Origin of the sequence: Candidatus Roseilinea sp. NK_OTU-006 (genome assembly GCF_012931985.1) — a bacterium.
GTDB lineage: Bacteria > Chloroflexota > Anaerolineae > J036 > Brachytrichaceae > JAAFGM01.
The window spans coordinates 57672-147057 of record NZ_JAAFGM010000006.1 but is presented as its reverse complement, the minus strand read 5'-3'; the positions used below and the strand labels follow the sequence as shown (position 1 = coordinate 147057).

The 89386-nt window shown below is 63.5% G+C and carries 85 protein-coding genes, 1 tRNA gene, 1 other RNA gene and 1 pseudogene (1 of these 88 running past the window's edge); 33 read left to right on the top strand and 55 right to left on the bottom strand.

Annotated features, from left to right (window positions below; translation table 11 throughout):
* Positions 1 to 566: 566 nt before the first annotated feature.
* On the bottom strand, positions 567 to 1820 hold the full coding sequence (locus tag GXH28_RS05745) for an MBOAT family O-acyltransferase (RefSeq protein ID WP_169238061.1): 1254 nt from the start codon (positions 1818 to 1820) through the stop codon (positions 567 to 569).
* A 22-nt stretch (positions 1821 to 1842) separates the two neighbouring features.
* Here GXH28_RS05745 and GXH28_RS05740 point away from each other — a divergent pair, with 22 nt between their 5' ends.
* From GXH28_RS05740 to proS, 3 genes are read left to right on the top strand one after another with little or no spacing between them, the layout of a single operon-like run.
* Positions 1843 to 2667: a hypothetical protein gene (locus GXH28_RS05740; RefSeq protein WP_169238060.1), complete on the top strand. Its 825-nt coding sequence runs from the start codon at positions 1843 to 1845 to the stop codon at positions 2665 to 2667.
* 53 nt (positions 2668 to 2720) lie between these two features.
* Entirely contained in the window at positions 2721 to 4133 is a 1413-nt protein-coding gene (locus GXH28_RS05735; RefSeq protein WP_169238059.1) for a peptidoglycan DD-metalloendopeptidase family protein, read from the top strand.
* A gap of 1 nt (position 4134) precedes the next feature.
* Entirely contained in the window at positions 4135 to 5901 is a 1767-nt protein-coding gene (gene proS, locus GXH28_RS05730; protein WP_169238058.1) for a proline--tRNA ligase, read from the top strand.
* Here proS and GXH28_RS05725 read toward each other — a convergent pair.
* Both GXH28_RS05725 and GXH28_RS05720 read right to left on the bottom strand, forming a co-directional pair.
* Entirely contained in the window at positions 5883 to 7082 is a 1200-nt protein-coding gene (locus GXH28_RS05725; protein WP_169238057.1) for an acyl-CoA dehydrogenase family protein, read from the bottom strand. The genes proS and GXH28_RS05725 overlap by 19 nt on opposite strands.
* Positions 7083 to 7109: 27 nt before the next feature.
* The gene (locus GXH28_RS05720; protein WP_169238056.1) at positions 7110 to 8345 is read right to left on the bottom strand and encodes an MFS transporter; all 1236 of its coding nucleotides are present in this window, start codon (positions 8343 to 8345) and stop codon (positions 7110 to 7112) included.
* A gap of 74 nt (positions 8346 to 8419) precedes the next feature.
* Between GXH28_RS05720 and GXH28_RS05715 the strand changes: the two genes are divergently transcribed.
* Positions 8420 to 9211 (top strand): ThuA domain-containing protein, encoded by a 792-nt coding sequence (locus GXH28_RS05715; protein WP_169238055.1) that lies wholly within the window; start codon positions 8420 to 8422, stop codon positions 9209 to 9211.
* Positions 9212 to 9280: 69 nt separating this feature from the next.
* On the opposite strand, the gene GXH28_RS05710 is transcribed toward GXH28_RS05715, so the two are convergent.
* The 17 genes and pseudogenes from GXH28_RS05710 to ssrA all read right to left on the bottom strand — a co-directional run bounded on the left by GXH28_RS05710 (position 9281) and on the right by ssrA (position 26880).
* On the bottom strand, positions 9281 to 10792 hold the full coding sequence (locus GXH28_RS05710) for a hypothetical protein (protein WP_169238054.1): 1512 nt from the start codon (positions 10790 to 10792) through the stop codon (positions 9281 to 9283).
* A gap of 63 nt (positions 10793 to 10855) precedes the next feature.
* The gene (locus GXH28_RS05705) at positions 10856 to 12307 is read right to left on the bottom strand and encodes an aspartate ammonia-lyase (RefSeq protein WP_169238053.1); all 1452 of its coding nucleotides are present in this window, start codon (positions 12305 to 12307) and stop codon (positions 10856 to 10858) included.
* A gap of 45 nt (positions 12308 to 12352) precedes the next feature.
* Positions 12353 to 12982 (bottom strand): uracil phosphoribosyltransferase, encoded by a 630-nt coding sequence (upp, locus tag GXH28_RS05700; RefSeq protein ID WP_169238052.1) that lies wholly within the window; start codon positions 12980 to 12982, stop codon positions 12353 to 12355.
* A 191-nt stretch (positions 12983 to 13173) separates the two neighbouring features.
* Positions 13174 to 13335, bottom strand: coding sequence for a hypothetical protein (locus GXH28_RS05695; protein ID WP_169238051.1), 162 nt, complete (start codon positions 13333 to 13335; stop codon positions 13174 to 13176).
* A gap of 79 nt (positions 13336 to 13414) precedes the next feature.
* Positions 13415 to 14740, bottom strand: a complete 1326-nt coding sequence (locus GXH28_RS05690) for an MFS transporter (RefSeq protein ID WP_169238050.1) — start codon at positions 14738 to 14740, stop codon at positions 13415 to 13417.
* A gap of 89 nt (positions 14741 to 14829) precedes the next feature.
* Positions 14830 to 16053 (bottom strand): photosynthetic reaction center cytochrome c subunit family protein, encoded by a 1224-nt coding sequence (locus GXH28_RS05685; RefSeq protein ID WP_169238049.1) that lies wholly within the window; start codon positions 16051 to 16053, stop codon positions 14830 to 14832.
* A 9-nt stretch (positions 16054 to 16062) separates the two neighbouring features.
* A complete protein-coding gene (locus GXH28_RS05680) occupies positions 16063 to 16953 on the bottom strand; it encodes a photosynthetic reaction center subunit M (RefSeq protein ID WP_169238048.1) in 891 nt (296 codons plus the stop codon).
* 95 nt (positions 16954 to 17048) lie between these two features.
* Positions 17049 to 17906, bottom strand: a complete 858-nt coding sequence (locus tag GXH28_RS05675; RefSeq protein WP_240550208.1) for a photosynthetic reaction center subunit L — start codon at positions 17904 to 17906, stop codon at positions 17049 to 17051.
* 299 nt (positions 17907 to 18205) lie between these two features.
* Positions 18206 to 18334, bottom strand: coding sequence for a hypothetical protein (locus tag GXH28_RS16650; protein WP_255464528.1), 129 nt, complete (start codon positions 18332 to 18334; stop codon positions 18206 to 18208).
* 38 nt (positions 18335 to 18372) lie between these two features.
* Positions 18373 to 18534 (bottom strand): light-harvesting protein, encoded by a 162-nt coding sequence (locus GXH28_RS05670; RefSeq protein WP_169238047.1) that lies wholly within the window; start codon positions 18532 to 18534, stop codon positions 18373 to 18375.
* 278 nt (positions 18535 to 18812) lie between these two features.
* Positions 18813 to 22376: an alpha-amylase family glycosyl hydrolase gene (locus GXH28_RS05665; protein ID WP_169238046.1), complete on the bottom strand. Its 3564-nt coding sequence runs from the start codon at positions 22374 to 22376 to the stop codon at positions 18813 to 18815.
* Positions 22377 to 22387: 11 nt separating this feature from the next.
* Complete coding sequence (locus tag GXH28_RS05660) at positions 22388 to 22873, bottom strand: ester cyclase (protein ID WP_169238045.1); 486 nt, start codon at positions 22871 to 22873, stop codon at positions 22388 to 22390.
* Positions 22874 to 22929: 56 nt separating this feature from the next.
* Positions 22930 to 23703, bottom strand: coding sequence for a DUF4230 domain-containing protein (locus GXH28_RS05655; RefSeq protein ID WP_169238044.1), 774 nt, complete (start codon positions 23701 to 23703; stop codon positions 22930 to 22932).
* A 208-nt stretch (positions 23704 to 23911) separates the two neighbouring features.
* The gene (locus GXH28_RS05650; RefSeq protein ID WP_169238043.1) at positions 23912 to 24598 is read right to left on the bottom strand and encodes a cupin domain-containing protein; all 687 of its coding nucleotides are present in this window, start codon (positions 24596 to 24598) and stop codon (positions 23912 to 23914) included.
* 172 nt (positions 24599 to 24770) lie between these two features.
* Positions 24771 to 25487: a VOC family protein gene (locus tag GXH28_RS05645; protein ID WP_169238042.1), complete on the bottom strand. Its 717-nt coding sequence runs from the start codon at positions 25485 to 25487 to the stop codon at positions 24771 to 24773.
* Between the two features lie 20 nt (positions 25488 to 25507).
* Positions 25508 to 26191 (bottom strand): annotated as a pseudogene (locus tag GXH28_RS05640) (alpha/beta fold hydrolase); the annotation flags it as partial.
* Positions 26192 to 26483: 292 nt separating this feature from the next.
* Positions 26484 to 26880, bottom strand: a transfer-messenger RNA (tmRNA) gene (ssrA, locus tag GXH28_RS05635).
* 60 nt (positions 26881 to 26940) lie between these two features.
* Between ssrA and GXH28_RS05630 the strand changes: the two genes are divergently transcribed.
* From GXH28_RS05630 to GXH28_RS05595, 8 genes are all read left to right on the top strand, one after another.
* Positions 26941 to 27759 (top strand): hypothetical protein, encoded by an 819-nt coding sequence (locus GXH28_RS05630; protein WP_169238040.1) that lies wholly within the window; start codon positions 26941 to 26943, stop codon positions 27757 to 27759.
* A gap of 2 nt (positions 27760 to 27761) precedes the next feature.
* Complete coding sequence (locus tag GXH28_RS05625) at positions 27762 to 28415, top strand: hypothetical protein (RefSeq protein WP_169238039.1); 654 nt, start codon at positions 27762 to 27764, stop codon at positions 28413 to 28415.
* A gap of 18 nt (positions 28416 to 28433) precedes the next feature.
* Positions 28434 to 29021: an aminoacyl-tRNA hydrolase gene (gene pth / locus GXH28_RS05620; RefSeq protein WP_169238038.1), complete on the top strand. Its 588-nt coding sequence runs from the start codon at positions 28434 to 28436 to the stop codon at positions 29019 to 29021.
* Positions 29022 to 29121: 100 nt separating this feature from the next.
* On the top strand, positions 29122 to 30027 hold the full coding sequence (locus GXH28_RS05615; RefSeq protein WP_169238037.1) for a hypothetical protein: 906 nt from the start codon (positions 29122 to 29124) through the stop codon (positions 30025 to 30027).
* 421 nt (positions 30028 to 30448) lie between these two features.
* Entirely contained in the window at positions 30449 to 31678 is a 1230-nt protein-coding gene (locus GXH28_RS05610) for a BMP family lipoprotein (protein WP_169238036.1), read from the top strand.
* Between the two features lie 78 nt (positions 31679 to 31756).
* The gene (locus GXH28_RS05605) at positions 31757 to 33271 is read left to right on the top strand and encodes an ABC transporter ATP-binding protein (RefSeq protein ID WP_169238035.1); all 1515 of its coding nucleotides are present in this window, start codon (positions 31757 to 31759) and stop codon (positions 33269 to 33271) included.
* A gap of 7 nt (positions 33272 to 33278) precedes the next feature.
* A complete protein-coding gene (locus GXH28_RS05600) occupies positions 33279 to 34388 on the top strand; it encodes an ABC transporter permease (protein WP_320447922.1) in 1110 nt (369 codons plus the stop codon).
* Between the two features lie 5 nt (positions 34389 to 34393).
* Positions 34394 to 35374 carry an ABC transporter permease gene (locus tag GXH28_RS05595; protein ID WP_169238034.1) on the top strand — a complete coding sequence of 327 codons (981 nt, stop codon included), beginning with the start codon at positions 34394 to 34396 and terminating at the stop codon, positions 35372 to 35374.
* Between the two features lie 25 nt (positions 35375 to 35399).
* On the opposite strand, the gene GXH28_RS05590 is transcribed toward GXH28_RS05595, so the two are convergent.
* Positions 35400 to 36098 (bottom strand): ABC transporter ATP-binding protein, encoded by a 699-nt coding sequence (locus GXH28_RS05590; protein WP_445082643.1) that lies wholly within the window; start codon positions 36096 to 36098, stop codon positions 35400 to 35402.
* A gap of 44 nt (positions 36099 to 36142) precedes the next feature.
* A complete protein-coding gene (locus GXH28_RS05585; protein ID WP_169238033.1) occupies positions 36143 to 37180 on the bottom strand; it encodes an ABC transporter substrate-binding protein in 1038 nt (345 codons plus the stop codon).
* Positions 37181 to 37261: 81 nt separating this feature from the next.
* Between GXH28_RS05585 and GXH28_RS05580 the strand changes: the two genes are divergently transcribed.
* Positions 37262 to 37780 carry a MogA/MoaB family molybdenum cofactor biosynthesis protein gene (locus GXH28_RS05580; protein WP_169238032.1) on the top strand — a complete coding sequence of 173 codons (519 nt, stop codon included), beginning with the start codon at positions 37262 to 37264 and terminating at the stop codon, positions 37778 to 37780.
* A 44-nt stretch (positions 37781 to 37824) separates the two neighbouring features.
* On the opposite strand, the gene GXH28_RS05575 is transcribed toward GXH28_RS05580, so the two are convergent.
* Positions 37825 to 37897: transfer RNA gene (locus tag GXH28_RS05575), tRNA-Thr, on the bottom strand.
* A gap of 546 nt (positions 37898 to 38443) precedes the next feature.
* On the opposite strand from GXH28_RS05575, the gene GXH28_RS05570 reads away from it, so the two are divergent.
* Genes GXH28_RS05570 through GXH28_RS05545 form a run of 6 tightly spaced genes read left to right on the top strand, consistent with a single transcriptional unit; the run spans position 38444 to position 44666 of the window.
* Positions 38444 to 39598 (top strand): chlorophyllide a reductase iron protein subunit X, encoded by a 1155-nt coding sequence (locus GXH28_RS05570; RefSeq protein ID WP_240550207.1) that lies wholly within the window; start codon positions 38444 to 38446, stop codon positions 39596 to 39598.
* 45 nt (positions 39599 to 39643) lie between these two features.
* The gene (locus GXH28_RS05565) at positions 39644 to 40207 is read left to right on the top strand and encodes a hypothetical protein (protein ID WP_169238030.1); all 564 of its coding nucleotides are present in this window, start codon (positions 39644 to 39646) and stop codon (positions 40205 to 40207) included.
* Positions 40195 to 41640 carry a chlorophyllide a reductase subunit Y gene (gene bchY, locus GXH28_RS05560; protein WP_169238029.1) on the top strand — a complete coding sequence of 482 codons (1446 nt, stop codon included), beginning with the start codon at positions 40195 to 40197 and terminating at the stop codon, positions 41638 to 41640. The genes GXH28_RS05565 and bchY overlap by 13 nt, the downstream gene beginning before the upstream one ends.
* 33 nt (positions 41641 to 41673) lie before the next feature.
* Positions 41674 to 43215 carry a chlorophyllide a reductase subunit Z gene (gene bchZ, locus GXH28_RS05555; protein WP_169238028.1) on the top strand — a complete coding sequence of 514 codons (1542 nt, stop codon included), beginning with the start codon at positions 41674 to 41676 and terminating at the stop codon, positions 43213 to 43215.
* A gap of 8 nt (positions 43216 to 43223) precedes the next feature.
* Positions 43224 to 43841, top strand: coding sequence for a methyltransferase family protein (locus tag GXH28_RS05550; RefSeq protein ID WP_169238027.1), 618 nt, complete (start codon positions 43224 to 43226; stop codon positions 43839 to 43841).
* 54 nt (positions 43842 to 43895) lie between these two features.
* Positions 43896 to 44666 (top strand): DUF169 domain-containing protein, encoded by a 771-nt coding sequence (locus GXH28_RS05545; protein ID WP_169238026.1) that lies wholly within the window; start codon positions 43896 to 43898, stop codon positions 44664 to 44666.
* A gap of 62 nt (positions 44667 to 44728) precedes the next feature.
* Here GXH28_RS05545 and GXH28_RS05540 read toward each other — a convergent pair whose 3' ends face one another.
* The 11 genes from GXH28_RS05540 to iolB form a co-directional block, all read right to left on the bottom strand.
* A complete protein-coding gene (locus GXH28_RS05540) occupies positions 44729 to 45409 on the bottom strand; it encodes a zinc metallopeptidase (protein WP_169238025.1) in 681 nt (226 codons plus the stop codon).
* Between the two features lie 109 nt (positions 45410 to 45518).
* The gene (locus GXH28_RS05535) at positions 45519 to 46328 is read right to left on the bottom strand and encodes a DeoR/GlpR family DNA-binding transcription regulator (protein ID WP_169238024.1); all 810 of its coding nucleotides are present in this window, start codon (positions 46326 to 46328) and stop codon (positions 45519 to 45521) included.
* Positions 46329 to 46344: 16 nt separating this feature from the next.
* Positions 46345 to 47352 (bottom strand): inositol 2-dehydrogenase, encoded by a 1008-nt coding sequence (iolG, locus tag GXH28_RS05530; RefSeq protein WP_169238023.1) that lies wholly within the window; start codon positions 47350 to 47352, stop codon positions 46345 to 46347.
* On the bottom strand, positions 47349 to 48365 hold the full coding sequence (iolG, locus tag GXH28_RS05525; protein WP_169238022.1) for an inositol 2-dehydrogenase: 1017 nt from the start codon (positions 48363 to 48365) through the stop codon (positions 47349 to 47351). Before iolG (GXH28_RS05525) ends, iolG (GXH28_RS05530) begins: the two co-directional genes overlap by 4 nt.
* A gap of 90 nt (positions 48366 to 48455) precedes the next feature.
* Positions 48456 to 49442, bottom strand: coding sequence for a sugar ABC transporter substrate-binding protein (locus GXH28_RS05520; protein ID WP_240550206.1), 987 nt, complete (start codon positions 49440 to 49442; stop codon positions 48456 to 48458).
* A gap of 102 nt (positions 49443 to 49544) precedes the next feature.
* On the bottom strand, positions 49545 to 50561 hold the full coding sequence (locus GXH28_RS05515; RefSeq protein ID WP_169238021.1) for an ABC transporter permease: 1017 nt from the start codon (positions 50559 to 50561) through the stop codon (positions 49545 to 49547).
* A gap of 1 nt (position 50562) precedes the next feature.
* Positions 50563 to 51372 carry an ATP-binding cassette domain-containing protein gene (locus tag GXH28_RS05510; RefSeq protein ID WP_169238020.1) on the bottom strand — a complete coding sequence of 270 codons (810 nt, stop codon included), beginning with the start codon at positions 51370 to 51372 and terminating at the stop codon, positions 50563 to 50565.
* Between the two features lie 52 nt (positions 51373 to 51424).
* On the bottom strand, positions 51425 to 52348 hold the full coding sequence (locus GXH28_RS05505; protein ID WP_169238019.1) for a TIM barrel protein: 924 nt from the start codon (positions 52346 to 52348) through the stop codon (positions 51425 to 51427).
* Between the two features lie 49 nt (positions 52349 to 52397).
* The gene (iolD, locus tag GXH28_RS05500) at positions 52398 to 54272 is read right to left on the bottom strand and encodes a 3D-(3,5/4)-trihydroxycyclohexane-1,2-dione acylhydrolase (decyclizing) (RefSeq protein ID WP_169238018.1); all 1875 of its coding nucleotides are present in this window, start codon (positions 54270 to 54272) and stop codon (positions 52398 to 52400) included.
* A 136-nt stretch (positions 54273 to 54408) separates the two neighbouring features.
* Positions 54409 to 55425, bottom strand: a complete 1017-nt coding sequence (gene iolC, locus GXH28_RS05495; protein WP_240550205.1) for a 5-dehydro-2-deoxygluconokinase — start codon at positions 55423 to 55425, stop codon at positions 54409 to 54411.
* 2 nt (positions 55426 to 55427) lie between these two features.
* A complete protein-coding gene (iolB, locus tag GXH28_RS05490; RefSeq protein ID WP_169238017.1) occupies positions 55428 to 56351 on the bottom strand; it encodes a 5-deoxy-glucuronate isomerase in 924 nt (307 codons plus the stop codon).
* A 271-nt stretch (positions 56352 to 56622) separates the two neighbouring features.
* On the opposite strand from iolB, the gene GXH28_RS05485 reads away from it, so the two are divergent.
* From GXH28_RS05485 to GXH28_RS05460, 6 genes are all read left to right on the top strand, one after another.
* Positions 56623 to 57786, top strand: a complete 1164-nt coding sequence (locus GXH28_RS05485) for an aspartate aminotransferase family protein (RefSeq protein ID WP_169238016.1) — start codon at positions 56623 to 56625, stop codon at positions 57784 to 57786.
* A 1-nt stretch (position 57787) separates the two neighbouring features.
* Positions 57788 to 58657 (top strand): alpha/beta hydrolase, encoded by an 870-nt coding sequence (locus GXH28_RS05480; RefSeq protein ID WP_169238015.1) that lies wholly within the window; start codon positions 57788 to 57790, stop codon positions 58655 to 58657.
* 16 nt (positions 58658 to 58673) lie between these two features.
* A complete protein-coding gene (locus GXH28_RS05475) occupies positions 58674 to 59744 on the top strand; it encodes a [LysW]-lysine hydrolase (protein ID WP_169238014.1) in 1071 nt (356 codons plus the stop codon).
* A 24-nt stretch (positions 59745 to 59768) separates the two neighbouring features.
* A complete protein-coding gene (locus GXH28_RS05470) occupies positions 59769 to 61100 on the top strand; it encodes a homocitrate synthase/isopropylmalate synthase family protein (RefSeq protein ID WP_169238013.1) in 1332 nt (443 codons plus the stop codon).
* Positions 61101 to 61163: 63 nt separating this feature from the next.
* Positions 61164 to 63032 (top strand): tetratricopeptide repeat protein, encoded by a 1869-nt coding sequence (locus tag GXH28_RS05465; protein WP_169238012.1) that lies wholly within the window; start codon positions 61164 to 61166, stop codon positions 63030 to 63032.
* A gap of 9 nt (positions 63033 to 63041) precedes the next feature.
* On the top strand, positions 63042 to 63752 hold the full coding sequence (locus GXH28_RS05460) for a hypothetical protein (protein ID WP_169238011.1): 711 nt from the start codon (positions 63042 to 63044) through the stop codon (positions 63750 to 63752).
* A gap of 19 nt (positions 63753 to 63771) precedes the next feature.
* Here GXH28_RS05460 and GXH28_RS05455 read toward each other — a convergent pair whose 3' ends face one another.
* Genes GXH28_RS05455 through lepA form a run of 3 tightly spaced genes read right to left on the bottom strand, consistent with a single transcriptional unit; the run spans position 63772 to position 67016 of the window.
* Positions 63772 to 64467: an MBL fold metallo-hydrolase gene (locus GXH28_RS05455; RefSeq protein ID WP_169238010.1), complete on the bottom strand. Its 696-nt coding sequence runs from the start codon at positions 64465 to 64467 to the stop codon at positions 63772 to 63774.
* A complete protein-coding gene (locus tag GXH28_RS05450) occupies positions 64464 to 65168 on the bottom strand; it encodes a chorismate mutase (RefSeq protein ID WP_169238009.1) in 705 nt (234 codons plus the stop codon). Before GXH28_RS05450 ends, GXH28_RS05455 begins: the two co-directional genes overlap by 4 nt.
* Positions 65169 to 65177: 9 nt before the next feature.
* Positions 65178 to 67016 (bottom strand): translation elongation factor 4, encoded by a 1839-nt coding sequence (gene lepA, locus GXH28_RS05445; RefSeq protein WP_169238008.1) that lies wholly within the window; start codon positions 67014 to 67016, stop codon positions 65178 to 65180.
* Positions 67017 to 67113: 97 nt separating this feature from the next.
* Between lepA and GXH28_RS05440 the strand changes: the two genes are divergently transcribed.
* Positions 67114 to 68028 (top strand): alpha/beta fold hydrolase, encoded by a 915-nt coding sequence (locus tag GXH28_RS05440; RefSeq protein WP_169238007.1) that lies wholly within the window; start codon positions 67114 to 67116, stop codon positions 68026 to 68028.
* Between the two features lie 26 nt (positions 68029 to 68054).
* On the opposite strand, the gene GXH28_RS05435 is transcribed toward GXH28_RS05440, so the two are convergent.
* The 6 genes from GXH28_RS05435 to GXH28_RS05410 all read right to left on the bottom strand — a co-directional run bounded on the left by GXH28_RS05435 (position 68055) and on the right by GXH28_RS05410 (position 74804).
* Positions 68055 to 68384, bottom strand: coding sequence for a hypothetical protein (locus GXH28_RS05435; protein ID WP_169238006.1), 330 nt, complete (start codon positions 68382 to 68384; stop codon positions 68055 to 68057).
* 29 nt (positions 68385 to 68413) lie between these two features.
* Complete coding sequence (gene menA, locus GXH28_RS05430; protein ID WP_169238005.1) at positions 68414 to 70117, bottom strand: 1,4-dihydroxy-2-naphthoate octaprenyltransferase; 1704 nt, start codon at positions 70115 to 70117, stop codon at positions 68414 to 68416.
* A 70-nt stretch (positions 70118 to 70187) separates the two neighbouring features.
* A complete protein-coding gene (locus GXH28_RS05425) occupies positions 70188 to 71630 on the bottom strand; it encodes an aldehyde dehydrogenase family protein (RefSeq protein ID WP_169238004.1) in 1443 nt (480 codons plus the stop codon).
* Between the two features lie 253 nt (positions 71631 to 71883).
* Positions 71884 to 72237 carry a hypothetical protein gene (locus tag GXH28_RS05420; RefSeq protein ID WP_169238003.1) on the bottom strand — a complete coding sequence of 118 codons (354 nt, stop codon included), beginning with the start codon at positions 72235 to 72237 and terminating at the stop codon, positions 71884 to 71886.
* 46 nt (positions 72238 to 72283) lie between these two features.
* Positions 72284 to 73951 carry a UxaA family hydrolase gene (locus GXH28_RS05415; protein WP_169238002.1) on the bottom strand — a complete coding sequence of 556 codons (1668 nt, stop codon included), beginning with the start codon at positions 73949 to 73951 and terminating at the stop codon, positions 72284 to 72286.
* A complete protein-coding gene (locus tag GXH28_RS05410; RefSeq protein WP_169238001.1) occupies positions 73938 to 74804 on the bottom strand; it encodes an alpha/beta fold hydrolase in 867 nt (288 codons plus the stop codon). The genes GXH28_RS05415 and GXH28_RS05410 overlap by 14 nt, the downstream gene beginning before the upstream one ends.
* A gap of 72 nt (positions 74805 to 74876) precedes the next feature.
* Between GXH28_RS05410 and GXH28_RS05405 the strand changes: the two genes are divergently transcribed.
* From GXH28_RS05405 to GXH28_RS05385, 5 genes are all read left to right on the top strand, one after another.
* Positions 74877 to 75188: a stage V sporulation protein S gene (locus GXH28_RS05405; RefSeq protein ID WP_169238000.1), complete on the top strand. Its 312-nt coding sequence runs from the start codon at positions 74877 to 74879 to the stop codon at positions 75186 to 75188.
* A 69-nt stretch (positions 75189 to 75257) separates the two neighbouring features.
* Positions 75258 to 76082: a PHP domain-containing protein gene (locus GXH28_RS05400; RefSeq protein WP_169237999.1), complete on the top strand. Its 825-nt coding sequence runs from the start codon at positions 75258 to 75260 to the stop codon at positions 76080 to 76082.
* Between the two features lie 84 nt (positions 76083 to 76166).
* Positions 76167 to 77135, top strand: a complete 969-nt coding sequence (locus GXH28_RS05395; RefSeq protein ID WP_169237998.1) for a lysylphosphatidylglycerol synthase transmembrane domain-containing protein — start codon at positions 76167 to 76169, stop codon at positions 77133 to 77135.
* 91 nt (positions 77136 to 77226) lie between these two features.
* Entirely contained in the window at positions 77227 to 78405 is a 1179-nt protein-coding gene (locus GXH28_RS16805; protein WP_169237997.1) for a glycosyltransferase family 4 protein, read from the top strand.
* 37 nt (positions 78406 to 78442) lie between these two features.
* The gene (locus GXH28_RS05385) at positions 78443 to 79192 is read left to right on the top strand and encodes a DsbA family protein (protein ID WP_169237996.1); all 750 of its coding nucleotides are present in this window, start codon (positions 78443 to 78445) and stop codon (positions 79190 to 79192) included.
* Positions 79193 to 79237: 45 nt separating this feature from the next.
* Here GXH28_RS05385 and amrB read toward each other — a convergent pair whose 3' ends face one another.
* Genes amrB through GXH28_RS05370 form a run of 3 tightly spaced genes read right to left on the bottom strand, consistent with a single transcriptional unit; the run spans position 79238 to position 81520 of the window.
* Positions 79238 to 80029 carry an AmmeMemoRadiSam system protein B gene (gene amrB, locus GXH28_RS05380; RefSeq protein WP_169237995.1) on the bottom strand — a complete coding sequence of 264 codons (792 nt, stop codon included), beginning with the start codon at positions 80027 to 80029 and terminating at the stop codon, positions 79238 to 79240.
* Between the two features lie 12 nt (positions 80030 to 80041).
* Positions 80042 to 80824 (bottom strand): rhomboid family intramembrane serine protease, encoded by a 783-nt coding sequence (locus GXH28_RS05375; protein WP_169237994.1) that lies wholly within the window; start codon positions 80822 to 80824, stop codon positions 80042 to 80044.
* A 39-nt stretch (positions 80825 to 80863) separates the two neighbouring features.
* Positions 80864 to 81520, bottom strand: coding sequence for a guanylate kinase (locus GXH28_RS05370; RefSeq protein WP_169237993.1), 657 nt, complete (start codon positions 81518 to 81520; stop codon positions 80864 to 80866).
* Between the two features lie 138 nt (positions 81521 to 81658).
* On the opposite strand from GXH28_RS05370, the gene GXH28_RS05365 reads away from it, so the two are divergent.
* Complete coding sequence (locus GXH28_RS05365; RefSeq protein ID WP_169237992.1) at positions 81659 to 82216, top strand: FmdB family zinc ribbon protein; 558 nt, start codon at positions 81659 to 81661, stop codon at positions 82214 to 82216.
* A gap of 136 nt (positions 82217 to 82352) precedes the next feature.
* Here GXH28_RS05365 and GXH28_RS05360 read toward each other — a convergent pair whose 3' ends face one another.
* The 8 genes from GXH28_RS05360 to GXH28_RS05325 form a co-directional block, all read right to left on the bottom strand.
* Positions 82353 to 82787 (bottom strand): universal stress protein, encoded by a 435-nt coding sequence (locus GXH28_RS05360; RefSeq protein WP_169237991.1) that lies wholly within the window; start codon positions 82785 to 82787, stop codon positions 82353 to 82355.
* A gap of 16 nt (positions 82788 to 82803) precedes the next feature.
* Positions 82804 to 83250, bottom strand: a complete 447-nt coding sequence (locus GXH28_RS05355; protein ID WP_169237990.1) for a CBS domain-containing protein — start codon at positions 83248 to 83250, stop codon at positions 82804 to 82806.
* Between the two features lie 147 nt (positions 83251 to 83397).
* A complete protein-coding gene (locus tag GXH28_RS05350; protein WP_169237989.1) occupies positions 83398 to 84366 on the bottom strand; it encodes a nucleoside hydrolase in 969 nt (322 codons plus the stop codon).
* A gap of 6 nt (positions 84367 to 84372) precedes the next feature.
* Positions 84373 to 85242 carry a pseudouridine-5'-phosphate glycosidase gene (locus GXH28_RS05345; RefSeq protein WP_169237988.1) on the bottom strand — a complete coding sequence of 290 codons (870 nt, stop codon included), beginning with the start codon at positions 85240 to 85242 and terminating at the stop codon, positions 84373 to 84375.
* A gap of 34 nt (positions 85243 to 85276) precedes the next feature.
* Positions 85277 to 85906, bottom strand: coding sequence for an N-carbamoylsarcosine amidohydrolase (locus GXH28_RS05340; RefSeq protein ID WP_169237987.1), 630 nt, complete (start codon positions 85904 to 85906; stop codon positions 85277 to 85279).
* A 98-nt stretch (positions 85907 to 86004) separates the two neighbouring features.
* Positions 86005 to 86799 carry a hypothetical protein gene (locus GXH28_RS05335; protein WP_169237986.1) on the bottom strand — a complete coding sequence of 265 codons (795 nt, stop codon included), beginning with the start codon at positions 86797 to 86799 and terminating at the stop codon, positions 86005 to 86007.
* Between the two features lie 33 nt (positions 86800 to 86832).
* Complete coding sequence (locus GXH28_RS05330) at positions 86833 to 87528, bottom strand: hypothetical protein (protein ID WP_169237985.1); 696 nt, start codon at positions 87526 to 87528, stop codon at positions 86833 to 86835.
* On the bottom strand, positions 87525 to 88328 hold the full coding sequence (locus GXH28_RS05325; protein ID WP_169237984.1) for an alpha/beta fold hydrolase: 804 nt from the start codon (positions 88326 to 88328) through the stop codon (positions 87525 to 87527). The genes GXH28_RS05330 and GXH28_RS05325 overlap by 4 nt, the downstream gene beginning before the upstream one ends.
* A gap of 110 nt (positions 88329 to 88438) precedes the next feature.
* Here GXH28_RS05325 and GXH28_RS05320 point away from each other — a divergent pair, with 110 nt between their 5' ends.
* Positions 88439 to 89185, top strand: coding sequence for a maleate cis-trans isomerase family protein (locus GXH28_RS05320; RefSeq protein WP_169237983.1), 747 nt, complete (start codon positions 88439 to 88441; stop codon positions 89183 to 89185).
* Positions 89186 to 89222: 37 nt separating this feature from the next.
* On the opposite strand, the gene prpB is transcribed toward GXH28_RS05320, so the two are convergent.
* A protein-coding gene (prpB, locus tag GXH28_RS05315; RefSeq protein ID WP_169237982.1) for a methylisocitrate lyase crosses the window boundary here: on the bottom strand, positions 89223 to 89386 show its 3' portion. It continues 727 nt past the right edge of the window; only the last 164 of its 891 coding nucleotides appear in the window; the start codon falls outside the window, past its right edge; the stop codon is at positions 89223 to 89225.

The window sequence follows — 89386 nt, the reverse complement described above, 5'->3', positions numbered from 1 at the left end:
CGAGCAGATATTGCATGCGTTAGCTGACGACGCCGACGCACTTCGCAGGCTGGTTGATTGGCGTTGGATCAAAGACAACGTCCAGGCCCTGTCCTTATTTAGCACGCCTTGATGTGGCAGTTGGTATTAGCCCAGGACTTTTCACAAAATACGTGTTAAGTAGGTCAAGCGTAGGGCAATCATCAGAATGGGCTAAGTAATTTCTAAGCAACCTTGGGAACACGCCGCTACGGGTTCATCGCGACGATCGGCGCATATGCCCGATGCGTCGCAATGTCCACAGGCCCGACACCGTGCGCACGCGCGCGGTATTCGCCGGCATCGGTATCGTTCCACTGCAACACCCGCCGGCAGGCGCGGCCTGCCTTCCAACCGCATGAATTAGGACAAGCTCCTGCACCCACCTGTGGCAGGGCGTCCTAGACAGCCTGGAAGGCTGTCCTACAACAGGCAAGCCCGCAGCCCGGAACGCCGCTCAGGCCGGCCGATGTGGATGTCCCGTTCGTCGCCGGCGGCACAGCTTCCCGCGCCGCGCGCGCCGGCGTTGGACCGAGTCTACATCCCCTCTAAACCAGCCCTAACCAGTACAGCGGGTAGAGATATTTGGCGGACTGCGCAGCGTAGCCATAAGGCGTGAGCGCGAGGTTGACGAACGCGACGGCGCACAGCAACAGCACGCTGCGCAGCAACGGCGGCGCATCCGGCCAGCCGCGCCGGATGCGCAGACGATTCCATCCGTGCTCGGCCAGCAAGATCGCCCCAAATCCAAAGCCCCACGCGGCGCCGAATACACTCACCGAGTGCCACAGCCCACACGCCGTCATGGTCAGCAGCACGTTGCGCAGCGGATGGCGCCGGTGGCCGCCGAGCGGTTGATACACGTAATCGTGCAACCAGCGCGTCGTGGTGATGTTCCAATTGCGCCAGAAGTCGCGCATGCGGCTGATGCGCACCATTTTGAGCACGGGCGAAAAGTTCTCCGGCAGCGTGATGCCATACAGGCTCGCTGCGCCGATGCCCAGGTCCATGAACGCCGAAAAACCGAGGTAGTAGGCGATGGCCGAAACGATCGCTGCAACGAAGAGTTCGAGGAACGGCCGTCCGACGGGGCGGAGCAAGATCGCGTTCGGATTGAACGCCGTGAAGACAAGCGCTAGGCAGGCGCCCTTGAACAGCGCCTGGCCGATGCGCCAGATGCCCTTGCGCAAGTGGGCGACCGCCAATCGCCCCGGCAGCTTCGTGAACTGCGCCGACCAGTCCTGGTAGCGGATGAGCGGCAGATGCACGAAGGTCGGGAAGAACAGACACCACGCGGCATAGGCGAGCGGAGGTGGCGGAATCGGCGCGCGCGGCGTTGCTTCATAAGGCCATGGGCCGGCGCCGTAGTCCACGCTGAAGTGCACCAACCGCAGGAAGGTGAACGCCGTCGTGAGGCCGATTGTGGGCAGCACAGATTCCGGCGTCAGACCCGACCAGGCCAGCCAGGGCGTGAACGTGAGCAAACCGAACAAACCGTGCAGCGCGACATAGAGCGCGACGAGGCCGGCGACGATCCACGCCCGAGGCGCGCCCCGGCGAACGGCGAGATAGATCAGCGCGCAGATCGCCGCAGCGGCCACAACCAGCATCATCGGCCGTTGGTAGCCCAACAGCACGATCGCGATGCTGATGGGGATGAGCGCTCCGGGCCGGTAGGCATGCGGGATGAGCCAGTAAACAATCGCGCCGAGGCCGATGGCCGCCAGCGCGCGAAACGACACCAGCACCTGCAGCGCGCCGGCGACATAGGGCCAAAGCTGCTCGAATGACGCGATGTTCATGGCTGCTTACAATCGGCAGTCTATGCAACTTCCCGACCTGCGCATTTTGCCGCTCGATTTGCTCATCCCGCACGAGCGCACCGACCCGCGCCGCGTCAACCCGCTGCTCGCGCGCATCCGCGACGAAGCCGTCCTGCGCAACCCACCCATCGTCGCGCCGTTCGGCAACGGCGACAAGCAATTCGTCGTGCTCGACGGCGCCAATCGCATCACCGCCATGCGCACACTCGGGGTGCCGCATGCGCTCGTCCAGGTCGTGGACTATAGCCAGGTGCAGTTGTTCGTGTGGCATCATGCCATCACTCAGTGCAGCGTGGAGGCACTGCTGGCCCAAATCCGGGGCATCCCGGGGCTGCGTATCTACGAAGGCGATCTTACCCACGCGCGCGCGATGCTGGCGCGGCGCGAAGCGCTGGCCTTCATCTCATGCGATCACACGCACAAGACCGATATCTTGTGCGGCGGCGGCGATGTGCGCGAACGCACCGCGCTGCTCAACCAGTTGGTGGACATGTATGAGGGCTGCGCCAAAGTGCAGCGCACCATCAGCGACAACCTGCGCGAGGTGCGGCAGTCGTTCTCCGACGCCAGCGCAGTGGTGGTCTTCCCGCGTTACGAGCCGGCAGAGATCATCGAGCTGGCGCGCATCGGCGTGATGCTGCCCGCCGGCATCACGCGCCACGTGTTGCCGCTGCGCGCCCTGCGCGTGAACTACCCCATGGCCATCCTGCGCAGCGACATGTCGTTGGCGCAGAAGCAAGGCCACCTGAGCGAGTGGCTTCACGAATGCCTGATGAATCGCCGTGTGCGAACTTACACCGAGCCGACGGTGCTGTTCGACGAGTGAGGGCGATGCGCATCGGCCCGTGCGCTCATCGTGGGTACAATCCGCGCGTCATCGTGTCCAACGTCCAATCTTCGTTGAACGACCTCGTCCACTGCGCCATGGCGGCGCTCCTGTCCGCAGCGCTCACGCTGCCGTCGCTGCCTTTGTCGGCCTCCTACGCGCAAGATCAGCCGCCGCCTGCGCCGGCCGAGGACCCGTCTGCGTCGCCCACCGCCGATCCCAAGGCGCCATCTCAGCCGCCGGCCGAAGCTCAACCCGTCGAGCTGCCCACGGCGGTGATCGAGGTGATAGCGACGCCGGAGCCTACGGAGCCCCCCATCACGCTGCCACGCAGCAACGACCCACGGGTGCACTTCGTCCAAGTGGGAGAGACGCTGCACAGCCTGGCGGCGCAGTCCGGCTTCTCGGTCGGCGACCTCGCTCAGCGCAACCGGCTCACCAGCCCCTATCTTTTGCTGGCCGGGCAGCAGATCCGCCTGCCGGCGCCGCCATCGAACAACATCCGGTTGTACCGCGCGTCGGCCGGCGACACCTTGACGAGCATCGCAGCGCAGTATGGCGTCTCGCCCTATGCACTGCGCCGCGTCAACGATCTGCCGTGCAGCGTGTGCCTGGTGTTCGGCCAAACGCTTCGCGTGCCGCAGGCCGGCGCGGCAAGCAACCTGCCGGAGCCGTTCGAGCGGATCGAGGTCGCGCCGATTGTGCCGCGCCAAGGCGAAGTCGTCGCCGTGCGCGTCGCCGCGCGCGCGCCGCTGCAACAGATCACCGGCATGTTGGCCGACCAACCCATACGCTTCGCCCAGAAGGACGGCGAATACATCGCGCTGAGCGGCGTGGCGGCGTTGCAAGAACCGGGGATCTACCCGATCGTCATTCGCGCCATCACACAAGACGGCTTGGCCAGCGTCGCGCAGGGAAGACTGCAAGTGGGGGCCGGCCGATTCGGCTACGAGACCCTCAACCTCAGCGCCAAGTTGACGCCGCTGCTCGAACCCCAAGTCAACCAGGAAGAGCGCGCCGAACTCGACGCGATCCTCAGCAACTTCTCGGGCACGCAATGGTGGCAAGGACCGCTCCAGTGGCCGATCCAAAGCAAAATTGTGTCGTACTACGGCACGCGGCGCAATTTCAATCGCGGCATGCTGAACACCTTCCACAGCGGCATAGACCTTTCGGCGCGCATCGGCACTCCGGTCAAAGCTGCTGCGCCTGGGCGGGTCGCCGCCGCGCAGACTTTCCCGATTCGCGGCAACGTCATCATCCTGGATCACGGGCGCGGCGTGTTCACCGTGTATTGTCACCTGTCGAAGTTCGAGGTCGAAGTCAACCAGATCGTCAACGCCGGCGATGTGATCGGCTATACCGGCAACACCGGCCGCAGCCTGGGCCCACATCTGCACTTCGAGCTGGCCGTCGGCGGCGTGACCGTCAATCCCCTCGCGTGGCTGGAGCGCGAGTTGCCCTGAGATGCGTCTATCCTCACTGCTCGGCGCCACGTTGCGCGAAGCGCCCGCGGGCGCAGAACCGGCCGGCCAACGGTTGCTGTTGCGCGCCGGCTTCATCCGTCCGCTCGGCGCAGGCTTGTTCGCCTACCTGCCGCTCGCCCACCGCACGCTGACCCGGATCGAAGGCGTGCTGCGGGAAGAGTTGGCCGCCATCGGCGGACAAGAGATGCGCCTGTCGGCGGTGCTGCCGGCCGAGATGATCAACACCACGGACGGCGAGGCGGCGCGCTTCTCAGACCGCAAGGCGCGCGACCTCGCGCTGGGGACATCCTGGGAAGCCGCCATCGCCGAGATAGTCAGGAAGGAGATTCGCGCGCACCGCCAACTGCCGCAATTGCTATTCCACATCCAGCCGCAATTTCGCGATGCGCCGCGCCCGCGCGCCGGCCTGCTCGACGCGCGCGAGTTCACCGCGCTGGAGGCGTTGGGAGTTTGCGCAGACGCAGCCAGCGCGCAAGCGCAAGCAGAGGCGCTACGCGAGGCGTGGCAGCGCGCCTTCCGACGTTGCGCGCTGCCGGTACGCCTCGTCGAGGCGGGCGCGGACGGCGCAATCGCGCATCGGTTCGTCTATCTCACGCCGGAGGGCGAAGACGAGATCGTCGTGTGCGACGGATGCGGTTACGCCGCCGACCGCCGCACGGCGACCTTTCGCAAACCGCCGGCGGAGGCCGAGCCGCTCCGACCGATGGAGAAAGTCGCCACGCCCGACGCCAAGACGATCGAGGCGCTGGCGCGCTGCCTCAACATCCCCAAGCGCAGGACGGCCAAGGCGGTCTTCCTCGTGGCGGCACACCGGGCAGCCGAGGGCCGACAAGCCCGATTCGTCTTCGTCGTCATTCGCGGCGACTTAGAAGTGAGCGCGGCCAAGCTGGCCGCTGCGCTGGGCGCGTCCGAGCTGCGACCGGCGACCGAGGACGAGATCCGCGCCATCGGCGCAGCGCCGGGATACGCTTCGCCGATCGGCCTGGCGGAGCGCATCAGACGCGCGCCGTGGCCGGCAGTCGTCGTCGTGGACGATAGCGTGCCGGCTTCGCCGAACCTGGTCGCCGGCGCGAACGAAGTCGGCTATCACCTGCTCAATACCAACTACGGCCGAGACTATGTTGCGGACATCGTGGCCGACATCGCCGCCCCCGGCGCGGGCGACGCCTGCCCGCGTTGCAGCGCGCCGCTGCATCTCACCCACGGCGTCGCGGTTGGCCATATGCGCCGGCTCGGCGCGCAGCGCGCAGAAACGCACCCGACCTACCTGGCGGGCGACGGCAGATCGCGGCCAATCCTGATGCTGAGCGCCGGCGTCAACATCAGCCGATGGATGGCGTGTATCGCCGAGCAGCATCACGACGACCGCGGGCTGATCTGGCCGCCGAGCGTCGCGCCGTATTCGGTGCATCTCGTCGCGTTGGCCGGCCGCGATGGCGACGCCCTGGCCCAAGCGGAGGCGCTCTATCAGGCGCTGCAGCGCGCCGGGGTCGAGACGCTCTTCGACGACCGCGCCGAATCGCCCGGCGTGAAGTTCGCCGATGCCGACCTGATCGGCCTGCCGCTGCGCGTCACCGTCGCGCCGAAGTCGTTGGCCGCCGGCGGCGCCGAGCTCAAGCGCCGCGATGCCGACGTGCGCGAGATCGCGCCGCTCGGCGAGGTGGTCCAACGCGCGCAGGCCATGCTCAACCGCATGGCCGCCGAAGTCCAGGCCGGCGCATGGCGCGCTCAGACAAATGCCGAATAGCCGGTGATGGCCTTGCCCACGATCAGGCTGTTGATCTCGTACGAACCTTCGTAGGAATACACCGCCTCGGCGTCGGCGAACAGGCGCGCAACGTCATGCTCCAGCAAGATGCCGTTGCCGCCCAGCATGGCGCGGGCGATGGCGACCGTCTCCCGCATCTTCTCGGTGCACCAGGCCTTGGCCAGCGAGGATCGCTCCGGCGAGATGCTCCCTTCGCGCTGCATCAACTTGGCCAACTGCGCCATCATGCTTTGCATGGCCGTGACGTTGCCGAGCATCTTGGCCAGGTTAAGCTGCTGAATTTGGAAGGCGGCGATCGCGCGCCCGAATTGCTCCCGCTGCAGCGCGTAGGCCAGCGCGCGCTCATACGCCCCGCGGGCGATGCCGACGGCTTCCCAGGCCACATCGGCGCGCGCGTTCGTCAACTGGCGCGCCACATCGTCGAAGGCGCGCGCGCCGGGCAGGCGGTTGGCCTCTGGCACGCGGCAGCCCTCCAGCCGGATCATCGCGTTCTGCACCACGCGCTTGCTGATCTTGTCGTGGATTTTCTCGACGTGATACCCCGGCGCGCCGCGCTCCACCAAAAAGCCGTTGACGGCGCCGGTCTCGGCGTGCTTGGCCCAAATGCAGTTGACATCGGCAAATGTGGCGTTGCCGCTCCATTTCTTTGCGCCGTCGAGCACCCAGAAGTCGCCCTCGCGGCGCGCGGTGGTGAGCAGGCCGCGCGCCGCCCCGCTGCCGACCAACGGCTCGGTCAACACCCACGAGCCGATGATCTCGAAGCGCAGCATCGGGGGCAGCCAGCGATCTTTCTGTTCCTGCGAGCCAAACAGCCAGATCGAAGTCATACACAGCCGGCGGTGCACGCCGATAAACGAGCACAGCGACGGGTCCACCCGCGCGATCTCCGCAGTGAGCATGCCGGACAGCAACGGCGACATGCGCGGATAGTGCGTCTGGCCTTTGCCGATGGTCTCCATCGTTAGCGCGCCGATCTTCGGGATGAGTTGCAGAGGGAATTCGCCGCGTTCCCAGTAATCGTTGATGATCGGCGCCACCTCGTCGTGCATGAATGCGCGCCAGCGCAGCAGGATGGCGCGTTCGTCGTCGCTCAGCTCCGATTCAATGTCGTACAAGTCGCCGTTGATCGGCGGCGGTTGTTTCAGGGATGACTGAGACATGGATGGCTGCTTCCTCGCCGGCGGCGATCAGCTCATGTGGCGCTGCGCCCCCGGCCGTTCCGGCACGAACAAGCTCATGAAGAAAACCAGGATGGGTAGCAAGGTGATCAGCGTCATCACCGCCGGCAAGCCGACCACGTCGGCTAGTCCACCGAGCAAGCTGACGCCCAACCCACTGGCGCCGTAGGCCAGGCCGAGCGTGAGACCGCCGGCCAAGCCGACATTGTTGGGCATGGCCTCCTGCACCATCACCACGCTGATCGGCCACGGCATCGTGATGAACGCGCCGGCGAGGCTGATGGCAATCAGTTGAGCCAGGCCCTCGCTGCGCAGGAAGATGAACAGCGCGGCCAGCACGACCAACATCGCCAGGCACAGGGTGTTGCGCCGGCCGATGCGTTCGCTGAGCGGGCCGCCGAGGAGCGTGCCGAACGCGCCGCTGAAGATCAGCGCCGATACCATCGCACCGATGCGTTCCTTCGACAGATCGCTGTAGCCGGTGAAGTAGAGCGGGATGAACGTCTGCAGGCCGCTCAGGATCAACGAGCGGACGGCGATCAGCGCGAGCAGGAAGACGACCAGCCAAAACGCGCGCCGGCTAGCCGGCGTCGCTGCGCCGGGCAGCCGGCTGCCGGCCACGCCGGCGTGCGCGCCGAACGCCCGCCGCTGCAAGAACAGCGCGCCCGTCGCCAGCAAGGTCGGCACGATCATGCCCAGCGCGCCAGGCGTACCGTAGGCTGCGATCAGCAGCGTGGCCAGAAACGGGCCGAGCGCGAAACCCAGGTTGCCGCCGAAGAAGAAGAACGACGTGCCGCTGGCCGACTTATCCCCGCTCACCGCGCGGACGGCGGATAGCCCTTCGGGGTGGAAGGCCGCCGAGCCCAGCCCACTCAGCACCACCGCGACGAGCACCAGCCAGTAACTGGGCAGCAGCGTCACACTCACCATCGCCGCGCCGCACAGCATCGCGCCGGCGAACATCAACCAGCGCATCGGCTTCCGATCGCCGACGATGCCGAACAGCGGTTGTGCTACGGCGATCACCAGGTTGTTCACGCTGACGATCAGCGCGGCCAGGCTGTAGTTGAGGCCGAACGAGGCGAGCAACAGCGGCAACAGCACGGTCAACGAGCTGGTCTGCATGTCCACGCTGATGTGGGCCAGAAAGACGGAGAACAGCGGGAGCTTTCTGGCGCCGGCCGCCGGCGACGCGGCTGAATCGGACAGATAAGGTTGGGTTTGGGCGGGGACTTGAGTTGCCATCGGATGAAGAAATGAAAGGGATAGCTGCGCCTCTCACTTTACCGCAAGTTGGGAATCTGCTCTAGAATCCTTGCATGTCTACCTCAAACGCGATCAACGTTACGATTTGGCACGAGTACCGCCACGAAAGGACGCACAAGGTCGTCGCCGATCTATATCCCCAAGGGATGCACCAGGCGATCGCCGAAGGGCTGCGTCAGCATGATCGCGGCGGCGAATTCATCATCCGCATCGCCACGCTGGACGAGCCGGAGCACGGCCTGCCGCCGGCTGTGCTGGACGCCACCGATGTGTTGATCTGGTGGGGCCACGCAGCGCACGGCGAAGTGCGTGACGAAGTGGTCGAGCGGGTCGTCCGGCGCGTGTGGGACGGCATGGGGTTGATCGTGCTGCACAGTGGCCACTTCTCCAAGCCGTTCAAGCGACTGATGGGCACCGATTGCGCGCTGCGCTGGCGCGAGGCGAACGACAAGGAGCGCCTCTGGGTTGTGAACCCCGCGCATCCCATCGCCCAAGGCTTGCCGGATTACTTCGAGTTGGATGCCGAGGAGATGTACGGCGAGTTCTTCGGCGTCCCGCAGCCGGACGAGCTGGTGCTCATCAGTTGGTTCACCGGCGGCGAGGTGTTCCGCAGCGGCTGCTGTTGGCATCGGGGCATGGGCAAGGTGTTTTACTTCCGCCCCGGTCATGAAACCTATCCCACTTACTTCAACCCGCTGGTCCGACAGGTCATCGCCAACGGCGTGCGCTGGGCTGCGCCGACGCGCGTTGCCTCGTTCACGCGCGATGTGTCACGGCCATCGAAGCCACTCGAAGACTTGGGCATCAGCGAGCTGACCAAGGACCCATCGCTGCACGGCCGTTGAGGCCAAACGCATGCCGACGGCCTGTGAGCCGATCGGCGGGAGGCGGATGCATCGCCGCGTGATGCGCGGCTAATCGCAGGGCTGCGCCGGCTCGCAAATGCGATAGCTCTGCCCGAACAACGTAAAAACGACCGGTTGTGAGGTCTGCGGCCTGGCAAAGGAAAGCTGGAACACCAGCGTCTCACCCGGCGTGATATTCCAGGGGAAGGCCGGCAGGCTGGAGTTGAGCGGGTAGAGCTGGCCATCCGGCCCGCTCAACGATACATCGCGCAACGAGCCGGAAAGGAACTGACCGGTCAGATTGCGCACGTTGCCGACGATGCGCAGCTCATTGCCCTCGGGCGAGATTTGCGCGTTGAGAATCGTGACTTCGGCCACGGGGGCGCGGGTGGGCGCCGGCGTCGGCGGGAGGGCGATCGGGCGATACGGGATGGCAACCTTGGCGATGTAGGGGCTTGTCTTATCCAACGAGAAGCGCCACTCCAAGTTGGGGCCGGACAGTGCGTCCGGCACTTCAAATCCGGCAGTCGCCGTGATCGTCTGGCCGGGCTGCAACGCCCCCTGAGGAAAGCCCCGACCGCCGGCGGCGGCAGAGGCCTGGCGCGAGAACGGGATGACGACGCCGGCGACGTCGGCAATCTCGCTGAAGAACTGACTGGCGTCCAGGATTCGCGTGACCACGTTCGTCACCTCGAAGTCCACCTGCACATAGCTCTTGCCCGCCGGCAACCCGACCGCCGAACCCGGCAATAGCCGTTGGTTGATCACGCGGACGCGCACATCCCCCAGGTTGATCGGCGTGCCGATCGCGGTGAGCTGATTGGGGGTGCTTTCGTCGGTGAACGTTGCAATCACGATCCGGCGTTGGTCGCCGCCCTCGCCCAACAGCACTAGCGTGAGCCGCGGGCTGTTCTGCGCGAGCAGCGTCTCAACATCGTCACTGCGGATGGTTTCCTTCTGCGCGACGCGGTAGCGCTGCGTGCCCAGGTTGGTGTCCAGCAGGATCAAATCGCCGACGCTGAGCGATTCGACGACTTCACGATTCTCCGGCGAGGCGTGCAGGCCGACCACGTAGTTCACAAGCGTGCCGGGGACCCAGAATGCAGTCTTCTGCGCGCCTGGGTCATACTGCCATCGCGCGCCCTGTACGTTCATCGGCACAAGGCGATACGTGCTGACGCCAATGGTAAGGCGACTCGGGGCGGGAGCCGGCTGGATCACGTCGTTGACGCGGATCACGAGCGCGTCGGAGGCGCGAGCGGTAGGCTCATCTGTCACTGATGGCCGCGTCGCTTCGGCAATTTCCGGGCCGGGGGGGAAGGGGCCTGGGCGCTCGGAGAGCAACACCAGGCTCAGGATGAAGCACGACAGCGCACAGATGCCCAGCAACGCTAGGCCGCTGACCAACAGCAGAGGACGCCCGCGCGGGTCATTCCACAGCGGGCCGAAAACCGCATTGAGCGCGCCGGACCATCGCTTGCGCGCGCTGCTTGCGTCCTCGTCGTCTTCCCACCGCCCGGGGGCACGCTCGGGCGTACCCCAATCATCGGGGTCTTCCGGCGGCGTCGTAGGGGATGCCATGCCGAAGATTTTATCCGGCGCGGGCATCGCAAACGCTGAGCATGGCGCTTGCGCCCGCGCTGTTTACCCGCCGCCGGCAGGCCCGCCTAACCCGCCTTCCGTCAAGCGGCGCAGGTCGGATAGCACCGCGTCCACTTCCTCAAGCGTGAGCGGCGAGCCGTCCTTCTTGGTCAACGCGCCGCTGGCGATGCGCTCCGCGGCCACCTCGCGAATGGTGACGTTGCGCTTCATGGCGTCTTTCACCAGCTCAGCGCCGGCCAGATAGCCGATGATGGGGTTGAGCGCGGTGACCACGATGGCGTTCTTCGCCAACCAGCCGGTCGCCTTCTCCGGCTGCGCCACAATGCCCACAACGCAGAACTTGACGAAGGCGTTGATCGAGCCAATCGCCACTTGCATCATCTCGTTCAAGTTGTGGGCGATGATGGGCATCATGACGTTCAGCTCAAGCTGGCCAGCCTGCGCCGCTAACGCCACGGTGTGATCGCAGCCCTGGATGTGGAACATGGCCATGTTCAACATCTCGGCCAGCACCGGGTTGACCTTGCCCGGCATGATGGACGAGCCGGGTTGCACGGCAGGCAGCCGAATTTCATCCAGGCCGGTGGTGGGACCGGAGCTGAGCAGGCGTAGATCGTTGGCGATCCGAGTGAGCGTGATCGCCAGCGTGCGCATACTGGCGCTGAAGTCTGCCGGATCGGCCATGCTTTGCATGCCCTCGAACAGATTGTCGCTTTCGTAAAGCGGCTGGCCGAGCAGGCGCGAGAGCGTCTGGACCATGCGCCGATGGTATTCGGGATGCGCATTGAGGCCGGTGCCGACGGCCGTGCCGCCGATCGGCATGCGCCGCAGCGCATTGGCGGCGCGATGGATGCGCTCCAGATCGCGTTCCACCGCGCGCGCATAGCCGCTGAATTCCTGGCCCAGCCGGATGGGCACGGCGTCTTGCAGGTGGGTGCGGCCGGACTTCACGATGGGATCGAACTCCTTCGCCTTGGCCCACAGCGCGTCAATCAGCCCTTGCACCGCAGCTTGCAACTCCGGCAAACGCCACAACACGCCCAGGCGGATCGCCGTGGGGGTGGTGTCGTTGGTGGATTGCGCCATGTTCACGTGGTCGTTGGGGCTGACCGGCTTTTTTTCGCTGCTGTTCAGCGGCACGCCGAGGATCTCGCTGGCGCGGTTGGCGATGACCTCGTTGGTGTTCATGTTGTGGCTGGTGCCCGCGCCAGCTTGAAATGGATCGACGACAAAATGTTCGTTGAACTTACCGGCCATCACTTCCTCGGCGGCCTGAATGATGGCGTCGGCGATGCGCGGCTCCAGTAAGCCCAGGTCGCGATTTACCTCGGCCGCGGCGCGCTTGATGGCCGCCATGCTCCACACGAACGCGAAGTAGGGTTGACGCCCTGTGACGGGGAAGTTGTTCACCGCGCGTTGTGTCTGGGCGCCGTAATAGGCGTGAGCGGGCACGCGGACTTCACCCAGGGAATCTTTCTCGATGCGATACTCCATACGATGTCGGCCTTGTGGGATTGTGTGAACGCGGAGGATTATTGCTCAAGCCGTGCCGAACTGCCGGTCGCCGGCATCGCCTAGGCCGGGCACGATGTAGCCGATGTCGTTCAGGTGATCATCCAGCGCCGCTAGGTAAATCTGAACGTCTGGGTGCGCTTCACTGAGCTTCTTCACCCCTTCCGGCGCGCCGATCAGGCCGACGAACTTGATGCGCTGCGCCCCCCAACGTTTCAGGATGTCCACGGTCGCCACAGCGCTGCCGCCGGTCGCCAGCATCGGATCCAGCACCAGACACACTTGAACCGTCGGGCTGACCGGCAGCTTGTTGTAATACTCCACCGGCCGCAAGGTGCGCTCGTCGCGATAGAGGCCGATATGCCACACCTCGGCGAACGGCAGCATCGTCAGCGCGCCCTCGACCATGCCCAGGCCGGCGCGCAAGATCGGAATCAGGCCCACGTTCTCAGCCAGCTTGTGGCCGGTCGTTGCGCCCATGGGCGTCGTGATCGGCAGCGGTGTCAACGGCAAGTCGGACGTCGCTTCGATGACGAGCATCATCGCCAGTTCGCGCACGACTTCGCGGAATTTCTTCGGTTCAGTCTTCTGGTCTCGAAGGATGGCGAGCTTATGCTGTGCGAGGGGATGGTGGCAAATGTGCAGTTGTGTCGTCACAATTGTCGCCTCAAATTTTTGATTGGCTCAATTCTACCGGAGGCGACCGGCGCAGCACGAGACGATTCGAATGGAGGCATCCGCCTCCAGCAGGCCTCGGGCGCAGCCAAACGCGATGGAGGACGTGGCGTGGAGACGCGCTGTGGGGCGATCCCGTCACGCAACACAGCGCGTCTCCGCGGTCCGGCGCGCTAACGACCGGCTTGCTCGTCGCGCTTCTCGGTGGCATGCTGTGGCAACTTGCTCTCCTCGACGGCGTTTCGATCGGTTGCCAGGAAGAGCGCAAACAGCCCGACTGAGCCGAGCAGCAGCAGCACCACACACAACAGCGCTTCGGTACTTGGGATGAGCATGTTCAACCTCCCGCTTCGGCGATTAGTTGCGGGTCGTCAGGCGTCAACCGCCGCTAATCGCCGTTCATGGGTCATACACCTATGCGCCAGGTACGTCCGTCAACCCAGCGAACGCCGATCGGCCTTTCTCACGGGTGACGAACGCCTCGCGCGGCATCGCGATCAACAGCGCCAGCGTCACGGCGATCAACACCATCTCGACCGCGTATACGGTCGTATAGCCTCGCGCCAGATCGCCGGTGATGCGCGAGACGACATCGCGCAGGTTGCTGCCGGCCAGCGCAGCCAGCCCTGCCGCCGATGTCTGCGCCAATCCCCACATGCCGACATACATGCCGGCCGTCTTGATGTCTGCCAGAGAAACGACCAGCGAGAGCGTGGAGATCAGGAATAAGCCGCCGGCGAGGCCGATCACGCCGGTCCCGCCGATGAACATCGCCACCGAGTGGTTCGCGCTGGCCATGGTGATCAGGCCAAAGCCAGTCAAGCCCACCAGGCAGGCAGCAAACGTGACCGGGATCGGCGAATCCAAACGCGGAATGACCTGCCAGGCGATCAGCATGGCGATCAGCATACCGATGCCCCACATGGCCGTGAGCCGCGTGGTCTCTGCGACGCTCATGCCGAGCACCTGTCCGCCGTACGGTTCGAGCAACACGTCCTGCGCCGCCAGCCCCAGCGTGCCGAAGAACAGGATGGCGAAGAACAAACGCATCTTGTGCGTCCCCAGCACTGTCCAGATTCGGCTGGAGAAGTCCTCCGCATCATCCTCTAGCTCCACAGGCCGATCCTGCTTCCAGATGGCCGCGACAGCCAGCACCAGGAAGATCACCGAGGCCGACTGCATCACCTGGATCAGCTTCATCGGGTGGAAGTCCTGCAAGAAGAAGCCGATCACAAACGAGCTGATGATCTGGCCGGTGATCAACGCGATCCACAGCAGCGCCATGGCGCGGCTGCGCTCGTGCTTGGGAGTGAGGTCGGTCACCAGCGCCAGGTAGCCGGTTTGCCCGACGTGCGTCCCGACGGCGTACAGCAGGAAGATCAGCGTGCAGAAGAAGACGGCCACGGGGAAGGGCACGTCGCTGTTCAACTGGGACGCTTTGCTCAGCAGCAACAACGAGAACGGGGCGGCAGACAGGCCGCAGAACACGAGCATCGTGCCGTACCAGGCGTAAGGCAGGCGTCGGTAGCCGAAGGTCTTCTTCTCCTTGTCGGATCGGAAGCCCATCAGCGCGCGGACAGGCGCCACGAACAGCCCGAGGCTGAGCAGCCAGCCGACGATGCCGGCTGGAATGCCCTCTTCTGCAATCAGCACGCGGTTCAGCGCGCCGTTGAACACGACCACGCTGAACCCCAAACCGAGCTGAAAGAGGCTGAGGCGCAGCAGGCGTTTGTTGACCACGATGCTTTTGAATGAGAGATGAGAGATTGGTGAATGGGAAGGTCGGTGGCCATCGCCGATCGCCAATCGCCAATCTCCAATCTCTCGAACTACTGCGACGGCAGCTTGGGCGCAGGCACCGGCAGATCCACCAACGGCTTGATCTCCGGATCGCTCACCTTCTGTGGCACTTCGCCCTCGCCAGGGAGGTAGGCGCCGGGCGGCACAACGTTGCCGCGGTGGCACATCCAGCAGTTCGGCTGGGCCAGGTTGCCGCGCGTCGGGTCAGCCTTCGGCATCTGCGGGAACCAGTTGATGGCGATGTCCTGCATCATACCGATCATGTGGCGCGCCTGCGACTTGGGCCACTTGAACGTGCCGTCTTCAAGCACATACGACTTGAAGTAGCCGCCGTAGTGGCAGAAGTCGCAGCCGACGGCCAACGCCGTGTTCATGTGGTACATCGCCGCCTGGTTGCGGTAGGTGTCGTTCAGGCCGGCCGGCGTATCCTTGTTCGCGGTCACCTGGAAGTAGTTGACGTTGCCCTCCGCGTCGGGCCGCGCAGCCAGCAGCTTATCGTCCACGATCTCGTAGCTAGCGGGCGGCTTGCCGTTCAGCGTGATGCCGTAGTGCTTCATGTCGTACTGCGTCGGGTTGCCGCCGCCGGCGATGCCGAACATCGCCAGGTTCTCGATTGTGGGCACGTTCTTCTGGTCGGTGTTCCAGAACTGCGCCTTGCCATAGTGACAGGTCGCGCACTGCAGTTGATACAGCGGCTGACCTGCCGGCCGCGGAATGCTGCTGATCCATTTGTTCTGCAGCTCGAACTGCATGATCAGCATCGCCTTGGCCACGGTCTTCTGCGGCTTGTCGTAGGCAGCGAAGTTCTGCAAGTTGTGGCAGTACTCGCAGCTCTGGCCAACGCCGGGCGTGAAGTACTTGCTCATGTACTCGAACACCTTGGCAGTGGTGTTGTATTGCGGCCCGAGGTACTTGGTCAGCACCTGAACGTTGACCGTTTGCGGGTTCTGCTGCTGCCAGGCGTTATAAGCCTGGAGCGCTTCGGCGCTTGGCTGCGCAATGGTCTGCTTTTGACGACTCAGATACTCGACGAAGTCAATCTGTTGCACACCGGCGTAGTTGTAGGTGCTCTCGGCGCGCCAACCCTGGAACGCGCGCCAGTCCACCAGCGCCATAGACAGGGCGATCACGCCGCCGAGGGCAAGCACGGTCATGGCAACCAGGCCAACCAGCTCGCCGCGCAAGATCTGGCGCTGTCGTTCATCGTAAACGGCAACTGCACCGGGAGGAGCAGGGTCATTCTCGAAAGACATGGCAGCCTCCTATGGCACACAGGCTTTCTGCAAGCCCGGTACGATGTCTGCGCGGCAGCCCCACTGGAACCAGTCGGGCACGACCGGCCCGCTGAGCAGCACGCCGATAGCGCCGGCGACTGCGACGAGCGTGGCGAAACCCAGCGCCCACTGGTGGATGGTGTAGGCCGTCGCGTTGAACCCCATCACCCAGCGCCACAACAACTGCGCGCGGTGCGTCCCTTCGTCGCTCTTTTCGATCTCATCAATCTCGCGATGTGCGCCGTAGGACAACGTGGCCAAGATGGTGGCGCCGTGCATGGCCAAGATCAGCGTGCTGCCCAGCAACGCGAAGATCGAGACCATGTGGAACGGGTTGTAGTAGAAGTTGCCGTACTTGACGCTGAAGTGGTTCGTCCACAGCAGGATGCCGCGCAGGCCGTGCGGCGGCGCCTCGTTCCAAGAGTTCACCCAGATCGGATGGATGATGTAGATGGATGCGTAAAGGAACAGCGCCGCGCTGAAGGCGATCGGCACCATCGGGCGCAGGCCGTTGGCCACGGCGCGCGTCCAGATGCGGATCGTCCAGAACACCAGCGTCAGCGATAGGAACAGCGTGGCGAGTTGCCAGTAGCCGCCCTCCTGCAGCGGCGCCATCTGCAAGCCGGCCGATGGCGGCGGCGGATAGAGCGTGAGCACCGGCAGCTCGCGCAAGAAGCGGATCGGGTTGTAGCCCACCTGCTCACCGAAACCGATGGCGGTGATGAACACGCACAGCAGGTAGGAGAAGAAAGCCAGCGCACCCCACATCCCGAGGTAGATCGGCCCGACTTGCGTATCGGCCAATCCCTCCAAGAAGCGGAGATACCTCACGGTTTTGGTGCGCCGCTCAAAACTCTCGCGATACACTTCCGTAGCCATAGTTTCTCCAGAAGGTCAGATGGCAGAGTCCAGAAGCCAGAAGCCAGAGGCCAGAAACCAGCGCTGGAATCCGGATCGGAATTCCGCCATCTGAGCTAGTTGAAGGGGAAGTTCTTCCAAAACGGCGCGTAGTTCCAGAAATCCCAGAAAGCGCTCCAGTCCTGGACGACCGTGCCGGACAGCACGAAGCACAGGTTGCTCATCAGCACGCACATCACCGCAGCCCAGAAGGCCAGGCGATGGATACCGATTTCGCCGATGCTGTAGCCGAAGAAGTCCCAGTAGAAGCGGTTGACGTTCTCTTCGGTGACGCCCTCGCTCTTCTTGCGCGCGGCGCTCAAGATCGTTGCGCCGTGCAACGAGAGCACAAACGCGCTGCCGAACAGCAGCGTGATGCCGATGGCGTGGAATGGGTTGTAGAAGAAGTTGTAGTAGCGATAGCCGAAGGCCGAGAGCCAGTCCAGGTGAGCAATCACACCCAGCGGGAAGCCCTCGGACCAACTGCCGAGCAGGATGGGGCGCACGATCTGAATCGTCACCCAAGAGGACAACACCGCTCCAAAGGCGATCGGCACCTGATACCCGATCTTGAGCAGGCGCGAGATGTCTATCTGCCGCATCATCCATGCGAAGAACGTCACCGTCGCACAGAAGACTACGAAGAGCCACCAGAATCCCTTGTTCGGGTCAAAGGTGATGGCCAGGCCGACGCTTGGTGGCGGCGGCGCAATTTGCCCGCGGATGAAGTTCAGCAGCGGGTTGTTCGTGCGGTTGGGATCAACGAACAACACCTGCCAGAACCACACGCCCGATCCAAGGATGCCGAAGACCAGCGCCACCACGCCCCAGAAACCGAGGTAGAAGCGGCCGATCCAGATCTTCAGCAGGCCGAATGAGGCGCGCGGGGGAACAGCCATCGCCTCTTGGCGATATTTCGCCTCGAACGACAACATAAGCCTGTCTCCTTTTAGAGTCAGGGCTTGAGGTGTGCGTAGGCTTGTCGTCGCTTATGCGGTCGTCCATGCAGAGGCGGGGCGAATGATGAAATAAAAAGATGATAAAAACACTCGCAACGTCGCTGACTCGAACACGGCTCACCGCACTTTACACTCGCCTCGACGCCCCGACAGCCCAGACTCGATTATTCGATTAAGAAACCGGCGGAGGGTGCATCGCCGCGCTATCCAACTGATCTCGCTCGTTCAGCCTCTTCAGCGCTGCAGCCCTCCACCGGAGAATGATGACTAACGCTTCACTTCAGCCAGAACGTGTTCCAGCTTGAGCTCAGTAGCACAAAGTGGATCAACAGCGTCGTCAGCACTGCCGTTACGACGTAGATCCCCAATGCAGTCTTGAAGTCTATGAACTTCGGATCTCTCATGTCGGCTCACCTCCTGTTATTGAGAGCATAGGGTGCAATTACGGATTCGGCGAGATCCAGGGCTTGTACATCGCGATGATGATGTGAATCAGCCCGGCCAGGAAGAAGAAGATCCACGAACCCAACACGACGAGTTGGTGCTGCAACCACTCCTCGTTGGTGAACAGTGGCCTCCATCGCTCTGGAACCTTGTCGTTCATCTGTTCTGTCACCTCCTTTTGTTTCAGAGATGGCGCCTGGCTGCAGCCACGCGCCTCGAGCGAGCAGATGGATATTGCATTTACATTGTATGACAGGTCGCCTCTATGTCAACTAGTCAGTTGGGCAGAGCCAACGCATCACCCAACCACGGGGACGCAGTGCGGTCGTTCGCCTGCGTAACAGTCACCCCAACGAGGCGTTATACCCAGTAGGCACATCGGATGATTGCACGGCTTCGGCAGTTGAATGGCCGGAATCCGGTTCATGCTCGAGACGTTCAGCTTGCCATCGGGCTTGCAGTGCCTCGTCGAGACGCCGGTTGAGCATCGGGCGCTGCCGACTCGGACAGCAGTTGCGCCACGCGGTATCCGGCGGCTGTTGCCGCTTCGATCAGCGCCTGCGCCCGGGCGCGCGCGTCGTCGGCGCCGTTGAGCGTCGCCGCCGCCTCCAGCACCGCGACAAGCGACTCGAACGCTTCCTTGCTGAAGTAGGTGATGCCGTCGTACACATTCACCTGAAGCAACGCCTGAGCTTCGGGATCGGCAAACAGCGCGCGAAGCGCAGCGATGCGTGGGCTGGAGTTGGGCGCGAGGGCCGCAGCACTCGATTCAGGGGGGCGAACCTGCGCAGGCAGCATGAGCAGATCGCTGTGCGTCAGGACCAGCTTGACCTGCGCCACGGCGACGTAGGCTTGCGGGTCGTCCATGCCGAGTTCGCGCAGGGCGTCGTGCAGTGCCTCGCCCAAGCGCCAGCGGGTGAGCCAGATCCGGCTGGCCTGCGCGGGATCAGCCGTAGATCGCGGCGTTCCATCCTGGACTGGGCGCGTTGCTTCCAACAGCGTTTGCGCCGCTTCGCCCATTCGACGCGAGAGCAGCCAGCCGAGCGTCGTCGCCAGCGTGGCCTCATCATCCGGCAAACGGCCCAGTGTGCGCAATGCCATGAAGCGGCGCGCATCCTTACGGGCGGCGCGGGCGACCGCGCGGCCGGCTTCGGCGTCCACGGCATCCTCGCCGCGCGTGTGACGCTGAATCGCTTCGAGCACGGCCTGCATGCGCGCTTCGAGGTCGTCGAGCGCCTGCTCACGTTCGGCCTCGGCTAGCGTCGCCGCGCCCATCAAACGCTTCATCAGATCGGCATCTACCAGCCGCCGGTATGCGCGCGCGACCGGCGTCAACCGCACAATCTCCAACTCTTCCGAGATGCTCGCGACCCAGCGCCCTTGCAGCCGGGCGTCCAGCTCGGCGTAAGGATGCGCGGCGTCCTCCCGAACTTCATTGATGCGGTCGAAGACGTGATACTCATAGGCGCGCAACGCCATGTGTAGGCCGCGCGCGCATAGTTCGCGACTGCTGCGAATAAACTCTAGCCCGCTGATGGCGTCGTGGAACACGACGAAGTGCTCCGCATCGTCGTGCAAACCCAGCGCCTCACCCAACGTGGACCGGACAAGCACCTTCTTGTCGGCCGGTTTGACGGCGTAGGCGGCCGACGTATGGATCCACCCGCGCGTTTCGGCGAACTTGTTGTGGTATATCACCAACGTCTTCTCATCGCCGTAGGCGTTTGAGTAGGCAAACACGTCCTCGTTCACGCTGCCGTCCGCTGTGTAGAAGTCGAACAGCCGAAACCGATCTACGCCGGCGAACAAGTAGCGTTTCTTCAACAGCGGGAAGATCTCGCGCTCATGCCGGGCGACCAGCGCCTGATCGGGCCATTCCCACAGCTTGGGATAGCGAAACTCCATGCCATACTTTTCGGTGTAGCCCTCGATCTGGCCGTGCCCAAACATCGGCAAACCGGGCATGGTGCACATCAACACGCATACGCCGAAGTATTTGTCGCCTTTGCCGAATTGTTCGACCGCCGTCTTCTCGTCCGGGTTATTCTGGAAGTTGACGTAGCGGCGCAGGATTTCGGGGTCGAACTCGAGGGTGTTCTTGATGAGCTGGCGATACTCGCCGTTCTTTTCGTCGCGCAGCATATTCATGAACGCGCTGTTGTAGACGCGGTGCATGCCCAGCGTGCGGACGAAGTAGCCTTCCAGCATCCAAAACGCCTCGGCCAACAGAAGCGTGTCGGGCGCTTCGACGGCCGCGCGATCCACGACCTCGCGCCAGAATTCGTTCGGCATCAGCGCGTCGAACTCCGCGGCCGTCAAACCGTGGCCGGCGCGCGACGGGATCGCCCCACCCGCCCCCGGCTCGGGAAACCATAGCCGGCGGATGTGCCGCTTGGCCAGCGTCATAGCCGCGTCGAAGCGGATGATGGGGAACTGTCGCGCTACGTGCAGAATGGTCTGGATCACGGCTTCCCGCGCTTCCGGGTTGAGATAGTTGATCTGTGCCGTGTCGTTCCACGGGAAGGAGGTGCCATCATTGCCGTGATAGATATAGCGCACGTCACCCGTCTGGCGGTCGAGGCGCTTGAAGACTACCGCGGCGTCGGTGCGCGTGTAGTAATGATCTTCGAGGAAGATGCCGACGCGCGGGTCGCTGGAGAGGTCGGGACCATCGAACGTGTAGGACGGGAAAGGCGGGTGAGCGAGCGAGAGGAAGTAGTCCGGTCGCTCGATCACCCACTTCGAGTCAATACCCATGTGGTTGGGCACCATGTCGCTGGCGAGGCGGATGCCGTAGCGCCAGGCCTGCGCCTTGAGGTGGTTCAGCGCAGCTTCGCCGCCCAGGTCCTCGGCGATGGTGTAGTCGTAGAGTGAATAGGCCGAGGCCACGGCATCGTGCGCGCCCATGAGTTGCTTGATGCGCTGCGACGCCTTGCTGCGCTCCCACAGGCCGATCAACCACAGGCCGGTGATGCCCCATTCCGCCATCTGCGCCAACTCCTCGTCCGGCACCTGGTCGAGCCGGGTGATGGCGCGTTGATATTTGCGCGAGAGTTGATCGAGCCACACGTAGGTATTCTTGGCCAACAACACCAACCGCGGCATCCAGTCCGTATCGGGCGTAAACGCCTCGCGCTCGATCACAGTGATGTCACCCGACGGCGCAGCGTTGATGCCGCGCAAGTCTTCGATGGTCGGCGCCCGCGAAGGCCCTGGCCCGCCGAACCCGAACGCCGCCTTCTCATCTTCGCGGATCAAGTCGAAGCTGGTCAGCAAGCGGGTGAGGAAGCGGCTGAACGCCTCCCCGAAGTACGGCGCCCAGCGCTGCCGGATGAACTCCAACTGTCCTTGCAACGAATCCGGCGCAGCGCGCGCCGGCGCCTGGAGCATTTCGATCAACGTTTGATCGTCTGGGCCGAAGCGCGGCTGCTGATCGAAGAATTCTCGAATCGCGGCGATCAACTGGTGGTAAGCCGTGCCGTCGGCGACCGGGGCGTCGTCGAACAATTCGGCAAATGGCCGGAAGGCCGGATTCTCGTTCTCCAGCCACAGCATCATCAGCTCCTCAAGCGCGTCCGTGCTATATGCGACCAGATAGGTCGCCGGATTCATCTCGCGGCGATACACGGGGAGCGGAGGGAAGTGCTCGGTGAAGCGCGCTAACGTTGCATACACAGCCTCGGGACCGAGCTTTTGGCTGGCATAGTCCAGCGCATCGCTAAAGCTGCGCCGATGGGATGGCATTTGCCCGCGTTGGCGCAAAGCTTCATCATAGAGGCGCACGACCAGGTGCAATAGCTCGTCAATCAGCCCCATCGCGTTCAGCTCGCCGGCGCGGACGGCGCGGTCCGGATTGTGCGCGGCGTCACGCCGGTCGTTCATGCGTTGGGCGAACTCGCGCACGGCGCGCAGATCGGCGAAGACGGCGTTGCCGGTGAACTGATAGAGGGACTGATCGAAGTCGTAGCGGTCGCGGGCGGCGCGGGAGATATGGAATTCCATGCTCGATGAAGTCACTGCAATTGCCGCATCATCTCGGCCATGTCGAAATACACCCTTTCGCCGTCGAACTTTTGGGCGGCGCGGTTCCACGGGAAGTAGATGATGATCTTGACGTTGACCGGCCGGCCGGTGGCTTCCAGGCCGGCCCACGGGCCAAGGTGCGTGCCGGTCATATTGGCGAACTCGGCGACGCCCTGTGGGCCGATGACCACGTCGTAGACCTCGAAGTGCACGTCGGGAAACGCACCGAGGAAGGTGAGGTAGAAATCGCGTGCGCCGTCATGCCCCTCCCAGCGCTGGCCGGTAGGGATCAGCTCGTACACGCACGACTCCGACAACGTGGCGATTAGGCCGGGGATATCGCGCGCATCTTCGGCGCGCGAATGATCAATCCATAGCTTGCGGATGCGCTTGTATTCCTGCGGATCCACTTCTTGGATGATGCGCCGGCGGATGCTGGGTTGGCCGGACTGAACCCGCGAGGGTTGCTGATGCATGGCTGCATTTTAGGCTCTTTCCGAAGTTGCGCTCAGCTTGCGAAGGGCGTTACGGCTTAGCGCTCAAACTCGATCTCGACCTGCTCGAACCCAGCTTGGCGTAGGAACTCGGCCAGTTGCAGTCGGGTCAACGTCTCGGTGATCTCCAGCATTGCCGCGTTGCGCTCGGCCTCCGCGCGCAGTTTGCGCCGCGCTTCGTCCATGGCCGCCAATTCCAGGCCCTCGTATTCCGAGAACAGCCAACTCCGTTGGCTGTCGAACACACGGGATGCCTCGGGCAACAGCTCGACGGTGAGCACCTGGGCCCGCGGCACCTTGATCTTGATGCTCCGGCCGTTGATCTGCACGTCGGACGACTTGATCCGGCTCAAATCCACGCCGGCACGGATCCGACCCACAGCCATGAGTACGACGCGATCGGCGCCGAGCAGCACGCCGCCAATCCCCTGACGTGTCCGCGACAGTTCGACCACGGTGGAGGCGGTGTATTCTAAGGTGCTCAGGTCGCTGAGCGCGTTCCACTTCGGCGGCGGCAGCGGAGTCGGCGTAGGGGTTGGTGTCGGCGTGGGCTCCGGCGTCGGCGTGGCAGTGGGTGGAGCTGTCGGCGTCGGTGGTTCGGTCGGCGTCGGCGTAGCCGTGATGATGATGAGCTTTTCGACCGTCTGCACGACAATGGGCCGCTCAGCCATGGGCGTAGGCGGCGATGCCGGCCGTGATGCGATGGCCAGTGCAGCGATGACGCCGATCGCCACGATAGCGAAGGCAGCCGCTGCCGCAACCACCACCCAAGCATATGGACGCAACCGGAACGGGCTCTTGTTCGATAGCATGGCTTCCCTCGCATGCGCGCGCATCCCGCCTGCGCCTTGATGGGCGAGGAGCGATGCCGGACTGCCTGAAGCGCGCGACGACCCGATGCGCCGAAGCCGGTTAGACCCAGACGCTCACCACCGCGCAGAGCAGATCGGCGCGCATCAACGGCGCTTCGTTCCCCTTCAGTCGCGCCAGCCCTTCCAAGCACATCGCTTTCATGGCGCGTCACGCTTTCACGAGATGGGCGTCCTCTGGACGGACGATGGCCGGTGCAGTCGGGTCGAAGCACACGAACTCGAAGTAACGCAGTGGCGTTGCGCCGGTGTTGATGATGCGGTGACGGTGCGTGGCCGGCACATGTTGGTAATCGTTCGGTCGCATTGCGCCGCTCAGCCGTTCGATCTCGATGCCCGCCTCGCCGTCGAGGATGTAGATCATCTTTTCTTTGACGCTCTCCACCATCACGCCCGTTGCTTCACCGGCCGGCAGCACGCGGACATGCGTCGCGATCCGCTCGTCGGATGGCATGGACTCGGTCGCGTCGGGCGCGAAGGCGCTCTTCAGCGACGCATGACCCTCAAACGCGCCTGGCTTGAAGTCCTTGTAGCGCCAGCGCGCATGTTTGTGGTTTGGCACCACCAGGACGTAGAGGCACACCGTCTCATCGCCCACCAGCCAGTAATTGTGATAGCGATCCGGCGGCATGAACAGCAATTCGCCTGGGCCGACGCGCTGCTTGCTTGCGCCAACCTGAATGTCCATCTGGCCGGCAGCGATGTAGATGATCTCAGACGCATCATCGTGAGCATGCGGCAGCGGGCCGAGCGGGTCGTTGATAAACCAATGCGCATCTGGTGTCCACACTAGCGCGCGCGAGCGGATCCGCTCCGTCCAGATGAGCGGTTGCTTCATCCATTCTTTCCAGTCCGGCTTATGCATGACGAAGGTGAATATACATGCAACCCCATCGCTTGTCACTCAGGGGGGCATTGCCGGCAAGGGATGGGCGCAACGTGCGGGGTAGGCGCAGGTATTGCCTGCGCCCACCCGATGTCCTGCCCTTGCAGAAAGGTGCGCCCGCCGCTCACGCTAACCGGATGCCATAGTCGCGCGAGGCGTAGTCATAGAACTCGCGCAGGGGCGCGGCGCTTTCGCCTTTGAGGCCCTTGTATTCCGGCTTGATCTGGCTGAGCTGAATCATGAAGCGGATGCCACCCAGCTCGATCGTGCCGTAGAGCGACAGCCGTTCGGCGCGCTCCAGCAGTGTGAAGTCGCTAACGTATTCCGGGCAAGTCGCCTTTAAGTGCGTATACGCTGCTTCTAGATCGTCCACCACAAAGCCGATGTGGTGAATGCGCGACGGCAACCCATCGCTCAAAGGCTGACCCGGCTCGGCCTTGAAGAAGAACAACGCGTTCACACCGGTGGTGAGCACCAACAAGTGCTCGTCGTCGCGCACGTTCTTCATCTTCAGGCCATCCTGAAAGAAATGTCGGCACGCTTCGCGATCGGTGGTGGCCAGCGCGAGATGGTCGAAGCCGAAGTTGACGAACTCGGCCTTATGCTCCTTCAGCGGCGTCGCCTCCAGCAAGAAGCGACAATGGCCGTAGTAGTCGTGGATTTCGTACAGCCACATGTCCGGGAAGATCAACTCGCCGGTCGGCAGCGTGATGCGCAAGCGATGCCGATGCATCACGTCCTCAGGGAGAAAGGCATGCAGCGCCTGATGAACCACCCTCTCGCGCGGCATCGAGCCACCGAACGAACGGCCGTCGGGCAGTGTAAATGAGACTTCGATCATGGGCGCAATGGACATTTGCATCACGCGCACGCCGCCTGCGCTGCCACGAACCCACGCGCGATTCCCGCAGTTACGGCCGCTTGCTGAATGTGGATGAAGTGGGCGCAATCCGACACGGTGACGTAGCGCGCGTTCGGAATGCGATTGACGACGGCGGCCATCATGAAGTCCTTGACGAGAAACGGCTCGTGCTGACCGCCGATCACGATGGTGGGCGCTGTAATGCGCGCGAGGCGCTCTGGGAAGTTGACGCCGGTCGTCCACGTGTTGAAAACGCCGACGAACGCTTCCCTGCTCCACGTCAGCGCGCCGGGCAAAAGCTCATCGAGCACTTCCTGGGGCATATCCCCATACCAGCCCAACTGCAGGATGCGCGCGCGCCCTTGTGCCTTACCCTCTCCGTCTGCGCCTTGCAAGAATAGATTGCGCGCTGCCTCGTTCACCGGCACGCCGGTCGCCGGCACCGGGCCGATCAGCACCAGCGCTTTGACCGCCTCCCCTAGCTCAGAGGCGAGCCATTGGGCAATGGCGCCGCCAGTTGAGTGGCCGAGCACGGTGAAATCGCGGAGTGCTTCGGCGCGGATGACGGCCAACGCATCCTCAGTCAGATGATCGAAGGTGTATGCGCCCTCATCGGCTGGCTTATCGGAGTTCCCACAGCCGCGCAAATCGGGCGCGACGATGCGATACTCATCTACAGGAAAGAACGACAACATGCGTTCCCAGTGCGCTGCATCAGAGTTAAAACCATGCTGCCAAAACATCACCTCGGGGCCATTGCCGTATACGTAGTATGCGATTCGCACCCCATCGGCGCCAATGGCATAGTAGGGCTCACGGAACATCGCCTCAATCCCTTCACTGCGTTTGACTTTCATATTTCACATCTCTCCTTTCACATCTCCAATCTCAAACAACTCAAGCTAGGCGAGAATAATTCTGAGAAGTGAGAGAAGACTGAGATGCATGTGGAGGGAGGGGTGCGCCGCTGTGGAGTAGTGGAGATGCCGGGAATCGAACCCGGGTCCGAAATGCGCCTGCCGCGAGTGACTACGAGCGTAGTTGCCGTTTGAATCTCGCGCCTGGCATCCCCGGCAACGGGTTTATCCAGACGCCAGTTCGTTGATTCGGCGATCAGCCCGCGTTAGCTCACCTACGAACCTCGGTGAAACGCGCGCCGGCTTTATCACACCGTTACGCCCCCCACCGGCGCGAGGAGACGAACGATGCCGCAGACGCTATGCTGCGGATGCAGCCCTTTGGCTTACGCAGCCATCGGGACGGCATTCCAGTTGATCTTCTTCGCACTTACTGTGCTGCGCGCTGTTTAACGAGAGTCGCTTCTCGGCTCGCCACTCGGACACGACACAATCCGTCGAAACCTGTCATCCCCGTGTGCGCCCAGGATTATACCGTAGGGTTGCTTTACAATATACCCAGTGAATAAGCCGACATGAACAAGGCCGAGATGACCCAACGCCTGGAGCGCGCCTTCCCAACAGAGCAGGCCGGCGTGCTGGCCGAGGTGATTTATGACGCCTATGACGCGCTGGTCAAGGCTAGCGACTTCAGCGAGTTGAAAGCGACGGTCACCGAGCTGGTCGAGGCGCAGAAGCGCACCGAGCAGCGCGTCGCCGAGTTGGCCGAGGCGCAGAAGCACACCGACCAGCGCGTCGCCGAGCTGGCCGAGGCGCAGAAGCACACCGACCAGCGCGTCGCCGAGCTGGCCGAGGCGCAGAAGCGCACCGAGCAGCGCGTCGCCGAGTTGGCCGAGGCGCAGAAGCACACCGACCAGCGCGTCGCCGAGTTGGCCGAGGCGCAGCGACAAACTTCGGATCAGCTCCGCGACTTGATCGGGGTTGTGCGAGGGCTGGCTACTGAAGTCGGTAGCCTTTCGCGCACCATGAGTTATTCCCTCGAAAACGAGGCCTATCGCCTGTTGCCCGATTTGCTCAGGCGAAATTTCGGCCTTGAGATCGAGCAGAAGCTCGTGCGCACCGAGATCAACGGCGAAGAGATCAATCTGTTCGGCCGGGCGCGCCGGAACGGCCAGACCGTGCTGATCGTCGGCGAGTCGAAGCTCCGGCTGGATATGCGTTCTGCCGAGCGGCAGGAAGTGTTTGAACAGCTCGAACGCAAAGTGGCAGCCGTGCGCGAGGCTTACCCGGGCCAGGAAATCATGCCGGTGCTGATCACGCACTATGCGCGGCCGGCCTTCCTGCAAGAGGCGCAAGCGCGCGGCGTGCAAGTGTTTCAGAGCTTCGAGTGGTAAGGATGAGCGTTCTTCGCAAACAACTGCCGCGCGTCACAGCGCTGGCTGCACTCGCGCTAACGCTTGCGGTGGGATCGCTCGCTGTCGCGCAGTCTGGCGAGTCGCTTGCCCGCATCATCACACCGGTGCGCGACCAGACGTTGCGCGGCAGCGTGACCATCCAGGGCAGCGCCACTTCGCCGGTCTTCTTGCGCTACGAGCTGGCTTACGCTCAGGAGCCAGACCTAGCCAACTGGATCGTGATCGGCGGCGGGGTGCAGCCGGTGCCATCGGGCATGCTGGGCGCATGGAACACCCGTCCACTGCCCGACGGCAAATACGCGCTGCGCCTGCAGGTCTTCGGCGCAGATGGCAGCCTGAACGAGGCGATCGTGCGCAACCTTACCCTGGCGAATGCGACTGCCGAACCTACGCCGGCGGCCTCGGCCGTGATCACCGACGCGGCTGGGCCAGGCGTCATTGCTGAAGTGCAAACTGCGCGCGACCTGTTGCAAGTGGCTATCGCCACCGCCGCACAATTGCCGGATGCCTTCGCGCGCGGCGCGCGCCTGGCCATCCTCGGCTTCCTCGCCTTCGGCGCCTATTTGGCGCTGAAGAAAGTCGTGCTGTTCGCCCTCCAACGCCTGACGCACCAACCGGTGGACTACGGCAAATAGCTCCGGCCGAAGCCAATCATGGACGAACGTCGTCGCATCATCGTCGGCCTGGGCAACCCCGGCAAGCAGTATGCCAACAACCGCCACAATGCCGGCTTCATGGTCGTAGACCGGCTGGCCGACAAACACGGCTTGAAATTCACGCGAATGATGCACAAGGGCATTGTCGCGCTGGGTGAGATCGAAGGGCACAAAGTCGCGCTGGTCAAGCCGCAGACGTTCATGAACTTGAGCGGCGAGTCGGTCGTGCCGATCGTCAAGTTCTACAAGTCCGAGCCGGGCGAGTTGCTCGTGGTATACGACGAACTCGACCTGCCGGCAGGCCAACTGCGCATGCGGCCCAAGGGCGGCGCGGGGGGCCACAACGGTATGAAGTCCATCATCGCCCGTCTCGGCAGTGAAGACTTTCCCCGCCTGCGCATCGGCGTAGGCCGGCCCCCCGGCCGCCGCGACCCGAAAGACTTTTTGCTAGACGACTTCACGCGCGACGAATTGGCCGCGCTCGAACCCGCCTTCGACCGCGCTGTCGAAGGCATCCGGCGCTGGCTCCGCGATGGGATTGACAACGCCATGAACTTCGTGAACAAGCCATCTGACGATGGTTAAGAGATGCGCCAGGGTTTACGCATCAGAAATTGCTCAGTTGAAAACCTGCCGATGCGAGGATGCACACAGCGGTGTGCGTCGTAATGGCAAAAGGAGCAAGATGAGCAGAAGCATCCTGATTGTTCTGCCGGGAATTCTCTTGTCGGCCTGCAGCTTTACCATCAACCCTCCTCCCCCTGCTGAGCCAGCGCTTCCCCCTGGGACGCCTGTGCCGGCCCAATCAACGCCGCTGTCTTCTGGCGCAGCGGCCTTGCCAACTACAACGATTGCGCTTGAACCGACGGCGGCACCTTCTTCGGCGGCATTGCCTACACCAAATGTGACCTGCAACGAGATCGCCCTGTACCTGGAGTCCTCGCTGGGCAGCGCCTTCTCGTGCGATACGGAAGCGGCATCCGAAGGGCCTGATGTCCACCCCGAACACACCCTGCTAACCTTGGAGGGATACCCGCTGAGCAGCGATGCTCTCGACCAGCCAGTAGTGCACGTTTTCCCGCTCGCCGCATATCAATCTCTCTCCGAAGCAGCGACAGAGCGCTTGAACACGTTGCAAAACCTGTTGGCAAGCGAAAGCGTTCCCGTGTATGCGTTTGGGGCTTCACTGGAAAGCTTACCTTTCCTGCCCCTTTACAACGCCGGCCAGGTCTTTTACGCCCAATATCAGAAATTGCCCTTTCAGAATGGGAAGGGCATTCGCTATCTGACCGCTTTTGCTCAGGATGTGTTCCCTGTAAGCAATAGTCAGTTGCTGTATACCTACCAGGGGATCACGCAAGATGGGAAGTACTGGGTTGCAGTGATTTTGCCCGTCAAGCATCCACTTTTGCCGGACGATGTCGCTGCCGAGAATCTTCCCGGTGGTCTCTCCTGGGAGCAGTTCGAAGCCAACTATCCCGCTTACATCAATCAAATCGCTGCGATGTTGAATGCCCAGCCCGCGAATTCGTTTGTCCCATCGCTGGAGGCGCTAGATTCACTGGTGACGCGCATGCAGATTGCGCCGTGAGCGGGCCAGGCTCGCCTGGCAATAGGCGTTGTAGCGGACTGGCGGCCCCAGCGCGGCCGATCAGGCAGCCGTGACGGCATGGCACCGTCAGGCGCTGCGCGCAGTTTGCGATGATGGCCTTGCGAGTGGCAACAGCGGACAACTGTTGCCATGTAAACACGCGGGGCGGGACTGCGGCGGGCGCCAACAAGCCCGGCATCGTTGCTCTGGCACTTCGATCAAAGCACCATCTGCGGCTGCCAGAGAAGCACGGCGCGTAGAAGAATGGCCATCTGCGTTTGAGCGCTCCCGTTACGGCGCACCGTCCGATGGCGCCGTTGAGGGTTGCGCAGATGCGACAGGTACGGGACAATTCGCGCTATCCGCGCCGATACACTTTCTACTATCCACTATCTACTTCAAGGGAGGAGGAAGATCGAGTATGAAGACCAACCACTATAAACGCCTGGCGGCATTGCTGCTGATTGGCGCTTTGGCAAGCGCATGCGCTACGCCGCCCCCGTCCGCTGCGCCAGCGCAACCCGCCGCGCCGGCCGCCGACCAAACCTTCACCGTCGGCATGGTCATCGTCGGACCGATGAACGACAAGGGCTGGAACGAAGCGCACGTCGAGGGCACCAAATACGTGATGGAGAAGATGCCCAACGTCAAGTTCGAATATGTGGACAAGGTCAACCCTGCTGACCGGCCCAACGTTAAGGGCTCGCAGGTAGCCGATGATCTGATCGCCAAAGGCGCCAAGGTCGTCATCTTCAACTCGGACGACTTCAAGGACGACGCCCTGGAGACGGCCAAAAAGCATCCGAATATCGTAGTGATCCACGCTTCCGGCGACTATGCGTGGAAGGAGGGCAAGAACTACAAGGATCAGCCCAACCTCGGTAACCTCATGTCGAAGATGGAGCCCGGCTGGATGATCGCCGGCTGCGCCTCGGCGCTGGGCAGCGAGAACGGCAAGATCGGCACGGTCGGTCCGCTGATTAACGAGGAGACGCGCCGCTACGCCAGCGCCGCCTACTTGGGCGCGAAGTATTGCTGGGAGAATTACAAGAAGCGCGATCCAAAGGAGCTTCAGTTCAAGATTACGTGGATCGGCTTCTGGTTCAACATCCCCGGCGTCACGCTCGACCCGACGAAAGTCGCCGACGACTTTTACAACGGCGGCTTCGACGTGGTCATGAGCGCAATTGACACGCCGGAAGTCGCCGTGCAAGGTAAAAAGGCTGCTGAAGCCGGCAAGAAGGTGAAGTATCACCACTACGACTACAAGGGCGGCTGCGATCTTGCGCCGGACATCTGCCTGGGCGTGCACTATTACAACTGGGGGCCGGGCTACCTGAAGATCATCCAAGAGGCCATGGCCGGCACCTACAAGGGCACGTGGACTTGGGCCGAAGCCGATTGGAAGGACCTGAACAACCCCGACACTTCGGCGTTCGGCTACATCAAGGGCAAGGCGCTGGGCGCGGAGAACGAAAAGCTCCTCGATGAGTTCATCAAGGGCTTGGGCGACGGCAGCATTGACCTATGGAAAGGCCCGCTGAACTTCCAGGATGGCACCGTCTTCCTGAAAGACGGCGAGCGCGCCACCGACCAGCAGATCTGGTATCTGCCACAACTGTTGGAGGGCATGGAAGGGCCAAGCCGATAGGGCTATCACTTTGCTGGCCGGTGCGTCCGCCATGAGGCGCGCATCGGCCAGCATGCACGCGCGATCAACCGCTCAGCAGTGAACGTCGAACTGCGCCACATCCACAAGCACTTCGGCAGCGTCCACGCCAATGACGATGTCTCGCTCACGGTCGCGGCCGGGACGATCCACGGGCTGCTGGGCGAGAACGGCGCCGGCAAGAGCACGCTGGTCAAAATCCTCAGCGGCTTCATCACCCGCGACAGCGGTGAGATCGTGCTCGGCGGGCAACCGGCGCACATTCAGTCGCCGGCCGATGCGCTGCGCTATGGCATCGGCATGTTGCACCAGGACCCCCTGGACTTTCCGCCGCTCACTGTGATCGAGAATTTCATGGCCGGCTCGCCGGCGACCCCGGCGCTGCTGAACGCGCGCGCCGCCGAGCGAAACTTCCGCGCCTTGTGTCGTCAGTTCCATTTCGACCTCGACCCACACGCGCGCGTGAGCGACCTGACCGTGGGCGAGCGCCAGCAACTGGAAATCGTGCGCCTATTGGCCAACGGCGCCGGCACCCTCATCCTCGACGAGCCGACCACCGGCATCTCAGCAACACAAAAAACGCTGCTCTTCAATGCGCTGCGCCAACTGGCGCAGGAGGGCAAATCCATCATCTTCGTCTCGCACAAGCTCGAAGACGTGGAAGCGCTGTGCGATTGCGTCACCGTGATGCGCCGGGGGCGGGTGGTGGGCGAGCTGAACCTGCGCCCTTACCGCGCGAACGGTCAAGACGCGCACGGGCCAACCGATCAGCATTTTGAAGTCACGGCGCGCATCGTCGAGATGATGTTCGGCAAAGAGTTGGCCTTGCCCGTCAAGCCGACGACGCACCAGGACGACGTCATCCTCCGGTTGGATGGCCTCCTCTTGCGCAGCGACCGGTTGGAGATGCGCATCGAACATTTGGCCGTGCGACGCGGCGAGGTCATCGGCATCGCCGGCCTGGAGGGCAGCGGACAGCAACTTTTCTTGCTGACCTGCGCCGGCCTGGAACATCCGGCCGCCGGTTCAATCCACGTTGACGGACGCGATTTGACGCGCAAGCCCTACAGCGCATTTTTGAAGGCCGGCGTGTGTTATCTGCCCGCCGACCGGCTGCGCGACGGGTTGATCAGCGGCCTGAGCATCCAAGAGCACGTCGCGCTGCGCATGTCGAACAAGGGCCTTTTCATTGATCGCGCAGCAGCGGCACAGGAAGCCGAGCGCGCCATCGCCACGTTCAACATCCGCGGCCGGCCGGATACGGCCGTCGAGCAGCTCTCCGGCGGCAACCAGCAGCGCACCCAACTGGCGCTGATGCCCTCTCCGCTCAACGTGCTGCTCATGGAGCATCCCACGCGCGGCCTGGACATCGAATCCACGCTGTGGGTGTGGCAGCAGCTCATTGCACGCTGCAACCAAGGCACGGCGATCTTGTTCGCATCGTCCGACCTGGACGAGATCGTGCAATACAGCGACCGCGTTATCGTGTTCAGCGGCGGACGCATCTCGCCGCCGATCGCCGCCGCAGAGCTGACCGCCGACTCGCTGGGCCAGATGATCGGCGGCCGATTCTGATTCGTCCGTGAAAACTCTGATGGAAGGCACCGCAGCGCCCCAGACGATGAACCCGCCGGCGCCTATTGCCGGCCTACCGCCGACCGTCTACCGCATCGGCGCATTCGTCATATCGCTTATCCTCGTTGCGCTGGTCATCTTCATCTCCGGCGCATCGCCCGCGACGGTAATCGGCCGCATGGTCGGCGGCGCATTTGGCACCGCCGACCAGATCGGGCGCGTCATCGCCACGCTATCGCCTTTGCTGCTCTGCGCCGCCGGCCTGGTCTACACGTTCAACGCCGGCTTGTACAACCTGGGCGTTGAGGGACAGATCACCTTCGGCGCCATTGCGGCGACTTGGACGCTCCGCCTGCTGTATCCCGAAGGCGCGACGGCCAGCCTGCTGCCGCCACCGGCAGCGATTGCGCTCGCCATCCTCGTCGGCGGCGTCGGCGGCATTGCTTGGGGACTGCTAGCCGGCGCGCTGCACGTGTACGGCCGCATCAGCGAAATCTTCGCCGGACTCGGCCTGAACTTCGCCGCCACCGGCATCGCCATCTACCTGATCTTCGGCCCGTGGAAGCGGCCGGGCGTCGCCTCGCTCAGCGGCACCCAGCCGTTTGATGAGTCGCTGTGGCTGGGCACCTTCGGCAGAACCGAGGCCACGCCCGTGGCGCTGGCACTGGGCTTGATGGCGCTCATCATCACCATCGGCGTCATGCGCAACACCTACTTCGGGCTGCGCCTGCGCGCAGTGGGTCGCAACCTGCGCGCAGCGTACGTGTTGGGCGTGCCGGCGCGCCGCCAGTTGCTCAGCGCGTTCCTCATCTGCGGGCTGTTCGCCGGCGTCGCCGGCGCGCTGCAGGTGGTGGGGGTGTTCCACCGACTCATCCCCAACATCTCCAGCAATCTGGGCTTCTTGGGATTGCTGGTGGTGATGCTGGTGAACTTTGACCCGTTGTGGATCCTGCCGGTGGCGTTCTTCTTCAGCGCGCTGAACATCGGCAGCTTGCAGCTTCCGCTCTCGCTGGGTCTGGAGTCGTCACTCTCCGGCGTGATTCAGGGATTGCTGGTGCTCTTCGCGCTGCTCGGCCGAGGCCTGGCGCAGAAATACGGCCGCAAGCCCGAAGGATAAACGCCATGGAGTCCGGCCAACTGCTCATCATCCTCGCCACGGCAATCGCTTCGGCGACGCCGCTGGTGTTCGCGTGCATCGGCGAGACGATCACCGAACGCGCCGGGGTGATCAACCTCTCCGCCGAGGGCACGATCATGCTGTGCGCCATGGTCGGGTTTGTGGCTGCCAAGACCGCCGATAACGTATGGCTCGGCTTCCTGGCCGCGGCCATCGTCGGCGCGCTCATCGCCCTGGTGGTGGCCTACGGCGCGATCACGCTCAAGCAGTCGCAAATCGCCATCGGCTTCGTTCTGGCGCTGTTGTGCAGCGACCTCTCCGCCTATCTGGGCAATCCCTACGTGCGCATCCCCGGCCCGACCGTGCCACCGCGTTTTGCCATCCCGCTTTTACAGGACATCCCCTTCATCGGCCCGCTGTTCTTCCACGAAGGCGACGTGCTGGTATACGCCGGCTATGCCCTGGTCGGCGTGACATGGCTCTACTTCTACCGAACGCGCGGTGGGCTGACGTTGAGGGCGATCGGCGAACAGCCGGCGGCCGCATTTGCACGCGGGCACAACGTGATTGCCCTGCGCTACGCCTACACGGTGATCGGCGGCGTCTTGATGGGCATCGCCGGCGCGGCATTCTCGCTGGACTTCAAGGCCGGCTGGAGCTATCGCCACACCGCCGGCTATGGATGGATCGCGCTGGCCATCGTCATCTTCGGTGGATGGAATCCGCTGCGCGCCGCGCTGGGCGCGTATCTGTTCGGCGTGCTGCAATCGCTGGCCGGCGTCGCACAGAGCGCTATCCCGGATGTGCCGACGCAAGCGTTCACCGTTGCGCCGTTCGTGCTGATGATCCTGGCGCTGGTGCTCACCTCGAGCGACTGGCTGGACCGCCTGCTGAGCTACTTGCCGGTGAATGTGCGGCGCTCGCTCGCGCGCGCTATTCACACGGCACCGCCGGCGGCGCTGGGCCGGCCGTTCGAGCAAGATTGAGGGCAACCCCGCAGCGCGCCCCACTCTACTTCAGGGACTGCCAGAGTTCATAGGCCAGCTCGCCGAATTGCGGGTCGCGCTTGAGCTGGATCGCATCGCGCGGGCGTGCGAAGGGCACGCGCACTTCCTTGATGATGCGGCCGGGCGGCGCCGACATCACCAACACGCGGTCGCCCAATGTCAACGCCTCGTCAATGGCGTGGGTGACGAACAGCACCGTTCTGCGCGTGCGAGGCGCTCCCGGCGGGCCTTCCCACAGCCGCAGCAGCTCCTGTTGCAGCGCCATGCGCGTCTGCTCGTCGAGCGCGCCGAACGGCTCATCCATCAACAGGATCTCCGGATCGGTAGCCCACGCCCGCGCCAGCGCGACGCGCTGCTTCATGCCGCCGGAGAGTTGATAGGGATACGCCTCGGCGAACCCGGAAAGGCCCACCAGGCCGAGCTGGTGCATCACCGCAACCTCGCGTTCCCTTTCGGGCACGCCGCGCAGCCGCAGCGGATACTCAACGTTGCCGTAAACGGTAAGCCAGGGGAAGGTGGAGTCGCCCTGAAAAACGAGCGTGGGCGTCTGGCTGCCGACGCGCAACGCACCCCCGGTCGGCTGATCCAGTCCGGCGATCAAGCGCAGCAGCGTGCTCTTACCGCAGCCGCTTGGCCCAACGATGCACACGAATTCGCCGGACTCAATGCGCAGGTCAAGCGGGCCGAGGGCGCGGATGGTCACACCCTCGGGTCCGGGAAAGTCTTTCGTAAGCTGCTGTGCAACAATCACTTGAATTCCACCGAGCCGCCTAGTGCCCTCAGCGCGTCGTCCAAATACTTCGTGTTCACGAATTTGGACATGTCCAGGTCTTGCGCGTAGTTGAGCAGGCCCTGCTTGCGATAGAACTGCTGTAGCGTCTGGATGTCTTCAAGCGATACTGTCCCGTTCGGGTCAAAATGCGGCCGCCGGGCGCGCCGAATCACATCCGGCTCGACTTTGGTGTATTTGGAGATGGCAGCGACGTTGGCGTCGTCGAAGTAGGCGTCGCCCTGCAAGTCGCGCGCGCCGCGCAGATACGCCTTGATGAATCGCGTCGCCAGGTCGGGGTTGGCCGTCACCCAGCCCTTATTGAAGTAGATATAGGTCGGCTTGAAGCCATCCACGAAATCCTCTGTCAAGCGCACGATCAGCCCTTTGTCCTCGGCGGCCGTGGCGAACGGCTCGGTGAGGATCGCGCCGTCCAACGTGCCGCTCTCCAGCGCCGGCGCGACCTGCGGAAAGGGCAAACCGAGCACCTCTACTTCGGTGATGTCCACCCCACCCTGTCGCAGCGCCTCCGCGAGCCACCATTCGGTCGCAGTGCCGCGGTTGTTCGTGGCGACCTTCTTGCCCTTCAAGTCGCTCATTTTAGTCAGCTCGCCGCTTTCGTAGCGTTTCTTGCTGACTACGAACGGGCTAGCCAGAGGCGGTCGCTCGGTGTGCAGCGATGCAGCAATCTCAAATTCGATGCCGCGCGCTACCGCGTTGAGCATGCTGGCCGAGATGCCGCCGCCGGCCACATCGAAATTGCCGGAAGCGACCTGTACCACGGCATCGGAACCACCCTCGATCGGCAAGAACTCCACCTTCAACCCTTCCTCAGCGAAGTAGCCCTTCTCGGCGGCGACATAGACCGGCCCGTTGATGGCCACCGGCACGAAGCCGAACCTCACCGTCCGCAGCTCGGCGGCGGGTTGAGCTGGCGCAACCGGACGCGCCGCCGGTGGCGCAGCGCACGCCGCCAACAGTGCAGCCGTCACTAGTGTGAAAACGCGTTGATTCATGATGAACTCCCTCGATAGCGCGACCCGCGCCAGGACAATCGGGTGCGGTGATGCAGGCTACAATGTGAGGCTGAGGAAACGATGAGCAGCGCATCCACCCAACAACACCGCGACATCGCCGCCCGGCAAGGCGCCATCTCCGTCGCAATCGTCACCGTGAGCGACACGCGCACGCGCGAAAACGACACCGGCGGTGACTTCATCGAGGCGCGCGTGACATCCGCCGGGCACCGCGTGGTCTTTCGCGCGATCGTCAAGGATGAGCCGGAGCAAATCGGCGCGTTGCTGGAGCGCATCGTCGCCGAGACCGATGCGCGCGTGATCCTGTTCACCGGCGGCACCGGCATCGCCCCGCGCGACACGACCTACGACGTGATCTCGCGCAAGCTGGAGAAAGTGATGCCGGGCTTCGGCGAGCTGTTCCGCATGCTCAGCTACCAAGAGGTGGGCGCAGCCGCCATGCTCTCGCGCGCGACAGCCGGCGTATATCGCGGGCGTGTGGTGATCTCTATGCCCGGCTCGCCCAACGCCGTGCAGGTCGCCATGGACAAGTTAATCATGCCGGAGATCCAGCACTTGGCCTGGGAAGTGGCGCGATAAAAAACGGAACTCGGCTTCGCTCAGCAGCCGAGTTCTCACTCAGAAGCTACCTTCGGGAGTCGAACCCGAAACCTATCGCTTACGAAGCGATTGCTCTGCCGATTGAGCTAAGGTAGCGCATCCGCTGTAGCCCGAATCATACCCCATGCACCGCCGATGCGTCAATTGAGGATAGCGGGCGAGCGCACGGACGAGATCCGGCGAGATCGCGGCCAAGGCCCGCACAGCGGGCGCGGATGGGACGAGGATGCGGAGGCGCTCCTCGCGCTGCCTGTTCTGGAAACAACCGCCAACAGGCTTGCCGAGGAGCGGCTGGCCGGATAAACTGTTGGACATGTCTGTAAGCGGTATCGCTGCCGCCGGGCTGGTGTGTCGCGATGTCGGCCCCCCTGGTTGACCTAACCGGCGGGCCGCAAGGTCCATCCAGCGCCGGGGAAGCGCAGCAGCGCCGCCCCGATTCCGACGGCCTGCCTAGCAGTTGCGCCATCGTCGAGGCGCGTCTGCAAAAACGGGGCATTCTGATAGACTTGCTCATGCGAATCTCCCGACGGTGTTGTTTTGAGCTTTGCCTGATTTCGGGAGTTCCCTTTGGCGCGTGTCCAAACTCATGTCCAAACCTCAGATAAACGTGTCAACGTGTAACGGAGAACTATGACCCCACGGATGCTCGCAATCTACGGCAAAGGCGGCATTGGCAAGAGCTTCTTCACCGCCAATCTCAGCGCCAAGATGGCGCTCAAAGGTCTGCGCGTGTTGCAGCTTGGTTGTGACCCAAAGCATGACAGTTGCAACGCGCTATTCGAGGGGCGTAGCTTGCCGACCATCGGCGATCAGTGGCGGCTTTTCAAAGACGCCGGCCGCGAGAAAGAGCTGGACGTGCGTCACTTGATCTTCAAAGCCGACCTGGGGCGCGGCGCGCAGCTCTTCGGCGCGGAGTTAGGCGGGCCGGAGGTTGGCCGTGGCTGCGGCGGGCGCGGCATCTCCTTCGGCTTCGGCCTGCTCGAAGAACGCGGCATGGCCAACTGGGCATTGGATTACATCATCATGGACTTCCTCGGCGATGTGGTGTGCGGCGGCTTTGCGACGCCCATCGCTAAGAGCCTGGCCGAGGAGATCATCATCGTCGCCAGCCATGACCGCATGAGCTTGTATGCGGCGAACAACATCGCCCGCGCCGTCAACTACTTCCAGGCCATGGGCGGCAGCACGCGCCTGATCGGCATGGTGCTCAACCGCGACGACGGCAGCGGCGTGGCCGAGCGCTTCGCCGAGCGCATCGGCTTGCCCATCTTAGCCAAGATTCCTTTCAGCCCGGCGGCCCGCGCGCTCAGCGATCGCTGCAAGTTGCTCTTCGAGTTGCCGGAGATGGATGCCATCTTCGACGCCTTCGTCAATAAGATTCACCGTCGCGAATACACGGCGCCGACGAAGATCACGCCTCTGGAATACGACGAGTTCCTGGCCGTGTTCGGCGCAAGCGAGCCGCCGGACTTGCCCCAAGGCGCCACGCTCGATGAGCTGATGGGACGCGACAGCCAATCGGTGGTCGGCATTGACCTGAACAGCCCGGACTACAGCCAGGACAGCAAAGTCCTGGTGCGGCGCATCATGCAGGAGATGGGGTTGAAGGTCACCCGGCTGGTCGAAGAGCCGGAGCGCGGCGTGGTGGTGACAACCGAAGCCGGCTGGGAAGCAGTCTTCGGCGACCCGTGCAAAGACATAGACGCCAAAATCGCCATCCTGTCTGCGCTCGGCCACAGCGGCGAAAAGTTCCGCCTGGCCGACCTGCGCTATACGGCCGCGCCGTTCTATGAATGAGAAGTCAGAAGAGAGGGGACGCTGAAAGCAACCTGGAAGTCGGCCATGTCCATCAGCCGCGTGGATGTGCCTCTGCTCAGCCAATTGCTCTTCCCGCTCATCACGCCGGGGTTCACGTTTGTCGCCTGGACGCTCCTTGTGCGCAAACGCATGCGCGCTCAGGATGACCACGGCACCTTGGCATGGCTTCCGCCGGCGCTGGGCGGCATCGCCGCGTTCGCGCTCGCGCTGGCGCTCCCCCGGCCGGATCGCACCTGGGTCTTCGTGCCGATCGGCATCTCAACCATGGCCAACGTGGCCCCGGCGGCGTTGCTGATCCACAGCGCGCTCGAGCGACGCAATCGCCTGGCCGCCGGTCTATTCGCCCTCAACTTGATCATCACATTTGCCCTCAGCGGCATTGCCGGTATGCCGAACAAGCCGCTGGAGGCGCACTGGGGCGAGCAGATCATCAGCACCATCTCCAACCTCCAACGCCGGCTTTGCCTGGGCGGCCTGGATGCTCGCGCATTCCCAAACTGCCGCGCTTCAACCCCGCCCGACCTAATCACCGATGCTCGATACCCTAGTGACCGCTCAACAAGAGGAGACACTTCATGGCAAGCCTGACCGTTCCAGAAGGCAATTTGATCACCCCTGAGATTATCGAGACGCGGAGCAAATCTTCGGTCTCCGATCTCCAATCTCAAACGGGCCACTCGGTCTCGCCCGACCACAACCTCACCCCACAGACGATGTGTCCGGCCTTCGGCAGCCTGCGCGTGCTCACCCGCATTGATGGCGTGCAGACGGCGATGGTGACCGATACCGGCTGTCTGTACGGGTTGACTTTCGTCACGCACTTCTACGCCGCACGCAAGAGCATCGCTGCGCCCGCCTTCGGCACGAAAGAATTGGTGGCCGGCAACGTTGCCGAGGCGGCCATCGCGGCGTGCATCGAGGCGAGCAAGATGCCCGGCACCAAGCTGGTGGCGGCCATCTCGCTGTGCGTGGCCGAGACCGCCGGCCTGACCGAAGAGATGTTGCCCCGGCAGATCAACGGCGTGGACGTGATCCTCGTACGGGTGCCCGCCTACGCGATTCACTCACATCCCGAAGCAAAAGATGTCGCCATCAATGCCCTCCTCAAGCGATACGCGCCGGCCCAAACAGAAACCACGGAAGATGGCGTGGAGCGGCCGCTGACTTACGATGGCAGCAACGAGGAGGAAGAGGCGCTGCGCCGGAAGGTCATCATGCTCGGCGAAGTCTTCCCGGCCGATCCGATCTCCGTGGATGCGGTGCTCAAACGGCTGGGGGGCGGCCTGGCAGCCACGTTACCTTCGCGCAACCTGGATGACTACAAGCTGGCGCGGCGGGTGGGCGCGATCGCGGCCGTGCATCCGTTCTACGGCGGCAGCGTGGCGACCTTGCGCGCGGCCGGCGTGCCGATCATCAGCGGCGCACCCGTTGGCCCCGAGGCGACTTACAACTGGATCAAGGCCGTCGCCGCCGCGCTCAAACTGGATGGCGAACTGGCGGAGCAAGTGGCCGCCGAAGAGCGCGACAAGTGCAAGGCCATCATCAGCCAATTCCCGCTGCGAGGCAGAGTGATGGTGTGTGGCTACGAGGGCAATGAGTTGCTCTACGCGCGCTTGCTGGTGGAAGCCGGCGCCGAAGTGCCTTACATCAGCACCAGCATTCAAAAATCGCTCTACACCGCCGCCGACGAGGCATGGCTGAAAGCGCGCGGCACGCGCGAGATCGTCTACCAAAAAACACTGGAGCAAGACGTGCGCGCGCTCGACCGATACCAACCCGATCTGGTGCTCGGCACCACGCCGCTCAGCGCCGAAGCGAAGCAACGCGGCATTCCCGGCATGTACTACACCAACATGTTGAGCGTGCGACCGCTCTTCCTCAGCGCGGGCCTGGCCGGCACCATCCAACTCATTCGCGACGCGCTCGAACGCGCCCCGCGCTATGCGTGGATGCGCGAGTTCTTTGAAGGCCCGCGCCCAACAGCGCCTGCTGGGCCGGCGCCGATCAACACGATGGACTAGCCCCGGCCTTCCGGCGTATAGACTGCCCCTGCTATGACCGACCTGAATGACCTGCCCAATCGCGCGCCGGCCGCCGATCAGTCGCGCGCGCCCATCGAACTCATCCGCGACCTGGAGAGCACCAGCGGCTACTGGGCCGCCGTGTGGACGATGTGCACCCTGCCCGACGTGCATCTCATTTGCGATGCGCCCATCGGCTGCTTCAACCTCGTCGCCACGGCTGTGCCCGATTACACCGATGCCATCCCGCATATTCACAACATCACGCCCAGCGTGATGCGCGAGCAAGAGGTAACCCTGCTCGGCACAGCCGGCGCCGTGCGCCGAGCGGTTGAGGCGCTGCGATCACTTCACCCCGATAAAACGCTCATCGTGGTCAGCACCGCCGAGAGCGAGATGATCTCGTCGGATCACAGCGATTGGCTGAGCAAGCTCGATCCACCTGTGCCGTTCTTCTGGAGCCAGTCACTAGAGGGCGATGAGTGGGAAGGCCGCGACCGCGCGCTGCTTTGGCTGTGGAATCGCTTCGGGCGCGAGCGCGCTGCGCCGCTATCGGCGAACGACGCGCAAATGGTGAACATCATCGGCCCGACCTACGGTTGCTTCAATTCACCCGCCGACCTGCACGAGATCAAGCGGTTGATCGAGGGCGCCGGCGGCAAGGTGAACTTGGTCTATCCGTTCGAGGCGACCTTGGAGGATACGCCGCGCCTATCGCGCGGCGCAGTGAACGTGGTGATGTACCGCGAGTTTGGCGAGGCGCTGGCCAAGGAGCTGGGCAGACCCTATCTGTTCGCGCCAATGGGCATCCGTGAGACGACGGAGTTCATCCAGCAGCTCGGCGACCTGCTCGGCACGCGCGCACAGGCCGATGCGTTCATCGCCCGCGAGAAGCAGACCACGCTCGCGCCGCTGTGGGACCTCTGGCGCGGCCCCCAGGGCGACTGGTTCGCCACGACCGAGTTTGCTGTTGTGGCCGGCCGCAGCTACACCGAGGGCCTGGTGCGCTTGTTAGCCGACGAGCTTGGCATGAAACTGCACTTCGCCAGCGGTCGGCCGCGTCGCCCCGGCGAGATGGACAACATCCAAATCCGCGAGACGCTGCACAAAAAGCAGCCGGCCTTTTTGTTCGGCAGCTTGAACGAGAAGATCTACTTGACCGAGGCGCAGGCCAAGGCGACGCACTTCATCCCTGCCGCGTTCCCCGGCGCAGTGGTGCGCCGCGCGCTGGGCACCCCGTTCATGGGCTATAGCGGCGTCGTCTACATCGTGCAAGAGATGGTGAACCGCTATTACGACCTGGTGTTCAACTTCCTGCCTTTCGACAACGTGGCAGCCGCCGGCCAGCCCAAAGAGGCGGCCAACCCGCTGACGGCAGCGAGCCGGCTGGTGTGGAGCGAAGCAGCACGGGCGCAGCTCGACCGACATCTCGAAGGCATCCCGTGGATCAGCCGCATCAGCGCCAGCCGCGAGCTGCGCGCGCAGGTCGAGGTCTATGCCATCAAGCACAACCTGCGCGAAGTGACGCCGGATACCGTAGAGCAAGCACTGGCGGCAACGGCCGCGCAGCGGTGAGCGCAGCCATGGCGGATGATCCTCTCTACGCCTATTTCATCGGCCCGGATGGGGTCTTCCCGTCTGTGGGGCTGGCCGCCCTGTTTGCGCTGATGCAGTTCGGCTTTATGGCCACCGAATCGCGGCGCAAGCGGACGGCCGGCGCTGCGACGGCGCGCGCGCAGGGCCTATTTCCGCCTTTGGGGTTGGCGCTGCTGATCGGACTGACTGCGCGTTTGACGTGCGGCTTTTTGAAGATCGGCGTCGTCCGTGGCGAGATGCGCGATGGCATCGTGTGGGCCGGCGTGCTCATGGTGGCGCTGGGATGGGGGACGCGCCTGTGGGCGCAGCGCGCGCTGGGAGGCTACTTTGTGGGCGAGGTGGCCGTGCAGCCGGGTCATGTGGTGGTGCGCGATGGCCCATATCGCTGGGTGCGCCATCCGGCCTACACAGGCGGCTTTTTGAGCAGCGTCGGTTTTGCCCTGATGCTGAGCACATGGCTCGGAGCGCTCATCAGCGCGGTCATGCTCATTTGGGCGTATGCCGTGCGCGTGCCACGCGAAGAAGCGCTGCTCGCGCGCGCATTGGGCGAGGCCTATCGCGATTACATGGCGCGCACCAAGCGTTTTGTGCCGTTCGTGTTTTGAGTTCGACGGGGCAGCCGCAATGATCGCGCTTTTGTTTCTGGACAGACACAGACTATGAACCTGCGCGAATGGCGTTCCCTCTCCGCCGGCCGGCCGGTAGACCGTGCCCGGCTGTATGACATCCTGATGAACCAAGTGCGACTCAAGCGCGAGCCGGTCGCCGTGACGTACTGTGATGCCGCGCCGCCGCCCGGCTACCAGCCCGCGCGCGTGCCCGTGTGCAGCATTCTGCATCACGCCGAGCGGGGCAAGAAGATCTACGTGGATGCGCAGCAGCACGATTGCTACGTCGGCCAGTATCACCTCGGCTTTTTGCCGCACGAGGAGGCCGGCAGCCTGATCTGCGATGGCGAATACCTGACGATGGCCCAAGGCTTCTTCACGCCGGTCGCCGCCAAGCGCAACAAGCAGCAGAGCTACACGCTGCCGGTTGGAGCAATTGCTGCCATCGCCGCTGCGCCGTTGCGCGACCTCGACGCGGACGTGCCGATGGACTTACTGTGCATCATCACCGACGCGCAGCGCGCCATGCAGATCGCCGGCGCGGCCAGCGTGCGCGAAGGGACGTTGCCTCACGGCGAGTTGGGGCCATCATCGTGTTCGTCGCTGTTCGCCGCGCCGTGGCACACGCAGAACACGGTGTTCGCCCTGGGCGAGGGCGGCGGGCGGGGCTTCAATCACGTCGCCAGCGGCGAGCTGTTCGTGGCGCTGCCGGCGCATCATATCGCCTATGTGATCGAGATGTTCGAGAACTTCTGGTTCAAGCCCGATGAGATGCGCCGACTGATGTTCCCCAGCCACGCGGCTGGAAGCGCGCCACGCTAAAAACAGACAGGGCGGATGATTCACATCCGCCCTGTTGCATTCCGGCTTCAACCCCGATCTCCTCAATCGCGCTGGCGACCCATGAGCGTGATGTAGTAGAGCAACGTGGTGAGCGCCTGCGCGGCCGCAGCGACATAGGTCAGCGCAGCGGCATCGAGCACCTGCTTCGCGCCTCGCAACTCCTGATCGGTGAGCAGATAGTTAGTTTGCAGCATGGCCAGCGCCCGGCGGCTTGCATCGAACTCCACCGGCAAGGTGACAATGGCGAACAGCGCAGCCAGGCCAAAGCCGATGACACCGACCCACATCAGCGGCTCGGACGCCAGCATCAGGCCGAGGATGAACAGGATCGGACCGACCCACCCGCCGAGTTGCACGGCGGGCACGATCGCCCCGCGCAGCTTGAGCGGGCCGTAGTTTTCTTTGTCTTGCAGAGCGTGGCCCAACTCGTGAGCGACGACGGCGACAGACGCGATGGAGTTTTGCTGCGAACTCTGCGACAACGCCACCGTCTTGCTGCGTGGATCGTAGTGGTCGGTAAGATGGCCGGGGACGCTCGTCACACCGACGCTCAGCCCATTCCGGTTGATGAGCACCTGGGCCGTCTGAATGCCATTCACGCCGGAGCGGGTCGGCACACGTGCATATTTGGCGAAGGTGCTTTGAACCTTCCACTGCGCCCACATCGCCAACAGCAACGGCGGGACCGCGAACACGAAATAGAGCGGATCGAAGTAGAACACTCGTCAACCTCCTTGGGGTTTTACCCTGATCTTTCTGGAATTATCCTCAACACGTGTCTGATCTAAAAAAATTGTACTAGACCGGCATTTTCAAATCCTTGAGCGAAGCTTAGAGCTGAGTAACCCGGCGTCCCGATTCATCGCTCGAAACGGTAGCGGGCTGCGCCAGCTTGTAGGCAATGCCGCGCTGCTGCAGGCCGGCGATGAAGTCCGCCGGCGCGTGCGCATCGGTAATCAGCAACTTGATGTCTTCCAGCCGGGCGTAATTGGCCAACACCCCGCGCCCGAGTTTGGATGAATCGGTGAGCACGTAGCTTTCATCGGCGGCGCGCATCATGGCCTGCTTCAGTTGTGCATCCAGTGGGTTGGGAGTGCTGTAGCCCTCGTACAGCGTGACGCCCGTGGCGCCCAGAAAGGCTTTGTCCACGTGAAAGCCGGTCAGGGCGCTCACGGCCGTTGGTCCGATGAGCGCCAGGCTATGCCCACGCACGTGCCCACCGGTCAGGATCAGGTCCCAGCCGGCTTGCGCCAACTCCAGCGCGATGGGCACCGAACTCGTGATCACCGTCAGGTGCCGGAAGCGCCCGAGCATCGCTCGGGCCAGCGCCAGCGTGGTGCTGCCGGCGTCAAGGATCAGGGCGTCGCCCTCGCGAATGTATTCGAGCGCAGCATGAGCGATGGCGCGTTTCTCCGCTGCGTGCAGCTCGAGCTTTTCGAGGAAGGAGGGGTTGAAGCGGCTTTTATGCGCCGGCACTGCGCCGCCATGGGTGCGCTGCAACAGGCCGCGCGCCTCAAGCTCGGTCAGGTCTTTGCGGATGGTAACCGCGCTGACGTCGAAACGTCGCGCCAGGTCCTCTACGCGCACGCGCCGCTCGCTTTCGAGCAGCTCGATGATTGCACGGCGACGCTCTTCGGACATGGGGTTGGGTTGGGCGTCAATGCGTCGGTTGAACCTCCGCCACACGTACCGGCCGGCCTTCGCGCCAACTGCGCGTCGCCGCCAGCGCCAGGCGCTGTGTCTCCAGCGCGTCTGCCGGGCCTGGGCTGGGCGGAAGTCCGGCGCGCAGCGCCGCGAGGAACGCTTCTATCTCCAGCCGGTAGGCCGCCGCGAAGCGGTCCGGGAAGTTCTCGAAATGGTCACCCTCGTAGCCAAAACGGCGCGAAAAAGTCATCGGCGTCTTTTGCACCGCTTCAACTACGACCTTGCCGTCCGATCCGGCGACTTCGGTGCGGATGTCGTAGCCCCAGGCCGACCGGCGCGCGGTCTCCACCACGCCCAGGGCGCCGTTGGCGAAGCGCAGCAGCGTGATCGCCGTGTCGGCGTCGCCGGCCTCCTGAAAGCGCTCATCAATCAGCGTCGCGCCCCAGGCGTGCACTTCCTCGACCTCGCCGACGAGGTAGCGCGCCAGGTCGAAGTCGTGCACTGCCATGTCGAGGAAGATACCGCCGCTGCCCTGTAAGAACTTGAGCGGCGGCGGGTAGGTGTCTCGGCCGAGCGCGCGAAAGGTCTCGATGCGTCCCAGCTCGCCGGCCTCGATCTTGCGTTTGGCGGCTTGATAGCCTGGATCGAACCGGCGCATGAATCCGATCTGTAGCGGCACACATTTCGCGTTCACCAGCGCGACGATGCGCTGGGTCTCGTCCAGATCGAGCGCGATCGGTTTCTCGCACCAGATGGCCTTGCCGGCGTTGGCAGCCACTTCGATCAAATGCGCATGGGTTGCCGTGGGCGTGGCGATCAACACGGCATCTACTGCTGGGTCGGTGATTGCACTTTCGATGTCATCGGTGGCCCGTTCGGCGCGGGCGATGGCCTTGCCTTGTTCGGCGGCTTCGCGCCTGGCGTCGGCCACGACCACGACGCGCACGTCCGGTATGGCGCTCAAGTTGCACAGGTGCGTCAGCCCCATCCGGCCGACGCCGATGAATGCAACGCCGATCATGCAATCTCCTTGACTTTCACGGGTCGCCCCTCAATCAGCGAACGCTTGGCGGCCAGCCCGATGACGACGGCGATGCGTCCATCTGAACCGTCCACTGCGGTCGGCTTGTCCTTAACGATCGCCTGCACAAAGGCTTCGATCTCGCGCTGGTAGCTCTCGATATAGCGCTGCATGAAGAAGTTCAGCAGCAAGTCGCGGCGCACGGCGCATGCATCGCTGATGATGACGTTGTTCGGATAATTGTTATCGGCAACGACTGCGCCGCGGCTGCCGAACACCTCGGCGCGCTGGTCGTAGCCATAGACAGCGCGCCGGCTGTTGTGTATTGTGCCCAGCGCGCCGTTGGCGAAGCGCAGCAGCGTCACCGCCGTGTCCACGTCGCCGGCAGCGCCAATCGCAGGGTCCACGCGCACCGCGCCCAGGGCACACACCTCCTCGATCTCACTGCCGATCAGGAAGCGCGCCATGTCGAAATCGTGGATGGCCATGTCCAGGAATAAACCACCGGAGACCTTCACGTATTCGATCGGCGGCGGCGCCGGATCGCGGCTGACGATGTGCAGCGTGTGGGGTTCGCCGATCTCGCCGCTCTCCACGGCGCGGCGAATGCGCTGAAAGTTAGCATCGAAGCGCCGGTTGAAACCGATCTGTAGCTTAACGCCGGCTTTCTCGACGGCGCACAGCGCGCGGTCAATTGCTGCTAGATCGAGCGCAATTGGCTTCTCGCAGAAGATGTGCTTGCCGGCTTGCGCAGCCGCCTCGATCAACACCGCGTGTGTATCGGTGGATGAGCAGATCAGCACGGCATGGATAGACGGATCGTTGATCAGCGCGCTCGGGTCGCACGTTGCGTGGGGGATGCCGTTCTGAGTTGCGCAGGCGCGCACGGCAAATTCGTTCACATCGGCTACGGCAACCAGCGTTGCATCTTTGACACGGCGTGTGATAGTTTCAGCGTGCACCTGGCCGATGCGTCCGGCGCCGATGAGACCGATGCGCAAAGGAGCGGGCATGGTGTGGTTTGTGGCGTCTGCGTCGGGTATCGCATATCGCGCGCAGTATCACGCGACATGCGATACCGACTACCCGATGGGGAATTGCCCCTACTTGTACCGGTCCGCGTTCTCCTTGGTGACGAGTTCGGTGCCGGTGTCAATGTTCTCCGGGATGGATTCGCCCTTGACCAGCTTGAGGGCGTTCTCGACGCCAAGCGCGCCCATGTTGTAGGGGTTCTGGGCGACCGTCGCTTCCATCTCGCCGGCGAGGATGGCCGCCGCAGCATCCGGGTTGGCGTCGAAGCCGACGACGACAACCTTGTCGTTGACGCCGGCGTTCTTAAGCGCCTCGACGGCGCCAAGGGCCATGTTGTCGTTGGAAGCAAAGAGGCCCTGGAGGTCAGGGTTTCTGGTGAGGATGTCCTCCATGACCGAGGTGGCTTTGGCGCGGTCCCACTCGGCGGAGAGTTCGGCGACGATGTTCATGCCGCACTCGGTGAGGCCGGCCTTCGCACCGTCGGCGCGGGCTTTGCCGGTGGACTGGGTGATGATGCCCTGGAGAATGGCGACCTTGCTGCCCTTGGGTAGGTTCTTGCAGAGGTAGTCCACGCCGAGCTTGGCGCCGAGTTCGTTGTTGGTGCCGATGAAGGTCGCGCCGGGAAGATCGCCCTTGGTGTCAATGAAGAGCACCTTGACGCCTTGAGCCTGCGCCTTCTCGAGCACGGGGCGAAGGGCAGCGGGGTCGGTGGGAGCGATGGCGATGGCGCTGACGCCCTTGGCAAGCTGGTCTTCCACCTGGGCGATTTGGGCCTGAACGTCGCTCTCGGCAGGCGGGGCGAGGACGATGACCTCAACGCCGAGTTCCTTGCCCTTCTCGACCGCGCCCTTCTCGACCGCAGCCCAGAATGGATTGCCGCCGCCCGGCCCCTTCATCGAGACCAGGATGCGCACGTCCTTTGCCTCTGGCGCAGCCGGCGCAGCCGGCGCTTGCGCAGCCGGGGGCTGGGCGGGGGGTTGTGCCGGCATAGCGCACGCCGACATCACCATAGCCACAGCGGCCGACAATCCAACGAGCAATTTCGTTTTTCGATACATGTCCTTCCTCCTTCTTGGGATGTGGTTAGTTTTACGTGTCCGGAGCACTCTGCTCCGGTAAACACCGACTTGACAACCTCGCGACCCGATAGACCTGACGGGCTACTCACTCGCGCTGCCAGCGCGACGGCGCAGCACATCCAGGAACACAGCAAAGATGATGACGACGCCGATCAGCACTTGCTGCCAGAACACCTGCACGTTGTTTAGGTTCAGGATGTTGCGCATCAGGCCGATGACGAGCACGCCGGCCAACACACCCAGCACGGAGCCGCGTCCGCCGAAGAAACTCGCCCCGCCGATGATCACAGCAGAGATAGCGTCGAGCTCGGCGCCGATGCCGGCGTTGGGGAAGCCAGAATTGGTGCGGCCGGCGACCAGCAGCCCGGCCAAGCCGGCCATCGCCCCGCACAAGATGTAGACCAGCATGAGCGTGCGATCCACGTTGATGCCGCTCACCCGCGCTGCTTGCGGGTTACCACCGATAGCGTAGATGTGCCGGCCGGTGCGCGTGTATTGTAGGAAGACCAAGAAGCCGACATACAACACGGCGACGATGATGAGGCTGACCGGCAGTTGTACGTTGCCCAGCGCGATGTTGCCGGCGCCCCAGAAGCGCACGACCTCCGGCAGACCGCTCACCGGCACACCGCCCGACACCAAGTTGGCCAGGCCGCGCGCGATGTTAAGCGTGCCCAGCGTGACGATGAAGGGGTGCGGCAGGCGCATCTTGGTCAGCCCAAAGCCGTTGACCAAGCCTACCCCCATGCCGATCAGGATCGGCAACGGCACGAGCAACGCCGGCGGAAAGCCGTCGCGCGCCAGCACTGCCGTCGTCATCATCGCCAGCGCCAGCACCGAGCCGACCGACAGGTCAATGCCGGCGGTTAAGATCACTACGAACATGCCGATGGCCAGGACGGCGTTGGCGGCGTTTTGCCCCGGCAGGTTCGATAGGTTGCGCCAGGTGAGAAAGATGCCCGGCTGTGTGATTGCGCCGATCAAGACCATCAGCAGCACCAGGAACAGGATGCCAAAGCGATCAATGTAGGGGATCAGCCGCACGCGCAGGCTGCGCTCGCGGGTGGAGAGTTGGGCGTCGGATGTCGTCGTGGCCATGTCAATTCAGGTCAAAAATCTTGGCCGCCTGCGCGACCGGCGATTTGTTGCCCATGATCCAGCCGATCACCTCGTTGCGGCTGGTCTCGGCCAGCGGCGCTTCGGCAAAGTTGCGCCCGTGAAACAGCGCCATCACTCGGTCGCAGACGTAGAAGATGTCGTCCAGGCGGTGGCTGATGAGGATCACGCCGATGCCATGGTTCCTCAAATCTTTGATCAGGTCGAGCACTTTGCGCACTTCTTTGATGGCCAGTGCAGCCGTTGGCTCGTCCATGATGACGACCTTGGCATCGAAGGCGGTGGCGCGCGCAATCGCGACTGCCTGGCGTTGGCCACCGGATAGCTCTTCGACGCGCTGCCGGACGCTCTTCACCTCAATCTTGAGCTTCTCCAGATGCTCCTTGGCCAGGCGCATGCTTTCGGCGTTGTCCACCAGCTTGAATGGGCCGAAACGGCGCACGCGCTCACGACCGAGGAAGATGTTTTCATCAATGCGCAGGTTGCCGGCCAGCGCCAGGTCTTGATACACCATCTCGATGCCTCGGTCGCGTGCCTCTTTCGGGCTGGCAAAGTGCGCCGCTTGGCCATCCACATACAACTGGCCTGCGCTGGGTGGATAGAGTCCGGCGAGGATCTTCATGAGCGTGGATTTGCCGGCGCCGTTATCGCCGACCACACCCAGCACCTCTCCGCGATAGAGCTTCAGGTACACGTCCTCCAGAGCCGTCACTGCGCCGAAGTACTTGCAAATGCCGCGCGCTTCGATAACCGGCGTGCGTTCCGCTTCCGATGGACTTGTCGCTTGCGTCATAGCCTCCTCCTGTTCTCAACTCGTGGGCGCCTTGGACGGTCATCCTCGCCCTTTATATGCCTAAGTCTCTCAGGTAAGCGCGATTGCGCCGGGCGCTTTCTTTGGGCGTGCCCATCCCCGGCAATACATCTTGTTCGACGGTCACATAGCCCCGGTAGCCGTGTTGCTTCAGCCACGCAACCACGCGGTCGAACGGCACACATCCGCGTCCTAATTCACAGAACACCCCGCGGCGCACGGCGGCGTGATAGTCCCAGCCCTCGTCGGCGGCGCGTCGGGCCGTATCGGGCGCACAATCTTTGAGATGGACATACGCTATGCGCGCCCCAAATCGCTCCAGCCCTCGCATCACCTCATCGGCGGTAGGGCGTCCGCTGCCCCAGGCATAGTGGCCGGTGTCGAAGACCAGCCCGACGCGCTGCGGATCGGTCAGCGCCAGCAGGCGGGCGATCTCATCGGGCGTCTCGACGAAGCCGGCGCAGTGGTGATGGAAGACGACGCGCAGGCCGGTCGCTTCGGTCACGGCGCGGGCGACCTGGTTCACGCCTTCGGCGAAGATGCGCCATTGGGCTTCGCTCAACGACATCGCCGGCGTGACGCGGCCGGCATGGCGGGCCCGCACCGGATCGCTGGCGTTGTCATCGCTCAGGACGAGGAAGGGAGGATATTCCGGGTTGGCGACGGCCGCCAGCAATTGCGCCGTGCGCAGCGCGCGCGCTGCGCCCTCCGCATGAGCAGCGCGGTCGGCGAAGCGCACCGGCACGAACGCCCCGGTCATCGTCAACCCGCGCCGCTCGAGTTCGTCGCGCAGCGTCGCCGGATCGGTCGGCATGAAGCCCCAATCGCCTAGCTCGACCCCGGTATAGCCGGTCTCAACGACTTCGTCAAGCATCTGGGCGTAGCCAATGCGACCGACCTGTGCACCTTCAAACTCCAGTGTGCCCCAGGAACAGGGGGCGTTGCCGACATGGATCATGGTCAATCGTTCGTCGTTGAACTTTCGATCACCCGCGGTAGGATTCGGTTTAGAACAACCGCTCCTCAGCGCGCTTCCTCTCCCATTCGCGGCGTGCTTCTCGCACCGCGGGCATTTCGCTGACTTCCGCGACCGGTACATCCCACCAGCTCTCGTAGCTCGGCACGCTTTCGTAGCGGTCAACTTGCACGTAGACGACGGTAGTGACCTCGGTATGCTTGGCCGCCTGGTAAGCCTGCACGAACTCATCGTAGGTGTGCGCCTTGAACACGGCGGCGCCCAGGCTACGCGCGTTCTCGGCCAGGTCCACCGGAAGTTCTTCCACATCGTCCTTCAGCTCGTCGCCCGGCAGGTAGCCGTTGACCGGATAGACGTAGCGCGTGCCGAAGCCGCCCTGGCCCAGCGACCGGCTGAGCCCGCCGATGCTCTTGAAGCCCTGGTTGTCCACCAGCACGATGATGAGTTTGTAGCCCTCTTGCACCGAAGTGACGATCTCCTGTGCCATCATCAGGTAACTGCCATCGCCCACCAACACGGTCACTTCGCGTTCGGGCGCGGCCATCTTCACGCCGAGCCCGCCCGCGATCTCGTAGCCCATGGTGCTATAGCCATATTCGAGGTGATAGTGCTTGGGGTGATGCGCGCGCCAGAGTTTGTGCAGGTCGCCCGGCATGCTGCCGGCGGCGTTGACGATCACGCCGTCCGGGTCGCTCAGCGCATTGACCGCGCCGATGATCTCGCCTTGGCTGGGCAGTGGGCTGTGGCGGATGTCGTAGATGCGCTGCACCTCGCGGTCCCATTCGTCGTGCAGTTGGCGCGCGCGCGCCTCGTAGTCCGCCGGTGCGCGCCAGCCGGCCAGCGCCGGCAGCAGCTCTTCCAGCGCCGCGCGCGCATCCCCCGTGACGGCGATGGCCGCGTGCTTGTGGGCGTCAAACTCCGCGATGTTGACGTTGACGAAGGTGACGTTGGGATGCTGGAAGGCGGTCTTGCTGGCCGTGGTGAAGTCGCTGTAGCGTGTGCCGATGCCGATCACCACGTCGGCATCGCGGGCGATGCGGTTGGCGGCAAAAGTCCCGGTCACGCCGATGGCGCCCAAGTTGAGCGGGTGGTCGTAGCGCAAGCTGCCCTTGCCGGCCATCGTCTCAGCAACGGGGATGCCGGTGGCGTCTACGAACCGCCGAAGCGCTTCGGTGGCTTCGGCGTAGATCACGCCGCCGCCGGCGATGATGAGCGGCTGCTTGCTGCGGCGAATGACCTCGGCGGCGCGACGGAGCGCGCCCACGTCAGGGCGCGGCCGGGGCACGTGCCACACGCGCTCGCGGAAGAAGTGTGCCGGATAGTCAAACGCCTCGGCCTGCACATCTTGCGGCAGCGCCAGCGTCACTGCGCCGGTCTCGGCCGGGCTGGTGAGCACGCGCATCGCTTCGGGCAGCGCCGTGAGAATTTGATCGGGTCGGTTGATGCGATCCCAGTAGCGGCTCACCGGCTTAAAGCAGTCGTTGACCGAGACATCCTGAGAGTGTTCGCTCTCCAATTGCTGGAGCACCGGCGCCACATTGCGGCGGGCGAAGATATCGCCGGGCAGCAGCAGCACCGGCAGCCGGTTGATCGTGGCGGCGGCCGCGCCGGTGATCATGTTCGTCGCGCCGGGGCCGATCGAGCTGGTGCAGACGAGCGTCTGCAGCCGGTTCTTCATGCGCGCATAGGCAGCAGCGGTATGCACCATCGCCTGCTCGTTACGGCACAGGTAGTAGCGAAAGTCGCGGTTTTGCTGCAGGGCCTGGGCAATGCCGGCGATGTTGCCGTGGCCAAAGATGCCGAAGCAGCCGGCAAATAACGGCTGGGTGTGGCCGTCGCGCTCGGTATGTTGGGCCTTCAGAAACTTGATGACGGCCTGGGCAGTGGTCAGACGAATTGAACTCATCGCGGCGCTCCTAAAGAAGAGTTGTCGTGAGTGGCACAGACTTCATCCATTCGTCGTAGTTCATCATCAACCTCCTCACTCCCGACTCCCGACCTTCGCCCCCCGACCTCTCGACTCCCGCGAAGGTAACCAGCGCCTATAGCCCTCCCCTGCTATTCGCAAATGCCATGGCCTCCTCCAGCGTCGGCATGAAGTTGGCGCATCCATGCTTGGTGACCAAGATGGCGCCGCAGGCGTTGGCCAGCCGGGCGCTCCTGTGCCAGCCCCAGCCGTGGACGTAGCCATACAGGAAACCGGCGGCGAATGCGTCGCCGGCGCCGAGGATGTTCACTACTTCGACCGGGAAGGCGTCGGCGTCTATCGTTGAGCCGTCGCGCAGGTATACGCGCGACCCCTGTAGCCCGCGTTTGCGCACTACCGCCTGCACGCCCATCGCCATCATCGCGCGAATCGCCGATTCGACATCGCCTCGCACGCGCGCATCGCTCACCTGCGAGTGCATCAACGACATCTGCGCCGGATCGGTGAGCATGGCGGCGTTGAGCTCGTCGTCGGTGGCGATCACGATATCCACCGTGTGCAACGCCGAGCGGATCGCCACGCCGAACGCGCGCGGGTCGTGCCATTGGTCGGGCCGGAAGTCCACGTCGAGCACCACGCGCACACCGCTGCGTCGCGCCAGCTCGGCGGCGAAGAGCGTCGCGCTGCGGCAAGGGTCCTTGTAGAGGTTGGTGCCGGCGAATTGAAAGACCTTTGCAGCCGCGATGGGCGCGGCCAGCACATCATCTATCGTCAGTTCCATGTCGGCGCAGTTGTCGCGGTAATAGACCAACGGGAAGCGATCTGGCGGCTCGATGCCCAGCAGCACGGCGCTGGTGCGATGGCCGGGTTTGCGCGGGATGAACTGCGTCTCCACCCCTTCTCGCTTGAGGAAGTTCAAGATGAAATCGCCCACCAGGTCTTCGCCGACAGCAGTGAGTAGCACGCTGCGCAGCCCCAGCCGGCGCGCGCCCACGCTGACGTTGGTGGGCGAGCCGCCGACGAACGCGGCAAAGCGCGTGATCTCCACGAAGGGCGCGCCGATGTCGGCGCTATACAGGTCAATGGACGAGCGCCCCATGTGGAAGGTGTCGTAGCCGGTCGGCTTCTCCATCGTCAATCACAATTCCCGACTTCTGACTCACCACTCCCGATTCGATACAGCGGCACGCGCGGATCTCGGCTGCGATACGTGGCCTTCACCCACGCATAGCGCGGATCCTCGCTGTTGGCCAGCGATTGTGCGCTGCCGGCCAACACGTTCAAGTAGTACGTTGTGTACCCCGGCGGGCTGGCGACCGGGTGATAGCCCTCCGGCACCAGCACAACGTCATTTTGGCACGCCGTCACCACAGCGTCAATCGGCGCGCCGGCGCGGTGCAGCGGCGATTCAAGATCGGTGTAGATGCGTTGATAGGCATACCCTTCGGGACGATCGAACTTGTAGAAGTACACCTCCTCCAAGTCAGCCTCGACGATGCGGCCCTGCTCATCGGTCTTGTGAACGTCGTGTTTATGGGGCGGGTAGCTGCTCCAATTGCCGCCCGGCGTATAGACCTCGACCATCACCAGCCGGTGGCAGTCGAACCCCGGCGGGATGATGTTGTTGATCTGGCGCGTGGCATTGTCGCCGCCGCGGATTTCAACCGTGATGTCCGCAGGCTGAATCAGCCGGGCCGGGTGATCCTGATCGGTCGGCGCGAAAGCCAGCGCGATTTCAGCATCCTTCTGCGCCGCAACGCTGAACGTCATCCGACGAGGCAGGTAAACCGCGTACGGCAAGCCCCCGAAGACCGATGCGCGTTGGCCGATGTCGCACCAGCGACCGACGTCGGCTTCCAGGCTGATGACCCCACTGAGCACGACCAGCCCCAGCTCGTTTTCTCCAGTCGTGTGGGTGTAGCTTTCGCCCTGCGTCAGACGACGCACCTCGAAGGTGATGAACTCCCAGCCGGCCAGCGCGGGCGTCACGCGCGTGATCAGCCCGGGATCGCCGAATGGCTGTGGGTGAACGACGAGGTTGGTGTGATCGTATCGCACGCGCGTATCCCTCCAGGATCACGCGCCTATTATGCACAGTTTCGATTCAAAATCAAGAGGGGGGCGAAAAATTTTCGATTGCGACTATACAACCTGCTCAGCCGAAACCCCACCGCTCCGAGGACGCCCTCAGTGGGCTCGGAAGTGGTGATACATTCGGTTGAGCGTGCTGGAGTGAGGATGGGTGCAGGCCATGCGCTGTGTCTTGCCCCTGCCGCACGGTGCCCCGATGAATCCAGGGGAGACCGATTCGGTCGTACAATGCCTGGCTATGACGCACTCCATCCGGGAAATCGAGCAGCGCTTTACCTCGGGTGTGTATCCGAAGCGCGACCTGACCCTCGTGCGCGGCAAGGACGCGACCGTATGGGATGATGAGGGGCGCGCCTATGTGGACTGCGTGGGCGGGCAAGGCGTAAGCACTTTGGGGCACGCCAACGAAGCTGTAGCCCGCGCGATTGCCGAGCAAGCGCTGAAGCTGATCTCATGCCCTGAGATTTTCTACAACGACACGCGCGCGCAGTTCGAGGCGCTGCTGATATCCATCCTGCCGGCTGGGTTGGAGCGGGTTTATCTGTGCAACAGCGGCGCCGAAGCCGTCGAGGCGGCCATCAAGTTTGCGCGCCTGAGCACGGGGCGGCCAAACATCGTGGCAACCGTGCGCGCCTTCCACGGGCGCACCTTGGGCGCGCTGAGCGCTACCTACGAGCCGAAATACCGCGAACCATTTCAACCGCTCGTGCCCGGATTCAGCCACGTACCCTACAACAACATCGAGGCGCTGGCCGCGGCTGTGAACGATCAGACCGCTGCCGTCCTCATCGAAGCCGTTCAGGGCGAAGGCGGCGTCCATCCCGGCACGCCCGAGTACCTGCGCGCCGCGCGTGAGATCACCGAACAACACGGCGCGCTGCTGATCGTGGACGAAGTGCAGACCGGCTTTGCCCGCACCGGTCGGTGGTTTGCGGTCGAACACAGCGGCATCGCTCCCGACCTGATGCCGATGGGCAAAGCCATCGCCGGGGGCGTGCCGATGGGCGGCGTAGGGATCCGCCCCACCGTGAAGAACTTGGCCCCCGGCGTGCACGGCAGCACCTTCGGCGGCAACCCGCTGGCCTGCGCAGCCGGCATCGCCTCGATCCATGAGATGAAGCGACTCGACCTGCCCCGCCAGGCCGCCGAGAAAGGGGCTTATTTCAAAGAGCGATTGGAAGAAGTGAACGCCCCGGTCATCCGCGAAGTGCGCGGCGCCGGATTGTTGATCGGTGTCGAGTTGAAGACGAAAGTCGCGCCCTACTTGCGCGCGCTGCAAGCCGAAGGGGTGCTGGCGCTGCCAGCCGGCCTCAATGTGCTGCGCTTTCTGCCCCCGGCTGTCATTACCTACGAACAGATTGACTTCGTCGTGGAGAAGACCGCCAAAGTCCTCGCTGCGTAGTATGAACACATTTCCACTGACCGACGCCATCCCGGCCCACGAGGAAATAGAACGCCCCTCCTCGATAGGAGAGACGATGTTCATCCGCCATTGGCAGCCGGAAGGCGAAACGCGCGGCTCGGCGGTGCTTGCGCATGGCGTCTTCGAGCACAGCGGGCGTTATCACCACGTCGCCGAGCGCTTCACGCGACGCGGATATCAGGTCTGGGCGCCCGACCACTACGGGCATGGCCGCTCTGCCGGCCCGCGCGGATACATCCAGCATCCGAATCATTTCATAGACGACCTCAGACTCGTCGTCGAACTGGCGACGATGGCAACCGGATGCAAGCCGATCTTGCTGGGGCACAGCATGGGTGGCACAATCGCTGCGCTGTATGCCATCCGGCAGCAAGAGACGCTGCGCGCGCTGGTGTTATCGTCGCCGGCGCTGCGCATCCACGCTTCGGACTGTGTCATCGCCATCGGGCGCATCGTCAGCGACATCATCCCGGCTGCGCCAATGCCCAGCGGGCTTTCGCAGCCTGCGACGCACAACCAGGCCTGGGAAGCATGGAAAGCGAGCGATGCGCTCCGACACAACCGGCTGACCTTTCGCACTGCCCGATTCATCGTGGACGCCGGCGAAGAAGCGCGCGCCCAAGCCCATACGCTGGGCATCCCGGTGTTGCTGCTGGTGGCCGGCGAGGATACCTACGTGGATAAGCGCGGCGCGCACGAGTTCTTCGCGCGGTTGCCGGCCAACACCGGCGAACTTCACGAATATGCCGGCTTCTACCATGAAATCTTCAACGAGGTCGAGCGAGAGACGCCGCTGAGCGACCTGGACGCATGGCTGGAGAAGCTGGACAGGGGGGCAAGGCGTGGTTGACGATTCGCCATTACGCATGATCGCGCTGCTCGAACAATGCGTGCGCATCCCCTCGCTCAGCGGGCAGGAGCGCGCCGCGGCGGATTTTCTGTGCAGGGAGATGCGCCGACGTCGCTTCGACCGCGCCTTCATTGACGAGGCCGGCAATGCCATCGGCGTGGTCGGCCATGGCGCACGCCAAATCGTGCTGCTGGGTCACATAGACACGGTGGGCGGCCACGTGCCGGTGCGCTACGAAGACGGCAAACTCTACGGGCGAGGCACGGTGGATGCCAAGGGGCCGCTATGCGCTTTCATCCTCGCGGCCGAGGCGCTGGCCCCGGCGATTGCGCCGGAATGGCAGATCATCGTCGCCGGCGCGGTGGAAGAAGAAGCGGCAACCTCTAAGGGGGCGCGTTTCGTCGCGACACAGTACCGGCCGGAGATGTGCATCATCGGCGAGCCAAGCGGCGCCGACGGCATTACGCTGGGCTACAAAGGGCGCCTGCTCATTCAGGCGCATGTCGAGCGCCCGTCGCAACATACGGCAATCCCCGAACCGAGCGTCAGCGAATCGGCCGTCATGCTGTGGAACCACGTCAAGGCGCTGGCCGACGCATGGAACGCAGACAAGCCCAAAGCCTTCGACCAGTTATTGCCATCGCTGCGCCGGATCCAGTCCGGCGACGACGGGCTGCGCGAATGGTGCGACATGGTCATCGGCATGCGATTGCCGATCGCGTTTGGGCCGGATGCGCTGCAGCGCGAGATCGAAGCCTGGCAAGCAAGCAGACCCGATGGGCATCGCTTCGCGTTGAGCTTCAGCGGGGCCGAGCCGGCCTGGCGCGCCCCCAAAGATACGCCTCTGGCGCGCGCGTTTGTAGATGCCATTCGCGCAGAAAAGATGCGACCGGCTTTCAAGCTCAAAACAGGCACGGCCGACTTCAACGTGGTTGGGCCGGTTTGGAACTGCCCGATCATCGCCTATGGCCCGGGCGATTCATCGCTCGATCACACGCCGCACGAGCATATAGCTATTGACGAGTTCGAGAAGGCGGTTAGAGTACTGATTGCTGCGCTGCGATCTTTCGTCGCCGCCAAGTCATGACGCACACAACTTCACACCGAAACCATGGCCGCAGATTTTTCGTTTCATCACTACCGACCACGCGCGCTCGAAATCATAGACACGACGCTGCGCGAGGGACAACAGTCATCGCTGCTACACGACCACTACAAATATTTCTTCAGCACCACCGATAAGCAGGAGATCACGCGCAGCTTGATCCTCTACGGCGTGAAGTTCATCGAATTGTTCGCGCCAAACGTCAGCCCGCAAGAAGCCGAGGATTGGCAGGCGATCAAAGCCGTGCGCGATGAACTGATCACGCAGAAGGGCTACACCTTCCTGCTAGCGCATGTGCGCTGCCATCCGGCCGATGTGGAGGCCGCCATCCGCGCCGGCGCCGACGGACTCAACATGTACATCGGCACCTCGGACGCCTCGCGCAACTTCAACCACGGCCACGGCTTGGAGGAGGTCGCCCGACGCGCGCGCACGCTCATCGAAGACGTGCGGCGCCATCACCCGCACCTGGTGCTGCGCTTCAGTGGCGAGGACGCCTTTCGCACGCGCGAGGCCGACTTGTTCCGCGTCTATGACCAGGTGGTCGAGTGCGTGGATCGCCTGGGCACGCCGGACACAGTCGGCGTCGCGACGCCGACCACCGTCGCGCAACGCGTGCAAGCGCTGCGCGCGCGCTACCCCAAGGTCGCCCTGGAAGGCCACTTTCACGACGATCGCGGATTCGCGCTGATCAACGCGCTCGAAGCCGTGCGAGCCGGAATGCAATACATTCAGACCACGCTGCTGGGGATCGGCGAGCGCAGCGGCATTACCAGTATGACCGCCCTGCTGTTCAACCTCTTCATTGACCGCGAATACGATCGGCTAGAAGGCTATCACTTGCGCGGCTCGTATCCGATCAATGTCATGATGGCCGACAAGCTGCGCAAGCTCGTGCCCTCAAAGGAGCCGGTGAGCTTGACCAATCGCACACACGCCGCCGGCGTCCACCAAAAGGGAATGCTCAACAGCAGCCAGACATACGAAGCGCACCCGCTCGACCAGTTCGGCGTGACCGAGTCGGAGATCCTGCTCGGCCCACTCAGCGGATGGAATATCATCCATTACTTCCTTAAAGAGATTTGCGGTTTCGAGATTGACGAAGCGACGGCCAAAGCGATCTCCGCGGAGTTCAAAAACCGCATCTACAACATCGCCCCCGGGGCCTCGCCCGCCGGCTTGCTCATCCACATCGCGCAAGAAGAGTTCGGCCTGCGCTCCCTGCAAGTGCCTGAGCAGTTCCGAAACGCCGTGGCGCAGAACCTGACCGACGCCTCGACGAAGGAAATCGGCGAAGTCCGGCACGCCAGCGGCGTCATCCTTCGCACGCGCCAATAAGCACTGGGATGAGGCCTCGTCCCCCCCCCGACTTCCCTTTTCTCGGCTGATGGAATAAGCTTGATGTTGGAGCCATTCGACATGGAACGCACCTTGGTTCGCCATTGCATCGTGATCCTTGCTGCATTAACGAGCCTGATCGCGCCGGCGGCGCTCATCCGCGCCGACATCGCGCCACCGGAACAGGCGCCGGGCAGCAATATCCAACCCGAAGGAACAACGCGGGTACAAATGGCCGCGGAGCGCGTCACCATCGAAGTGTTGCGCGTCAAAGGCACGCGCAACACCGGGTTGCCGGTTGCCAACGTCGTCGCCATGTTCACCATGCGCAACACCGGCAACGCCCCCGAAAAAATGACCGTGCGCTTCCCGTTGAGCGATCCCAGCGGCCAGGGAGACGGCTTGGGGGGCCATCCGGAGATCGAGCAGGTGACCGTCACGGTCAATGGCAAACGTGCGCCGACTCGGGTCATCACTACCCCGAACCCGAGGGGCGAGTCGGAGCCGCCGATTCGTTGGGCGGCGTTCGATGTGACTTTCCCAGCCGACGGGGAAGTTGCAATTAGCGTCCAATACACACTGCGGTCCACAGGCTATCCACCCTACGGTCGGTTCAAGTACATCTTGGAAACCGGCGCTGGCTGGTATGGCCCGATCGGCCTGGCGTCGTTGGTGTTAAAACTCCCCTATGAAGCCAACGCGGAGAACGTCGTGCTTGGGCAATCTACGCCGGGTGGGACTTTCGTCGGAGATGAAGTGCGATGGACGTTCAAGGACATCGAGCCTGACGAACAGGACAACTTCTACGTGACAGTATTGGCGCCAATCGTCTGGGAGCGCATTCTGGAGGCTCGCCGGCGAACGGAAGCAATGCCAAAGAGCGCCGCAGCCTGGCGCGAATTGGCTCAAGCCTATCTCAGTGCGATCTTCGGCAAATATCGCCCGGAGATCGGGGAGAACTTCATCCCGCTGATCGAAGAGGCTTACCGGCGCGCGCAAGAGAACGCCCCGACCTCAGCACAACTTCACGCGGAATGGGCACAGGTTTTGCTCAACCTATATCCGCCTCTGTTCAACCTCGATCCGGCAATCGCTGAGAAGATCCTCGCTGCGCTCAAGGCGGCTTTCGAGCGTGACCCGAGCAATCCCCTGGCGCAGAAGGTGTTATCGGATATGCGGGATTGGTTGACACAGCTTGCTCAGTCCTCTGGCGCAGAGGCCGAGACGGCCAAAGAGCAGCTCGAACAACTCGACCGAATCGCCCGCGAAACAGGAGCGGATCGGTTCGCGGCAACGCCGACGATCGTGCCCCCCCCTGGATTGGCAACGGCTACACCGACGCCCCCGACCACACCAGAGGCGGCGATCGTAACGGTCCCCGGCACGCCGGTAGCCGAGCCATCCCCGACCGCTGAGGCGATGACGCCGGCGCCCACACCGTTCGTCTCTTCCAGCATCGTGACATCCACCACAGAGGCCGGCGCGGTAATCACCGCGACAACCGTCAGCCCGGCCACGACGACGCTGACCGCTACGGGGACAGCCGACATCGTCGCCGTAGCGCCGTCAACGGCGACAGAGGCGAGCGCAACCACGATCATCACAACGCCCGGTGCGATCGCTCCGGCTACAGGCACTGTGAGTGAAGCTACAGCAGTGGCGGAGGCGACACCCCCCACACCTACAGCCGGGGCAACGCCGGCTGCTCAGGAGGCTGCAGCTACAGCCCCAAGCGCTGCCCAGGGCACATTACCCGCGATCTGGCTTGCCCTGCTGCTGACTTACATCGTCGGAGGTGCAGCCACATATGGCATCCACAGCTTGATGATCCGGTGTGACCGCGAACGCGCCGCACAGCATGCCGAGGGCCAAGAACAGACGGTGGAACAAGCCCCAGATTCGACCACGGATCAACCCTCCGCCGACCTATAATTTGTGCAGATGGCGTTTACCATCAACGATCTGCAGGATTTAACGCGCCTACTGGCTACCCGGCCGGAATGGCTCAGCGAGGTACGCCGCCTTGTGCTAACCGAGGAGTTGCTCTCGCTGCCGGATATCGTGCGCAGCTTGGCCGAAGCCCAACGCCGAACCGAGCAGCGCCTCGAAGAACTGGCCGAAGCCCAACGCCGCACCGAGCAGCGCCTCGAAGAACTGGCCGAAGCCCAACGCCGCACCGAAGAAACCGTGCGTCGCCTGGTCAATCAGATGGCTGAGGTGCGCGGCGACACGCTCGAGATCAAATTCCGCGACAAAGCACATGCTTACTTCGGCCGCTGGCTGCGCCGCGCCCGCGTCGTTCCCTTCATCGAGTTGGAGGAGCAACTGGAGAGCAAACTTACCGACGACGAACTCGTCGAGTTGTCCCTGACCGATATCCTGGTGCACGGCCGGCCGCGTCTGGCACTTGGCGCCGATGAAGTGTGGCTGGCGGTCGAAGTATCGTCGGTGGTAGACGCAAACGACGTGAGTCGAGCGCAACAGCGCGCTGCATTGCTACGGCGAGCCGGGCTGCGCGCCGTGCCTGTAGCCGTAGGAGCGCGCATCATTCCCCAAGCCAGGTCGCTGGCAGAGACGTTAAACGTGGCTTTGATGCGCGATGGCGCCGACGAGGGCTGGGAAAGGGCTTATCAAGCCGCAACGCAGAACTGATTCCGCACTCGGCGCGAACTTAGGACGCTTGCGCGGTGCCCAATGCGTCGAGGGCAGCCTTGCCGCGAGTCACCGGACCATGACCGACGGCGACGATCTCCAAGCACAGCGCGACTTGCTCCCGCACGCTCTGCAGGCCGCGGGCGTAGTCCCAATTTACCGGCCTGTCCACAAAGCGCGGCTTGCCGCTCAGCGCATCCAGTGAGTCGCCGGCGAACAACAACTTGAAAGCCGGGGCATAGAACGAAAGATGATCCGGCGTGTGCCCGGGTGAGGCAATGACTATTAGCCCGCCCAGCACAGGCAGCTTCTGCCCCGGAACGAGGATCTCATCTACGGGCGTCGGGGCCGTCGGCATGATTAAGCGGCTTAACACGCTGAACGTTCCACGAACCAGGACACTGCCTCGTATCTCGCGCGACATGGTGCCTCGCGCCATCGCCGCAGCCTCGCCGGCGCTGGCGCAGACGCGCGCGCCGGTCGCCTGACGCAGCGCATTAGCGTCGCCGTAATGGTCCGGATCGGCGTGGGTGATGAGAATGCGGCGCAGTTCCTCCGGCCGTCTGTTCAACTGCGCAATCGTGCGCAACACGAGATTGGCGCCGCTGCCGGCAACGCCGGCATCCACCAGCGTCAACTCCTCCGGTTCAGCGATGAGGTACAGATTGACGAATCGGCTTTTGAGTTGGTAGACGCCAGGGATGATCTCAATCATGATACTTGGGGGTGGTCGCGCAGCGCAGCCACCTGTTGAAGAAAGCGCACCTCCAGATCGAGCGTCTGCTCGATCATCCAGCGGAAGACCTCGGTCATCAGGTCGGCGCGCAGCGCGTAGCGCTGTGCAGCGTCGCGCGCCTGCGCAATCACGTCGCTCTCGCGCTGCGGATCCCGCAGGGCCGCGCGCAGCACATCGGGCCGATCGGTCAGTTGTAGCACCGACGAATTGCATTCCAGCTTGGAATAGGCGACAAACGCGCCGAGGTAGATGCGTTCGTTGATGCGCGCCAACAGATCGGCATCGGCATATGCCGTTTCGCCGTAGTAGTGCGGATCGTCGCCGGGCCGGCACAGGCGAGGCAAGATAGAGACGTAGAAGCGGATGAGTTGGTCGCGCGGCGGAGAGGCGATCGTCGGCAGGCGCGGCAGGTTGAGCTTGCGGCGCACCGGCGATGGGGCCACGACCTCAGGCACCAACGGATGTTGGTCGGGCACATCGAAGCGGCCCAGCGAGGCATGGTATCGCTCCAACCCTTCCAGCGACCATTCCATCAGCGAGATGCCCGGCCGACCTTCGATGGGGATCGCGCCGGGCATGTAGACCGCCTCGTTCAAGACAAACCACGAGCGGTCTTTGAAGCGGCCGACGATCTGCTCGTTCAGCCGGTCCAGCTTGGCGCGCAGTTCAGCGAGGTCCATGGAAGCAGTTCACTCTTCCAGCTTGAGCATGGCCATAAAGGCTTCTTGCGGAATCTCGACCGAGCCAAACATCTTCATGCGCTTCTTGCCTTCCTTCTGCTTTTCGAGCAGCTTACGCTTGCGCGTGATGTCGCCGCCGTAGCACTTGGCCAACACGTCTTTGCGCAACGCTGGCTTGGTCTCGCGCGCGATGATCTTCGCGCCAATGGCCGCCTGGATCGGCACCTCAAACATCTGGCGGGGGATGACTTCTTTGATCTTCTTAGTCAGCGCGCTGCCGCGCTGCTGCGCCTGGTCGCGATGGACGATCATGGCCATGCTGTCGAGCGGCTCGCCGTTGATGAGAATGTCCATCTTGACCAGATCGCCGCTGCGATAGCCGTCAAAGTGATAGTCGAGCGAGGCATAGCCGCGGGTGATGCTCTTGAGCTTGTCGTAGAAGTCCACGATCATCTCGGCCAGCGGCATGCGGTATTTCAACATCACGCGGTTAGCATCGAGATATTCCATCGCCTCACTCACCCCACGGCGCTTGGTCACCAGTTCCATGATCGGGCCGATATATTCCTTCGGCGTGAAGATTTCAATCTTCATCCACGGCTCGCGCATCTCGGCCAGCCGAGATGGATCGGGCATGTCGGCCGGGCGATCCACCTTGATCACCTCGCCGTTGGTGAGCACGGCCTCATACTCCACGCTCGGCGCCGTCACCACCACATCCAGGTTGTATTCGCGTTCCAGCCGCTCCTGAATGATCTCCATGTGGAACAGGCCGAGGAAGCCGACCCGAAAGCCGAAGCCGAGCGCGGCGCTGTTCTCCGGTTCGAAGGTCAGCGAGGCGTCATTCAGTTGAAGCTTCTCTAACGCATCGCGCAGCAGCGGGTAATCGTCGGTATAGGTGGGGAAGATACCGGCAAACACCATGGGCTTGGCCGGTTTGTAGCCTTGCAGCGGCTCCGCCGGCCGCGCTGCATCCAACATCGTGTCCCCCACGCGACACTCGCGCACGCTCTTGAAGCCGGTGGCGATGTAACCCACCTCGCCGGCGCTCAATTCGCCGACCACGGTCATGCGCGGGGAGAACGTGCCAATCTCAATCGCTTCGCAGGCCGCGCCCGTGGCAGCCATGCGCAGCTTGGTTTTCATGTTCACCCGACCGTTGACGATACGCACGTAGGCAATCACGCCCTTATACGGATCGTAGTGCGAGTCGAAGATCAGCGCTTGCAAAGGCGCATCGGGGTCGCCCGACGGCGGCGGCACCTCGCGCACCACGCGCTCCAACACCGCTTTGATGCCGATGCCTTCCTTTGCAGAAATGCGCAAAATGTGCGCCGGGTCATCGCCCAACAAGTTGCCCACTTCCTGCGCCACCTCATCCGGCCGGGCGTGCGGCAGGTCAATCTTGTTGATGACGGGAATGACGTGCAAGTTGGCTTCCAGAGCCAGATAGAGGTTAGCCAGGGTTTGCGCCTCGATGCCCTGCGAGGCATCCACGACGAGCAACGCGCCCTCACAAGCGTTGAGGGCACGGCTGACCTCGTAGGTGAAGTCCACGTGGCCCGGCGTGTCAATCAGATTGATCTCGTAGGTGTGTCCGTCATCCGCCCGGTACGTCATGCGCACGGCCGACGCCTTGATCGTCACCCCCTTCTCGCGCTCGATGTCCATCGAATCGAGCACTTGCTCCTGCATCTCGCGCTTGCTGATCGTGCCGGTAAATTCCAACAGACGATCGGCCAGCGTGCTCTTGCCATGATCCACATGTGCAATGATGCAGAAGTTGCGGATGCGGCTGAGCGCGGGAGGGGGCGAAGCTGGAACGGCGTTCGTTACAATACCTGTCATCACAACCCAACGTGCGGTTCGATTATAGGTCAGCCGCGCCATGCGTGAGGAAGCCGTGCGCGAGGCAGCGATTCACCCTCGAAACGACCACCGAGCCATGAGTCATCCGTATCCTGGTCCGATGCAGCCGGCGCCGCAACTTGCGCCACACGCGCGCACGCTCCGGCTCCAATGGCCTGATGGCGCTGTGCAGTACTTCGAGGCCGGCGCGCCTCATGCGCCGGCGATCGTCCTGATTCACGGCCTGCAGGACGAGGCCGACACCTGGCGACACGTCTTCGAGCGCCTGGCGCAGACGCATCACGTCATCGCGCTCGACCTGCCGGGATTCGGGCGCAGCGACAAAGCGCGCCGCCGCTACAGCGTGCCGTTCTACACTCGCGTCGTGCTGGGATTGATGGATGCGCTGAAAATCGGCTATGCCACGTTGATCGGCAGCTCGCTCGGCGCGATGATTGCCGAAACGATCGCCCTCACGCAGCCGGCGCGCGCCTCCGGGCTGGTGTTGATCGGCGGCACGATTCACATCGTCGAGCGACCGGCCGCGGCTCCGCGCAATCTCGTCCAACTCCTGCGCCTGGCGGCAAACGACCGACGCTACTTCGAGGCGCTGCGGCGATCGCCACAGGCCGCTTATGACTCCCTACGCCCCTACTATGCCAACTTGGACGATCTGCCGCAAACGGATCGCGATTTTCTGTTCCAACGCGTCAACGAGCGGGTGTGGGACGAAGCACAGCGCTTGGCGTCGCTGTCGGTGCAGATGAACCTGCCGATCTTTTTGGCGTTTCAAGGGCGCGCGCTGATCAGGCGCATCCCGGCCAGCGCAGTGCCGACAACGGTGATCTGGGGCGCAGAAGACCGCATTCTGCCGATGAGCAATGGAATTGCGCGGACCGCGATCCAGCGCGCCTCACGCTGGATTCGCATCGAAGCCGCAGGTCACCTGCCGCATCAGGAGAAGCCGGAGGACTTTCTGCGCGCTATCGCGCCGATGGCGCGGACGAGGTGAGCGGCGCGTTGTGCAGGCGTGCGCGCTTACGACGGCAGCAGGCCACGTGGGCCTTCATCGGCCGAGCCGCGCGTGTCGGGGTTTTCGTCGTCGAAACCGCCACCCTCGAGCCAGGCATCAATGCGCGCTTGCTCACGCCCGGCGTCGTATCCAACGGCGAACATGGTCTTACACAGCGCGCGAATGGTGATCTCGAACGCTTCGCGGGCATCTTCCTTGGCAAAGTTCCAGGCGCGTTCCTCGCCCTGGAGTTGGAGGCGATCCACGTGCTCCATGATTTCGGGATCCACCAGCTCTTCAAGGGGGGTGTCCCCCAGCACGTTCTCCAGCCATTTGGCGAAGTCAGATTGAGTCATCGGTTATTCGCCTACCCGTCAACTGTTGGTTAGTATACAAGCCGGCCCACCATCGCGCCGACGAAGCCGAGGATCAACAGCCAGCCGAACCAGCCGTGTAAGCGAGCGGTGGCGCGCAGCACCCGATTCAGCGTGCGCGGCTCATCGGTGGCGTATGCGCGTTGAACGAGCGAGATGCCCATCGGCATGACCAACAGCGGCAACAACGCCAACAGCGGCGCATAGCCGATCACCACTAACACCACCAGGACGACGAAGCTCCCGCTCACCAGCACCAGATACTCCCATTTGCTGGCCTGACGACCCAAGATGTTTGCCAGGGTGCGCTTATTCTTGGCCAGGTCGCCTTCCAGATCACGCATGTTGTTGGCATGTAGGATCGCTGCAACGAGGAGGCCGATGGGCAGCGAGAGCAGCACCCCATGCAGCGGCGCAGCCTGCGCTTGGACGTAGTAGCTGCCGATGACCATCACCGGCCCCATGAAGACGAACACCACGATCTCGCCTAGGCCGATGTAGGCGAAGGCTTTGGGGCCGGCGGTATAAAACCAACCGGCAAGGACGCTCAAGATGCCCAGCATCAGGATGAACACGCCGCGCACTGCGACCAGATACAGGCCGATGAGCGAGCCCACGCCGAAGCAGACCAGCGCGCCGACGAACACCTGTTGCGGCGTGAGCATGCCTTCTTGCAGCGCCCGGTTCGGGCCGAGCGACTCTGGCGTATCCGCGCCCTTCTTCCAGTCGAAGTAGTCGTTGGCGAGGTTCGTGCCGGCATGGATGAGCACCGAGCCGACCAGCGTGAGCGCGAACAGCCACAGGTCGAAGTAGCCGTCGTAGGCCGCCAGCACTGCGCCGAGCGTCACCGGCACCAGGCTGGCTGTGAAGCTGAACGGCCGCGTCGCCATCCACCACACCCGCACGAAGCGGCGGATGCGCGGTTCACTTTGCACCGCCGGCGCCTGCGCTGTAGCCCGATGGGCGTCGGCAAGGCGCCACGGCACCAGTTGCCGCTCCACCTCGCCCATCAGCCAGTTTGCGCCGAAGCCGAGCAGCGCCACCACGATGAGCGCCGCGAAGATGGTCGGGATGTCATACACCTGATAGGCTGCCCAGATCATTGCGCCCAGGCCGCCCTGCGGCAGCAACAGCTCGGTGCCGACGATGACGGTGAGCGCAAAACCCAGGCCGAGGTTGACGCCGGTGAGGATGCTCGGCAGCGCACCGGGCAGCGCCACCGTCCAGATCAGGTCCCATTTGTTCGCGCCGTTGTTGCGAGCGATGTCGAAGTAGCGCGCATCTACGTTCCGCACACCGGCCACCGTGTTGAGCACGACCAGGAAGAACACCGACACCACCACGATGGCGTACTTGGCCGGCTCGCCGATGCCCAGCAGCAGCACGACCATGGGCACCAGCGCGATCTTGGGAACAGAATAGAGGGCTGCGACCAGCGGTGTGAAGAGCGCGCGGGCGATGCCGCTCACACCCATCACCACGCCGAGCAGGATGGCCGGGGCGGTCGCCAGCACGAAGCCCACCGCCACGCGGCGCAGGGTGATCGCCGTGTGAGTGAGCAGCGTGCCATCTTGCAGCAACGCCATCAGCCGCGCGAAGATCTCGCTGGGCATCGAGAAGAAGCGCGCATCGAGCGCGCCCAGGCGCGCCAGCGCTTCCCACAGCGCCAGCAACACCAGCGGCGATACCAACGTCAACCCACGCTCTCGTGCCATATCTCCAAACCGGTCTTCCGCGCAAGAGACTATAGCCGGCACAGATAAGGCGTTGCTAAGCGCTGGCGCGTCAACCGTATTTCACATATACGGTCTTCGTCCGCGTATAGAACTCCATCGCTGCGCGCCCTTGCTCCTTAAATGTATTGGCGCTGCTGCCCTTGAACCCCCCAAATGGCGCCTGCAAAGCGACGCCGGTCGTCGGCTCGTTCACCTTCACCACGCCGGCCTCGATGCGATCAGCGAAGCGCATCGCCTTGTTGAGGTCGTTCGTGACGATGCTGGCCGATAGGCCGAAGCCGATGCCGTTCGCTTTGGCCACCGCATCATCGAAGTCTTTAGCCCGGATGACGCCGATCACCGGCCCAAAGATCTCCTCTTGCGCGATGCGCATCCCGGGTTCGACATCCTCGAACACGGTGGGCCGGATGAAAAAGCCGGCGCCGGCCGGGATCGGCTCGCCACCGACCAGCAGCTTCGCGCCCTCGCCCTTGCCGATGCCAACATACTCCAGGTCGGTTTGCAACTGCTCGGCGCTCACTGCCGGCCCCATCTGCACGCCGCTCTCCAGCCCATTGCCTACTTTGAGGTTGCGCGCGGCTTCAACCAGCGCCTGGGTGAATGCATCGGCCACCTTCTCTTCCACGATGACGCGGCTGGTGGCGGTGCACGCCTGCCCCGTAAGTCCGAAGCCGCCGCGCACGGCGATGTCCACGGCCAACGGGATGTTGGCGTCGTTGAGCACGATGGTGGGGTTCTTGCCGCCCATCTCCAACTGAGTTCGCACCAGGTTGCGCGCCGTCTTCTCGTAGATCTTGACGCCGACAGCATACGAGCCGGTGAAGCTGAGGCCGGCGATCTCTTTGCTTTCAGCCAATGTATTGCCCACTGCGCTGCCGCTGCCGACGACAAGGTTAATCACACCCGGCGGCAGCCCGGCCTCAATCAAAATCTCAACCAGTTTGAGCGCCGTGTGGGGCACAAGCGAAGCAGGCTTGAACACCACCGTATTGCCGTAGGCCAGGGCCGGCGCAATCTTCCACGCCGGAATGGCAATCGGGAAGTTCCACGGGGTGATGACGGCGATGACGCCCAGCGCCTCACGCTTGGTGAACAGCAGCGTGTCCGGCGTATTGGCCGGGATGACATCGCCCCCGGCGCGAAAGCCCTCGCCGGCGTAATACTTGAAGATGTCGCGCGCGCGCATCACCTCGGCTTTGGCTTCGGCCAGCGTCTTGCCTTCCTCGCGGGTGAGCGTCTCGGCCAGCTCATCGGCGCGTGCGGCGATGAGCTGGCCGGCTTTGTCGAGGACGGCCGCGCGGCTCGGCCCTGGCAGCGCGGCCCACTTCGGCAGCGCTTCTTTGGCCGCTGCAATAGCGCGTTTCGTGTCCTCGGCAGTCGCCGAAGCGAAATACCCGATCACCTCGCCGGTCGCCGGGTTGATGTTCTCAATCGTTTTACCGTCGGATGCGCCGACCCATTCGCCGGCAATGTAGTTTTTGAAGATAGACATGGCTCTACAGGACCAGGATGTGAAGTGTGAAGCGTGATGCGCAAACGCGCATCGTCGCAGGACTGCCGTCGCAGCCCTGCGATCGGCGAAAGCGATGCCGATGCAGGGCCGAGCCAAAACGAATCCTTGCGCAGCTCAATTATCCATCATCTAGGGTCGCCCCGAGACGCAAGCGCGATTCACGCGTTGGGCAAACCAACGGCCAATATCCGGGCACGAGCGCGCACGCCAATGGCAACCGCGACGCTTTCGCCTAGCCCATCATCGTCCGAATGCGCGCATGGACGACGCGGCGCAATTCACGCAGGCGAGATTCAAACTCTGGGTCGCCATCGTCGGCCAGCGCCTCCGGCGACCAATCATGGCAATCGGCCAGGTGCAACAGCACACCGGCAGCCTGCGCCCGCGTCTCCCGATTCACGCTGCGCCGCTCCAGCAGCTCCAGCAGCGTCCAGCCCGACACAAGCAGCGTTGTGCGCTCACGCAGCGACTGCCAGAACGCGCCGGTTCGGCCAAATCGGCGCTCGTGAATCAGCGCATGCAAGTCCGCAATGCTCAGGCCGTCGTAATACGCGCGCTCCTCGCGCGCCTCAGATTCAAATTCCATACAAATGTCGCCATGGCTGAGACATAGCCGGTGCGGTGGACTGACCTTAAAGAATCCCCCCCAAGTTCCACGGCTGGAACTCTTCTTCGCCGATGCCTTGCGCTTCGCTCTTGGAGGGCTTGCCGGATGCCACTGCGATCACATAGTCCAGCAGCTCATCGGCCACCACTTGCATCGGCACACCCTCTAGCACCTTGCCGGCGTTGATGTCCATATCCTCTTCCATGCGCCGGTAGGTCGCGCTGTTGCTGACCACTTTGATGCTGGGCGCCGGCTTGAAGCCGAAGCACGAGCCGCGGCCGGTGGTGAACACGATCAGGTTGCAACCGCCGGCCACCTGCCCCGTGGCACCGACCGGATCGTACCCCGGCGTATCCATGAACGTGAACCCCTGGTGCGTGATCGGCTCGGCGTAGTCCACCACGTCCACCAGCGGCGTCGTGCCCGCTTTGGCCACCGCGCCGAGCGACTTCTCGTAGATCGTAGTTAAGCCGCCGGCTTTGTTGCCATGCGATGGATTGTTGTCTATCTCGACGCCGTGCTTGGCGGCGTGCTGCTCCCACCAGCGAATCTTGCGGATCAGCTTCTCGCCCACTTCGCGGCTCACGGCGCGGCGCGTGAGCAAGTGCTCGGCGCCGTAGATCTCGGGGGTCTCGGCCAACACCACGCTGCCGCCCTGCCGGACGATCTCATCAGAGACCATGCCCAACACCGGGTTCGCCGTCACGCCGCTCCAGCCGTCGCTGCCGCCGCACTGCAACGCGACGGTCAGCTCGCTGATCGGCGTCGGCTCGCGCCGATACTGATTGACGACCGGCAACAACGCCTCCACCATCGCAATGCCGGCCTCGATGGTCTTGCGCACGCCGCCGGTATCCTGGATCGTGAGCGAGGGCGGCGCGAGGCGTGGCGCGCCAGCCATAGCGGGTTGAGGATTCACGGAGCGCATGGCCGGCGCTTCTTTGATGGCGAGGTGATAGTTCTCAACCAGCGCGCCGATCTGGTTGACCTCGCACCCCAAACCCACAAGCACATAGCCGCCGATGTTAGGATGCGCGGCGATGCCGGCCAGCGTACGCTGCAGCAGGATGTAGTCCTCGCCGCCGACGCGCGTGGCGCAGCCGAAGCCATGGGCAATGGCAATGACACCATCTACGTTCGGGAAGTCGGACAGCCGCTCTGCGGTGAAATGGTGGGCGATGCGTCGCACCGTATGTGCGGAGCAGTTCACCGTGCCAATCACTGCGATGTAGTTGCGCGTGCCCACGCGGCCGTCGGCGCGGCGATAGCCCATGAACCGTCGGCGCTCCGCTTCCGGCACCAACGCCACCGGCCTGACGTCGGCCCCGAAGGCGTAATCTTGATCGAATCGCGTTTGCAGAGATACACGATCGCGCGTTTCGACGCCTACGGCCAGGTTGTGCACGTGCACGTGGTCGCCCAGCGCAATATCGCAGGTCGCAAAGCCGATCACCTGGCCATAGCGCCGCACCGGCCGGCCTTGCTTCACCTCGCGGATGGCGAACTTATGGCCGGAAGGGATTAACGCGGGGAGTCGCAGCGACGCGCCGTGGCGCGTGCCTAGGATGGTTGTGCCGGCGGCCAGATTCACCTTCGCAATCGCCACGTCGTCGTCGGGATGCAACTGAACGGCGACATCGTCGAAAGGCAGGGGATTCGGTCCAGCCGGGGAGAGCAGATCAATGGCTGTCATCACGGAGGAAGTTTTTGACTATTCGCGCGAATTCATCCGTCTTTTCGACCATCGGCAGGTGGCCGCATGCGTCAATCCAAACCAGCTTGCCGCGCAGGGCGAGGCCGGCGGTGTATTCTGCGTTGCGCGGCGGCATGATTTGATCGTTGCGACAGTGGATCAGCAAGACCGGCATCAGCAACCGCGCAAAATCGTGCGGCGTCTCCCAGTTCAATGACGCCTTCACCGTCAGGTTGGCCGTCCGCTCATCCATCTGCAAAAAGTCGTTCAGGCCATCGCGCAGCACGGTGATATCATCGGGCAAGCGATGGAAGTAGCGACTGCCCAACAGCTTCGCAAATCCATCGCTCGCGGCGAATGGGAGCTTACGCACTTTGACGAGCAGGCCGGTCACGCTGTGCATGAACGCGATCATGCGACGCTCGCGCTCATCGCGGAACGTGCTGAAATTGCTGATGATCAGCCTTCGCACACGGGCCGGCTGCATGGCCGCCAGCGCGATCGCCACGCCAGAGCCATAGCTGTGCCCGACTAAGTCGCACTGCGCGAGACCCATTTCATCCATGAACTCCAGGACGACGGATGCCAACCCACGATGGGAATGGGTGTCTGGCCCGTCCGGGCTATCTGCAGCGAGCAAAGGCGGCGAGAATCCAAAGCCGGGCAGATCGGGCGCATAGCAACAAAACGCATCCGCCAACGCGCGCATCACGGGCAACCAATAGCGCGACGCGCCGCCCCAGCCATGAATGAACAACAGCGGTGGAAGCGACGACGGTCCAGCTTGACGATAAGCCAGCTTGCCGCAGCGCAGGGGAGCAACATCGTCACCGTCGTTTTTTCGCAGATGCATATCCCCGCTTAAGCTGCGTCTCATATCCATCTCAATTGCACACGCACAATGCATTATATGGGAGCGTCGAACATGACCGATCACACGGCGCCAGGTGCAGAGGCGGTTCCAGCCCGAGGGAAGACAGAGATCATCAAGGTCTCAGCTCAATCGCGATCCACAGCAGTTGCCGGCGCAATCGCTGGCATTATCCGCGAGCGTGGGCGCGTGGATGTGCAGGCCATCGGCGCCGGCGCGGTCAACCAGGCCATGAAGGCGGCGGCGATTGCGCGCGGGTATCTCCTTCTTGACGGAATCAACATCGTGGTCATCCCGTCGTTCTCCGATGTGGTGATCGAAGGCGCCGAACGCACCGCAGTGCGACTCTCGATCGAGCCAAGGTAGAAGCGCCTGTCACGCTGTGGTGTGATTGCCCTCTTCCGTTTTTAGGCCGCATCCGTTATCTTCAGGTAGATGCGAACGGAGCTTCACTGTCACACCACAGCATCGGACGGGCTATACACGCCCGCAGAAATCGTGCGCCTGGCGAGCCGGAGCGGCGTCACGCTCATCGCCATCACCGATCACGACACCATCGCCGGCAACGACGAAGCCGCAACCGCAGGCAGCGCGCACGGCGTGTGCGTGATCCCGGGCATCGAGGTGAGCGCGCTCTCGCGTCATGCGGAGACCCACGTGCTGGGTTACGGCGTCCGGCCCAGCGACGCAGCGACGCTCGCCCGGATTGCGACGCTGCGCGGGGTGCGTGAATCGCGCGCGCGCAGCATCCTCGGTAAGCTCACGCGCTTCGGCATCCACATCCCCTTCGAGCAGGTGAGGGCGCTGGCAGGCGACGCGATGATCGGGCGGCCGCATATCGCCCGCGCCATGGTCATGGCCGGCGTCGTCCAGACTGAGCAGGAAGCGTTCGCCCTGTATCTGGCAGAAGGCAAGCCGGCGTTCACCCCGCATGAGGGATTGACGCCCGCGCAAGCCGTGCAACTCATCCACGACGCCGGCGGCCTCGCTGTGCTCGCCCACCCCGGCCTATATGCCGGCGACCTGTCCGCTTTGCTCGATGAGATCATTCCGGCCGGGCTGGACGGGATAGAGGTCTTCTACCCCCTGCACACCCCAGAGCAAACAGCGCGCTTCGCCGAACTCTCGCGCCGGCATCATCTGCTGCTCACCGGCGGCAGTGATTTCCACGGCCCGCGCGGCGATGCAGAGCAATCCCTGGGCAGCGTTCATCTTCCGCCAGAGCATGTTGAAGCGCTACTGGCGCGGCTGGGAGGGTGATAAGCTTGGCCGCACGCCGGTGGGAGCGCCGCAGGCGCCAATGCGGCCCATGCGCGAACCTCCACTCCTGGGCAGGACGACATCATGCTCAAAAACTGGAAATTCTGGCTCGGCATGGCGATCAGCGCCTTCGCGCTCTACCTCACGCTGCGCGATGTGGACTTTGCAGCGTTCGCCCGGGCGGTGGCTACGGCGCAGACGGCTTGGTTGCTCCCGGCTTTCGTCGCCTTTATGGCCGGTTTAGCCGTCCGCGCGCTGCGCTGGGCGACGCTGATGGGCGAGTCGCATTTTGGCGTCGCCTTCCACGCCATGAACATCGGCTACATGCTCAACATGGTGCTGCCGTTTCGTGTGGGCGAGATCGGTCGCGCCGTTGTCATCGGCCAGCGCACCGAGGTGAGCACAGCGACGGCGCTCTCGTCCGTCGTGGTCGAGCGTCTGCTCGACCTGGCCGCCGTCGTCCTGCTGGCCTTCAGCTTCGCACAGTTCATTCCAATGGATCCAACGCTCGCGCGCGCCGCGGCGCTCGGCGCCGGCCTGGTCATCCTGTTGATCGCCGCCGTCGGCGCGGCGATTGGGCAATCGGCGCGCTTCGAGGGAGTGCTCCATCGGCTGCTGGCGCGCCTTCCACGCTTCAACGCGCAAATCTGGTTACGGCGTTACCGCGACTTCTGCGCCGGCTTCAAGCTGATCAACTCCGCTAAGCGCTTGATCATCGTGCTCCTGACGACGACAGGCATCTGGTTAGCGCAGCTCTTTGTCGCATACTTCACGATGGCTGCCTTTCTGCCGCCGCGCATGGATCAAGCCGGCCTCACGCTCGTCGCCGCTAACCTGGGCGGCGCGGCGCCATCGGCACCCGGCGGCCTGGGGACGGTGCAGTTCTTCGCCCGAACGGCGTTGGTCGCGCCGTTCAATATTGACCCGACGCAGGCCACGGCGTTCGTCTTCGTGTGGTCGCTCTCGCAGCAACTGGCGCTGATCGTGCTGGGCGTGATCGGGATGGCGCGGATCGGCCTGTCATTCGGCCAACTACGTCCGGCCAGGACCTAGCGACCATCAGGCGTCACAGGGTGCCGGCGCCCTGAGAGTCGCGCAAGCTAGTGTATATTCTGCTCGAAGCCGATAGCCTCCGGGGTCGAGCGTGCGCATACTCCAAGTCCTCACCTACTATCGCCCTCACATCAGTGGACTCACCATCTACGTCGAACGCCTCTCGCGTGGACTGGCGCGTGCCGGCCACCAGGTGACGGTGCTCACGTCTCAGTATGACCCTCACCTCGCACGCAGCGAAGTTCTGGACGGCGTTTCAGTGGTGCGCGCGCCGGTGCTGGCGCGGATCAGCAAAGGGGTGATCATGCCGACTTTCGGTGTGATACTGCGCCAGCTTTTGCCACAGTTCGACCTGGTTCATCTGCATCTGCCCCAGTTCGATGGCGCCGGCATCGCCATCAACGCCCGCCTGTTCGGCAAGCCATCGTTGCTGACCATCCACGGCGACATCCGTCTGCCCGGGACCTGGTTCAATCGCATCGTTCAACCCGTCATTAACCTGATGAATGACATTGCGGGATACAACGTGGATCGCATCGTCTCATACACCGAGGACTTTGCGCGGCACTCGCGCTACCTCTCCCGCTACGCGCACAAGCTGGCGGTCATCCCGCCGCCGGTAGAAATGGAGTTGCCCAGCCCCAGCGACATCGCGGACTTTCGTCAAAAGTGGCGCGTGTCCCATGAGCAGCATCCGCTGATTGGAATGTGCGCCCGGCTGGCCACCGAGAAGGGCGTGGAGGTGCTGGTGCGCGCGTTGGCGATCATTCGGGAGACGCGACCGAACGCGCGCGTGATCTTCGCCGGGCCACATCGGAACGTCATCGGCGAAGAGGCATATGCGCGTCGGTTGCAGCCGCACTTCGACGCGCTGGGCGACGCGTGGACGTTCGTCGGATCACTGCAGGGCCGCGCGCTTTCGGCCTTCTTCGCCTCGTGCGATGTGACGGTGCTTCCCAGCCTGAACTCCACCGAGTCGTTCGGCCTAGTGCAAGTCGAGTCTATGTTGTGCGGCACGCCATCCATTTGCAGCGACCTGCCCGGCGTGCGCGTGCCCGTGCAGACCACCGGGATGGGCGAGGTGACGCCGGTTGGCGATGCATCGGCGTTAGCCGAGGCCATCCTGCGGGTGTGCGACAATCGCGCTGCCTATGTCAAACCGCGCGACTTCATCCTGCAACACTACAGCACCGCGCGGACCGTGAGCGAGTACGAGATGCTCTACCAGGCGTTGATTCGAGCGTGCGCGTCGCAACCAAACAGGGCGTAAAGCACAAGAGACAAGCTTTTGAAAAGAATCTCCAACCATGATGGAACCGCTCCAAGAATCTACCCTCATCACATCCGACCGCGCTGCGCTCAAGTGGTTCGCATTGGGCGCAGCGTTCGGCGCCATCGTCGCCGTGGGCGCCATGGTGATCTTCACCGCAGCGCGCACGCCGAGCGCCGCAACGCCGAAGCCTACCGAGGTCGGCATGACGCTGCCCGACGCCCAGCCCTTCCTGCCGAAGGTGGCCGTGCGCGGGCCGAACACCCAGGGCAGCGCCGATGCGCCTGTCACCATCGTGGAATACAGCGATTTCAATTGCGGCTTCTGTCGTCGCTTCTATGCCGAGACGCTCCAGCGCATCCTCGACGAGTACGTCAAGACCAACAAGGCGCGCTTCAGCTACAAGCACTATCCCTTCCTGGCCGAATCATCCATCTGGAAGGCCGAAGCTGCCGAATGCGCTGCGGAACAGGGGCGATTCTGGGACTACCACGCTTTGCTGTTCACGCAGGACATCGTCGGCCAGGACGAAGCGACTATGAAACAAGCGCTGACGACCGCTGCTTCGGGCATTCAACTCAACAGCGAGGCGTTCGCCGACTGCCTGAAGGCCGGCAACGCGCGGCAGCGCGTGCAGGCCGACGCCGAAGAGGGACGACGGTTGGGCGTCTCCGGCACGCCTTCCTTTCTGATCAACGGCCGGCCGCTCGTCGGCGCGCAGCCCTACGAAGCGTTTAAGGCGATGATCGAGGAAGAGCTGGCCAAAGCATCGTCCCCCACGCCGTAGCGCACATCCGCATCACCTCATCTGCGACCCGGTCGCGAGGCAGCCCTAACGGTAGAGCGCAAAGGCGGCTCGGCTGCCCTGGCGCGCGAGCAACCGCCCATGCTGAGCCCCTTTCGCTTTAGCCAATCGGATGGCCAGCGCCACCACCGCTGCATCGGCCGATCGCGCCATCGGTCTGTGACCGCTTGAACCGAACAAGCTTTTGAACCTGCCGGAACGGGGCGCAGGCGCTTCACCGGTAAAGAATCGGCCGTCCAGCCGCTCAATCGCGTCGCAGGCAGCCTGTTCATGCGACTGCGGCAGATTCGCCACGGCGACGATCAGGCCGAATTCTCCCACCACGCGATCCCAGCCCGGCGCGGCAAGGTCAGCGCCGGCCGGGATGCGCAGCGGCAGGCACTGAGTGTCGCCCGTCACCACTTGGATAAACGGCAGATGATTTTCGAGCACCGGCTCATCGTCGGGCGCACGCAGGACCGCCACACCGGCCTGATCCAGCGCATCCAGGGCAGGCGTCGCGATGGCCATCGAGTCGAGCGGTGTGGCATAGGCATCGGCCAGGTCGCACAGCACAGCGCCGATGTCATCTGGCGCACTGGCCGCCGGCGCCAGCAACACCGTCAACGACGAAGCAAGCGGTGCGCTGAGGAGCAGCTTGTATGCGTGGCCGGCGACCGGGCCAAATTCAGGGTGCGCCCCGTGCGGCACGATCACCGCGCACAACGCGCCGGGAACGTTCACCCCGGCCGCGTCTTCGACAAACGACTCCACGGAGGCGCGTAAGCGACCGGGGTCGGCGAAGTAGTGACGACCCGCGTAGCGGGGCAAACGCACCATGAGGCGGATTGGCTAAGGGAAGCGGGATGACTGCACCGACGTCGCGATGAACGTCAGCGCGACCAGGCCGAGGCAGAAGGCAGCCAACGGCAACGCCTGCCGAGACAGCGAGTTGGTGTCCATCACCATGCCGTTCGACAGCTCCGGCCGGCGGCGCTCGGAGACGACCGGCTCAAAGGCGCGCGCGAACGGATCCATCGGCGCATAGCGCGGGCACAGGAAGGAGCTCAGGATTAACCCGCCTGTGAAGCCGCCGAAGTGCCCCCAATTGTCAATGTTGCTGCCGGGCGAGAGGCCGATTATGACGTTGATCAGCAGAATCGTGCCGAGGTTGATCAATTGCTGCTGACCCAGCCGACCGAACATCTCCCGATGCCTGTAGAAATACACCAGCAGCGCGCCGAACAAGCCAAACAGCGCCGTGGATGCGCCGGCCGATCGGCCTTGGGTGAGCATATAGCTGAAGATCGCGCCGGACAACCCAGACAACAAGTAGATGGCCAGAAAGCGCGGACGGCCGTACAGCGATTCGATTTGCCGGCCCAACTGGAACAGGGCGAACATGTTGAACAGCAGATGCGCGATGCCGATGTGGATGAAGTTGGCCGTGAAGAGTCGCCAGTACTCCTGATGCGTCGCGATCAGCCAAGCGGTGTTGGCGCCGAAGCGATCGAGCACGGCCGGATTCTGCGTGCCGCCCGCCAACGTCATGACGGCGAAGAGGAAGATGTCCACCCCCATCAACACGTAGGTCCAGAAAGGCTTCGCCGTGGGAATGGGGATGGGGATGGTCATGTGCGGCTCACTCAGCGAAGGCGATGGCCGAGAATTTCATCACAGGCAGATCGGCTTGCGGCCGACGCGGCAACGCTCGGCGGTGACGATGGCGACGATCTGATCCACCGCCTCATCTTGTTGGCCGGCGCGGTTGACCACTACATAGTCGAACTCGTGGATGCGCTTCATCTCCTCGCGCGCCGTGGCGATGCGCAGCTTCAGCCCATCGGGGGTTTCGGTCTTGCGCTCCGTCAGCCGGCGCACCAGCTCCGCCTCACTTTCCGGCGCCAGAAAGATGGTCACTGCATTGGGCACAATCTGGCGGATCTTGGCTGCGCCCTGCACATCAATGCGCATCAACACATCTTTGCCGCTGGCGATGGCATCGCGCACCTGCTGCTTGGGGATGCCTTTGTAATCGCCGTAGACCAGGCTGTGCTCCAGCAGCTCGTCGGCCTGCATCATGTCGGCGAAGGTGGATTTGCTGACGAAGATGTAATCCACGCCGTCCACTTCGTCTTCGCGCTTGGGACGCGTGGTCATCGTAACGACGAAGGCGAAGTCGTAGCCACGCTCCTTCAGACGGTGCAACAGCGTATCTTTGCCCACGCCGGATGGCCCGGACAACACGACCAACATCGGCGGGCTGGAATACTGATACAGATCCGACGCGGACGCCGGCGCCGGCGCCGATGCCCTGCACTCGCATTTCATAGGATGTGCCGAGTATTGTAGCGTATGCAGTTCGCGCAGCGCCTCTACCCCGCCGGCCCCCGGATTGGCTTGGGCCAGCAGCAACGACGCATCTGCCCCCAACCCTCCGCGCGCAACGGCTGCGCTAGAATGTCGGATATGCCGATATACGAATACCGCTGTCGGGACTGCGGCCGTAAATTCTCCATCTTCTGGCGTTCGTTGTCGGCTGTGGACGAAAAGGGGGCGCGTTGCGAGCGGTGCGGCAGCCGCCGGTTGATGCGGCTGGCGTCGCGCGTGCGCGTCGTGCGCGGCGCGGGTTCGAGCGACTTCGACGCCGGAGGTGGAGACGACGCCTTGCTGGACGAGATGGCCGGCCTGGACGAGAACGACCCTCGCGCGCTCGGCCGCTTTATGCGAAAGATGGCGCAAGAGAGCGGCGAGGACATGGGGCCAGAGTTCGATGAGGTCGTCACTCGCCTGGAACGCGGCGAAGACCCCGAGCAGATCGAGAAAAGCATGGGCGACCTGTTCGGCGACGACATGGGCGGGCCGGTTGACGATGACGATTATGGCGCACCGCCAGAAGACCCAACCGCCAAAGCCGAAAAGGAAGCCGAAGAAAAGGATCGCAAAGCCACCGAAAAGCGCCGCACGATGCCGATGAAGGCTAAGCGCAAAAGCCCGGCCAAGCCTAAAGCCAGGAAGAAAAAGTAAGCCACAAGGGTAGGCAAGACGACGCCTTCGCCTACCCTTGCGGCGTCCCGCTCAGCGGGGTAAGCCTTGGCTCGCGCCGAGGCCGGCTTCACCACACCGCAGCCACGGGCCAGCGCAGCGCCTTGACCTAGCCGCGTCACTGCATTTGAGGCCGCACCAACAACACCGGGCAGTGCGCCCCATGCACGACCTGCTCTGCAACGCTGCCCATCAGCAACCGGCTGAGCCCCGTCCGGCCATGCGTTGACATGACGATCAGATCCACGCCCTCGCTCTTGGCGAACTTGAGCAAAGCATCGGGCACCTTGCCATCGAGCACGGCGCTGCTCGCCTTCAGACCGGCCAACTGTAAGCGAGAGACGATCTGCTCCAGGTACTCCCCCGCAGTCAGTTGCACCGCCTCCGGTATTGCAGTCGCCACCACAAAGGCGCCGGGCGGCGGCTCATAAGGTTCATCCACGCGGGCGAGGATGATTTCAGCATCGCCGCATAGGGCCAGCTCGCGCGCGTGCGGCAGGGCCTCTTCTGAAAACGAAGACCCATCCAAAGGCACAAGTATCTTCTTGAACATTGGTCACCCCTTCAGCTTAACCCTTCGCGGTCAAGAGCGGCGCCTGCTGCTCGCTGCGCCCGACTTCGACCGGCTGATCTTCAGCCATGATCGCGCGGAAGATATCGGATTCGGTAATAATGCCGACCAGCTCGGCGCCATCCATCACCGGCAGTCCGCTGACCTTGTGTTTGATCATCAGCTTGGCTGCGTCGCGCAGCGGAGTCTGCGGCGTCACCGTCACGACGTTCTCGGTCATGATCAGCTCGACGCGCATCTTCGCCGCCTCAGCATCGTCTACGGTTGCATGAGCTTGACGCAGGTCGCCCAGTGTGATGATCCCAACGAGCTTACCGGCATTCATCACCGGCAAGCGACGCACCCGGCGCTCTTGCATCAAGGCGTAGGCATCCGGCAGCGGCGTTGAAGGAAGGACAATCACCGGATTGCGCGTCATCCAGTCACCCACAAGACGCTTCTCCATGCTGCACCTCCGTTTTTGCCGCCATGCGGCGAATCAAAACGCGAACTCGGTATGAGATAGCATAACGGGTTGCTGGCAGCCGTCACCAGATACTCGGCGGAGTTTGCACCTGCCTAAGTGGCCGGTTTTTAGACAAGCAAGCCGACCCTAAGCCGTCAGACGCACTCGGAACATCTCCAGAACGCGCGGGGCGTCTGCCCCCATCAAGCAGTTCACCTTCGGCCCCGGCCAGAAAAGACCACGCCGATCGGCGATCGTTGCGCCCATCGCCGGCCCATCCAGCGGCACGGCCACGCTCCAGCGTTCGGCCCGGAAGAGGGTCGGGGCAATCAAGTAAGCAATGGCTGTTGGATCATGCGTGTCCACGCCGCCGTCGGGGTAGCCATATCGCTCGCGGTGGAATTGCTGATAGAACGGCGCGATCCGGCCGATGAACTGGGCCAGCCGGTTGCCGGAGCGGCGGAGCGCAGCAAAGAACGCTTCATCCATGCGCACCGCCATCGTCACGTCCAAACCGGCCATGGTCACATCCCAGCCGGCGCCGAAGACCAGCGCCGCCGCATGGGGGTCGTTGTGAATGTTGGCCTCAGCCACGGGGGAGACGTTGCCGGGCGTCGCCACGCTCCCGCCCATGATGACGACGTTGCGCGCTGCCTGCGCAATGCGCGGCTCCAACTGTAGGGCCAACCCGACGTTGGTCAGCGGGCCGACGGCGACGAGGGTGATCTCGCCCGGCCGAGCCATCACCGTCTCGACGATGAACTGAGCCGCCGGTATATCGAGCGGCTTTTGGTCGGGGTTGTGCACAGCCGTCCAGCCGATGTTGCCCATGGCGTCGTCACCATGCACGAATTCGCCGGTCTGGCCGCGCGGCCGCACCATGGGGCGATCGGCGCCTTTGGCGACGGGGATGTCGGGGCGGCCGGCCAGGTTGAGCAGGTTGAGCGCATTGCGCGTGGTCGCCTCGACGTGCGAATTGCCGAAGACGGTCGTTACGCCCACCACTTCGATCTCCGGCGACACGAGCGCCAGCAGCAGCGCCATCGCATCGTCAATGCCGGGATCGGTGTCAAAAAGGATTTTGAATTTCGGTGGGACGGTCTGGGCGTCGTTCATCAATCGTTACTCGTCTATCATCGCTCTTGCGATGTGGGCTGCGATGCGGGCATTGTTGATCAGCAGCGCGACATTAGCGCGCACACTGGCGCCGCCGGTCAGCTTGGCAATTTGATCGAGCATGAACGGCGTAGCAGCCGGCCCGTGGATGCCGGCTGCATCGGCGCGGCGCTGCGCTTCGATGATGGCTTCCTCGGCGACCTCGCGCGGCAGCTCGGCCTCACGGGGCACCGGCGCACACACCAACTCGCCGCCGGGCAGGCCGAGCGCGCGGCGCGCCCGCACGATGCGGGCAACGTCCTGGGGCGTCTCGGCGCAAATATCGGCGCGCAGCCCACTGCGACGCGAGTAGAAGGCCGGGATCTCGTCCGTTTGGTAGCCGATCACGGGCACACCCAGCGTCTCCAGGTGCTCGAAGGTGAGCGGCAAGTCGAGCAACGCCTTCGCGCCGGCGCACACCACCGTCACCGGCGTGCGGCTCAGCTCAATCAGGTCGGCGCTGACATCGAAAGGGTGGCCGCGATGCACGCCGCCGATGCCGCCGGTGGCAAATACCCCGATGCCATGCCTGGCCGCGAGGAACATCGTCGCGGCGACCGTGGTCGAGCCATCCAGCCCCAGGCCAATGACGATGCCGAGGTCGCGCACGCTGCATTTGCGCGCATCCCTCGACTTCGCTAACGCCTCGAGTTCGTCGTCGCTGAGGCCGATCTTGACCTGGCCGTTGAGCACAGCGATGGTGGCCGGCTGCGCGCCGGCGTCGCGCACGGCTTGCTCGATCTCCTGTGCCACCTGAAAGTTGCGCGGGTAGGCGAAGCCATGCGTGATCAATGTGGATTCGAGGGCGACGATCGGTTGCGCCACTGCAGGACACATTGTAGCGGCAAGCGCGGGCGGGGCGCCTTGCGCTTTACGGCAGGCCGGCCAGGTAGGTAAGCACTTCCTCTTTGCTCACCACGTCGCCATATTTTGAGTTGATGTCGAACAGGTTGGCTTCGTGCGGCTCAGGCCGGCGGTCGCCCACGCACTCGCGCGGCACCATCACGCGAAAGCCATACTGCATACCATCCACCGCCGTGGCGCGCACGCAGCCGCTAGTGCTGCAGCCGGTCAGGATGACCGTATCCACGCCTTGGGCAGTCAGCAGCGACGCCAGCGATGTGCCGAAGAAGGCGCTGGCATACTGCTTGACGATCACCACATCCTGCGGATGCGGGGCGAGTTCCGGCACGATCTCGGCCAGCGGTTCGCCGGCCACCATCCTGCGCAACACCGGCACTTTTTGCACGAAGATCCCGCCGTCCAGCCCGTTCGGGTTGTATAGCACTTGGGTATAGACCACCAGAACGCCCTTGGCGCGCGCGGCAGCCAGCACCTCCACCGTCTGCATCACGGCGTCGCACACCGGCCCGGCAAACAAAGGGCTGCCCGGAGTGGTATAGGCGCGGATGAAATCCACAACGAGCACCGCCGGCTTTTTGCCGAAGCCCAACCGTCCATCGAACACGCCTTTGTAGTTTTGTTGAAGGCTCTCGTTCATCGCACTGCCTCCTGAAAATCATCAGCATGCACTTTCGCGCCCACCGAACAACGCCCGCGCGTTTCCGCTCCCTTCGCGGCCAAAATCAAGCGAGCCGCTCAGCGTTCCCGCTCTGCGCCCCACAGAATCCGCACCAGCCGCTCGCGCATGGGCGCGCCCAGCATTCGGTCGGCTAACACATTGGCCGGGTCTTTCTCAACGATCGTCTTGCGCAACACGTGGTCGCGTTGGGCGATGGCCGGCCGGCGCGTTGCGGCGATCGGCTGCGCCTCCTGAACCAGCTTTACCCAGGCGCGCACATAGTTCATCATCACCGGCTCGACGACGCGGCGAAAGTCGTCGAATGGCAGCAACCCGCAGATCGCGATGGGCGAAAGCGTGCTGCGCGTATAGAGGTGCACCGGGTTGAACGTCTTGTAGCGCGGATCGCGCCGCAGCGCAATCCAAGCCTCATTCATCGGCTGCAGATAGCGCTCGCAATAGTCGTAGTCCGTGCAGGCTTCCACGCGTGGCAGAAAGTCGCAATAGCAAAACACGTCGGGCGCCGTGCCCAGGGCGAAGCCGAGGTGAGGCACATCTACTGAAGGGTCGAGCCAGCAGGTGAGATGGATGTTGGTGAAGCCGGTCTCCGGCTTGCCGATCCACGAGCGCACGATCCAGTCCACGGGGCTGCCATCGCCGGTGAACGTGGTCATCTCGCCGGCGACGTTCCCCTGCAAGTCGCGGATCGCGCGCACATCGGCGCAGGCATGGTCCTCACGCAAACGCAGGCCGGCGCGGATGATCGCCCAGGCGCGCTCACGCACCTCGAGGAGATATTCGAACTTCGCGGTGTTGTCTACCGGCTTGTGCGCGTCGAGCACATCGGCGAGATGTTGAACGGTGTCGGGCATGGCAAGACAGGATTGGGCATCAGTATTGCGATACTACGCAAATTGCAGCCGGCCGGCGACCAGCCGAGCTTGCGTTTCGCGGCTCAGCTTCCATGCGGCATAGGCGAAGGCGGCGCTGCTCAGCGTATTGATGATCTGCTCCGTCCATTGCAATGGGATGGTTTGTTCTGGAATGCGCGCGAGGCCCTGCAAGATGATGATGGCGACGACGTTGATGATGAATAGGATGGCGACCTCGCGCTTGCCCATGCGAAAGGCTTGAACGATGCACAATGCGCTCAGGGCAAAGTTGGCCGCCGTCGTCACACCTAGCAGCACGAACTTCCACGCGCTGCCGGCCGGCGCGGCTATGCCCAGCACAGCGGCAACGGCTAGGAATACGCCGCTGATCCCCAGCGCCATAGCCGGCATGTTGAAACCCAGCGGACGACCACGCATCTGCGCCTGAGCAGCCCACAGCGCGCACGCCATCAGCGTGAAGCCAGGCGCGAGCAGGACGAACAACGCATTCGACATCCATGCGATGTCATTGCCGCTGATCGCCATGTTCAGCTTCCAGGCCGCTTTCAGCCCACCGCCGAGCATGATTAACCATGTGCCCAGCAACGCGACGCGACCGGTGGCCCGATTCGTCCGCGCGATCATCTCGGCGAGGAAGAACAAGCCGGCCGATGACAGCATGACGGGCATGAAGTCTTGAAGGGCAAGGGGAACCGTATATTCATTCATCGAAAGAACCTCCGGATGGCATCTGCAACGAGCGCCGTCTGACGCTCGCAAACATACGTGCCGGCGCCTGGGACGAATTGCTTGCTGGCCTGGCGAGCCGCGGCCGCAGCCGGATCCAGACAGCTCAGGAGCGCATCGAACTCACCGGCCATCAGATGTATCGGGCAGGTGATGCGCGGCAACTGCGCGGCGAAGTCGTGACTGAACACGGCGTGGTAGGCAGCGGCGTATTGGTCGCCTGCTCGCAACGTGAGCGTGAACTCGCGATGCGCCAGGTCGAGTGGGACATCCGGCTCTTTGTCCAGGATGCGCTGCCACAGCGGCAACAAGTGCGAACCGTCCAACGCCGGCGCGACAGGAGAAATCTTGGCGGCGAAGGCGGCGCGCTGCTCGGGCGTGAGATAGGGCGGTCCGGAGAGCATGAGCTTGCGCGCGAAGTCGGGGTGGTCGTGCGCCATCTGCACGGCGATGCTGGCGCCGGTGTGATGGCCGAACAACCAGCACTCCCGCACGCCGAGGGCCTGCAACGCTTCATAGAGCGCCTCCGCATAGAGCGCAATCGAGGGCGTCGTGGCGGGGGTGAAGGATTCGCCAAAGCCTGGCGTATCGGGCGCCACGCACACATAGTCGCCCGCCAGCGCTGTCATTAACGGCTCGAACATCACCGACGTGCTGGCCGTCTGGTGCAAGAGCACGAGCGGCAACGACGAAGGCTGCCCTGCGTCAGGCCCTGCGGTGATGCGGTAGTGCACCTGGCCGAAGCGGGTATCGGCGTAGCCCTTGCGAATGCGCGCGTTCATCGGCTTGGCTAAATGTCATGACATTGTATCATTGTGACCAATCAGGGCAAGTCAAAGCGAGAAAATCGCAGTTGCGGTGCCCGATCACCAATTCACACAGCGAGGAAACTATGACCGATGCTCTTGGTTGGCGAAAGAAATTCGGCGTGCTGGCACCTAGCACGAACACCATCGTCGAGCCTGACTTCTACGCGATGCGCGTGCCCGGCGTCACGGCGCACTTCTCCCGCATCCACATCCGCGATCAGAACCTGAGCAGCGACGCGGCTTTCGAGAATCTGCTCGCACAAATCCGCGTCGAGATCAACTACGCCATTGACCGGGTGATGACGTGTGAGCCGGACTACATTGTGATGGGGATGAGCGCCGAGACCTTCTGGGACGGCGTGGAGGGCAATCGCGCTTTCAAGCGGCGTGTGAGCGAGCGCGCCGGCGGCCTTGGCGTGGCGACCGGCGCCGAAGCATGTGAGAAGGCGCTGCAATTGTTCGGCGTCCGGCGCATCGGCGTCGTCACGCCTTATCAACCCATTGGCGATCAGAATGTGGTGCGCTTCTTCAACGACATCGGCTTCGAGGTCGTGCGCATCAAGGGGCTGCGCTGCCCCACGGCTGTAGCCATCGCCCACATCACCGAAGACGAGCTGCGCCGCGCGTTGATCGAGGTAAACGGCGACGACGTGGACGCGCTGGTGCAAGTGGGGACGAACCTCAGCATGGTGAGGCTGGCCGACGAAGCCGAGCGCTGGCTGGGTAAGCCGGTCATCGCCATCAACGCGGCGACGTGGTGGTTCGCCCTGCGTCAAAACGGCATCGAGGACAAAGTGTGGGGCGCCGGCCGATTGCTGAGGGAGTTTTGACGCGCGCCGCGCTCATCCGACGCAGGGCACAACACCGCTACGCACGACCGGCGGCAAATAGCGTGTCCAATTTGCGCTCGTAAGCCTCGTAGTCGAGGATCGCGTAGAGTTCGTCCTGCGGCTGCATCAGCGACAGGACGGCGGTTTGCACACCATCCCGGCGAATTGTCTCGTACACCGCCAGCGCCGCGCGGCTGGCCG

Bases quoted from the DNA above. Each gene is read 5' to 3' on its own strand.
- GXH28_RS05745 (WP_169238061.1), bottom strand. From the start codon at position 1,820: ATGAACATCGCGTCATTCGAGCAGCTTTGGCCCTATGTCGCCGGCGCG.
- GXH28_RS05740 (WP_169238060.1), top strand. From the start codon at position 1,843: ATGCAACTTCCCGACCTGCGCATTTTGCCGCTCGATTTGCTCATCCCG.
- proS (WP_169238058.1), top strand. From the start codon at position 4,135: ATGCGTCTATCCTCACTGCTCGGCGCCACGTTGCGCGAAGCGCCCGCG.
- GXH28_RS05725 (WP_169238057.1), bottom strand. From the start codon at position 7,082: ATGTCTCAGTCATCCCTGAAACAACCGCCGCCGATCAACGGCGACTTG.
- GXH28_RS05720 (WP_169238056.1), bottom strand. From the start codon at position 8,345: ATGGCAACTCAAGTCCCCGCCCAAACCCAACCTTATCTGTCCGATTCA.
- GXH28_RS05715 (WP_169238055.1), top strand. From the start codon at position 8,420: ATGTCTACCTCAAACGCGATCAACGTTACGATTTGGCACGAGTACCGC.
- GXH28_RS05710 (WP_169238054.1), bottom strand. From the start codon at position 10,792: ATGGCATCCCCTACGACGCCGCCGGAAGACCCCGATGATTGGGGTACG.
- GXH28_RS05705 (WP_169238053.1), bottom strand. From the start codon at position 12,307: ATGGAGTATCGCATCGAGAAAGATTCCCTGGGTGAAGTCCGCGTGCCC.
- GXH28_RS05695 (WP_169238051.1), bottom strand. From the start codon at position 13,335: ATGCTCATCCCAAGTACCGAAGCGCTGTTGTGTGTGGTGCTGCTGCTG.
- GXH28_RS05685 (WP_169238049.1), bottom strand. From the start codon at position 16,053: ATGTCTTTCGAGAATGACCCTGCTCCTCCCGGTGCAGTTGCCGTTTAC.
- GXH28_RS05680 (WP_169238048.1), bottom strand. From the start codon at position 16,953: ATGGCTACGGAAGTGTATCGCGAGAGTTTTGAGCGGCGCACCAAAACC.
- GXH28_RS05675 (WP_240550208.1), bottom strand. From the start codon at position 17,906: ATGTTGTCGTTCGAGGCGAAATATCGCCAAGAGGCGATGGCTGTTCCC.
- GXH28_RS16650 (WP_255464528.1), bottom strand. From the start codon at position 18,334: ATGAGAGATCCGAAGTTCATAGACTTCAAGACTGCATTGGGGATCTAC.
- GXH28_RS05670 (WP_169238047.1), bottom strand. From the start codon at position 18,534: ATGAACGACAAGGTTCCAGAGCGATGGAGGCCACTGTTCACCAACGAG.
- GXH28_RS05665 (WP_169238046.1), bottom strand. From the start codon at position 22,376: ATGGAATTCCATATCTCCCGCGCCGCCCGCGACCGCTACGACTTCGAT.
- GXH28_RS05660 (WP_169238045.1), bottom strand. From the start codon at position 22,873: ATGCATCAGCAACCCTCGCGGGTTCAGTCCGGCCAACCCAGCATCCGC.
- GXH28_RS05655 (WP_169238044.1), bottom strand. From the start codon at position 23,703: ATGCTATCGAACAAGAGCCCGTTCCGGTTGCGTCCATATGCTTGGGTG.
- GXH28_RS05650 (WP_169238043.1), bottom strand. From the start codon at position 24,598: ATGAAGCAACCGCTCATCTGGACGGAGCGGATCCGCTCGCGCGCGCTA.
- GXH28_RS05645 (WP_169238042.1), bottom strand. From the start codon at position 25,487: ATGATCGAAGTCTCATTTACACTGCCCGACGGCCGTTCGTTCGGTGGC.
- GXH28_RS05630 (WP_169238040.1), top strand. From the start codon at position 26,941: ATGAACAAGGCCGAGATGACCCAACGCCTGGAGCGCGCCTTCCCAACA.
- GXH28_RS05625 (WP_169238039.1), top strand. From the start codon at position 27,762: ATGAGCGTTCTTCGCAAACAACTGCCGCGCGTCACAGCGCTGGCTGCA.
- pth (WP_169238038.1), top strand. From the start codon at position 28,434: ATGGACGAACGTCGTCGCATCATCGTCGGCCTGGGCAACCCCGGCAAG.
- GXH28_RS05615 (WP_169238037.1), top strand. From the start codon at position 29,122: ATGAGCAGAAGCATCCTGATTGTTCTGCCGGGAATTCTCTTGTCGGCC.
- GXH28_RS05610 (WP_169238036.1), top strand. From the start codon at position 30,449: ATGAAGACCAACCACTATAAACGCCTGGCGGCATTGCTGCTGATTGGC.
- GXH28_RS05595 (WP_169238034.1), top strand. From the start codon at position 34,394: ATGGAGTCCGGCCAACTGCTCATCATCCTCGCCACGGCAATCGCTTCG.
- GXH28_RS05585 (WP_169238033.1), bottom strand. From the start codon at position 37,180: ATGAATCAACGCGTTTTCACACTAGTGACGGCTGCACTGTTGGCGGCG.
- GXH28_RS05580 (WP_169238032.1), top strand. From the start codon at position 37,262: ATGAGCAGCGCATCCACCCAACAACACCGCGACATCGCCGCCCGGCAA.
- GXH28_RS05570 (WP_240550207.1), top strand. From the start codon at position 38,444: ATGCTCGCAATCTACGGCAAAGGCGGCATTGGCAAGAGCTTCTTCACC.
- GXH28_RS05565 (WP_169238030.1), top strand. From the start codon at position 39,644: ATGTCCATCAGCCGCGTGGATGTGCCTCTGCTCAGCCAATTGCTCTTC.
- bchY (WP_169238029.1), top strand. From the start codon at position 40,195: ATGGCAAGCCTGACCGTTCCAGAAGGCAATTTGATCACCCCTGAGATT.
- bchZ (WP_169238028.1), top strand. From the start codon at position 41,674: ATGACCGACCTGAATGACCTGCCCAATCGCGCGCCGGCCGCCGATCAG.
- GXH28_RS05550 (WP_169238027.1), top strand. From the start codon at position 43,224: ATGGCGGATGATCCTCTCTACGCCTATTTCATCGGCCCGGATGGGGTC.
- GXH28_RS05545 (WP_169238026.1), top strand. From the start codon at position 43,896: ATGAACCTGCGCGAATGGCGTTCCCTCTCCGCCGGCCGGCCGGTAGAC.
- GXH28_RS05535 (WP_169238024.1), bottom strand. From the start codon at position 46,328: ATGTCCGAAGAGCGTCGCCGTGCAATCATCGAGCTGCTCGAAAGCGAG.
- iolG (WP_169238023.1), bottom strand. From the start codon at position 47,352: ATGATCGGCGTTGCATTCATCGGCGTCGGCCGGATGGGGCTGACGCAC.
- iolG (WP_169238022.1), bottom strand. From the start codon at position 48,365: ATGCCCGCTCCTTTGCGCATCGGTCTCATCGGCGCCGGACGCATCGGC.
- GXH28_RS05520 (WP_240550206.1), bottom strand. From the start codon at position 49,442: ATGTATCGAAAAACGAAATTGCTCGTTGGATTGTCGGCCGCTGTGGCT.
- GXH28_RS05515 (WP_169238021.1), bottom strand. From the start codon at position 50,561: ATGGCCACGACGACATCCGACGCCCAACTCTCCACCCGCGAGCGCAGC.
- GXH28_RS05510 (WP_169238020.1), bottom strand. From the start codon at position 51,372: ATGACGCAAGCGACAAGTCCATCGGAAGCGGAACGCACGCCGGTTATC.
- GXH28_RS05505 (WP_169238019.1), bottom strand. From the start codon at position 52,348: ATGATCCATGTCGGCAACGCCCCCTGTTCCTGGGGCACACTGGAGTTT.
- iolD (WP_169238018.1), bottom strand. From the start codon at position 54,272: ATGAGTTCAATTCGTCTGACCACTGCCCAGGCCGTCATCAAGTTTCTG.
- iolC (WP_240550205.1), bottom strand. From the start codon at position 55,425: ATGGAGAAGCCGACCGGCTACGACACCTTCCACATGGGGCGCTCGTCC.
- GXH28_RS05485 (WP_169238016.1), top strand. From the start codon at position 56,623: ATGACGCACTCCATCCGGGAAATCGAGCAGCGCTTTACCTCGGGTGTG.
- GXH28_RS05480 (WP_169238015.1), top strand. From the start codon at position 57,788: ATGAACACATTTCCACTGACCGACGCCATCCCGGCCCACGAGGAAATA.
- GXH28_RS05475 (WP_169238014.1), top strand. From the start codon at position 58,674: ATGATCGCGCTGCTCGAACAATGCGTGCGCATCCCCTCGCTCAGCGGG.
- GXH28_RS05470 (WP_169238013.1), top strand. From the start codon at position 59,769: ATGGCCGCAGATTTTTCGTTTCATCACTACCGACCACGCGCGCTCGAA.
- GXH28_RS05465 (WP_169238012.1), top strand. From the start codon at position 61,164: ATGTTGGAGCCATTCGACATGGAACGCACCTTGGTTCGCCATTGCATC.
- GXH28_RS05460 (WP_169238011.1), top strand. From the start codon at position 63,042: ATGGCGTTTACCATCAACGATCTGCAGGATTTAACGCGCCTACTGGCT.
- GXH28_RS05455 (WP_169238010.1), bottom strand. From the start codon at position 64,467: ATGATTGAGATCATCCCTGGCGTCTACCAACTCAAAAGCCGATTCGTC.
- GXH28_RS05450 (WP_169238009.1), bottom strand. From the start codon at position 65,168: ATGGACCTCGCTGAACTGCGCGCCAAGCTGGACCGGCTGAACGAGCAG.
- lepA (WP_169238008.1), bottom strand. From the start codon at position 67,016: ATGACAGGTATTGTAACGAACGCCGTTCCAGCTTCGCCCCCTCCCGCG.
- GXH28_RS05440 (WP_169238007.1), top strand. From the start codon at position 67,114: ATGAGTCATCCGTATCCTGGTCCGATGCAGCCGGCGCCGCAACTTGCG.
- GXH28_RS05435 (WP_169238006.1), bottom strand. From the start codon at position 68,384: ATGACTCAATCTGACTTCGCCAAATGGCTGGAGAACGTGCTGGGGGAC.
- menA (WP_169238005.1), bottom strand. From the start codon at position 70,117: ATGGCACGAGAGCGTGGGTTGACGTTGGTATCGCCGCTGGTGTTGCTG.
- GXH28_RS05425 (WP_169238004.1), bottom strand. From the start codon at position 71,630: ATGTCTATCTTCAAAAACTACATTGCCGGCGAATGGGTCGGCGCATCC.
- GXH28_RS05420 (WP_169238003.1), bottom strand. From the start codon at position 72,237: ATGGAATTTGAATCTGAGGCGCGCGAGGAGCGCGCGTATTACGACGGC.
- GXH28_RS05415 (WP_169238002.1), bottom strand. From the start codon at position 73,951: ATGACAGCCATTGATCTGCTCTCCCCGGCTGGACCGAATCCCCTGCCT.
- GXH28_RS05410 (WP_169238001.1), bottom strand. From the start codon at position 74,804: ATGCATCTGCGAAAAAACGACGGTGACGATGTTGCTCCCCTGCGCTGC.
- GXH28_RS05405 (WP_169238000.1), top strand. From the start codon at position 74,877: ATGACCGATCACACGGCGCCAGGTGCAGAGGCGGTTCCAGCCCGAGGG.
- GXH28_RS05400 (WP_169237999.1), top strand. From the start codon at position 75,258: ATGCGAACGGAGCTTCACTGTCACACCACAGCATCGGACGGGCTATAC.
- GXH28_RS05395 (WP_169237998.1), top strand. From the start codon at position 76,167: ATGCTCAAAAACTGGAAATTCTGGCTCGGCATGGCGATCAGCGCCTTC.
- GXH28_RS05385 (WP_169237996.1), top strand. From the start codon at position 78,443: ATGATGGAACCGCTCCAAGAATCTACCCTCATCACATCCGACCGCGCT.
- amrB (WP_169237995.1), bottom strand. From the start codon at position 80,029: ATGGTGCGTTTGCCCCGCTACGCGGGTCGTCACTACTTCGCCGACCCC.
- GXH28_RS05375 (WP_169237994.1), bottom strand. From the start codon at position 80,824: ATGACCATCCCCATCCCCATTCCCACGGCGAAGCCTTTCTGGACCTAC.
- GXH28_RS05370 (WP_169237993.1), bottom strand. From the start codon at position 81,520: ATGAAATGCGAGTGCAGGGCATCGGCGCCGGCGCCGGCGTCCGCGTCG.
- GXH28_RS05365 (WP_169237992.1), top strand. From the start codon at position 81,659: ATGCCGATATACGAATACCGCTGTCGGGACTGCGGCCGTAAATTCTCC.
- GXH28_RS05360 (WP_169237991.1), bottom strand. From the start codon at position 82,787: ATGTTCAAGAAGATACTTGTGCCTTTGGATGGGTCTTCGTTTTCAGAA.
- GXH28_RS05355 (WP_169237990.1), bottom strand. From the start codon at position 83,250: ATGGAGAAGCGTCTTGTGGGTGACTGGATGACGCGCAATCCGGTGATT.
- GXH28_RS05350 (WP_169237989.1), bottom strand. From the start codon at position 84,366: ATGAACGACGCCCAGACCGTCCCACCGAAATTCAAAATCCTTTTTGAC.
- GXH28_RS05345 (WP_169237988.1), bottom strand. From the start codon at position 85,242: ATGTGTCCTGCAGTGGCGCAACCGATCGTCGCCCTCGAATCCACATTG.
- GXH28_RS05340 (WP_169237987.1), bottom strand. From the start codon at position 85,906: ATGAACGAGAGCCTTCAACAAAACTACAAAGGCGTGTTCGATGGACGG.
- GXH28_RS05335 (WP_169237986.1), bottom strand. From the start codon at position 86,799: ATGCCCGACACCGTTCAACATCTCGCCGATGTGCTCGACGCGCACAAG.
- GXH28_RS05330 (WP_169237985.1), bottom strand. From the start codon at position 87,528: ATGAATGAATATACGGTTCCCCTTGCCCTTCAAGACTTCATGCCCGTC.
- GXH28_RS05325 (WP_169237984.1), bottom strand. From the start codon at position 88,328: ATGAACGCGCGCATTCGCAAGGGCTACGCCGATACCCGCTTCGGCCAG.
- GXH28_RS05320 (WP_169237983.1), top strand. From the start codon at position 88,439: ATGACCGATGCTCTTGGTTGGCGAAAGAAATTCGGCGTGCTGGCACCT.